The following is a 92986-nucleotide window of genomic DNA, read 5'->3' as shown; positions in this document are numbered from 1 at the left end:
TCTTGATCATGTCCCGGAGCCTAGCAGGCTGCTGAAGAAGCCCGCGAGGCGGCATCTTCAGCGCCTGCTGTTTATTTCAGGGGCGCCCGGCCAGGGGGGCTAGAAGGCGCCCCCCTCAGGCCTACGCGGCCCGGCTTCGCGCATGTCGCGCGCCTTCACCCCAATCCAGGGCGGCCCCGTCCTCGGCGCCGAAGGCGCCGCCTCGCCCGCTGGGCTCGGGGTCCCATGCGGGCCGGAAGTCCTCGAACCTGAACTTCTTCAGCAGTCTGCCTAGCAGGCTGGCGGCGGACCTCCAGCGGGCCCTAAAATGGAGCCCATGGACCGCCCCTACCCGATCCGCAACATCCTCACCGGTGGACGCCTCGACCGCGCCCACCAACGGCGCTCCGATGCCGCCTGGCTGCGCGCCCGGCGCCGCGACGGCACCAGCCGCATCCTGCCGGTGTGGCGCTCTCAGCCACTGATTCAACGCGGCGACCCGCCACGAGCCGGCTCGGTGAGCCCGAGCTGGGCCTACCGCCTGGTCGGCGATGGCGCGACCTGGGTTTTTCTGGGGCTGCTCGACGACGTTCCCTGGTTCACCCTCGACCTCTCCCACCTCGAGAGGCCGCCGGCCACCCTGCTCAAGGGCGGCCGCTTCGTCAGCCTGCGCGACGTCGGGCCGCTGCTCGAGTCCAGCGAGGCTTCGATCGTGACCTTCGCCTGTGGCATCAGCAACTGGCACCGGGCCAATCGCTTCTGCAGCACCTGCGGCCACGGAACTCGCGTCAGCGAAGGCGGCCACCAGAGGGTCTGCACCCAGAGCGGCTGCGGCCGCAGCCATTTCCCGCGCACCGATCCGGCGGTCATCGTGCTGGTCCACGACGGCGCCGACCGGTGCCTTCTGGTGCACCAGCCGGAGTTCCGGCCGAAGGTCTACTCCACCCTGGCGGGGTTCACGGAGCCCGGCGAGAGCCTCGAAGAAACGGTGGTGCGAGAAGTCCAGGAGGAGACCGGCGTGGTGGTCTCGGCGCCGCGCTATCACTCGTCCCAACCGTGGCCATTTCCGAGCTCGATGATGGTTGGCTTCATGGCGCGGGCGCTGCGCACCGAGCTCGACCTCGATCCCCGCGAGATCGCCGACGCCCGCTGGTTCTCGCGCTCCGAGCTGCGGGCGGCGGTGGCGGCGGACGAGATCCGCCTGCCGTCGCCGGTATCGATCGCCTATCGCTTGGTGAGCGATTGGCTCGAGGGCGGCGACGGCCCGAGGCGCGAGCCGAGGGTCAGTCGAAGCGCCTCGGCATAGCCGACGAGGGCCGAGTCCATGGCGGCGCGATCGGCCGGCGACGGTCGCTCGGCTTCGAAGTGACAGGACAGAACCATCAGGCGGCCCTGCCGCATCTCGGCCTTGAGGTCGACGCGCCCGATCAAGCGTTCACCGGCGAGCACCGGCAGACAGTAGTAGCCGAAGCGGCGCTGTGGTGCCGGCTTGAAGATTTCGAGCAGCTGCTCGAAATCGAACAGTCGCTGGACCCGACCGCGATCCCACAGGACCGGATCGAAGGGCGACAGCAACACCCCTCGGTCCCGCCGCGGCCGCACCCGCGCGAGGCGCTCCGCCAGCTCGAGATCCCGAACTCGAATCCAGCCCGGCGTCGCGCCATCGTTCAAACGACAGGGCACGATCTCCCCCGCCTCCTGCAGCTCGCCCAGGGCGGTTGCGATCGGTTGGCGCAGGTTTCTCAACCGCCAGGTCGCTGCCAGGGTGCCGGTGGTCGCCCAACCGTGACCGGCGAGGGCGCGCCGCAGCAGATGTCGCAGAGCTCGCGGTCGCTCCCAAGGCTGGTCCCGGAGCTCGGCCGGGATCACCCGCTCGGTGAGGTCGAAAACGCGCTGAAAGGAACGCCGCTCGCGAATCGCCAGGTGCCCCGCGGACCACAGCGCCGCAGCCACCTTGACGGCGATCTTGAGATTCCACCAGCCTTGGCCTCCCTGCCCGTCGAAGTCCTTCGAGCGCAAGGGACCTTCGGTCTCGATGCGGCGCAGCAGGCCGTCGGCGACCGGGCGGTGCTGGCGTAGCAGGTCACCCCACCAAGGGTGGCTTTGGAACTCCCTCCGGCGCCACTCGAAGGCCGGGTAGAGGTCCCAGGGAATCCAACTCGCCTCATGGCCCCAGTACTCGAACAGCGGCGTCCCCGGTGCCAGCAAAGACTCGCCGAGGGTCGGGTCGAGACCCGCCAGGCGCGACAGCAGCACCAGGCAATGGCTGCGCGCCCCGGCGATCGAAACGGTGTCGAGCTGCAGATAGCCGAAGCGATCGACCACCCGCAGCGCCGCCGAGCGCGCCAATCGACGGCCGCTCTTCGGCATCCCGGTCCACTCCGGATTGAGCAAGCCGGCGCGGGCCAGCGCCAGGCGTCGCGCCCGGCGCTGGTCGAGGGTCTGAATCGGGGCGGACATGGCTTGCCGAGCTTACGGCAAGGACCAGCCTGCTAGCAGGTTGCTGAAAAACTCGTTGGCAACCTGCTACCGGGCCCGAGAGGGCCCGGCGGTGGCGAAGCCACCGCGATGGGTGAGGAGGCCCAAGAACCGCGCTTCTTGGGCCGGAGCGGGACGCGCAGTCAGGGGCGCGTAGCCCCTCTCGGAATAAACAGCAGGCGCTGAAGAAGCCGCCACGCGGCTTTTTCAGCAGCCTGCTACTCGCCGAGCAAGTGCTTTTGCAGGAAGAGCACCACCGCGCTGTTGTAGTAGTCGCGGTTGCCCTTCTTGCGGAAGCCGTGCCCTTCGTCCTTCGCCAGCAGGTACCAAACGTTACCGCCGGCAGCGCGAATCTCCTCCACCATCTGCTCGCTCTCGGAAGCCGGCACCCGCGGGTCGTTGAGGCCCTGGACGATGAACAGCGGATTGGAGATCTCCGCTGCGCGCCGGGTCGGCGCGATTTTCTCGAGGAAGGCGAGCATCTCCGGATCGCGCTCGTCGCCGTACTCCACCCGGCGCAGGTCGCGGCGGTAGTCCTGAGTGTTCTTGAGGAAGGTCACGAAGTTGCTGATGCCGACGATGTCGATGCCGGCCTTCAGGCGGTCGTCGTAGTGGATCATCGAGGCCAGCACCATGTAGCCGCCGTAGCTACCGCCGATCACCGCCACCCGCGAGGCGTCGAGCTCGGGCTGCTGCTCGATCCAGTCGAGGAGGGCACCGATGTCCTTCACCGAGTCCTCGCGTTTGAAACCGTTGTCGAGCTTCAAGTAGGACTTGCCGTAGCCCGAGGAGCCGCGCACGTTGGGCACCAAAAGGGCGATTCCGAGCTCGTCCATGAAGAAAGGCGAGGTCGAGCTGAAGAAGGGCCGCGCCTGGCCTTCGGGACCACCGTGAATGTTGATCAGCACCGGAAACGGCCCCTTGCCGGCAGGCTTGTAGTAAAAGGCCGGAATCTGCCGCGCCTCGCCATCGGCCTGATCGAAGGTCGGGTAGTGGATCAGCTCCGGACTGGCGAACTCGGAGGTGTCGAGCCCGCCGACTTCGGAGTGAGTCCAGCGCTCCAGCCGCTGGCTCGCGAAGTCGATGGCATAGACGTCGCCCGGCGTCTGCGACGAGCTGATGCCAAGGCCGAGCTGCCGGCTGTCGGGACTGAACTCGAGACCGAAGACCTGCCCCGGGGGCAGCTCCGGCGTCTTCACCGGCTGAAAATTGGCGACGTCCCGCACGTGGAGCTTGCTGATGCCCCCCTCATTCACCGTGAAAGCGATGTAGCGGCCGTTGGGAGAGATGGTCGCGCCACCGACATTCCACGGAATGTCGCCGGTCAGAATGCGGCTCTCGCCGGTCGCCAGATCGTAATAGCGCAGATGCTGAAACTCGCTCCCCTGGTCGGAAGCGAAGTAGATGCCCTTGCCGTCCGGCGCGAAGGCGGCGGTGCCGTAGGAGACCTTGTCCTCCGTCGGGTTGAGCTCGGTGAGCTCACCGCTCGCGAGGTCGAGAAGGTGCGGCCGGGTCTCGTTGGCGGAGATCAGCTTGGCCACCAGCAGCTTCTTGCCATCGGGCGAGAACTCGGCCGGTGCCCAGGCTCCCCCCGCCTCGAGCACCGAGCGGCTCGGCTGGCCGTCGAGGCGACCGACGTGGATATCCCAGTCGCGGCCATTGCGGCGCGTCGTGAAGTAGGCGAACTGGCTACCGTCCTCGGACCACACCGCCCCGCCGTTGCGCGACTTGCCGTCGGAAACCATGCGGTGGGAACCGGTGGCGAGATCGAAGGCGAAGAGCTGAAAAAACTCGGAGCCTCCCACGTCTTTCTGGAAGAGCAGCGCACCGGCCGCCGGGTTGGGGTTGATCGAGGTGCCGCTGACCGGCTCATCGAAGAAAGTGAGCTGCTGCCGGGAGCCCCCCGGTCGCTTGACCCAGTGGAGCTGGCTGGTCTCACCGAAGCGAGTCGAAATGACGATTCCCTCGCCGCCCGGATGCCAGCCTTGGAGTCCTGCCGAACGCGTGTTCTGGTAACGCCGCAGACGCTCCGTCAGCTCGGGAGGAATCTCCGGAACACCCTCGATGACGAGATTTCCACGCTCGACGCGCTCGACTTCGGCGGCGGCGAGCCACCCGGGAAAAACGAATAGCAAGGCCACGGCAAGAATCCAACGTTTGGTCATCACCAGCTCCTGTCTCGATTACTTGGCTTCGGAAGTCCTCGGCGCGCGCCCGACCCAGAATCGGCGGCGCGCTTTGACGAGGACGGCCCGGTCACTCCTCGAGTGGTTCTACGGAGCATACGACGAGATCGAACGGGCCTTTCAGACCTCTTGTACGGAGCGGAGCCGATTCGGTTCCAAGACACCGGGGACCGGCCTCCGAAGGCGAGGTCGCGGCAGCGCGACCTGATCCCCTGAAATTTGATATCGATTTTGCATTATCATTATCGCAAGGCGGCCCCAGAGCTGCTTATCCGCCCTTCGAAACGCGGGATTCGAATGAGCCACCTCGTCCAAGACCTCGCCTTTGCTCTGCGCGGATTCCGCCGCCGGCCGACCTTTGCCGCGATCACCGTCCTGACCCTCGGGCTCGGCCTCGGCGCCACCGTCACCGTGGCGAGCTTGATTCAAGCGCTGTTGCTGAGGCCACTGCCCTTTCCCGAAGCCGACCGGCTGGTGCGAGTGATGGCCTACATGGGCGCCGAGCCGGGGCACCTCACGCAGCGGGAGATCGAGGAGCTGCAGCGCGACAGTCGCATCTTCGAAACCGTCGGGGCCTATTACCTCAGCCAGTACAACGTCACCGGCGATGGTCCTCCGGAAGTTGCCCCCACCGCGATCAGCGCCTATCCCCTGTTCGAGGTGCTGGGCAGTCGATTCGCTCACGGCGGCGCCTTCTCGGCCGAACAGGACTTTCGCTTTCAGAACCGCGTCGTGCTGAGTCATCGTTTCTGGCAGCGCCGCTTCGGTAGCGACCCCGGAATCGTCGGCGGCACCATCCTCCTCGACAGCGGCTCCTACGTCGTCGACGGTGTTCTCGCGCCCGCCAGCAGCTTTCCACCGGGAGTCGATCTCTACCGCCAGGTGACCGACTACTACGGTCTCGATGGTCGGCGCCATTCGGTGCTCGCCCGCCTGCGACCGGGCGCTTCCCTGGAGCAAGCCCAGCAGGAGATGACGCGATTCGGTCGCCTCTGGCAGGAGCGCTTTCCGGAGCTCAATGGTGGAGTCCAGTTCGGCGTCGTGCCGCTGCGTGACTCGTGGGTCGGCGCGGCGCGCCCCTACCTGCTGATGCTGGCGGTCGCGGTGGCCCTGGTGCTGCTGATCGCGATCGTCAACACCGCCAATCTCCTGCTCGCCCGCGCCAGCGAGCGGCGCGAAGAGCTGGCAGTCCGGATCTCCCTCGGAGCAAGCCGCATTCACCTGCTGCGTCAGGTGCTCGTCGAGAGCATCGTGCTGGCGACCTTCGGCGGGGGCCTCGGGCTGATGATCGCCAGCTTCGGCCTGCGCTTCTTCAGCGGCCTGGTGCAAGCCGACCTGCCGAGCTGGATGGAGATCCGGCTCGATCCCATCGCCTTTGCAGTCGCCGCGGCCTTGGTGCTGATGAGCGGCATGCTCGCGGGCCTGGCCCCGGCGCTGCTCGCCTCTCGCTCCGCCTCCGGCCACTCCATGGTGCGAACGCGAGGCGCCACCGGTGGACCGTCGGCCGGTTTGCGAGGCGCCCTGGTGACCGGCGAGATCGCCCTCGCCTTGATCCTGCTGGCGGGCGCCGGCTTGATGATTCGGAGCGCCTTCGCCCTCGATCGCCAGGATCTCGGATTCGCCAGCGAGAACCTGTTCACCGTGCGGGTCGATCCCCCCTACTGGACCTACAACAAGATCGAGCAGGTCACCCCATTCTTCGAGCAAGCCCTCGAGAATCTGCGACAGATCCCGGGAGTCGAGGGCGTGGCGGCGAACCAGAATCTGCCCCTGGCCCGGCTCGACTCGAACAGCAAACGAGTGCTCACCCTCGAAGGGCAATCGGCGGAGGAGCAAGAGGCCAATCCCTTCATCCACCTCCAGTCCGTCGGCGCCGGCTACTTCGAGGTCATGAAGATCCCCATGCGCCAAGGTCGGTCCTTCGACTCCGGCGATCGGCAAAGCACCCAACCGGTGGTCGTCCTGAGCCGCGGCCTGGCCCAACGGCTGTGGCCCGATGGCGCCCTCGGCAAGCGCCTCAAGCTCGGTCCTCCAGAGTCGCCGGAGCCCTGGATGACGGTGGTGGGCATCGCCGGCGACGTGCGCAGTGAACGGCGTGCCGGTGACTTCAGCCTCGACCTTTACGTCTCCCATCGGCAGCACTTCACCGGCGACACTTACTTTGCGCTGCGCAGTTCTCTCGAGGCCACCCAGCTGACGCGCCAGGTCGAAGCCGCGATTCAGAGCGTCGACCCCGACCTGCCGCTCTTCGACGTGGCGCCGATGCAGGAGCGGCTGGCCCGGGTGGAATGGCAGCGCCTGGTGACGAGTCGCCTGTTCTCGATCTTCGCCTTGCTCGCCCTCGCCCTCGCCGCCGGCGGCACCTACGGCGTGATGTCCTACCACGTCACCCTGCGCCGACAGGAGATGGGGATCCGCCAGGCCCTCGGCGCCCAACCCCGAGACCTCCTGTCCCTGATCATGGCCCAGGGCCTTCGCATCCTGTTGCGTGGCACCTTGATCGGCGTGCCCGCGGGCCTCCTTCTCGGCCGCCTGATCGAGAGTCTGCTGTTCGGCGTTGCGGCGACCGACCCGCTGAGCCTCTTCACCGCCTGTTTCACCCTCGCCCTGGCGGTCCTGGTGGCCTGCCTGCTCCCCGCCCTGCGAGCCGCCAGGCTGAGTCCGCTGATCGCGATCCGCGGCGAGTCGGCCTAGTCGAATGAACGTCCTCGACTGGCTGATCGTCGGCGGCGGCCCCCACGGCGTCCATCTCGCCGCCCGACTGGTGGGCGAGGGCGGAATCGACAGCGCTCGCCTCGCGATTCTCGATCCGGCGGCGCAACTACTCCAACGCTGGCGATCGTTCACCTCGGCGACCGGCATGTCCCATCTCCGCTCTCCCGGCGTGCACCACCTCGATCTCGAGCCGTCCTCGCTGATGCGCTTCGCCGGCGACCGGCGCAAACGACCGCCGGGACTCCTGCGCAGCCGCTACAACTGCCCGTCCCTCGACCTCTTCAACGCGCACTGCGATCACGTCATCACGCGCTTCGGTCTCACCGGCCTTCACCTGCGCGGCAAAGCCGAACGGCTGCAGCCAGAAACGGACGGCGTTCAGGTGACCACCTGTGACGGCACGACCATCGCCGCCGCGCGAGTGGTTCTGGCCCTCGGCGCCGGCGACCAGCCGGAGTGGCCGGAATGGGCCGTGGGCCATGGTTCGCGCATTCGACACCTCTTCGATCCGCCCGGGCAGCCATCGCCCCATCGGTCGGACCCGGGCGAGCGCGCCCTCGTCGTCGGTGGCGGCATCTCGGCGGTCCAGGCCGCGATCCGTCTCGTCGCCGATCAGCGAACCGTCGACCTGGTGACCCGCCACCCGCCGCGGGTCCATCGTTTCGACAGCGACCCGGGCTGGCTGGGGCCGAAGCTCATGCCTACCTTCGAACGCGAAAGAGACCCGGACGGGCGCCGCCGCATCATCCAGCAGGCCCGCCACCGAGGCTCCGTGACGCCGGAAGTCCGTCACGCCCTGCGCGTCGCCCTCGCCAGTGGGCGTCTCACGCTCCACCACAGTGAGGTCTCGGGTCTCGAGGTCGATGGCGCCGGCCTGCAGCTCGAGCTGACCTCCGGCGAGCGGATCGACGGCGACCATCTCTACCTGGCGACGGGTTTCGCCAGCCGGCGCCCGGGCGGCGCCATGCTCGATCGCCTGGTCGACGAGCACGACCTGCGCTGCGCCGCCTGCGGCTATCCGATCGTCGACTCCTGGCTCCGCTGGCACCCGCGGATCCACGTCACCGGCCCGCTGGCCGAGCTCGAGATCGGTCCTGTCGCGCGCAACATCGCCGGTGCCCGGCGCGCCGGTGATCGCTTGGTCGACGCGGCTCTCAAGCAACCCGCCGCCTGAAGGCCAATCCGCGCCATCCGGGGCGGGCGCGCCCCGACTCGACCTCGGCAGCCTCGACTCGGGGCTGCCAGGCCCTCGCACCCGGCGACCCAGAGCTCGAGCCCCCTGCGCCGGAGCGGGTGACACCTTCTGCCTCCGCAGAGCAGAAAATGCAACCTCGGACGGCCCCCCTGAGTCCTACTGAGCGAAACCCAGGCGCAAAGGGCAAAATCACCGGGCCCGAGGCGCTGCAATCGCGACCAATTCCTAGAAAGGAGGACCGGCGATGGGATCTACCAACGTGGCACTCTGGCTGTTCCTGGCTACCGGGGCGGTAGCCACTTTCACCTTCATCACGATCGTCTCCTGGGCTGAGAACCGGCGCAAGGAGCGTCAGGAGTACTACCGCTTCGAGTTTCGCAAGCGCTTGGTCGAGAGCGGCAAGATGGACGCGGCGGGCGTCACCTCGTTGATGCAGTACGAGCACAAGCTCAAGCTTCAGCAGGCCCGCGAGAAGCTGCTGGTGGCGGCCTTCGTCCTCATCGGGGTGGGCATCGGCATTTGCCTCGGCCTGCAGTTCGTCAGCGGCGGGGCTTGGAGGCTCGGCTTGATTCCGGGCAGCATCGGCGCCTGCATGTTGCTCTACGGAGCTGTTTTCGCCTCCAAAGTGGATCCCGGACCGCCGCCGCCCGGCTGGTCGTCCGACACCCTGGAGCAGGACTGAAGCGGAGCTCGATCTTGTCTTCGGAATCCTCGAGCCGCGATGACGACGCGGGCATCGTCGCCCGCGTCCTGGCCGGAGACACCAATGCCTTCGAGGGCATCGTCTCTCGCTGGCAGGGGCCGCTCCTCAGCCTCGCCTACCGCCTCAGCCGCGATCACAGCCTGGCAGAGGAGATGGCCCAGGAGGCCCTGCTCAAGGTCTTCCGCAATCTGAAGCGGTGGCGCGGCGAGGCGAAGTTCTCCACCTGGATGTTCTCGGTGGCCCTCAACCACTACCGCACCAGACTGCGTCGTCACATTCCGCCCGCCGTCGAGCTCGCCGACGCCGAGGCGGTCGCGGCGGCGGGGGACCTCGCCAGCGAGATGGCCGCAGCCAGCCGCGACAGCATCGTTCGGCGGGCCGTGGCCCTTCTGCCACCGAAGTACCGCGACACCATCGTGGTCTACTATTTTCAACAGCAAGACGTGGTCGAGACGGCCGCGACGTTGGGCACCAAGCCGGGCACGGTCAAGGCCCGCCTGCATCGGGCCCGTAAACTACTGAAGACCAAGCTGAAGGCGTTGGGGCACCCACTCGCCCTGGCGAACCGCGAGGCCGAAGCATGAACGAGAACGAGATCAAGGAGCTCGATCGCATCCTCAGCGAGGAAGAGGAGCTGAATCCGAAGGCAGAGTTCTCCACCCTGGTCATGCGAGCGGTTCGAGAAGAGGCGGCGGAGCGGGCCCCCATTCCCTTCCCGTGGGCGCGCTTCCTTCCCGGATTCTGCCTCAATCTCGGAATGCTTCTCGCAGGCCTGGTTTGGGTCTTCCTGATGCCCGGAAGCCCTGCCGAGACACCGTTGATCACGGCGGAGATGCTCTCCGATCCTCGAACGCGAGATCTGACTTGGGCGGTCGCAACGATGGTCGCCACCGGAGCCCTGGGGTGGGCCACCGCGCGGTGGGTTTCCCCTGGAAGGGCGAGCTCTGTCTAGGGCGGCCCTCGCTCGCATCCGAAGGTGGCGGCGTGACCGACGCCCGAAATCAACCCTCGAGGAGAGTCCCGATGAAGCCAGCCACCCTCCTCTCCATCGCAGTGTCCGCGGCCTCCGTCGCCGTCCTCGCGCTGCCGTGCGTCGCGGCGCAGGACTCGGTGCTCGCCGAGGACGACTTCTCGACCGACCAGCTCGCCAGCGACTGGACTTGGGTGCGCCAAGACGAGGCCGGGTGGCGCCTTGCCGACGGCAAGCTCGCCATCCGCACCCGCGGCCAGCTGTGGGGACGAGAGAATTCACAGCGGAACGTCCTGCTCCTCGCAAACCCGAGCCCTCTACCCAACGCGGTGGCCGCCGAGCTGACGGTCGATGCCGGCCTGGCGATGACCCACGCTTACGAGCACGGCGGGCTGATCTGGTACTTCGACGACGACCACTGGGTCACCCTGACGCAGCTCAATCACGTGCAGCACGAAACCCAGAAGATAATGCTGGTCCATGAAAGCGATGGCCGCGGCCGCGACCGGGCTTCCAAGGCGGTGCCGTTCCAAGGCGAGAAGGTCGAGCTCCGCCTCGAGCGTCGCGGAGCCGAGTTCACCGGCTACTTTCGACCGCCCGGCGCCGAGGCCTGGCAGCGGCTTGGGACGGTCGAGCTCGAGCACTCGGGCTCGACGCCGACCTTCGGCGTGGTCGCCGGACAGGGCAAACACGACGAGTGGCACTGGGTGGAGTTCGACGATTTTCGCGTTCTGGCGCTGCCCTGAGCGGGACGTGGCCCGGCGGCGAGACCAGCGAAGCCATTGCAACCGCCGGCAGCCGAAGGGATCACTCCTGACCAGCGAAAGAACGCCGTCGATCCCGACGTACGGGGAGCGGCTATAGGGAGCGGCTGGCACCACCATCCGCTAGCCAGACCCCAAGGCCGTCCGTCTCGTCGCGGCAGCTTGCTGAAGCCGTCCCGAGAAGAGAGCATCAGCGGACTCTTCGCTGCTCCGAAGCTCGAGAGAAGGACCCATCATGAACCGAGAACGACTCAGCCTGTCCCAGATCATTCGCACTTTTCCCGGCCGCATCGGCGTCACCTGCACGCTGGTGATGATCGAGATCGTGCTGCTGGCCTTCGTGCCGCTGCTGATCGGCTTGGCGATCGACGGTCTGCTCGCCGGGCGCTCCCGGGAGCTGGTCTGGTTCGGCAGCGCGCTGGTGGCGCTGACCGTGGTGATGGTGACGCGGCGGGCCTTCGACACCCGCGCCTACGGCTCGATCCGGGTGCTCCTCGGCGCCGCCCTCGATCGCCGGTTTCCGCACCTCTCGGTGTCCGCCAAGAGCGCCCGCCTGGGCATGGCGCGGGAGCTGGTCGATTTCCTCGAGCAGGACCTGCCCACCCTGCTGACCTCGGTGATCCAGATCCTGGTGACGCTGGCGGTCCTCGCCACCTTCGATCTTCGGCTGGCGGTTTCGGCGATGGTCGTCACGGTGGCGATGATCGTGGTCTACGCCTTCTCCCACGGACGGTTCTTCCGCCTCAACGCCTCCTTGAACAGTCAAATGGAGCGACAGGTGACCCTGCTGGAAGAGGGCCGGCGGACTCGCATCTTCGGCCACCTGCGCAAGCTGCGCGATCTCGAGGTCAAGCTGTCGGACACGGAGGCGCTGGTCTACGGCTCGATCTTCCTGCTGCAGATCGGATTCATCGTCTTCAACCTCTGGATCAGCGCCAGCCTGCCGGAGATCAGCGCCGGGCGCATCTTCTCGATCGTCACCTACTCGTGGGAGTACGTCGAGGCGGCCACCATGCTGCCGGTCAGCCTGCAGACCTGGTCGCGCCTCGCCGAGATCACTCGACGGATCAATCAGAGCGCCACCGAGGCCTGAGACTTCGGAAGGGAGGATGTCGGCGGTCGGCGGCGCTGCTTGTCTCAGCGGGCCGCGGAGTGTTACGTTGAAAATAGCTTGCCTTGATGCGCATAGTGGCACTCGTCACTGCCGTAGACGCCCACCGTCGAATAGGAGGAGCGAAGTGACCATCCAAGAAGCACCGTCCACCCTCACCACCCGCCCAGACTTCAAAGATCGTTACGACAACTTCATCGGCGGTCGCTGGGTCGCCCCCAGGTCCGGCGCCTACTTCGAGAACGTCTCTCCAATCCACGGCCAGCCGATCGGCGAGATCGCGCGCTCGAACGCCGAGGACGTCGAAGCCGCCCTCGACGCTGCCCACGCCGCAGCCGATTCCTGGGGTGCCACCTCGACCACCGAACGCTCCAACATCCTGCTCAAGATCGCGCAGCGCATGGAGGATGACCTCGCCGCCCTCGCCGCCGCCGAAACCTGGGACAACGGCAAGCCGATCCGCGAGTCCACCGCCGCCGACCTGCCCCTCGCCATCGACCACTTCCGCTACTTCGCCGGCGTCATCCGCGGCGACGAAGGCTCGATGTCGGAGATCGACAACGACACCATCGCCTACCACTTCAAGGAGCCGCTGGGCGTCGTCGGGCAGATCATTCCGTGGAACTTCCCCCTCTTGATGGCGACCTGGAAGCTCGCCCCGGCACTCGCCGCCGGAAACTGCGTGGTGATCAAACCGGCGGAGCAGACGCCGGCCTCGATCCTCGCCTGGATGGAGCGCATCGCCGACCTCCTGCCGCCGGGAGTGATCAACATCGTGAGCGGCTTCGGCCTCGAGGCCGGCAAGCCGCTGGCGTCGAGCAACCGCGTCGCCAAGGTCGCTTTCACCGGCGAGACCACCACCGGTCGTCTGATCATGCAGTACGCCTCCGAGAACATCATCCCGGTCACCCTCGAGCTCGGCGGCAAGTCGCCGAACATCTTCTTCGACGACGTCCTCGCCGCCGACGACGCCTACCTCGACAAGGCGATCGAAGGCTTCGTGATGTTCGCCCTCAACCAGGGCGAGGTCTGCACCTGCCCGAGCCGGGCCCTGGTCCAGGAGTCGATCTACGACCGCTTCATGGAGCGGGCCCTCGACCGCACCCGCGCGATCATCCAGGGCAACCCCCTCGATCCGGCCACCATGGTGGGTGCCCAGGCCTCCTCGGAGCAGTTGGAGAAGATCCTCTCCTACCTCGACATCGGTCGTCAGGAGGGCGCCGAGATCCTCACCGGCGGCGGCCAGCCGAGCATGCCCGGTGAGCTCGCCGGCGGCTACTACGTCGAGCCGACGATCTTCCGCGGTGACAACTCGATGCGCATCTTCCAGGAGGAGATCTTCGGACCGGTGGTGTCGGTGACCACCTTCAAGGATGCCGACGAAGCCCTCACCATCGCCAACGACACCCTCTACGGCCTCGGCGCCGGTGTGTGGAGCCGCGATGCCAACACCTGTTATCGCTTCGGCCGCGCCATCAAGGCCGGGCGCGTGTGGACCAACTGCTACCACCTCTACCCGGCCCATGCGGCCTTTGGAGGCTACAAGCAGTCGGGCATCGGTCGCGAGAACCACAAGATGATGCTGAGCCACTACCAGAACACCAAGAACATCCTGATGAGCTACGACCCCAACCCGATGGGGTTCTTCTAGCAGGCTGCTGAAAAGTCCGCTTCGCGGATTTCCAGCGCTGCTCGCTTGTTTAGGGGCGCCCGGCGAGGGGGCTAGGCGCCCCCCCGCCAAAAAAAGTGCGATCTTTTTGGCTCACCCCGTCTCACGGCTTCGCCGCCGAGCCCTTCCGGGCTCGGTCGCAGGTTGCCGATGAGTTATCCAGCAACCTGCGAGTCCACGGCCCCGACAACATCCCACCGGACCCTACGTGGAGGAGTGACGATGACCGATTCCGGAAACCCACCCGTCGATCGCGTGGTGGCGACCCCCGAGGCGCTGGCTCTGATCGATGAGATCCGCACCGACCATCCATCGATTCTCTTCCACCAGTCCGGGGGCTGTTGTGACGGCTCTTCGCCGATGTGCTACCCGACCGACGACTTCAAGGTCGGCAGCCGCGACGTCAAGCTCGGCGAGATCGATGGTGTGCCGGTCTACATCAGCGAGCCGCAATTCGAGGTCTGGCGTCACACCCAGCTCATCCTCGACGTCGTTCCCGGCCGCGGCGGGATGTTCTCCCTCGACAACGGTCGCGAGCGGCGTTTCCTGGTGCGCTCGCGGATCTTCACCGACGACGAGCTCGCCAGCCTCGCCTGACGCTGACAGCCCGCACCGTGAGGCTCAGACGCCGGTCGCCGAGCGACCGGCATCCCTTGCTGCTGGACCGATCCGGGCCGACACCAGGCGTCCCAACCACCAGCGGCAAACCGACCTCCTGCCCGCCGGCAGGCTTCTTTTGAGCTGTCCTGCAACCGGAGGCGCAGGGCTGGCGAAGGAAGTCTTATGATGCAGACTTCCGATGCCCATGTCGTGATTGTCGGTGCCGGCCCGGGGGGCCTGGGGGCCGCCATGCTGGCCGCCAGTGCCGGACTGCGGGTCACTCTGGTCGAAACCCGCGACCGAGTCGGCGGACGAACGTCGACCTTCGAGCAAGACGGCTTTCGCTTCGACCTCGGTCCGACCTTCTTCCTCTACCCCGAAGCCCTGCGCTCCCTCTTCCGGCTCTGCGGCCTGCGCCTCGACGACACCATCGACCTCCTGCGGGTGGACCCCCACTACCGCCTCGTCTTCGGCGGCGATACCTCCCTCGACGTCACCCCGGACCCGGACGAGATGGTGCGACGAATCGCTCGCATCGCGCCGCAGGACGCCGCTTCCTTCAAGCGTTTTCTGGCCGACAACCGACGCAAGCTGAGCAAAGCGACGCCGATCCTGCAGCAACCGTTCTCGAGCGCCCGCGACCTGCTGCGGATTCCTCTCTGGGATCTGCTGACGGTGATGCGTCCCTGGGCGAGCGTCGACGCCGACCTGCGCAATTACTTCGAGGATCCCCGCATTCGTCTCGCCTTCTCGTTCCAGAGCAAGTACCTCGGCATGTCGCCCTTCAAGTGTCCGAGCCTGTTCACCATCCTGTCGTTCATGGAGTACGAGTACGGCATCTACCACCCCCGCGGCGGCTGCGGCGCCCTCTCCCAGGTGATGGCGGACCTCGCCGTCGCCATGGGCGTCGACCTGCGGCTGGGAACGACGGTGACCGGCCTCGACCTCGATGGCCGGCGGGTGAAGGCGGTCGAGACCGACCGCGGCTCTCTGCCCTGTGACGCGCTGGTGATCAACGCCGACTTCGCCCACGCCGTCCGACGCCTGGTGCCGAACCACTTGCGGCGCCGCTGGAGCGATCAGAAGCTCGAGCGCAAGAAGTACTCCTGCTCGACCTTCATGATGTACCTCGGTCTCGAAGGCGAGGTGGATCTGCCGCATCATTCGATTCATCTCGCCGAGGACTATCGCCGGAACCTGGCGGACATCGAAAACGATCGCCGCCTCTCCGAGGATCCCTCGTTCTATATTTGCAATCCGGTGGTCACCGACCCGACGATGGCGCCGGAGGGCTGCACTTCCCTCTACGTCCTAGTTCCGGTGCCGCATCGCACCGAAGGAATCGACTGGCGAAGGGATCTCGAGCCTTTTCGCACCAAGATGATGGCCAAGCTCCAGGACATTGGGATCGACGACATCGAGAAGCGCATCCGCTTCGAGAAAATCGTCACCCCCTTGACCTGGGAGACCGACCTCAACATTCACCTCGGCTCGACCTTCAGCCTCGCCCATACGGTGGGCCAGCTCCTCCACCTGCGGCCTCAGAATCGCTTCGAAGAGCTCGACGGGGTGTTCCTGGTCGGTGGTGCGACCCATCCGGGAAGCGGGCTGCCGGTGATCTACGAGTCCGCCAAGATCACCACTCGCTTGATGGCCGAGGATCTGGGAGCGCCGGTCGACTGGACGGAGCAGGTCGAGCCACCGCCGGAGCCGCTGTTCCATTCGGTGGGCGGCGCTTGACCCGCTGGCGTGGCGCCACCGACATCATGACCCCGGGTGGGCTCAGCGACTCGGCGCAGTCCCTGGCCCAGCGCTCGCTGGAAGCCGCTCGCCGGGCCGCCGATGGCTGGGCGGCGCGCAGCGTCCGTCAACGGCTACGGGTCATCGCTCGCCTGCGTCGGCGCCTGGGGGACGAGCCGCTCGACCTCGCCCGCACCGCCGACCTGCCCTGGCGTTCGAGCGCAGCCGAGACCTTGACCGCCGAAGTGCTGCCGCTGCTCGACGCCTGCCGCTTTCTCGAACGCCAGGCGGCCTCGCTGCTGGCGCCGCGGCGACCGGGCCGCCGCGGCCGGCCGGCCTGGCTCTTCGGTAGCGCCCTCGAGGTGCGCCGCGAGCCCCACGGCGTGGTCCTCGTCATCGCCCCCTCGAACTATCCGATCCTGCTCGCCGGCGTCCAGCTCCTTCAGGCCTTGGTGGCGGGCAATGCGGTGCTGGTGAAGCCGGGCCGCGGCGGTCTCCCGGCGATGCAGGCGTTGGCCGACGACCTCGCCGCCAGCGGCCTGCCTCCAGAGGTTCTCCAGGTGCTGCCGGAGTCCGTCGAGGTGGCGGAAGCGGTGCTCGCCGAAGGCGTCGACAAGGTCGTGCTGACGGGCTCCCGCCAGACCGGTCTGAGGGTGCTGGAACAGCTCGCCCCCACCGCGACGCCGGCGGTGATGGAGCTTTCCGGCTGCGATGCAGCGGTGGTCATGAACGGTGCCGATCTCGCCCAGGCGGCGCGCGCCATCGCCTTCGCCATGACCCTCAATGGCGGCTTCACCTGCATCGCTCCCAGGCGTCTGCTGGTGGCGGAAGAAGTCAGCACGGAGCTGGCGGCGGAGCTCGCCCGTCAGCTCGACCTCAGGCCACCCCCGCGGCTGCCGGCAGCGACCCGCCAAGCCCTCGACCAGGCGGTCGCGGAGGCCGTCTCGCAAGGCGCGGTGCTGGTCGCCGGTCGGCGACCGTCGACCCAGGGATGTCATCCGGTAGTGCTCGCCAACGTCGCCGAGGAGCTCGCCGATCGACTGGCGGAGATCCCGGCGCCGGCCGCTGCCCTGTTGCCGATCCGGGATCCGGAAGAAGCCCTGGCGCGGGTCGCCGCCGGCGCCCTGCGCCTCGGGGTCAGCGTCTTCGGACCGCCAAAGGCGGCCCGCGCGCTGGCCCGTCGCATGGATACCGGCGTGGCGGTGGTCAACGACCTGATCGTCCCGACGGCCGATCCGCGTGCGCCCTTCGGGGGTCGCGGCGCCAGTGGCTTCGGCACCACCCGTGGACCCGAAGGTCTGCTCGAGATGACCGTGATCAAGACGCTGATCGAGCGCCGGGGCCGCTGGCGCCCGCACTACGATCCGGTCGATGACCGCGACGCTCCTCTCTTCCAGTCCTTCGTTCAGCTGCTCCACGGGTCCGGCCTGCGGCAGCGCCTCGCCGCGCTGCGCCGGCTGGCCGTCGCCGGTCGCCAGCGCCAGCGGAGAGAGCGATGACCTCCGACCACCCCACGCCGGCCGTCGTCGAGCGCTACTCGCCGCGCCTGGCGCGCTTCTTCGAGCTCTGGTTGCGGCGCTACTTCGCGAAGAATTTCGACGCTGTTCGGGTCTGCCGTTCGGGGCGGCCGCCGGAGGATCGCCAGGGACCGATTCTGGTCTACTCGAACCATCCCTCCTGGTGGGATCCGATTCACTTCCTCCTCCTCGCCCGACTGGTCCTGCCGAAGCGCCGCATGTTCGGCCCCTTCGAGGCCGCGGCCCTCGAGCAGTACGGATTCTTCCAGCGGCTCGGCGCCTTCGGCATCGAGACCACGAGCCGCCGCGGCGCCGCCGACTTCCTGCGCACCTGTCGCGGCATCCTGGAAATGCCCGACGCCACCCTCTGGATCACCGCCCAGGGCGAGTTCAGCGATCCGCGACGGCGCCCCGTCGAGCTACGCCCCGGCCTCGCCCACCTGGTGCGTCGCCTCGATACCGGTCTGGTCGTGCCGCTCGCGGTCGAGTACCCGTTCTGGAACGAACGGCGCCCCGAAGCGCTGTCCTGTTTCGGCACCCCGATCGCCCTCGACGGCAGCTCCCGGGAGAGCAGCGTCGAGAGCTGGAACCAACGGCTCGAAAAGGCCCTCCAGGAGACCATGGACCGGCTCGCCGGCGTCGCTCAGGAGCGCCAGCCGGCGCTGTTCGACTCCCTGGTCGAAGGTCGCACCGGCATCGGCGGCGTCTACGACGCCTGGCGCCGCGCCAAGGCGACGATGCGCGGAGAGACCTTCGACGCCAGCCACGGCCAGGATCGGCGAGGCCAATGAGCGGCCTCCTCCTCGTCCTCGCCGTGATCGCCCTCGTGCTGGCGGCCAACCCGTTCGGCCTGGCTTTGTTCAATCTCCTGCTCTATCGGCCGCCGCGAGCGGTTGCCGACCGTCCCACCGACGACGAGGCGCCCCGGGTCTCGATCCTGATCCCGGCGCGCGACGAGGAAGCGGTCATCGAAGCCGCCGTCGGCTCGGCCCTGGCGAGCCGCGGCACAGCGGTCGAAGTGCTGGTGATGGACGATCACTCGAGCGACCGGACTGCTGAGATCGTCCAGCGGATGGCCTCCGCCGACGCCCGCGTCCGGCTGCTCGAGGCGCCACCGCTACCTCCCGGCTGGGCCGGTAAACAGCATGCCTGCCAGGCCCTCGCCGATCACGCCCGGGCGCCGATTCTGCTCTTCGTCGACGCCGACGTCGAGCTCTCGCCGCAAGCCGCGGCGCGCATCGCAGGATTCATGGAGGAGCGGCGCCTGGACCTCGCCAGCGGCTTCCCACGGCAGCGCACCGAGAGCTTCGCCGAGCGCCTGATCATCCCGCTGATCCACTTCGTTCTGCTCGGCTACCTGCCGCTGCTCGGCATGCGCCTGTCGGGCAACCCCGGCTTCGCCGCCGGCTGCGGACAGTTGATGGCGGCGCGCCGCGACGCTTACCGCCGAGCCGGCGGCCACGGCGCCATCCGGGCGAGCTTTCACGACGGCATCCAGCTCCCCCGCACCTTCCGCCGGGCCGGGCTGCGCACCGATCTCTTCGACGCCACCCACCTCGCCACCTGCCGTATGTACTCGCGCGCCGGCGAGGTGGTGATGGGCCTGGCGAAGAATGCCCACGAAGGCATGGCCGGTCCGATCGCCATCTGGGTCTGGACCATCCTTCTCCTCGGCGGCGCGGTGCTGCCGTGGGCTCTGCTCGCGATCACCGCCGTCGTCGCCCCCGCCACGGCGAGCTTCGCCGCCGCCCTCACCGCCGCCCTCCTCGGCCCCGCGGCGCGCTTGCTCCTGGCCCTGCGGTTTCGCCAATCGTGGCTCGGCGCGGTGCTTCACCCGCTCGGCGTCAGCGCCCTGGTCGCCATCCAGTGGTTCGCCTGGTGGCGGCGGCGCACCGGCCGCCGGATCGGCTGGAAGAAGCGTGCCGCGGTCTGACGCCGCTGCCGGAGAGTGCGCGGTCGAGCTGCGCAGCGCCGTCAAGGCCTACGGCGAACACCGGGCCCTCGACGGCCTCGACCTGGCGCTCGGCGCCGGGCGCTGGACCGGCCTGGTGGGGCCCAACGGTGCCGGCAAGACGACCTGCATGCTGGCCATCGCCGGCCTGATACCTCTCGACGACGGCAGCGTCGAGGTCCTCGGCTCGCCGGTACGAGGTCCACGGGCGGACGTGCTCGGCTGGGTCCCGCAGGATCTGGCCCTTTATCCGCAGCTCACCGCGGTCGAAAATCTCGCCACCTTCGGCACCCTGAGCGGTGTCCGTGGATCCGAGCTGCGGCGACGGATCGCTTGGGCACTGGACTGGACTGGCCTCGAGTCGCGGGCCGCTCATCTCGTCGGCACCTACTCGGGCGGCATGCAGCGCCGCTTGAACATCGCCTGCGCCGTCCTCCACCGCCCACGAGTCCTGCTCCTCGACGAGCCGACGGTGGGCGTCGATCCGCACGCCCGGGAACGCATCTTCGCGATGTTGGAGCAACTCCGGCGCGACGGCGTGGCGCTGCTCCACAGCTCCCACGAGCTCGGCGACGCCGAGAATGTCTGTGATCACCTGGTGATCATGGACGCCGGCCGCGCCGTCGCCACCGGCCCGATCGCCGAGCTGGTGCGCCAAACGGTGGGTGACCGGGCGGTGCTCCGGCTGCAGCTCGGCGGCCTTCCAACCAGCGGTCGAGGGGCGCTACCGGCCGGCCTCGAGGCGCGCGCCGACGGCGCCTTCTCGGCAGCTCTCGGCGACGTCGCCACCGAGCTCCCGGCTCTGCTCCACGAGCTCACCGCCGCCGGGGCCGAGGTCCTCAGTCTCGACCTCCGCCGACCGGGTCTGCAGGACGTTCTCCTCGAGCTCACCGGCCGCGAGCTGCGGGAATGATCACGGCCATCCTGCGGGTCAGCTGGTGGACCCTGGTGCGCGACCGCGTCGCCCTGGGGTTGACCTTCGTCCTGCCGATCGCCTTCTTCTCGATCTTCGCCGCGGTCTTCTCCGCCATGGACCCGGACAGCCAGCGACCGGTGGAGGTCACCGTGGTGGCCGGCGGCGAGGGGTTCGCCGCCGCCATCGCCAGCCGCCTCGCCGAGCAGCCTCGGCTGCAAACCACGCGATGGCCGGAGACGCGGCTCGCCAGGGCCCTCGACGCCGTGCGCCGAGGCCGGACGTCGGCGGTGGTGGTCCTGCCCGCTTCGCTCACCCCGTTCGGCACCGCGGCGAGCATCGAGATCCACGCCGACCGCTCCGACCCGCTCGCCAGCGGCGTCGTCCAGGGCCTGGTCCAGGCGGCCGCCGCCGCCGTCGCCACCGAGGGCTTCGGGGTGACCGGCGAGGTCGTCCCGCTGCGCGTCGTCGACGCCCTCGGCCGGACCGGCAAGCGTCCATCGATCGCCTTCTTCGCCGCCGGCCTGGGAGTCATGTTCCTGATGCTCGCCGCCGCCGGCCGTAGCTCGATCCTCCTCGACGAGCGCGACAGCGGCGTCCTCAGTCGGCTGATGGCGGCGCGCATCGGCCTGGTCCGCCTGCTCGCCGGCCACTGGATCTTCCTGACCGCCTTGGGAGCCGCCCAGGTGGCTCTGATGTTCCTCTGGGCCGCCCTCTTCTTCGGCCTCGATCTGTTCACGCCCCGCGCCGTGGGCGGCTTCGCGGTCACCACCGTGGCGGCCGCCGCGGCGGCCGCCGCCTTCGGTCTGCTGCTCTGCTCGTTGTGCCGGACTCGCGCCCAACTGAGCGGCATCACGGTGGTCGTGATCCTCACCCTCTGCGCCCTCGGTGGGAACCTCTTCCCCGCCTTCCTGATGCCCGAGCCGCTCCAGGCGGTCGGTCGTCTGACCTTCAACCACTGGGCACTGACCGCCTACCAGAAGATCTTCTGGTACGAGCGACCGCTGCTCGAGCTGTGGCCGCAGCTCGCCGGCCTCACCGCTGCGGCGACGGCTTTCTTCGCCGCCGCGGCGTTGATCGCCCATCGCTGGCTGCGGCGCGGAGGGCTGCAGACGTGAACCTCGGGCTTCTCGCCACCTTCGCCGGCAGCCTCGCCTTGGCCTTGGGCTGCGCCACCGCACCGGTGCCGGAGCCAGCCGCCGGCGCCGCCACCGACTCCACGCTGGAGCTGCACCTGCGCTTCGCCGGCTGGCAGCAAGAGCGCGGGCGGCTGGTGGTGGCGATCTACGCCGATGCGGCCAGCTTCGAAGGCTCCGGGCCGCCGCACCGCGCCTTCCGCAGGGAGGTCGAGGGACCGACCGCCGAGTGGAGCGTGGAGCTCCCTCCGGGCGCCTATGGGATCAAGGTCTACCTCGACGTCGACCGCGATGACGAGCTCGATCGCGGCGCCTTCGGCATCCCCAGCGAGCCCTACGGCTTCTCGAACGATGCTCGCGGCAGCTTCGGACCGCCGTCCTGGTCCGCGGCGCGTTTCGACCTCACCGGCGACGCCACCATGGCCCTTGAGCTGCGCTGAGGTCGCGGCCCGGGCAGGACGGCTGCGAACCGCCTACTGCTGGTCGAACTCGACCACCTTGCGGGCGACGTTCTGGCCGCACAGGGTCACCATCGGCATGCCGCCGCCGGGGTTCACCGAGCCGCCGACGAAGAACAGGTTCTCGTAGCGCTCGCTCTGTTTCGGCGCCTTGAAGCCGAGGTTCTTGAAGCGGTCGGCGACCACCCCATAGATGGAGCCTCGATTCGAGCGATAGCGCTCTTCGATGTCGAGGGGAGTCAAGACGTGCTCGACGACGACGTGACGGCGCAGGTCCTCGAGCCCCATGCGCTCGAGCTTTTCGAGAATGACGTCCTTATAGGCCAGGTAGTCGTCTCGCGACAGGGAGCGCTCGGCGTCGAGGTGCGGAATGTGCGGCAGGATCTTGAGGCTGTCACAGCCCGGCGGCGCCACCGAATCGTCGCTGCGCGCCGCGGCGACCAGATAGATGGTCGGATCGGCGGGTAGCTGCTTTTTCCGGAAGACGGTCTTGAAATGCTTGGCCTGGTCGCGGGAGAAGAAGAAGTTGTGGTGGGCAAGCTGCGAGTAGCGCCGGTCGAGGCCGAGATCGATCACCAGGCCGGAGCACGACGGCTCTAGGCGACGCAGGCCACGCAGGAACTCCGGCCCCTCCCCCAGCAGGTGGCGATAGGTCGGCACCACCTCCAGATTGGAGACCACGATGTCCGCCGCCAGGCGCTCACCGCTGCGCGTCAGGGCGCCGGTCACCCGCCCGCCGGCCTTCTCGAGGCGCTCGACATCGACTCCCAGGCGAACCTCGACCCCGAGCTCGTCGAGCAATCGGCCGAGACCGCGGGCGATGTTGTACATGCCGCCCTCGGCATACCAGAGGTCGTAGCGGAACTGGATGGTCGGCATCGCGTTCATGAATGCCGGCGCGCGCAATGCCGAGGAGCCGACATACTTGATGAAGAAATCCATGATGTCCCGCATCTTGCGGGTCCGGAGGTGGCGCCGCACGCCCTGATGCATGCTGCGCAGCAGGTCGAAGCCCGGAAACCTCAGCAGACCGTAGAACTCGCGAAAGTCCGCCGCCGAGTCGAGCCCCTGCTCGAAATAACCTTCGGCGGTGAGGTCGTAGAGGCCCGCCGAATAGTCGAGAAAACGCCAGAAGGTCTCGGCCGGCTCACCGACCTTGCGCAGCTCCGCCTCCATCGCCTGGCGCTCCGGGTGCAGGTCGACGGTGACGCCATCCTCGAAGAAGCAGCGCCAGTGGGGCCGCACCGGGACGATCGGGATGTAGTCCGCCATCCGCTTTCCGGAGCGCTCGAAAAGGCGCTCGAAGAACTGCGGCAAGGTCAGGATCGAGGGCCCGAGGTCGAAGACGTAGCCATCGGTACGCAGCTCACTGAGCTTGCCGCCGAGCCAGTCGTTCTTGTCGACCAGGGTGACGCCATAGCCCTCCTGGGCGAGCGAGACGGCAGCGGAGATTCCGCCCAGGCCGGCACCGACGACGAGAACCCGAGAGGCGGACAGGGGAGCGCTCATGCCCTGAATATTCGCACGCCAGCGCGGATGGATGCGGCCCACGGCTCGATCTCGAAACCAGCGCGCCACCGCGGGGCCGGCAAGACCAACGACCCCGCGGCGATGCTCCGGGCGATCACTCCAGACGCGACTTCTTGTCCGCCTTGGCCGCCTTGATGCGATGGGCGAGCCACTTCTGCTTCTCGGCGAGGGCCCCCTTGCCGGCCTCACGCAGGCGTTGGAACTCTTCCTCCCGCTGCAGCTTGTCGAGGCTGGCGAGGCGCGCTTCGTCGAGGTCGCCGTGCTCGACGGCGGCGGCCACGGCACAGCCCGGCTCGCCGTCGTGGCGGCAATCGCGAAAGCGGCACTGGCGCGCCAGGGCGTCGATGTCTTCGAAGGTGCCGGCCGACCCGAGCTGCCCCGCCACCAGTCCGAGCTCTCGCATGCCGGGAGTGTCGAGCATCCAGCCGCCGAGGCGGCTCGGCAGCAGGCTGCGACCGGTGGTGGTGTGGCGGCCGCGATCGTCCTGCTGGCGGATTTCCCGCACCGCCTGCTGGACCTCCGAGAAGTGGTTGATCAGGGTCGACTTGCCAACCCCCGAGGAACCCAGCAGGGCCACCGTTTGGCCGGCCTCGAGGTCTCCCTCGAGATCCGTAAGGCCCTGCCCTCGAAGGCTGCTGACGACGTGGATCGGAACCCCGTCGAAGCGCGCCGCCAAGCGTTCCCGGTGAGCCTCGGGATGGCCCACCAGATCCGCTTTCGACAGCACGATCGCCGGCCGGCAACGGCCTTCGGCGACCACCTCGAGGTAACGCTCGAGGCGACGCTCGCTGAGGTCGCGATTGAGGGACGACACCACCCAGACGGTGTCGACGTTGGCCGCCACCACCTGGACGTCGCTGCGCCGGCCGGCCGCCCGGCGCAGCAGCCGGCTGCGGCGCGGCAACAGGCCATGGATGATGGCGCGGTCTTCGTCGAAGCCCTCGAAGGCCACCCAGTCGCCCACCGCCGGCAGGTCTTCGGGCCCTTCGGCGAGGTAGCGCAGACGGCCGGCGAGCTCCGCCGTGCGCTCACCACGACCACTCCACAGCCGGTAGACCTCGCGGTTCTCGGTGAGGACCCGACCGGCCTCGAGACCGCGGTCAAGATAGTTTTCGAAATGTTCCTGAAAAGTCTGGTTCCAACCCAAGTCGCTTGCCAACACGCTCCGATCTCCTGCAGCCAACCCGGAACCTGGCTCTTGGCCTCGATTCCAGGCGCGTTGCGCACAATCCTTCTGTTCTCGACGGTCGAGAGACGAGCTCGGAAGCGATCACCGGCGGTGATCGCAGGAGCCTCCGGCGGAGCGCTGACCCGCAGGGTCAGGTTCGGCGCCGGGGCTCAGCGGCAGGCAAGATCTTGCGTGGCGAACATAAAGCTCCAAAACTCTAGCACGCCACCCCCCTTGCGGAGGACGACGGGCCGCTCTACTATCCCGGGACGGACAGCGTCCCCTGGCCGGCAATGCCCCCTCTCGAGGCGGCCCCAGCGCGCCGCCCTCACGACCCACGAGCCGACTCGATGAGCGCAGAAACTCACCAGGACATCCACCGTCTCGATCTCGATGGCCGCGAGATCGTGCTCGTCGGCACCGCCCATATCTCGCAGGAGTCGGCGGACCTGGTGCGCCTGGTGATCCGCGACGAGCAGCCGGACCGCGTGTGCGTCGAGCTCGACGAGCGGCGCTACCAGGCCCTCTCCCAGGAGAGCCGCTGGGAAAGCCTCGACATCAAGCAGGTGATCCGCAACAAACAGCTCAGCACGCTGCTGGTCAACCTGCTCCTCGGCGCCTACCAGAAGAAGCTCGGCGGCCAGCTCGGCGTGACGCCGGGCACCGAGCTCCTCGAGGCCACCAAGGCCGCCGACGAGGACGGTATTCCGATCTCGCTCTGCGACCGCGACATCCGCATCACCCTGCGGCGGGCCTGGCGCCGGATCGGCTTCTTCAAGAAGTTCTGGCTGATGGCGTCGGTGATGGCCGGCATCATGGAGGACTCGGAGATTTCCGAGGAGCAGCTACGCGAGATCCGCCAGAAGGATGTCCTCAACGAGATGATGAACGAGCTCGGCGAGGCCATGCCGGCCCTCAAGGAGGTCCTGATCGACGAGCGCGACGCCTACCTGGCGGAGAAGATTCGCCAGGCCGATGGCGACCGCGTGGTGGCGGTGGTCGGCGCCGGCCACGTCGCCGGCATCGTCGACATCCTGAACCGCGGCGAGACCACCGAGCTGGCCCCGATCGAGGAGATCCCACCGGTGTCGCCGATCTGGAAGTGGGTCGGCTGGGCGATTCCGGTGCTGATCGTCGGCGCCATCGTCTACATCGGCTGGGACCAGGGCGGTGCCGCCGCTGGCGACAACATCGTCTATTGGGTGCTCGCCAACGGCATTCCGTGCGCCATCGGCGCCGCCATCGCCCTGGCTCACCCACTGGCGATCCTCGCCGCCTTCGTCTCGGCCCCCATCACCAGCCTGTCGCCACTCATCGGCGCCGCCTATGTGGTGGCCTTCGTCCAGGCCTACTTTCGGCCGCCCCTGGTGCGGGAATTCAAGTCCGTGGGTGACGACTTCACTCGCGTCGGACGCTGGTGGGGCAACAAATTACTGCGCATCCTGCTGACCTTTCTGCTTTCCGGTATGGGAAGCTTCCTCGGCACCCTGGTCGGCGGTAAGGAGATCCTCTCCAATCTCTTCCGCTGACTAGCATCGAGATTGCCGATCTCGACAGGATGAGAGAAGTTTCGCGGTCGGACCGTCGCTAGCATCGGCGGGCATGAGCGCCGCTGCAGATTCCAGAGTCACCCCGTCGCGAGGTTCGCAGGGCCGGGCCGCCCCCGCCGGCGGCAACTCTCGAATCGTCCTCCTCTGCGTCATGATCGCGGCCTTTGCGCCGCTCGGAGTCTTGTTCTTCCAGGCTCCGCCGGTGAACGCACCGACCGCCGGTGAGCCGGGTCATCTCGAGAAGGCCTTCACCCGCTGGCAAGCCGAACAGGTTCAGGCCGAGCGCTGGCAGCTGCGCCTGGGAGAGATCGAGGGCATCTCGCAGCAGCCCTCGGCGCTGCGCGGCAACGTCACCATCGACCACCGGACGGGGCGCCTCGATGTCGACCTCTCGGAGTCGATGGCGGCGGCCGGGACCGGCTCGCCGGGGGACGTCTGGCTGGTCGACAACCACGACGGACGCCACGGCACCCTCGCCGCCGAGCCCGAGGATCGTCTGCTGCGACTCGGACGGCTGCGCCCCGACGGCAGACTTTCGGCAGACCTCGGCAGCGCCTTTTTCGACCACTTCGAGATCGATCTGGTGGCGGTGACCGACCCCGATCGCTCCCCGGTCGAAGGCACCCGCATTGCCGCCGCACCGAGTCTTTTCCAGCGCCTCGAGCGCAGCCGCCGCGGCGGACCGTCGGTTTCCGCGCTACGCCCGGCCGGGCTGACCTCCTGGGGACCGCGGCCGGCCTTCGCCACCGTCGCCAAGGACCCGGCCGTCGATCTCATCGCCCGCGGCGAAGAGGTCTTCTTCGAGGAAACCTTCGCCGGCAACGGCCGCACCTGCGGCACCTGCCACCCGGCGGAGAACAACTACACCCTCGATCCCTACTTCATCAGCACCCTGCCGGACGACGATCCGCTGTTCGCCGCCGAGCACATCGCCGAGCTGGCGGAGAACTTCGAGAAGCCGAAGCTGATGCGCGAGCTGGCGCTGATCCTGCAGAATCCGGACGGCCGCCGCGACCTGGCGAATCGCTACACGCTGCGCAGCGTGCCCCACCTCCTCGGCCTCAGCCGATCGATCGATCCGGGCGACGATTGCACCAACAAGGACCACGCCCTCGGCTGGGGCTGTGACGGCTCGCCGGGCGATGGCTCGCTGCGCCTGTTCGCCGTCGGCGCCGTCATCCAGCACTACCCGAAGACCCTGCGGCGCATCGCCCCCAACGACTTCCGCCTGCCCAACGACGTCGAGCTCGACGCCATGGCGGCATTCCTGCTCAGCCTGGGTCGCAGCGAGGACCCGGACCTTTCGAAGCTCACCTTCAGCAGCCCCCTGGTGGCCCACGGCAAGCAGCTCTATCTGAAGGCCGACACGGCCTGCAACGACTGCCACCTCAATGGCGGCGCCAACGCCCTCTTCAGTGGCTTCAACGAGAACCACGACACCGGCGTCGAGAAGCTGGCTTCGGAGCCGGCGGACATCGTCGATGGTGACAACAACCCACCGGACGGCGGCTTCGGCAAAGAGACTACCTTCCTGTGCGTCGACAGCGGCATCGGCAACTGCGAGTTCAACACCACCTCGCTAGTCGAGTCGGCGGACACCGCTCCCTACTTCCACAACAACGCCGTCCAGACCCTCGAAGGGGCGGTCGACTTCTATGCCACCGACGCGTTCTTCCTCGCCAGCGGCCTGAAGATCACCCTCGACACTTCCGAGGTCGAGGCCATCGCCGCTTTCCTGCGGGTCCTCAACGCCCTCGACAACATCCGCTCCTTCACCCAGCAGAGCGCCGCGGCGATCGGCCAGGGAGATCCGCAGCGCAGCCGCCGGGGACTGGAGATCGCCCTCTCCGATGTCGAGGACGCCATCCAGGTGTTGCGCGAGCGCAATCTCCACCTCGACGCGATCAAGAAGCTGCGCGAGACCCAGGAGGCCTATCGCCAGGCGGTCGACGCCACCGGCACCGACCGCCGCCGGCTGGTCGAGCAGGGCACGACCGCCGCCCTCGCCGCTCGCGACCTGATGGCGGAGGGCAAGTTCTGGTCCTGATCCGAACCGAGGCGCTACAACCTGGTACCCTTGGGACCTTCCCCCGGCTCGCCGAGGGGTTTTGCGTTCCTTTGCAGGCCTTGGAGGAGTCCCCATGAGCACTGACACTCGCCTACTTTTGGCCGGTGGCACTGCGGTATTCCGCGAATGCCTGGTGTCACTCCTCGCCGACGAGAAGCGCTACCGCGAAGTCGACCAGGTGGCCGATTTGGCGGCTGCTCGCCAACGCATCGAAGATGAAGCTTGCCCTGACCTGCTGCTCGCAGATCTGGGACAAGCCCAGGACGAGACCTTCGATGAGCTGGTCCTCCTCACCCAGGACCATCCCACCCTGACCGTCCTGGCCATCGGCCTCCCCGAGTCGGAAGACTTCATCCTGCGCTGTGTCGATGCCGGAACCCACGGGTGGGTGCTCAAGGACGCCTCCTTCGCCGAGCTGATCAAGGCGATCGACATGGCGCTCCGCGGCGAGACCTTCTGCTCGCCCTATGTCGCCAACATCATGTTCGGTCAGCTCGCCGATCTGGTGCGGGAGCAGCGCCGCAAAGAGCGCCTCGAAGCGCTCACCCTGACGCCACGTGAGATGGAGGTGCTGGAGCTCATCGCCGATGGCCTGAGCAACAAGGAGATCGCGGCTCGCCTCTACCTCTCGCCCTTCACCATCAAGAACCACGTCCACCGCGTGCTCGAGAAGCTCGAGGCCACGGACCGCGCCGAGGCGGTGAGAAAGGCGCAGCTCAAGCGCTGGCTGCGTCCGCGATTGCGCCGCACGGCCTTACGGATTTAGGGACCGTCCCTACGACTGGCGTCAGGAAGCCGGAGGCCGGCGCCGCGGCCGCAGCCGAGCGACGCCCTTGAGCAGGCCGTTCTCGAAGGCCACCCGAACCGCTTCGCGCCGGCTACGCGCGCCGAGCTTGTCGAGGATCCGGTGCACATGGTTCTTGACCGTGGCCAGGGCGATGCCGAGCTCGAGGGCGATTTCCTGATTGCCGAGCCCATCGGCGACCTGCTCGAGAATCTCGTTTTCCCGCTTGGTCAGCGCTACCGTCGGCGCCCGCAGCCGCGGCGCCGAGCGGCTCAGCTCGACGATCCGCAGTCGCACCATGTCGGCGACGCGGGACGAGCAGGGAGGGCGACCCCGGTAGACGTCGACGGCGGTGCGAATCAGCTCGGCGAGGGAGGCATCCTGCAGCAGATAGCCATTGGCACCGGCCTCGATGAAGCGCACCACGTCGGCACCGCCCTCGAGCCCGAGGGGTAACAGGCGCAATCCCGGGAACCGCCGGCGCAGGTTTCGCGTCACCTCGAGGGCCGCCTCCTGCTCGATACTGGCATCCACCAACACCAGATCGACGCCATCGCGCCGCAGTCGTTCGTTGGCGACCTGAGAACGGGACAGGGAGCCGATCAGCTCGACCTCCGCATGGGCTTCGAGAGAGCGCGAAAGGGCCTCTCGATGAAGAGGATTCTCGTGAACCAGGAAGAGCCGTACGGGATTCATCAGGAAACCTTCCCGCAAGAGCAATTCTCGGACCGGAGATCCCCCCGTCGACACACCCTCTCAGTGCTCTCGGAGACGCCGAGATTCGGCACTTCTGAAACGGCGTCGAAGGTCTCTTGGCTAGTCATCGGTTCCCTGTTTTCTACCGTGTCCCCCCGTCTCTAGCAATAGAACCTTTGGACTAAAAAAGATTCATGTTCGAGAGTATCGTAGGGAATGATGCAAGCCTTCGAATCGGGACCTAACTTGCTCAAAAAAAACGACTAGTTGAACTCGTTAAATCTACGAAAATACCAAAGCCTGGAATCAAATGGGTTCTGATGCGGCTCTAGGCCGAGACGTCAAGATTCATGCCCGCCATCGGTTGAACCGATTTTGAGCCGCTCGATCTATAGGCGGGAAGGCCCCGACTCGATACCCTCCTTATCGGTGGCAAAACTCACAGTCATTCGTGGTGCCGATAGGACCGCGGAATCGCTCGGTTCGATCCCAATGTGGAGCGAACCCACAGACTTCGCGATGCGGAACTCGCGGAGCAACGATTCTCCCCTGGTTCGGCACTCATCGATAGCGGAGCCTTCGCGGCTCCATTGACGTACTGAATTCTATTGACTCGAGAAGGGTGCCCCCCAGCGGCATACTTCTTCACCGCGCACGAGGACCTAACATCGATGTCGAACTCCTGGCCGATCATCATCTAGGCATCATGGATCGCGACTCATCTGGCACCCATAACGACGGAATCGAGCACTCCTCGAGCGCTTGGCGAGGGGACACCGAGGACTCCTATCGCCGCGCCACGGAGCGCGTCATCGAAACGATGCACGAGCGGCTCTACGAGAGCTTCTCCCTCGATGAGATGGCCGAAGTGGGCATCATGAGTTCCTATCACTTCGTGCGCGTCTTCCGACAGCTCACCGGCATACCGCCGGCGCAGTTCTTCTGGGCGCTCCGCTTGCAGGAGGCCAAACGCCTCCTCCTCACCACCCAGCAGAGCGTCACCGACATCTGTTTCGAAGTCGGCTACAACAGCCTCGGTACCTTCACCCGGCGCTTCACGGAGCTCGTCGGAGTGCCCCCTCGGCGCTTCCGCTCGCTCGCCGAAGGTGCCGGAGCCGAGATGGCGAACCAGCTGCGCAACTATCTGATGGAGCAACTCGAGCCGGCCGATGATTCCGCCGTGCACGGCTTCTTCGACGTCCCCGACGACTTCTCCGGAGTCGCCTTCGTCGGCCTTTTCCCAAAGCCGATTCCCCAAGGCAGCCCGTTGGCCTGCAGCATTTCCCAGACGGCGCTCGGCTTCGGCATCACCCAGAGGCTCGAAGACGGTCAATACTTCGTCTGCTCGGCGGCGTTCGATCTCGGCGCCAGCCAGGAGAGCTTCCTCCTCGGGCAGGACGCCCTGCGGGCCGAGAACATCAAGTGTGGGCTGAAGGTCGAGAACGGCAGCGTCTCGCAGCCGGTGAAGCTCCAGATGCGCCGTTCGCTGGTGACGGATCCCCCGATCCTGATGGCCTTCCCGCCACTGGTCGCCGACTACCTGCAGGCCAGCGGGGCGGCGTGAGCGGCGATTCCGCCGCCTTTCGCGCCTCCCCCAGTCCGCAGGAGGTCGCCCAACGCAATCGGGAGCTTTACGACGGCGCCGCCGATCCGGTCTGGCAACTCGCCGTCTATGGACCGGTTCACGGCGGCTGGGAGTTCACCAATATGGGTGGCCGGCGAGTTCTCGACGCCATCGGCCGCGCCGGCGCTCTGGCGCCCGATGATCGCGTCCTCGAGCTGTGCTCCGGCCTCGGCGACACCTGCCGCTACCTCGCCACCCACTACCCCTGCCAGGTCACCGGGGTCGAGATGAACCCTCAGCAGGTGGCCAAGGCCGAGGCCCACCGCCAGCGCCTCGACCCACAGCTCGCCGGCCGCCTGAGCTTCGTCGAGGCGGACATCACGGTCTGGTCTCCGGAAAAGACCTTCGATCTGGTCTACGCCCTCGATTCCCTCATCCTGGTCGACGACCTCGGCGCCGTGTTGGCCGGTGCCCGGCGTCTCTTGACGACCGGCCGTTCATTCGTTCTGGTCGAGATTCTCGCCGGGCCACGGGTCACCGACGAGCTGCGCGAGAAGATCTGGCGCGAGGACGCCATGATCAACCTCCTGACACCCGCCGAGTACGACGACGCGCTGCGCCTCGCCGGCTTCCGTCAGGTCGCCCGCCGAGACCGCACGGACCTCGCCGTCACCTGCTGGCAGACCATCGCCGAGGCCCTCGCAGAGCACGCCGAAGAGATCGTCAGTCAGCAGGGCGAGGGTGCCCTGCAGGGCTGGACCGAGACGGCCCGCTTCTATTCGCGAGCCTTTGCCGATGGCTCGCTGATCTACCAGCAAGCCGAAGCCCGCTGAAAAGTCGCGACGCGCCTTGTTCAGGGCGTTAGCTGTCTCAGGGGGGCTAGCTGTCTCAGGGGGGCTAAAGGCGCCCCCCTCGGCCGCACGCACATGTCGTGCGGCCTCACCCCCGTCCTCGGCGGCTTTGCCGCCGCCTCGCGCTGATCGCGCTCGGAGGCCGTCTGCTGCTATAGCAGACGGCTCGCTCGTTTCCATTGCCATGCCGACGGCTAAAGGCGCCTCCCTCGGGCCTGCGCGGCCCGCCAGCACGCACATGTCGTGCGGTGCGGCCGGCCAGGCACCCCAATCCAGGGCGGCCCCGTCCTCGGCGGCTTTGCCGCCGCCTCGCCCCATGGGCTCGGACACCGTCTGCTGAAGTAGCAGACGGCGTTCTCTCGCGGAAACTATCTGTCCGAAATGCGCGGTTTGGATGTCCCCTTGGGGACTCGCGGCCCCGCTGCACTCCTGTCGGCGGCTCTGCCGCCGCCCTGTCGGGAGCGCCCGGCCGGTTGGGCTCGGGGTCCCTCGGGGGCGAAGGATGCCGCAAGTCGAGAGTCTTGCAGCAACCTGCTCGCGGGTTCGGGGATCGCTACCGGAGCCGGTGTTCGGGGAGCGGCGCGCCGGCGGGCCGCCAGCGCCACCCGGCCGCGGCGCTTTTTGGCCCAGATGACGAAGCCCGTCGCCACCATGGCGCAAATCACCAGGCCGGCGGCGAAGATCAGCAGCCGGCCGGGCCAACCGAAGGCCTGGCCCGAGTGCAACGGATACTGCCAGGCGAGCAGGGTATCGCCCAGGGTGCCGTCGCGGGCGTGGCGATCGGAGACCACGGCGCCGTCCTCCATGCTGACATATAGGAAGCGACCGCCGTGGATCGAGATGTCGCGGCGATCGAACAGGCGCACCAGATAGAGCCCCGACTGGGGCATGATCGAGACCCGGTCGGCCTCCGCTCCGCCGGTCTCACGCCGGGCCACCGCCAGCGCCTGGTCGACATCCACCGGCGCCTCTAAGAGCGGCTCTTCGAGGCGCGGTGCCGTTTGGTGAGGGCGCGGCGTCAGGGGCGAGAACCAGCTAACCGCGGCGCGAAACTCGCTGTTCCAGTTGAAGTAGACACCGGAGACCGCCAGGGCGAGGGTGACCGGCGCCAGCCAAAGGCCGCCGGCGCGGTGCAGGCGATAGACCAGCGAGTAGCCGCGAGCACCGCCCTTGACCACCCAGCTCTGCCACCACCGACGTGGATTCGGAAAGGAGATCCAGGCGGCCGCGAAGTGATCCCAGATCCACAGAAAGGCCACCAGACCGAGCACGAAGGCGCCGAGATTGCCGAGCTTGAGATCGCGATGGAGCTGATAGACGAGCTGGGCGAAATGCAGGCGGTCGAGCTTGAAGGCCCCGAAGACCCGCGTCGCCAAGACCTCACCGTTGTAGGGGTCGACGAAGACGTGGAGCTTGCGCGGAATCTCGACGTCGCTTCCGGGTCGCGCCGCCAGGTAGGCGAAGAAGGGCTCGCCGGGGCGGTTCGGCAGATTGGCGAAGGAGGCGTAGCTGCCGGGGATGCTGGCCTCGGCGGCCTCCACGAGGCGCTGAACGGGCAGCCTCTCGCCCGCCACCGGCCGATACCAGAGATCGCGATTGAGGGCGCGATCGATCTCCTGGTAGAAGACGACAAAGCAACCGGTTGCGGCGAGGAAGAACAGCCACAGGCCGGCCAGCAGGCCGAACCAGCGATGAGCCCAGACCAACAGGCTGCGGAGCTTTGTCCAGACTCGTTTCGTCACGCGACGCTCTCCGCTTTCAGAACCACCCGGATGCCATCGATCACCACCCCTGCGTCAGCGACCGCGGCCACCGATCACCGACGCCGGCCGTGGGCTGGCTCGCCGCGGCCGGCTACCGCTCGCCGGCGGCCGGTCACGGCTTCAGCCCGAGCTCGAGCCAGGCCGGCCCGCGCCGGCCGGATCGGGCCGGTCCCGGTGATTGTAGCCGGCGCCGGCGGCTACGCCGTGGGAGAGGCCGAGGCCGCCGGAACCGTTGCCGGGACTTTCTGACCTTTCTTGAGATCGCGCAAATTCATGAACGGCTTCTCCACCGTCACGTACATCAGGAAGGCGGCGAAAAAGGCCAGAATCGGCAGCACGATGTAGTAGACCAACATCGGAATCCGATCGAGCCCTCCCGGTGCCAGCACGCCGAACACCATCACGAAGACGATCGGGTGCAGCAGATAGGCCGAGTAGGCGAGCTGAGCCGTCGAGTACCAGATGCGCCAGGAAAGAAACCAGATCACCGACCGATTGATCGGGTTGTCGGTACGGTAGCGCGTGTAGAGCAGCAGGTAGGCGACCCCCGCGCTCAGCAGATAGCGATAGCTGGTGAGGAAGAGGAAGCTGGCGGTGCTGCTCTCCCAGCGCGGTCCGGCGGAGTGGACGGTGCTGGCGGTCACCCAGGCGATGATCGCCAACGAAGCGAAGAAGCCCACGGTGGCGAGGGTCGGGCGCCCCTCGAAGAACTCCCGCACCCGGTAGTTGAGGTAGAGGTAGGCGGCGATGACGCCGCAGAGCAAGGCGCCGTGACGGGCGTAGGGTTTGATGTAGAGCTGCTCGGCCCAGGTCAGGAAGCGTTCGTCTTCGACCCCCAACGACCAGGGCACCGGTGCCCAGACGTCGAAGTAGGCGATCAAGGCGCCGCGAATGACGAAGGCCAGCGCCAACAGGGCGAAGAGCAGCGGTAGGCGCCAGCGCTTGGCCAAGGGGTAGAAGATCAGAATCAAGAACACCGGAAAGGTGAAATAGAACTGCTCCTCGATGGCCAGCGACCAGCTCCAGTGCATGGCCTGGTCTTCGCCGGGGAAGAAGTTGTTGATGTAGAGGATGTTGGTCCAGATCATGTGGCAGTTGACCTTGACCACCACGCAGTACACCCCGAGGGCGACGAAATAGGCCGGCATCAGGCGCAAGAAGCGGCGGATATAGAAGCGCTTGATGTCGAGGCGGCCGGTGTTCTGCCGTTCCTTCATCAGCAGGATCCCGATCAGGAAGCCGCTGATGACGAAGAAGAAGTCGACGCCGTAAGGCCCGCCCAGGATCCACAGCGGAGCGCCCTCCAGGAGCTCGACGAAGGTCGCCTCCTCCATGAACACCATCTGAAACCAGACGCAGTGCATCAGGATGATCCAAAGCACGGCGAGGGCGCGCAGCCCGTCGACCGCCCGCAGGTGCCCCGGCGGCGGTGAGAAGAGCTGCCGCACGGTCTTGCGCGGCGACATCAGCTCCCAGGCCCGCTGCATGGTCTCACTCATGGCTCAATCTCCTTGCCCCGCCCGGCGGCCGAGGCTCAAAACTCCAGCGGCAGCGCGGTCAGGCCGCGAAAGCCGAAATTGGTCGACCAGACGAGATCTTCCGTCGCCAGCCGGAGCGCCGGCAGGCGGGTGAAGAGTCGCCGGAACACGATGTCCGCCTCCATCCGCGCCAGGTGACTCCCGAGGCAGAGATGGGGCCCGTATCCGAAGGAAACGTGGCGGTTGGGGCTGCGCGTCAGATCGAGACGATCGGGCTCGGCGAACTCGTCGGGATCGCGATTGGCGGCTCCCAGCAAGAAAATCAAGAGCTCGCCGGGAGCGATCGTCTCGCCGTGCAGAGAGATCTCTTCGGCCACCAGCCGGCTGCCGATCTGCACCGGACTGTCGAAGCGCAGCAGCTCGTCGATGGCCGTGCGGCCGAGGTCCGACCGCTCGAGATAGCGCTGTCGCGCCGCCGGCTCGCGCAGCAGCGCCAGCAAGCCGTTGCCGATCAGGTTGCGGGTCGTCTCGTGACCGGCGAAGAGCAGCATGGCGCACTGGGCCCAAACTTCCTCTTCGCTCAACGCCTCTTCGGCCTCGAGGGCGAGAAGCTGGCTGATCAGATCCTCGCCGGGCTGACGCCGCCGCCGCGCCACCACCTCGCGGAAGTAGTCGGTCAGCTCGCGCAGCCCGGTCTGCGCCTTGAGGGCGATATCGAAGGTCGCGAGATCGCGGCCGAAGAACTCGGCGACGTCGTCGGACCAGATCATGAAGCGTTGCCGATCGGCGGCCGGGATCGCCATCATCTCGGCGATCACGATGGCCGGCAGCGGGTGTGCGAGGTCGGCGATGGCATCGCAACTTCCCTGCCCTTCGACCGTGTCGATCAATCCGTCCACCACCTGGGTGATGCGAGCGACGAGGTCGGCGATCACCGCCGGCCTAAAGCCCCGCGACATGGCGCGCCGGGGGCGGGTGTGCTCCGGCGGATCGAAGAACAGCATCCACTGCGAGAACAGGCGTCGGAAGTCCGTCAGCTCGGCCTGCTGCTCGGCGCTGAACTGGAAGACCAGGGCATCGCTGCGGCGGGCACTGAGGCGAGCATCGCGCAGCAGGGCGCTGATGTCGGCGTGACGGGTGAAGGTCCAGGCGCCGCCGAACATCTCCATGCGATGCATCGGTCCCTCCTGCCGCAGCGCCGCCAGGGCGGGATAGGGGTCGGCGAGGAAACCGTCTCCGAACAAACGACTCTCCAAGGACCGTTCAGGGTCCGACTGCGGCGCCCGAAGTGGAGCTCCGCTCCCTGTGTATAAGTCAAGGCTTCAGCAGGCCACTTATCCCAGATTGCGCACTGGCCCTTGGCCCGTCCGGCGGCCGCAATCTCGGAGAAGCCGATAAGACCTATCGGCGATAGGCTCGAAAGCCTCGGAAAATCTCGCTTTCTCAGTTGCGGGGAGAACTGCCTGCCGATGACCTCCAGCACCGTCGTTCATCACCGCCCGGTCACCTACCAAGACGTCTCGCCGCTCGACTGGTTCCAGCTCCGCTCGTTCCTCTGGGAGGGCCTGGCCGACTGGTCGACGGACCATCCGCAGCGCTGGTCGCAGATCGCCCAGCAGGTCAACCGTGCCTGTCCGGACAGCGCGCCGCGCTCGCCGGAGGTCTTTCACGGCATCTACCAGCGCCTCACCGAGGCGATGCCCGAGGTGCGCGAGGTCGCCACCAAGCCGGGGCTCGGCATTCGCCTCTGGACGCGCATTCTCTACAACTCGGCGCAGGCTCTCTTCGGCGCGCCGCCGGTGTTCATGAACCTCGGCTTCGTCGGCCTCGGCGACGGCGCCCCGGGGGCACCCGACCTGCAGCCCGAAGACGAGCCCTTTCGCCTCAACATTCAGCTCTACGAGTGCCTGATCGGCGGCTCCGACCTGACCGGCAAGGACGTCCTCGAAGTCGGCTGCGGCACCGGCGGCGGCTGCTCCTACATGCACCGCTACCGCGCCCCGGCGACGGTTACCGGCATCGACCTGGTGGACGACAACATTCGGGCTTGCGAAGCCTTGCACGGCAGCGAAGGGATGACTTTCCTGCAGGGCGATGCCCTCTCCCTCCCCGTGCCGTCAGACTCCTTCGATGCGCTGGTCAACCTCGAGTCCTCGGGCTGCTATCCCTCGATGGACAGCTTCCTGGCGGAGGTCCGCCGAGTGCTGCGCCCGGGCGGCGAGTTCCTGTTCGCCGACCTGCGGCCGACGGCCGAGGAATGGGGGCCGGACCGCACCCTCGACGGCCTGCGCCACCAGCTCGCCGATTCTGGCCTGGAGGTGCTGCAGGAGCGCAACATCACCGCCAATGTGCTGGCTTCCATCGATCTCCAGGAAGAGGCCCGTCAAGGCGCCCTCGAAGCCTTGGGCGTGGTCGGCGCCGACCGCCTGCACTTCGACGAGATCATGCTCTGCCACGGCTCCCACAACTATCGCAAGCTCAAGACCGGCGAGTTGCAGTATTGGAACTTCACCTGCCGCTCCCCCGCCTCGGAGGAAGTACCATGAGCACCGCTCCAGCCACCGAGAAGCTTCCGGACATCCTCGAGTACGCCGCCCGCATCAACCCGTACCCGGTCTACCACGCCCTGCGGCAGCAGGATCCGGTGCAGTTCCACGAAGGCTGGGGAGGTTGGCTGTTGACCAGCTATCGCGACATCGGCGCCTGCCTCAAGGACCCGCGCCTGTCGGCGAGCGGCACTCTCGGCAAGATCTTCGACACCCTGCCGGAAGAGAATCGCCAGGAGCTGACGCCGCTACGCGATCACCTCGAGCGCTGGATGGGAAACCTCGAGCCGCCGACCCACACGCGGGTGCGCTCGCCGATGCAGCGGGCCTTCACACCACGCCTGGTCGAAGAGATGCGACCGCTCATCCAACAGGCCACCGACGAGCTGCTCGACGAGGTCCAGGATCGCGGCGAGATGGATGTCGTGGGAGACCTCGCCTACCCGCTTCCGGCCACGGTCATCGCCAACATGCTGGGGGTCGCCTTCGAGGACCGCGATCGCTTCCGCCAGTGGTCCGAGCACATCACCGACTTCCTCGGCGCCGGCCTGTTCCAGATCGAGGCCATGCGCCTGGCCCAGCGCACCGTCCTCGAAATGACCGAGTACATGCGCGAAATGGTCGTCGACCAGCGCCGCAAAGGGCCCCAGGACAACCTCATCGGGCGCTTCGTCGAGGGCGAGCGGCAGGGCCACCCGATCGACCTCGAAGAGCTTCTGGCCAACTGCGTCCTGCTGCTCTACGCCGGTCACGAGACCACCACCATCCTGCTCGGCAACTCCCTCCACGCCCTGTTCGAGAACCCCGATCAGCTAGAGCGGATCCAACGCGACCCGGACCTCATCGACGGCTCGATCAACGAGTTCCTGCGCTATGACAGCCCGGTTCAGATGATCCAGCGCTCGGCCTTCGAGGATGTCGAGATCGGCGGCAAGTCGATCCGCAAGGGGGAAGTTTTGTGGCTGGTCCTCGGAGCGGCCAACCGCGATCCCGACCAGTTCGCCGATCCCGACCTCCTCGACGTCACGCGACGGGAGGACAACCGCCACTTCGCTTTCGGCCTCGGCACCCATTTCTGCCTCGGCGCCGCCCTCGCCATCACTGAGATCCAGATCAGCCTGCGCACCCTGCTGCGCCGCATGCCCAATCTCCGACCGCGGCCGCAGGCCGAGCTCGAGTGGGTCAACAACCCGATCACCCGAGCCCTCAAGGCCCTGCCGGTCGACTTCTAGCCATGCCCAACGGAACCATCGAAACCGACGCCTGGGTCCTCTATCCGGCCAACCAGAACGGCCACCACGGCCTGGTGCGCGAGCGCTTCGAGTTCTCGAACATCACCGAGGACGAGGTTCTCGTCGAGCCGCTCTTCGGCTGCTGGGAAGGCAACATGTCCCACGCCCTCGACCGCCGGCCGGTGGACATCTGCCGCCAGCGCGACGAACCCCGGGTGGTGATCGGTAACGCCGGCGTGGTGCGCGTGCTGCGTCCCGGATCGGCCATCGATGACCTCGCCGAGGGCGATATCTGCCTGGTGTTCTGCAACGGCATCTGGGACGAGCGCGGCTTCCCCAAGAAGATCTATGCCTACGACGCCCCGGGCAGCATCGGCCTGCTGGCGCGGCGTACCAAGCTCCATCGCCAACAGCTCATCCGGCTACCGGACGACACCCGCTTCACCTATCCGCAGTGGGCCGCCTTTTCGCTGCGCTACATCACCGCCTGGGCCAACTGGCGAGCCGCCTACGGCTGCTGGCGGCTCCACCTCACGGCCGACGAGCAGGACCTGCGACCGATCGTCTGGGGCTGGGGTGGCGGCGTCACCTATGCCGAGCTAACCCTGGCTGCCCTACAGGGCGCCGACACGGCGATGATGTCCTCCGACGACCAACGCCTCGAGCTGATCCGCGAATCGGGCATCGAACCGATCGATCGCCGGCAGTTCCCGAATCTGGCCTACGACCCGAAACGGTATCGCAGCGACGAGGCCTACCGCGCGGCCTACATCGACTCCGAGAACGCCTTCCTCGAGCTGGTGGCTCGCAAGACCGGCGGCCGCGGGGTGTCGATCCTGGTCGACTTCATCGGCCTACCGGTCTTCCGCGCCACCCTCAAGTCCCTCGGCCGCTCCGGGGTGGTCACCACCGCCGGCTGGAAAGAGGGCATGAACCTCTCGACCGTCCGCGCCCTCGAGTGCATGAGCTGGCACACCCACGTCCACACCCACTACGCGCGCTACCCGGAAGCCCTCGAGGCCGTCGACTACGCCGAGCGCGCCGGCTGGATGGCACCGGTCAACGGCCACGCCACGGACTGGGACGAGCTCCCCAGCCTGGCCGAGGACCACGCCGCCGGACGCCTGACCTCGTACTTCCCGATCTTTCGCGTCAATCCCGTCTGAGGGGTTCGCCGGCAGCCAAGGCGGCGCCGACGGCGGCCTCGCGAGGGGTCCCCTCAGCAAGGCACCGGCGCCGGTCGCGGCGCATCGCGCAGGCGATCGAGGGTGCCGCGCAGCTCGGCGACCGTCGCCACCGACAGGGCATCACCCCGGCGCAGCGCCTGGATGACCAGCCGGGCCTCGGGCGGCACATCACCAGCCAGCAGGCTGTGCAAGCAACGCTCGGCAGCCTGCTGCCCGCGGCCGCGGGCGCCACGCCGCAGATAGTGCTCGGCCAGGTCGAGGGATGACCGAGCGGCCTCGAAATCCTCGCCGCGGCCGCGCAAGGCTCCCCAGGAGGCGAGCAGCATACGCTCGGCCTCCGCGGTGCGGCCGCGTCGGCTGGCGAGACGGCCGGCGAACCGGCAGGCGTGGCCATGGAGCCGTGGGAAGGGCCGGCAGGCCCCCAGTGCCACCGGCAGGGCGGCCCTCAGCGCCTCCCAGCGCTCGAGGGCGAAGAGTGCCTCGAGGCGAGCGATCTCGCAACGGGCGAGGATCCGAGCCGGCAGCTCGCCGGCGAAACGCCGGCAGCGCTGCAGTCCTTCGAGGGCCCCCAGCGGGTCCCCCTGGAGCAACCGCGACAGAACGAACTCGAGGAGCGCCTCGACGGCACGGCTCACCGTGCGCTGGGTGAGAAAGAGCCGCCAGGCGCGCAGCAGCAGCCGATCGGCGCGATGGAAGCGGCGCTGTTTGCGACACAGCAAGCCTTCGAACAAGTCCATCTCGGCACGCAGCCCGAAGTCCGTGATCGGTAGCCGACTGCGCAGCCGGCGGGCCAAGGCGAAGCCGAGCTCGGCGGTCTCGAGGTCGCCGAGCAGGGCCTCCGCCTGGGCGCGATAGACCAGCGCCGTGGTCATCAGCTCGACGGTGAAGGAGTTGCGTTGCCGCGGGTAGAGGACGACTCGATAGGCGAGATCCGCGAGATGTCGTGCCCGGGCCGGCGACACCTCCATCGCTGCCCGACTGTGCTCGAGCAGGTGCTGCGCCAAGAAGGGACTGCGGAAGCGCCGCCGGGCCCGCGCCACCCGCCGTCGCGCCTCCTCGCCACCCAAACGCAACAGCAGCCCGAGGTCGCGATCGGCGTCACGCCGCTCGACCGCGAGACGAGTCGCCACCGCCGGCGCCGACCTCTCGTTGCGCGCCAGGAGCGAGTCGTAGGGGGAAACCGCCGGAGGCTGAGAGGACAGCGGGGATTCGAGTTCGAGTTCGTCGGCCATGGCGCGGAGGCGGTCGGGAAAGCCCTTCGCCGGACATATTGAAAGTGTTCTATTTCAAAAATATAGTTATTCATCCTGGCAAAACCGTGACAGTCCCCTCGGGAATCGCCCTCCCGCTGCTTGCCGGACAAAACAAGAGGGAGGACCGATCTCGGTCCTCCCCTGGGTCCTGCTTCACCTCCGCCCGACCGGCGGATCAGGTCAGAGCAGTCAACGATGATGGAGATCGACCGGCCCGATCACCGGTCCGTCGTGATCCGACGACGACATCCGACCGCCCTGCGCCGTCTGGAAAGGCGTCATCGGCTGGTCGGCCGGCTCGCCGGCTTCCGCCGAAGTGAGCGGCGAGCCCTCCCCGAAGGGATTCTCGATCAGCCAGTACTGCACCTCCTTCTCCACCGTGGTGTAGAGGATGCTGCGACCATCCCGCGAATAGGAAGGCCAACGAGCACCGGCGCCGGCAGCGGTCAGCACCCGGGGCTCCTCCCCCGGCGCCGCTTCCGCCAGCACCTCGAGGTCGTGCTCGTCGTAGAAGCTCCACACCGTCCGGCCGTGAGCTCCGCGACGCGGGAAGTTCTTCTCGACCCATTCCGGCGACGAGAAGTTGCTCACCCCGCCACCGTCGAGCTCGATCTCGAAGAACCCCCAGGTCCAGTCGCCGCCGCGAGTCGACATGAACAGCACGCTGTCGCCCTCGGGCGACCAGGAGGGACTCTCGTCGAACCAGGAATCATCGGTCAGCGGCGTGACCGAGCGGCTGGCGAGGTCGAGCAAGTAGAGGTTCGCCTCGAAGGGCTCGGTATCGCCCTGGAAGACCAGGCGCCCGCCGTCCGGCGACCAATCGACGACGCCGTCGAGGCCGCGCAGGCCGACCACGCCATGGGTCAGATCCTCGAGATCGCGACCGTCGGGACGCACCCGGGCCAGCTCCCAGCGCCGCTCCCGCCGGGCCGCGAAAGCGATCCACTCGCCGTCCGGCGACCAACGCGGGTAGCAGGCCTCGCCGTCGCCGGTGGCGAGAGGCGTGATCGTGCCCAGCCCGCGATCGAGGATCTTGATCACTTTGTGCGCGCCCTGCTGGGAGCAAAAGGCCACTCGCCGGCCATCCGGTGCAAAGCTCGCCTGCAGCGGTTCCTGATCGGCCCCGACCAGCTCCTCGACTTCGCCGCTGTCGCGGTCGAGCACCGAAAGGGCGGTACCGCGATGAACGATGCGGTGGAAGAACAAGCGCTTGCCGTCGGCGCTCCAGGTCGGCCAGCGGTCGTCGTGGCCGGAATGGGTCAGGCGCCGCGGTCGACCGCCGTCGGTCGCCATGACGTAGATCTGAGAGGGGCCTTCGGCGGCCCGCGAGAAGGCGATCCAGCGCCCGTCCCGGGTCGGGCTCGGCTTGTAGTCCCAGGGCTCGCCGAGGGTCAGCGGCTCGATCTCGCTGGCCCCGAGGGCGAGGCGAAAGAGGTTGCCGGAGCCGTAATCGTAGCTGTGACAGAAGACGCCGCCACCGCGGGGATCGAAGGTACAAGCCCCCTGCTGCCCTTCGCGCGGACTGATGCGCACCGCCTCGCCACCGCTGGCCGGCACCACGAAGAAGCCGCGCCGACCCCAGGGTCCTCCCGTATAGATGATGCGCTCGCCATCCGGCGACCAGCTCGGGTAGTCCTCCTCGAGCTCCGAATCGGTGACCTGGTGCAGGTCACCGCTCGCCAGGTCGAGGGTCCAGACGTTCTTGAATCCGCCGCGCGCCGACGTGAAGGCCAGCTCACCACCATCCGGCGACCAGCGCGCTTCGAAGTCCTGCTCCGGATGATCCGTGAGGCGGGTCCACTGGGCGCTCGGCATGTCGTACATCCAGAGATCCCACTGCCCCTCCCGCTTCGACGAGATGACGAACTGCTCGCCGTCCGGCGACAGGGTGGCGTCGCCTCCACCGGAAGGATCGACGGCGACCATCCGCGCCGAGTACTGCGCCACCTCCGGCGCCGGCGCGCAGCCGATCATTGTCAGCACCCACAGAGTGCCCACCATTCCCAGGTTCTTCAGGCTCATGCTGCAAGGCCTCATGGTTCAGATTTCAGGGGGTCGCCATCAGGCGGCGTCCACCGGCAGTGAGCTGTGACACCAGCGCCGTTCCGAGGTAGGCGACGCCGGCCACCAGGAAGAGATGCTGCGGAGCCCAGGCGGCGGAAAAGGCCGTCGCCACTCCCATGGCGAACAGCAAGGCGACGTTCTCCGCCTGCCGAACGGCGGCGAAGACCCGCCCCTGGTAGGCCTCGGCGATCACCCCCTGGAGGATCGAGTAGAAGGGCACCATCACCCATGACACGACCATACCCCAGGTCGCCACCAACAGGGTCGAGGGAACCACCGACGGCACCAGGGCATAGAGCAGCAGATGGGCGCCTTCGGCGAGAAATGCGTAGCTCAACAGCGTCCCCTGGCCGAGGCGCGCCACCAGCCGAGGGGCGGTCAACCCGCCGACGATGCCGCCGATTCCGAACACCGCCATCTGCCAACCGAGCACGCGCTCGCCGGCGGCGAGAAAATCAGTGATGAAGAACGGCGCCAGCGGAATCCACAGGCCGACACAGAGCAGGCTGACGAAAAACAGTCCGGTCATGCGGGCAGCGATCGGGTGGCGCCGCAGGTAGCGCCAGCCGTCGACGATCTCGTCGACCGGCGAAGGCCGCTCGGTCCTCTCTTCGGCCGGCGGCAGGGCCGGAAGACGGGTCACCAACCAGGCGCTCAACAGGAAACTGGCGACGTCGACCACCAACGTGATGGTCAGGCCGAGGGTGAGCAGGAGCTCGGCCCCCAAGACCGGCCCGGCCACCAGCACCAGATTGAAGGTGGTCTGCTCGATGCCGTTGGCCCGCGGCAGATCCCGCTGCGCCACCAGCCGCGGCAGGGCCGCCGTCCGAGCCGGCTCGAAGAACACCGCCGCCACCGAGTGGAGCGCCGCCATCGCGTAGATCATCGCCGGCGTCGGCGAGATCAGGATCGCCGCCATGAAGACCGCCCGCGCCAGGTCTGCGAGCACCATCACGCGACGCTTTCCGAAGCGGTCGATGAAGGCGCCGGCAGCCGGTGCGACGAGGGCCCCGGGCAAGGTCTCGCAGACCACCAACAGGGCGACCTCGGCAACCGCCCCGCGCTCCTGGAAGAGAAACAGGATGAGGCCGATACGGCTGACCTGGGAGCCGGCCTTGGACAGCAGGCTGGCCAGCCACAGGTTGCGAAAGTCTCGCTGCCGCAGAATCAGCGGTAGAGCTCCTCGAGATCGCTCAGGCAGCGCTGCCAAAGGCCGGCATAGCGTGTCCGGTGAGTGATCCGCGCCGCCTCGGCGAGATCGTTCCAGCCGCGGTGGGTGACGGCGACGAAGGTGCCGAACTCGCCCACCAGGGTCTCGACCAGGGCTTCCGTCGGCTGGTCCCAGGACGGCTCCTCGAAGGTCGCCAGGACCGTCGCCGGACGCACCGGGCGACACTCGACGGTGGCGGCCGGGAAGGCCTGGCGCCACCAATCGGCCTCCGCGAGCTCCGGCAGGCGCCCTCCGGCACTGGGCAGCAGCGCTCCCAGGCCGATGGTCTCGCTCCAGCGATAGCGGGCGTTGCGCCCGCTGCCGGCGTGGGCCGCCAAACGGCCGAGAAAGTCCTGCCAGCCAAAGCGCAGGCTCTCGACCTCGGCGAGGGTCAGGGCACCGCGATCGTGGACCGTCACCTCGGTCCCTTCGCCGGCCGGCGTCAAATAGATTCGAATGCGGAAGACCGGGCCGAGGCCCATGAAGCGCCAGTCGAGGTCGAGGCGACGCCCTTCCCGCCAGGCGGTGACCTTGCCGACGAAGAAGTCGCCGTCACCGAAATCGAAGCGGAAGGGCTGATCGAGGGCCAGGACCGCGATGTCGGCGAACCACTGGCGCAGACGGGAAGGGTCCGTGAGGCAGGCCCAAAGGACATCCGGTGACGCCGGGATCACCTGCTGACGAAAGACATCGAACAAGCTCTCACCTCCCCAGAGACGATGCTGCCACGAGACCTCCACCTTCTTCCTCGCGTCCTCCTGGGACGAGAAAGGCGGCCCGGGAAACCCGGACCGCCTTCATCGAAAATTCCTGCGCGGGGGCGGCGAGGCCGCCCCCGAAACCGGCATCAAACGGCCGGGTTCATGCTGGTGGTCAGACCCGGCTCGTCGGCGATGCCGTCGAGGTTGGAGTCGACCTCGCCCTTCGCCGTGGCGTAGGACTTGAGGTAGTTGAGGTCGAGCTTGCCATCACCGTTCCAGTCGACGACCTTGCCCTTGAAGCGGCCGTTGATGAACGTGTTCGTGATGTCACCGACCTCCGGGTGGTGCAGCGTCGAAAGCACCGAGTTGCCCGGGAACAGGAACTCACCGCCGGCCTCTTCGATACGCTCGAGGTTGACGAACGCCCAGCCCTGGAACAGGCCGCGAACGTACTCGATCGCCTTCTTACCGCGCACCTCGATGCTGTCGTTGAGGAACCACTGGCCCTCGCGAGCGAAGGGAACCGTGATGCGGTCCACCATGCCCTCGGACATGTCGTTGGCGCGACCCGAACGGAAGAACGGACGATCCGTCTGAGTCTCGAAGTAGAAGTTACCGGAGAGCGGCGTGGTGCGCTCCGTGAAGCCGCGGAAGAGGAAGGTCTCGTAGTGGTCGCTTCCGTCCGCGTGCAGTCCCTCGAGGGTCTTGGAGATGACGATCTCCTTCTCGCGGCTCTCGACGATCGGGCAGGCCAGAGCCTGACCGTACACCCGGGCCAACATCTGCGGGCTCAGGAGCATGTGGCCCCACATGTCGTGGCCTTCACCCAGACGGATGTAGAGGTTGGCCGCAATGTGGAGGTAGATGGTCTCGTCGAAGGTACGACCCTCGATGTGATTGAACTCCCGCTTGCGACGGAAGTCCTGATCACTCCAACCCATCTCCCAGCAGAACACCCGCGCCCACTCCTGAACCCGCGAGTCGGCGTCGTTGCAAAGGTCGAGAGCGACCTTCGAGGCCTCGGGGCTCGGCAGCCACTCGAGGGTCCAAAGGGTGTTGATCCGAAGATCCGAATCGGTGTCCTCGTAGAGCGCCTCCTTGAGAACCGGGAAGGCCTTCGCGCCTTCACGGGTCATCAACTGGAAGAGGGCGTGCTCCCGGAAGACCGGATCCTGCAGCTCACGACCGTCGCGGGCGAGCTGCTCGCTGGTGCGGGACTCCAGGCCGATAGCGGCCTTGTGGATGCTTTCGCTGAAGCGAGTGGTCGGATCGCCGTAGGAGGCGCCGTCGAACACTCTTTGCGTCTTCTCATCCGTGCGCAGAGCGATGGGGCTGATCATTCCCTTACTCCTTTCTCAAACAACTGTTTTTCCCCAGGGTCAGACTCTTCCGAGACTGATTCTTCATTTCTAACCTCAGACAAACTGGCACGCCTCACCTGCCCTTGGGGCTCCCCCGTGAGGGACTTCAGGAATGCCACCAGATCGCGGCGTTCCTGAGGCTTGAGCCCGAGCGGTTCGAGGCGAGAATCTTGATAGGGGTTGTCGTTGCCGCCACGGTTGTAGAACTCCACCACCTCGGTGAGGGAAGTGAAGCTGCCGTCGTGCATGTAGGGAGCCGTTTCGGCGACGTGGCGCAACGAGGGCGTCAGAAAAAGGCCGGTCCTTTCTTCGTGGCTAATCAAAGCCACGCCCGAGTCCGAGAACTCGCCGGTCTTCGGGTCATAGCCCACCCCGGTGTTGTGGTACTCGTTGTCGAGGAAGAGGGCGTAGTCCTGGCCCATGGTGTGGCACTGGACACAGCCGGCCTTTCCCCGAAAGAGGTCGAGCCCACGCTGAGCGCTGACGCTCAAGGCCTGCTCGTCCCCTTGGTAGTAGTAGCGGTCGAAGGGCGAGTTCCCGGACAGCAGCGTACGCTGATAGGTCGCGAGCGCCGTTTCGACATGCTCGAATTCAATCCTCTCCACCCCCATGGCAGCGCGAAATGCTTTGACGTATTTCGCCTCCCATCGGACATAGCCGAGCACCTGGTGGTAGACCTGAGAGCGGTCCATCTCCATGGCGTGGCTCATCGGATACTTCGCCTGATTCTCGAGGGAGTGGGTGAAGCCGTCCCAGAACAGCGCGCCCTTGTAGGCGACGTTGAGCAGGGAAGGCACGTTGCGAGCGGTGTTTTGCCCGGTGATTCCCACTCCGGACGGCTGACCGTTGGCGAAGGCCTTCTCGGGCAGATGACAGGTGCCGCAGGAAATGCTGCCGTCGCGCGACAGATTCTTGTCGAAAAAGAGCTCGCGCCCGATCTCGGCAATCTCTGGCGACGCCGGACGACCACTGGGGACTGGCACCGAAGGCAGTCCCAACTGGGTCGCCGGGCGCCAATGGCTCGACGGGGCGAAGGCCGCCGTCGTCATCCGTCCGCCGGTCGTCGCCCGGGAGGCTCCCACCGGCTCGCCCTGTCGCGAGTAGATGTCCCCACCGGCGGCGCTGCGGTTGGCAATCACCATCCGCACGCCGTAGCGCTCGCTCAGCATCGCCACCTGGCGCCGCCACTTGACCGGTTCGTCGACTCCCCAGGCGGCGGACACCAGCACGGTGTCGGCGCCGCGGTCGGAGAGACGCGGAATGGCGGTCAAGAGGTCGTCGCCGGCGGCCACGCCGATGCGGCGCTCACCGGTATCGACGGTGTCGAGAAGCACTCGCGGCTCCCCCCGAATGAGCTCGCCGTCGCTGCCGTCGATGCGCGGCATCACCTTGCGAAAGTGATGTCGCACGTCGCCGCGCGGGTCGAGCAGGAGGGTGGTCACGTAGTGCCCCGGACGATCACCGCCGTCCTCGGCGAGGGAGAGGGCGATCCACACTCCGAACTCCTGCGCCAGATCGGCGAAGTGCTGCGAAGTGGGCCCCGGAATCGCCTCCGCCCCCACCTGAGGGCCGGACAAATCATCCAGGCGACCGTGGATACCGAGCTCCGGCAGGACGATGTAGCGCGCCCCACCCTTGGCCGCCGCAGCGATCAGCCGCGTGGCCCGAGCCCGGTTCTCGGCGACTTTGCCGGGAACCGGCTCGTAGTGCAGGGCCGCGAAAGACGCCGTCTCGGCCGTCTTTCCCGTCTCTGCCGGAACCGTCGCCACGCCGCCGGGAGCCAGCACCAGGAAGGCGACCGCGGCCACAGTCCAGACCACGCCTCGCCGGCTGCGCCCGAAAGCGCGCCGCTGGGTCGTGGTGTTGGCCGTTGGCTGCATCATCGCCTTATTTCTGGTTGCTGATTCCGTGCGTGCCCGAGAGGATCTCGCTTACCAGGTCACCGCGTCGTTGGTGTAGCTGTAGTGGCGGACGGCGACCTCGCCGTCGCTACCGGTCGCCACCAGGCTCAGGAAGCCATCGGCCAGGTTGCCGGTGGCGGAAGCCGGAGCCAGCGAGGTGTGCACCTCGTCGAGCGGCACGCGACCCGCGACCTCGCCGGTCTCGCCGTCGATCAGGCGCAGCTCAGCGCGAGCGTGCTCGTCGAAGCTGCTCACCCAGGTGCACAGGATGTCGCCCTGCACCTTGGCCAGGCCCATGGCGCTCTCGTCGGACCACAGGGCCTCGAGGGTGGCGCCGGACTCGACGTCGATCACCGCCAGCTGCGGATAGCCGACGAAGATCTGGGCGATCAGGGCGTTGCGCTCGGCATCGAACTCGAGGCCGCCGGCGGGACCGGCGATCGGGTAACGACGAACGATCTCGCCATCCTTGGCGCTGACCTTGAGGATCTCGGCCGGCTCCAGACTGGAGACGAACAGGTGACCCTCACCGTAGGCCATGCCGCCATACTCGACACCACCGAGGTCCCAAGCTTCGACGACCTCACCGCTCTTCTTCTCGACGGTGAGGATCTGGCCGCGCAGGTTCTCCGGCAGCATGGCCTTCTGGCCCGCCCGGTAAACCGGCTTGCGGTTGGCAGCGACGTAGTAGAGCTCGTCGTTGCTGGGATGCGGATAGATTCCGGACAGCTCATTGTTGAGACCCGGGGCGACATAGTCTTCGATGACCTGAATGCCCGCGGTCTTCTCGGCATCGGTCGGGCAGGCAACGGCCACTCCGGCCGCCACCAACGCGATCAGGAGACTACCGAGCACTACCTTCGTCCATTGGTTCGACATCTCACCAACCTCCTCTCTGGACAAGTGTTGGGGATCTTTCTTCGAGACCGCCGAAGCGCGCAGACCGCGCCCGGAGCCCCGACCTTCGATTTGACTCAACGCCGCACCATGCGGACGGTTTGATTCCATTTCTGGATGCACACATGATTGATAGCGCAGGGGTTCCGGAACCGGCTTCTCCCAAATTGCGAAGGGGTCTGAAATTCAACGATTTAGAGCGATTCGGGCGGCATCGATAGGTCTCGGAAATAGCCCCCATCGGCGACGCTGAAGGGAGCCCTCGGCGGCGCCTCGAAGGCGCATCGAGGAACCCGATGGCTGACCTCCCTTGAGCTCGCCGATCGAGCTCAAGGCAGCGCCTCGCCGGCCTCCACCGGAAGCCTCTCGAGGGCCTCGGCGAGGGCCACCCGAAGGCGCTCGAGATCGCGTCCCGAGGTCAGGTAGTGGGTGCAGACCCGCAGGCAGTGAGGCGACGCCATTTCGCGCACCAGGATGCCCTGCGCTTCGAGGTCGGCGACGACCTGCCGCGGACGCGGGCAGCGCAAGGCGACGATGCCCGTCTCCGGTACCGGCGTCAGCAGCTCGACCCCGGCCAGCGAGGTCAGCCAGCGTGCCAGCTCGGCGGCCTTGCCGCGCCCGGCGGCGGCACGCTCGGCAGCGCTTCCCCACTGGCCGTGCACGGTGAGGGCGGCGGCCAGCCCGGCGAGCAGGGGCAAGGACGAGCTCCCGACCTCGAAGCGCCGGCCGTCAGAGCGCAGGCGATAGTCCGAGTCGGGCACCAATCCGCGCCAGCCGGCAAAGGTCGGCTCGAGGCTGTCGGCGGCGCCGGGAGCAACGTAGAGGGCCGCCACACCGGCTGGACCGCAGCACCACTTTTGGGCCGTGAAGGCGTAGTAATCGGCGCCGCAGATCGCCAGGTCGAGATCCAACTGACCGACCGACTGGCCGCCGTCGACGAGCAGCCGCGGCCGACTCCCGTGACGCCGGCAGAGGGCCGCCATTTCGGCGATCGGCTGCACCTCACCGCTGTTCCAGAGCACATGGCTGACGATCACCAGGCGAGTGCGGGGACGCAACGCCGCCGCCAGCGCTTCCAGGCGCCCCTGAGGCCTTCCGAGGAGGTCACAGACGGAGACCTCGAGTCGCCGGCGTCGGGCCCACTGGCGAACCGCCGAGAGCACTCCCGGAGTCTCGGCGTCGGACACCACGACATGATCACCGGCCGCCACCTCGAGCCCCCACAGGACGATGTTGACGGCCGTCGTGATGCTCTCGGTGAGGCTGTAGTCGGCAGCCCGGCCGCCGAGGAAGTCTGCCAGCCCCTGGCGCGCGCGGGCTCGCACCTCGCGGGCCCAGAGATTGGATTCGATCGAGAACGGGCCTTCCACCTGCAGTTGATCGAAGGCCTCGACAATGGCGTCGCGCGCCGGCTGCGGCAGCGGCCCTTGGCCGCCGTAGTTGAAATAGGCCTTCGACTCGAGGGCCGGAAACAGGCGCCGCTGGCGGTCCAGGGCATCGCCCGGGTCGGCCCCTTGCAAGCCACCGCAGGCGGCGAGCAGCGCCGCCAACCGACGCCGCTTCGCGTCCTGGCTCAATGGGACGAGGCCTCCGGCGAGAAGTTGCCCAACAGGCCGTCCACCTCGTCGTCGCTGAGCTCGTCCAAGCGCTCCAGCAGGGCTGCCGCATCGGCCCCTTCCGGCACTTCCGGCAGACGCTCGAGGGCGGACTCGGCCAGTCCGGCAGCGGTCGGCTCGCGGAAGAAGTGAACGATCGGTAGCTTGATCTCGAAATCACCTTCGAGGCGCTTGCGCAGCTCCATGCTCATCAGGGAATCGAAGCCCAGTCGCGGCAGAGGGTCGTCGGCAGCCAGCTCGTCCTCGTCCAAACCGAGGAGACCGGCCGCCTGACCCCGCAGGTAGGTGATCAACCGTTGCCGGCGCTGCGCCGCCGGCAGCGCGAGGAGGCGCTGGCGCTGGCTGAGAGCGCTCTCATCGGCTCCACTGCCGACCGCCGCCACAGCCGCAGGACCTTCGCGTCCCGTCGAGGGCACTCTCGGGGTTTGGCCGAGGGCGTCGAAACGTGGCGGCAGGGGCGGGCTGGAGGTCTCCCGCCAGCGCCGCCAGAGCACCGGCAAAATCACCAGCTCGGCGGCGTCGAGGGTGAGGCTCTGGGCCAACACCTCGAGCCCCTGGCGAGGGCTCAGGGTCGCCATACCGCGCGCCGCCAGCCGGGTCTCGAGATCTCCACCGGCGGCACCGCCGACCTCGGACCAGGCACCCCAGCCGAGGGTCAAGGCCGGCAGCCCGGCCTGCCGGCGAAGCCGCGCCAGAGCGTCGAGGGCGGCATTGGCTGCGGCGTGACTGCCCTGTCCCGGCGGCCCGAGCACCGCCGCCGCGGACGAGAACAGCACGAAGAAATCGAGCTCCAGCTCAGCGCTCGCACGGTGCAGGTTCCAGGCCCCGAGCACCTTCGGCCGAAAGACCCGAGCCAGGTGGTGCCAGTCTTGGCGGGCCAGGATGCGGTCGTCGACCACGCCGGCGGCGTGAATGACTCCGCGCAGCGGCGCCTCGCCGGCCGCCAGCTCTGCCACCAGCTCACCGACAGCGTCACCATCGGCGACATCGAGGGTCCGGACGCTGACCTCAGCGCCGGCAGCGCGCAGCGCCTGCACCTCCTCTTCGGCTCCCGCGGCGGCGGCATCCCGCCGTCCCACCAACACCAGACGACGCGCCCCGCCGTCGATCATCCAGCGGGCCACCGTCAAGCCCATACCCCCGAGACCACCGGTGATCAGATAGGTCGCCGCGGAGCGCAGCTCCGGCCCCTTTCCTCGCGACGTACCGGCCCCGCGGCGCAGGCGACAGACCCGCCGGCCGGTGGCGCCGAGTCGGACCTCTTCGCCGCTCTCGGCGAGCAGCTCGTCGACCAGCCGGGAAATCCCGTCGCGGCTGCCATCGAGGGCCTCCGGCTCGAGATCGACAAGGCCCCCCCACAGCTCTGGGTGCTCGTTGGCACAGACCCGTCCCAGGCCCCAGAGACTGGCTGCCGCCGGCTCACCGCGCCAGGCTCGGCCAGTGATCCACCACAGGCGGAGATCCTCGACCTCGGCAGCCACCAGCCAGCGCAGGACCGCCAGGTAGCGGTCGGTCACCGCTTGCAGGGTCGCCGCGAGATCGTCCCCGGTATCCACGTCGAGGCAGCGCAGATCCACCAGCCGTGCCGGAATCGCCGGCTCTTCGCGCCGCCAAGCATCGAGCACCCCGGTGAGCTCATCGGGCGCCAGATCGGCGACCTCGAGGCAAGCAGCACCGCGCCGACGCAACTCGGCCGCCGCCGCACCGGCGGCGCCGTTGGCTTCCCCCAGCACCAGATAGCGTGGTGGCGGCTGGTCATGGCGAGGCGCCTCGAGCGCCCTTTCCACCCAGGTCTGGGTCAGGAAAGCCGAGCTCCAGTCCGGTCGTGGCAGGGAATCCAGGACCTCCGCCTCGAGGCGCCGGGCGACCACCCCTTCGAGTCGACCTCGCGGCTGCCCCTGATCGTCGCGCAAGATCACGTCGCCGACCCAGACACCCGCCTCGCCGGCGCCGGGCCGCAGGGTGCCTTCCGCCACCAGCTCTCGGCGCAGTCGCCCCGGGGTCACCGTCCAGCGGTCGATGGCGGCCATCAGGTAGAGGCCGTCGTCGGCCGGCAACAGCGCCGCCAAAGACTGCAGGGCGCCGTCGAGAAGGACCGGATGCAGAGACCATTCGCCGTCCGCCGACGCCTCCAGAGCGACTCGGGCCACCGCTCGCCGGGGGCTCAGCCAAAGCTCCCGCAGGCTCTGGAAAGCCGGGCCGAAACGCAAGCCCCGGGCGGCCAGATGTCGGTAGATCGCCGCCCCTTCGAGGCGCTCGGCGGCGGACGCCGTCAGGGCGGCGAGATCGCGGCGCTCGGCGGGCAACGGACGCGGCTCCACCGGCTGTCCCCGGGCGATCACCTCGTCCCCGGCGCGCACCGTCCAATCGCCATCCGACTCCCGAGCCACCGTCAAATCCGGCATCGGCAGAGCCAACGGGCGTTCGACGGCGAAGGCGGCGAGCGCTTGCGGCGCCCGGCCGTCGTCGCGACCGGCCCGGGTCAGCACCTCCAGCAGGGCCGCGCCCGGAGCCAGCACCCGCCCCGCCACGGTGTGGTCCTTGAGCCACGGCCAGCGCTCCAGGGAGAAGTCCAGAGAGCCGTCCGGTCGCACCACCTCGACGGCCCCTTCGAAGGCCGGCCGATCGGCGAGCATGGCGAGCACCGCCGACAGGTTGCCGGCATCGCCGCCCGGCAAGCGACAGAGGAACAGGCTCGAGACCAGCGGCCGGAACTTGTTCTTGAACTGGAAGTTGGAGTCGCCGTTGAGAATGCCCTCGTCGTGAAGGGTGGCGAACAGCTCCTCGACTTCCGGATCGGCGTTGGGGTGGGGGTCGAGCATGGTGCCGTAGGTGCCACCGAGGCTCAGGTAGCTGTAGCCGTCGTCGAGCAAGCGAGCGATGATCTGCACCACCGTGAACTCGAGACATCCGAGGGGCGATTCGGCACCGTAGAACTCGAGATCCATCAGGTAGCCGGCATTGACCTCCGCCGGCGACAGCAGCACCGCCCCTTCCAAAAAGCCATCGCGCCGGGTCAGGAAGAGCCGGCTGCGCGGATCGACGGCACCGGCGAGAATCTGGCCCTTGAGCTGATGCACGAAGCTGGCGCGAATTCCCTTGAGCTCGAGCCAGGAGTCGATCAGCGCCACCACCTCGCGGTCGATGGCCGGATCGCTGCCGGGCTGATGCTCCCGGCAGCGGCAATCCCCACCGCGCTCGAACTTCTGCACCAGGTAGCGAAGGCGCCGCATGCGATTGCCGGTCAGGGTGAAAGAACGCAAGTCCGCCAGGGTCTGCAACGCACCGCACGGCGTGGTGGTGAAGCCCAAGCGGCGCAGCCTGAAGGCGTGCTCCTCGGTGGCGAAAAAGAAGGCCTCGCGCTGCGCTTCCTTGGCATAGGCGAGCAGCTCGCGGGCTAGGCCGTCGAAGCACTCGTCCGGGCCGACGAAGAGCAACGCCGTCAACGCCCGAGGGCCGTCCGCCGAGCTGGCGGCTGCCTCGGAGACGTAGAACAGCGAGCGCTGATCACTGGCCAGGAACAGGCTGGGAGCGAGCTGGCGCCGGTTGATGGCACGCGCTCCCTCCACTGCCCAGTGGTCGAGCAAGCCATCGACGACCCGGCGCAGATCGGGCCGCCTCTCGAGCTCCGTCTCGGCGATCAGCGTGGGCTCGGGTCGCGCCTGGCGCGGCTCTTCGACCCAGAAGCGGCGGCGCTGCCAGGGATAGTTGGGCAGGGACACCAGCTCACCGCCGGCGGGATGCAGGGCGGAAAGATCGACCTCGACACCGTGGGCGTAGAGCCCCGCCAGGGTCGCCAACATCTCCCGGCGCTCCGGCTCCTCGCGGCGCAGCGACGGCAGGACCGTGGCCTCCCCACCGGCGGCGGCGATGATCGTCGCCACCGCCCCGGCGAGTACCGGGTGGGGACCGATCTCCACGAAGACGTCACCGCGACTGGCCTCGACGGCGTCGGCGAAACGCACCGTCTGGCGCAGATTGCGCCCCCAGTAGCGCGCGTCGAGGTGCTCCCCCGCCACCCGTTCGCCGGTCACCGTCGAGATCATCGCCAGGTGCCCGGCCGCCGGATGCAGATCGGCGAGACCGGCCTCGAGACGTTGTCGGGCCGAGTCCACCTGGGGGCTATGGCCGGCCACTCCGGTGGTGCGCAGGGGACGCACGAAGACGTCCTGCGATCCGAGCTCGGCGAGCACCGGCTCGAGGGCTTCGCGGGCCCCCGAGAGCACCGTCATCGAGGGACCGTTGGCAGCCGCGACGGCGAGCCGCGGATCACCCGCCACCACCGCCTCGGCAACTTCCAGGTCGAGATCGACGGCGGCCATGGCGCCGCGGCCGGTGGCGGCCTCGAGCAGCTCCGAACGGGTGACGATGAGTCGCACCGCCTGACGGCGATCGAGAGCGCCACAGGCCCAGGCCGCCGCCACCTCGCCCATGCTGTGGCCGAGGACCGCCGCCGGCTCGACGCCCCAAGCGCGCCACAAAGCGGTAAGGGCAAGCTGCAGGGCGAACAGGCAAACCTGGGTGAGCTCGATCGAATCGCCGTCGAGACGAGAGTCCCCTTGCGAGGCGGTGAGCTCCTCAAGGGGCGACCAGCCGCGCAGCTGTCGCACCTCGGCATCGACCTCTTCGAGCTCCTGGCGAAACACCGGCGAGCTCTCGAACAGCTCCCGCCCCATCGCCCACCACTGCGCCCCCTGGCCCGAGTAGACGAACACCAGCCGCCGGGCCCCGTCCCGCGGCATTCGGCCACGGTGAACCCAACGATCGTCACCGGTCGCCAGCAGGCGCACGGCCTCGGCGCCATCGGCCGCCACCAGAGCCAGCCGGTGGTCGTGGTGGGAGCGCCGCAGGGCGGTGCTGTAGGCGACGTCCTGCCAATCCGCCTCGCCTTCCCTCAGCCAGCGACCGACCTGCTCCACCTGGGCTTCGCGGGCGGCGGCGGAGCGTCCCGACAGGGTCAGCAGGTGCGGTCCCTCGGCGGCGACCATCGCCGCCCCTTCCGCCACGCCGTCGTCGGGCGTCACGCGAATCTGCGGCACCGCCTCTTCGAGCACCACGTGGGCATTGGTACCGCTGAAGCCGAAGGAGCTGACGCCGGCGCGCCTCGGCCGCCCATCCGGGCTCTCCCAAAGGCCTCCTTCGGCGACCACCTCGACCGCCAGATCGCGCCAGCGGATATGCGGATTGGGGTTCTCGAAGTGCAGGCTGCGGGGCAGGCGCCGGCGCCTGAGGGCCAGCACCACCTTGATCAGGCCGGCGATCCCGGCAGCCGCCTCGAGATGACCGAGGTTGCTTTTGACGGAGCCGATCTTGAGGGGCCGATCAGCCGGCCGGCCGGCCCCCAGAACCCGTCCCAGAGCCTCCACCTCGATGGGGTCGCCGAGGGCGGTTCCGGTACCGTGGGCCTCGACGTAGTCGATTTTCCCGGGCGTCAAGCCGGCGCGAGCCACGACCTTGCGCAACAGCGCCTCCTGGGCTCGTCCGCTCGGCGCCGTCAGGCCGTTCGAGTGACCGTCCTGATTCACCCCCGAGGCCCGGATGACGGCGAGGACGGGGTCGTCATCGCGCCGCGCATCGGCGAGGCGCTTGAGCACCACCACGCCACAGCCCTCGGCCCGCACATAGCCGTCGGCGGAGGCGTCGAAGGCCTTGCACCGACCGTCCGCGGCCACCGCCCGGACCTGCGAGACATAGACGCTGCCAGCGGCGTCGAGGAGCACGTTGACGCCCCCCGTCAGGGCGATGTCGCTCTCCCCCGTGCGCAGGCTCTGGCAGGCCAGATGGACCGCCACCAGCGACGACGAGCAGGCCGTGTCGACCACCAGGCTGGGGCCTTCGAGGCCGAGGAAATGGGACAGACGACCGGCCACGAAGCTGGCCGCCGTACCGGTGCCGAAGTAGGGATCGATGCGGCTCAGGTCGCGACCGACGTCGAGGCGCTGGGCATAGTCCTGGGAGGCCACCCCGGCGAAGACCCCGGTCTCGCTGCCGGCCAACCGGGCGGCGTCGTAGCCGGCGTTTTCGAGGGCTTCCCAGGCGACCTCGAGAAACAGCCGCTGCTGCGGGTCGAGGCTCACCGCTTCGCGCGGCGAGATGCCGAAGAAACCGGCGTCGAAGCCATCGATCCCCGGCAGGAATCCGCCCCAGCGAGTGCTGGTCTTGCCCGGCGTTCCGGGCGTCGGGTCGAACAGGGCGGCCGTGTCCCAGCGCTCCGCGGGCACTTCGCCAATGGCATCGACCTCGTCGACGAGCAGACGCCAATAGGCCTCGGGATCGCTGGCGCCTCCCGGGAAACGGCAGGCCACCGAGACCACCGCGATGGCGTCTCGATCGAGCCGCGACTCGACCTTGCTCTGTAGCCTGGCGCGCTGCTCCGCGGTCAGTCGACGCAGCCGATCGGTGAGCTCGCTCATCGCTCTCCCCCCGGTGGTGCTGGCATCTCCATGCTGGCGAGAACCGCCCTCAGCTCGGCCTCGGGCAGGTCGTCGAGGGCTGCCAGGACCTCGGCCAGCTCGTCGTCCCCATCGGCCCCTTCGCCAGCCCCAGCGACCGCCGTCGAGGAAGTCTTCGGCGCTTCTCGGACCGCCCCGAGGAGCGCAACCAGATGATCCGACAGGGCCTCGACGGACGGATGGTCGAAGAGCACCGTCGCCGGCAGATCGACACCGCAGGCCGCCGACAAGCCATTGCGCAGCTCGACCGCCATCAGGGAGTCGAGGCCGAGGTCCGACAGGGCGCTTCGCCGATCCAGCGCCTGACCGGCCGGCAGCATCATCACCCGCACCGCTTCGCGCTGCACCCGCGTCGCCATCAACTCGCGGCGCTCGCCGGCGAGGGCGGCGCACCAGGTGTCGAGCCAGTCGGTGGCCGTCGCCGCCGGGCTCGCCTCCGCCGCGCCAGGCGGAACCTCCAGGCCCGGCGGCAGCCCTGCCGGCAGGGCCGCGGCGAGGCGCTCCCAGTCCGCCCGCAGCGCCGCCAGCCGGGCCGAGGGCCAGGACGGTGCCCGCGCCAGGACGGCGAGGCCGGATGCCACCGACAGCGGCTCGAGACCGAGGCGCCGCCACTGCTCCTGCCGCTGGCCACCCACCGCCTCGGCCATGCCGACGTTCTGCCATCCCCCCCACTCGATCGCCACCGCCGGCAGCCCCTGGCCGCGGCGCGACTCCGCCAGGGCGCCGAGGAAGGCGTTGGCGGCGGTGTAGTTGCTGAGCCCGGCCATCGGCAGCAGGGTGACCGCCGAGGAGAACAGGACGAAGAGGTCGAGGTCGAGGGCGCGACTGGCGCGGTGCAGATTCCAGGCTCCCGCCACCTTCGGCGCCAGAACGCGCTCGAAGCGCTCGCGGTCCTGCACCAGCAGGGTACGGTCATCGAACACTCCGGCGGCGTGAATGATGCCGACCAAGGGCCGCTCGTGGCGCGCCAGCTCGGCGACCCGAGTGGCCACCGCCGCGCTCTCCGTGACATCCAGCGAGACCACTTCGAGGCGCCCTTCGTCAACCTCGGCAATCTGGCTCGCGAGGAGATCCCGCACGCGCTCGTCCTCGGCGCCGCGCCGGCTCGCCAACACCACCCGGCCGGCCCCTTCGGCGAGCAGCCAGCGAGCGACCTCGCGGCCCATGCCGCCGGCACCGCCAGTGATCAAGTAGGTCCCCTGGGAGCGAATCGCGACCGCTTCCCCGGCCCCCGAGGGCCTTCCCCACCGGGGCCTCTCACCTTGCGCGCCGCGCAGTTGCCAGCGGTCGCCGAGGTCCTGCCGGACCTCCGCCAGCCAGCGCTCGGCGGACGCCGCCCCGGCGAGACTCGCGACGCCCCCCCAGAGCTCCCGATGCTCGGCCGAGATCGCCGTCGCCAGTCCCCAGAGAACGGCTCCGACGGGAGCGGCCTCATCACGCTCTGGCGTCGAGGCCTCGGCATCGACCAGCCACAGGCGCGGTCGCGCCGTGGGCGCTGCCGTCGCCAGCCCCTGGAGCCCCGACAGCACCGCCGCACAGAGATCCGTCGCCGGCGGCAGCGGCGCCTCCCCGCCAATCCCCGGCGCTGCCACCACCAACCAGCCCCGGGGCTGCTCCGCCGCCGCGGCCCAGTCGGCGACCGCTCCGGCCCGCGCCAACGGCCAGCGCTCCACCCGCGCCCCGGCAGCGTCCAGTACCGAGGTCAGAGCGGTCGCCGTCTCGTCCTCGTCGGCGAGCACCAGCCCGTCGCCCAGCGCCCGCGGACGCCGCCGCGCCAGCAGCAACGCCGCCTCCGGAAGCGCCGAGCCACCGGTCACGGCGACCGGATCTTCGAAGCCGACCTCGGCCAGCAACTGGCACCAACTCTGCGGCGCCAGCAGCGGGTGGTCCGGCCGCAGGTCGAGATCGCGACGCCGCCACCAGCCATCGGTCATGCCGAAGGTCAAGTCGGCCCAGCGGCGGCCCGGCGTGCCCTCGATCAGCAACAAAAGACCATCGTCCGCCAGGCACTCCTCGACCCGAGCCAGGGTCTGCCGCAGGTCGGCGGTGGCATGGAGCACGTTCGACGCCACCACCAGGTCGAAGGAACCCGCCGGCAGCGCATCGGACTCGATGTCGAAGCGGGCGAAGCGCACCGCGGGCCGCGCCGCAAAACGCTCCGCGGCGCGCTGCAGAAAGAGCGGACCGATGTCCGTGAACAGGTAGTCGAGGTCATCCTGCGGCAAGACCTCGAGCAGCGCCGCCGTCGTCGCGCCGGTGCCGGCGCCAACTTCGAGCACCCGCAACGGGCGGTTGCCACGCTCGCCGACCCAGCGAGCGACCACCTCGCGGGCGGCACCATTGAAGGCCTCGGCAAAGGGCGAGCGACCGTAGACTTCCTCGGCCTCCTGCAGCGAGCCCCCCGGAAAGAGCAGCTCGAGGGGATCCTGCTCGCCGACCAACACCGCTCCCAACCGGCGCCCGCAGCGGGCCAGCAGGTCGAGCTCCGCCCGATGCTGTGGCCACTGGCGATGCAGCGCCGCCAGGCGACCGGCAGTGGTGCCGGCGGGAAGCTCGCCCGCCGCCCTCCTCGAGGGACTGTCGGCGATCACCGCCAGGCGCTCACCCCAGGCTCGCCGCTCGGGCTCGATGCCGCCGGCCGCCGCCAGAGCGGCGCGGGCATAGTCGGCGCACAGAGCATCGACGGCCGGGACCAGCTCGCCGTAGGAAGCCAGCTCGCCGGTCAGGTCGAGGTTCGCCACCAGCCTCGAGGGCTCGGGGCGCAGGGGCGCGGCGACGGACTGCCACTGTTGCTCAAGGAGATCGGCCTCGATCTCCGCCTCCGGCGGCGCCGCGCCGAAGTCGCGGAAGCGGAGCCCCGAGAGGGTCGCCAGGCAACGACCTTCGCCATCACAGAGGGTGACCTCGGCGCGCAATCCACCGCTTTCCGAAACCGTCCGGAGATGGCTCCAGAGCTCGCTCGGCAAGGACGCCGGGAGATCGATCCGTTCGGCCGCCACCAACAGACAGCGGCGCCCCGGCCAGGCCGCCGCCAGGGGCTGCAGGCAGGCGTCGAGGAGGGCGGGACGCAACGCCGCCGCGACCGCCTCCGGCCGACGAATCCGCGCCAGGACCTCGTCGTCGCGGCGATAGATCTCCGCCACGCCACGCAGGCTCGGTCCGAGGGCGACGCCGAGGGCCGCCAACTGGTCGTAAAATCCGTCTCCCGCCGGCGCCGCCTCGAGCTCGTCACGGAGCCGGACGAGGGGAAATCGATCGTCGGTCTGCGACCCCTCGGCAGCGAAATCTGTCGCGAGTCGACCGCGCACATGGACCTGCCAGTCGCCGGCGTCACCGCGGGCGAAAACCTCGAAGGCCGAATCGTCGCCGAGGCGAATCTGAGCTTCCAGGGAACCCCCGTCGGGAACCATCAGGGGGCGCTCGAAGGACAGATCGAGGAAGCGACAGGGCTGCTCGCCGCAGGCCGATTGCACCGCTTCGAGCACTACCGTGGCCGGGACGATGGCCGTCCCCTCGATGCGATGGTCATCGAACAAAGGGCCCCCCCAGGAGACCTCGTAGAGGGGCACGGCGGTACCCAGGCAGCGCACCGCAAAAGGCTCTTCGGCGGTCGAGGTGCGGCCCGCGGACGGCGCGGATGGTGCTTGGGTCGCCGGCAGCCAGTGCCGCTGGCGCTGCCAGGGGTAGGCCGGCAGCGACTCCACACGGCCCGCCGGCACTACCGCCTCCCAGCGCACCTCGTGGCCGCCGATCCAGAGGGTCGCGAGGGCCTGACCCAGAGCGACGGGATCGTCGGCGCCCCGTCGCTGGCTCGCCACCACCTGTGACCGGTGACCGCTGGTCCCTGCCTCGGCGGCGACGTCCGCCGCCAGCACCGGGTGCGGCCCGATCTCCAGGAAGGTGCCGAAGCCCTGGGCGAGAAGCTCAGCCACGGCGGGAGCGAAGCGCACCGGGTCGGCGAGATTGGCCGCCCAGTAGGAGCCATCGAGGGGCCGCCCTGCGAGTTGGCCGCCATCCACCGTGGAGAAGAAGGGCAGCCGAGGAGAACGGCTCTCGAGATCGTCGAGGGCCGCCGCAAGCTGCGCTCTCAGGGGCTCGACCTGATGGCTGTGGAAGGCACACCGCACCGCCAGGGAGCGACAGCGAATCGCCTCCGCCGCGAGCTCCCGCTGGACCTCCGCGACCACCTCAGAATCGCCCGACAGCACCGTCGAACGGGGGCCGTTGAGGGCCGCGATGCGCACTCCCGGACGCTCCCAGGCCGCCGCCTCGGCGGCCGACAGCTCGACCGCCAACATCGCCCCCCGGCCTTCGAGGGTCGCCATCCGGCGGCAGCGCTCGGCCACCACCCGGGCCGCCGCCGCGAGCTCGAGGGCACCGCACGCCCAGGCCGCCGCGGCCTCGCCCAGGCTGTGGCCGACGACCGCCTCCGGCGCGACTCCCCAGGAGCGCCAGAGCTCGGTCAGAGCGACCTGCAGGCTGAACAGAGCGGGCTGGGCGAACTCCGTCCGCGCCAGGCGACTGGTTTCCGGCGGACGCTCGATCTCATCCCGCGGCGACTGCCCGAGGAGCTCTCGGAAGAGCTCGTCACAACGCTCGAAGGCGGCCCGGAAGACCGGCTGAGTGGCGAGCAGCTCACGTCCCATACCGGCGCGCTGACCACCCTGCCCGGAGTAGACGAAGACCCTACCGCCAGCCCGCTCCGAGGCCTCTCCGACAATCCCCTCGCCGCGGTTGGCAAAGGCTGCCAGGGCACTCCTCAGCTCGGCCGCGTCGCGCCCCGTCAGAACGGTGCGATGGCGGTGGCCGGTGCGCCGGCAGGCGGCGGTGTAGATCAGGTCCGCGAGGCTCTCCCGGTCGGTCACCGCGGCCTGCAGCTCGGCGGCCAGATCGCGCAGCGCCTGCGGCGTCTTCGCCGACAGCGGCAGCAGCGAGAGCGCCGAACCGTCGGGCTGGGCCGTCGCCGCCACCGGCGGAGCCTCCTCGAGCACCGCGTAGGCGTTGGTTCCACCAATGCTGAAGGCCGCCACCCCGGCGCGCCGCGGCGCTTCGCCGTGCGCCTCCCAAGGCGCCCCCTGGCGAGCGATCTCGAGCACGTCCCGGCGCAACGAGATCGCGGGATTGAGGCGCTCGAAATGAAGCTGCGGCGGGATCTGTCGATGCTCGAGGGCGAGCACCGTCTTGATCAGTCCAGCGATGCCGGCGGCCGCCTCGAGATGACCGAAGTTGGTCTTGACGGAGCCCACCCGGCAGCGCTCGCCGGCCTCTCGGCCGACGGCCAGCTCGGCCTCCAGCGCCTCGAGCTCGATGGGATCGCCGAGGGGCGTTCCGGTGCCGTGGGCTTCGGCATAGGAAAGATCCGCCGCCGCCACCCGGCCGTCGTCGAGGGCGCGCCGAATCACCTCACGTTGGGCCTCCGGATTGGGCGCCGTCAGGCCATTCGAACGGCCGTCCTGATTGACCGCCGTGCCGCGAATCAGGGCCCGCACCCGATCGCCCGCCGCGACGTCCGAGAGGCGCTTGAGCACCACCACGCCACAGCCCTCGCCGCGGACGATGCCATCACCGGCGGCATCGAAGGCCTTGCAGCGCGCGTCTGCCGCCGGCGGCACCAGCAGCTCCGCCGAGCGCATCGAAACCGGCGCCAGCACCAGGTTGACGCCCGCCGCCAGAGCGACGTCGCAGTCGCCGGCACGCAGAGCCCGGCAAGCCAGATGAAGGGCCACCAGGGACGACGAGCAGGTGGTGTCCACCGCCAGGCTGGGACCGCGCAGGTCGAGCAGGTAGGACAGCCGATTGGCCGCCAGACCATGGATGGTGCCGGTTCCAGAATAGAGGTCCACCGCCGAGGGGTCGGCCAGGTGCATCAGGCGATAGTCGTTGTTGTAAAGGCCGGCGAAGACTCCACCGGAGGTGCCGGCGAGGGCCTCGGCCGAAAGGCCGGCATCTTCGAGCGCTTCCCAGGCGACCTCGAGCAGCAGCCGCTGCTGGGGATCGAGGGTGGCCGCTTCCCGTGGCGAGATGCCGAAGAAGGCGGCGTCGAAGCCATCGACCGCCTCGAGGAAGCCGCCCCGGGGCGGCTCCTGGCCCTGCGGCCAGCGCGCGGCGGGCATTTCCCGAACGCCGTCGACGCCGTCTCGGAGCACCCGCCAGTAGGCCTCCGGAGAGCTCGCGCCGGCGGGGAACCGACAGCCCACGCCGACCACCGCGAGGGCCTCGTGGTGGCGCTCCTCGGCGGCCTCCAGGCGCGCCTCCATCTGCTGCAGCTTGACCAGCGCCCGCTTGAGGTTGGAGAGATGCTGGCTCATCCGATTCCCCGTTCGTCGAGGGCGTCGAGGGTTTGCGCCAACAGCGCCTCGACCTCGGCCTCGCTGAGATCATCGACGGCTCCGAGATCCGCTGCCGGCACCGCTGCGGGCGCGGCCGCCGACTCGGTCATCGCCGGTTCCGGGATTGCCGACTCTGAGGTTGCCGCCTCCGGGGTCGCCGATCGCGCCGCTTCTTCGTCCTTCGCCGACGGCAGCTCCAGAACCTCCTCGAGGAGATGCTCGGCGAGGGCGGAGACGGTCGGGAAACGCCACAGCAGGGTCGCCGGCAGGCTGACGACGAGCAACCCTTCGAGGCGATTGCGCAGCTCGAGGGCACGCAACGAGTCGAGGCCGAGATCGCGCAGCGGCTGGGTGCCGTCGATGTCATCGCCCGCCAGTCCGAGCACTTCGCCGGCGGCTTGCCGTAGCGCCCCTTCGAGAAGCAGCTGTCGCGGCCACCCTGCGGCCAGGGCAGCCAAGCGAGTCGCCAGATCGGCCGACGCTGCGGGCACCGTCGCAAGCTCCGCAAAACGCGGCGCCATGGCCGCTTCCGGATAGAACGTCCGCCAACGATCGAAGCTCCAGGGCGCCACCGCCAGGCAAGGCTCCAGGGCCGTTCCCGGCGACGCGACGATCGCCGTCAGAGCTGCCAGACCGAGTTCCGTGGTCAGGCCTCGGTAGCCGCGGCTGGCCAGCTCACGCTCCGCGCCAACGGCCTTGCCGACCTCGCTCCAGGCGCCCCAGCCGATGCTGCTCGCCGGCAGACCGAGGCGACGGCGATAAAGGGCCAGACCATCGAGGAAGCCATTGGCCGCCGCATGGGTGCTCTGGCCGGCGGACCCCACCCAGGTGGCGACGGAGCCGAACAGCACGAAGAAGTCGAGCTCGGCGTCGAGGGTCGCTCGATGCAGATTCCAGGCCCCCAGGGCTTTCGGCTCCCAGGCCTGCCGCAGCTGCGCCCCGTCGAGGGTCTCGAGGGTGCCATCGGCGAGGCGACCGGCGGCATGGACGATGCCGCCGATGGGCGGATTCTGAGCCGCTACCAAGCGCTCGACGGCGGCGCCGTCGCGGACATCCAGCGACACCACCGAGACCTTGCCGCCGGCGGCGACGAGGTCGTCGATCACCGCCTGCTCCTCGGCGAAGGCTGAGCGATGGGCCGCCAGCACGATCCGTCCCGCACCCAGCGTCGCCCAGCGATTGGCCACCGCCAGGCCGAGGCCGCCGAGGCCGCCGGTGATCAGGTATGAGCGGTCCGGTCGGAGGGCGAAATCTTCCCCCTGCGGAGCCTTCTCCACCGCCCGTCGCAGGCTCGGGCTCGGCTGCAGCCGCAAGGCCGAGCGCCGGCCTCCGGCGGCCAGCACGACCTCGGATTCACCACCGTCGTCGAGGATCTCGGCGATCAGATGATCCGCCTCTTCGACATCGATGCACTTGCCGGGGAACCCCACTCCCTCGACCTCGAGGGACCGCGCCAGGGCCCACAGCGCCGCACCGGCCGGATCGCGACCGGCCTGCACCCCGGCGGTCAACCAGGAACAAGCCGGCGGCGAGTCGAGGCGCGACACCGCCTGGGCAAAGGCGAGGGCGACTTCGGCCTGGTCGCTGTCGCCGCCGGCCTCTCCAGAGCTCAAGAAAATCAGTCGCTGCGGAGCCCGCTGCGCCCACCGCTCGGCAAGACCGGCGGCCCCTTCGCCGCCGACGAGCAGCTCGACCGTGAGACGCGGTGAGACGGCGCTCGCGCTCACCGCTGTCTGGAATTTCTCGAGGGCCGACGGCGAGGTCGACACGGCGAGCCAGTGCTCGCCGACGGCCCGCGACGGCGCGATCTCCGGCACCGCCAAGGCGCAGCGCGAGGTTTCCCAGAAGACGTCCTGCAGGGCATCGCCGGTGGCTTCGAGAGGGCGCAGTTGGAGCTCGACGAGCTCGCCCAGCAGCGTGCCGTCGGCGGCCAGCCAGCGCACCGCACCGCGTTGCCCGTCGGCGGACAGAGAGGCATGGGCCCAATGCGGCAGCCCCGGACGCCAGCGCAGAGCAGCGAAGGACTCCGGAACCACCGCCTGGCCGCGCGCCGCCGGCAACGCCGCCAGGGCCTGCAGGGCGCCATCGAGGAGCACCGCAAAGGCCGGCGCGAGGCCGCCCTCCCGCAGCCGCACCAGCGATTGATCTTCGCCAAGGCGTAGCTCGTCGACGGTGCGAAAGGCGGGGCCGTACTGCACCCCGACGGCCGCCATTCGGCGGTAGTGTTCGTCGCCGTCGAGGCGCTGCGGACAGGCCGCCTCGAGGACCGCCAATCGAGCTCCCGACGGCAGCGCGACGGGCGCTCCCAGGGTGGCGTCGAAATGCTCGCGCCAGGGGCCTTCAGCCTCTCGGCTGAGCACCGCGCAGCGCCCCTCCTCGGCCTCGTGAACGACCTGGAAGACCGGCTCGGTGTCGGGCGTCAGGAAGAGAGGGCGATCGAAGCGCCCGTCGATCAGCTCGACCTCCTGATGGCCCTGCGCCTCGAGAGCTTGCCGCACCGCATCGATGGAGGCGGCGGCGGGCAGCAGCGGATTGGCCTCGACACGATGGTCGTCGAGCCAGCTCGGCAGGGCGCCCCGGCGATGCCAAAGATGGGTCGAGTCCCGGCCGGCGAGGGGAATTCGCTCGCCGAGCAAGCCGGCCGGCACCGGCGCCGCCGGCGACGACGGTTCGATCCAATGGCGCTGGCGCTGCCAGGGATAGGGCGGCAGCGAGCAGGGCGCCGCCGGCGACGGGAAAATGGGCTGCAAGTCCGCCACCGCTCCAACGCTCCACAGGTGGCCGAAGGTCGCCAGCAGGCGCTGTCGCTCCGGCTCCTCGCGCACCAGCGATGGCCAGGCCCGGGACTGCGGCAAGACTTCGCGCACCGCCCCGGTGAGGACAGGATGGGCTCCGATCTCGACGAAGAGATCGCAGCCGGAGGCCGCCACCGCCTCGGCGAAACGCACCGTCTGGCGCAGGTTGCGGCCCCAGTAGCGGGCATCGAGCTCGCTGCCGGCGATCTCGCCGCCGGTCACCGTCGAGATCATCGAACGCTCGGCGGCCCGCGGAACGAGGCCCGCCAGCTGCGACTCGAGCTGGCGGCGAATGCCCTCCACCTGAGGGCTGTGGCCGGCGACACCGGTGGTACGCAGCGGCCGCGTCCAGACCTGCTCCGCGGCGAGCTCTTCGAGCACTCCTTCGAGCGCTCGGCGCTGCCCCGAGAGCACACTCATCCGCGGCCCATTGCTGGCGGCGACGGAAAGATGCTCGGGATCGCGGGCGGCCCATCGTCGGGCCTCGTCGAGGGTCAGCTCGACCGCCGCCATCGCCCCCTGGCCGGTGGCACCTTCGAGCAATCGCGAGCGGCGGACGATGACCTCGACGGCCGCACGCCGGTCGAGGGCACCGCTGGCCCAGGCGGCGGCCACCTCGCCCATGCTGTGCCCCAGCACCGCATCCGCCTCGACGCCCCAGGAGCGCCACAGACCGGTGAGGGCGACCTGCAGGGCGAAGAGCGAAACCTGGGTGATGGTGATCGAGTCGCCATCGAGGCGCGAAGCCGACTCGCTCGCCGTCAGCTCTTCGAGCAGGGACCAGGACACCAGCGAACGAATCTCGCCATCGAGGGCTTCGATCTCCTGCCGGAAGACCGGCGAGGTCTCGAGCAGCTCGCGCCCCATCGCCCACCACTGAGCCCCCTGGCCGGAGTAGACGAAGGCGATTCGAGGCCGCTCGCCGGAGGCCGCGGCGGCGCTGGTCGCGGCGGCGCTGGCCACCAGCTCGTCCTGACGCCCGTCGAGCCAACCGGTGAGGAGCTCGCGCGCTTCATCGGCAGTGTGTGCCGGCAGCGCCAAGCGCTCCTCGTGCTGGCTCCGGCGCAGCGCCGCCGAAGCGGTCACCGCCGACCAGCCGGGCGCTTCCAGCAGCCAGTCGGCGAACTGCTGCGCCCGCGCCCGCAGCGCTTCCGAGCTGCGCGCCGAGAGGATCAGCAAGCGCGCCGCCGGATCCTCCATCGGCGCCGCCTCGGGCAGCGGAGCTTCTTCGAGAATCAGGTGAGCGTTGGTGCCGCCGATTCCGAAGGAGCTGACGGCGGCACGCCGCGGCACGCCGTCCGGTTCCCAGGGCTCGAGGCGATCCTGAATCCGGAAAGCGCCCTGACGCAGATCGAGATCCGGGTTGGGCGACTCGAAGTGCAGGCTCGGCGGTAGCTCACGATGCTGCAGCGCGAGGGTTGCCTTGATCAGGCTGGCGACGCCGGCTGCGGACTCGAGGTGACCGAGATTGGTTTTCACCGATCCCAAGGCGCAGGGCTGGCGGCGGTCGCCGTAGACCTGCCCGAGGGCGCTGACCTCGATCGGATCGCCCAGGGGAGTGCCGGTGCCGTGGGTCTCGACATAGGTGATGGTGTCGGCCGCCACACCGGCGATCTCCACCGCCTCGGCGATCACCTCGACCTGCCCTTCGACGCTCGGCGCCGTGAAGCCCACCTTGGCGCCGCCGTCGTTGTTGATCGCCGAGCCCTTGATGATCGCCGCGATGGCGTCGCCCTCGGCCTCGGCATCGACCCGGCGCTTGAGGGTGACCACGCCGACGCCATTGCCGAAGACGGTGCCGGCGGCGCGGGCGTCGAAGGCTCGGCAGTGACCGTCCGGCGCCAGGTAGCCACCCTCCTGGTGGCGGTACTCGGGAACCTGCGGCAGGCGAACCGTGGCGCCGCCGGCGAGGGCGACATCGCATTCACCGGCGATCAGGCTCTGGCAGGCGAGGTGCACCGCCACCAAGGAGGTCGAGCAAGCGGTCTGCACTCCGACACTCGGGCCGTGCAGCCCGAGCTTGTAGGAGACGCGGGTCGCCAGATAGTCCTTGTCGTTGGCGAGCAAAGCTGGCAGGTCGTCGACCGAACCGGCCCCCGGACGACGGCCGAGTAGATGAGCGATCAGATAGGTGCTCAGGCTGCAGCCGGCGAACACCCCGATGGCGAGGTCGCTCGCCGGGTCGACGCCGGCCTCCTCGAGGGCTTCCCAGGAACACTCGAGGAACAGCCGATGCTGCGGATCGGTGATCTCCGCCTCCCCCGGGCTGATGGCGAAGAACTCGGCGTCGAAGTCCTCGATGCCGGCGAGAGGCCCGCCGGCGGCCATGTGGCGGCCGTCGGAGCCGGTCTGCCGCACGATGCCCTCGCGGCCCGCGCGCAGCAGGCGCCAGAGCTCGGCGACGGAGTCGGCGCCCGGGAAGCGACCGGCCATTCCGACGATGGCGATCTCGTCGTGAACGCTCATCCGGCGTCCTCCCGGCCAGCGCGCCGGCGCCGACCGCTGGCGGCGGCTCGCCGCGCCGCCGCTCGTCGCGCCCCCCGCCGACCGACGCCGCTGGCGGTTCCGGCGTCGAGGAAGGCGGCCAGGGAAGCCACCGTCGGGTGACGAAAGATCTCGACGACCGAGAGATCTCGATCGAGCATCCGGCGCAGCTCGATGGCGATGCGCACCAGATCCACGGAGTTGGCCCCGAACTCGAAGAAGCGGTCGTGGGGACGCACCTCGGCGATCCCGAGGACCTCTCCCACCAGCGCCGTCAGGCGGCCCTCGAGGGCGCTGCCCGCCGACTGCTCCGGCGCCGCCGAGGCGACCGGCGCCGCGGGCGGTCGCGCCGACGCCGGCGAGACCGCCCGTCGCGGTGCCGGCAGCGCTCGCCGGTCGACCTTGCCGTTGGCGGTCAGGGGCAGCTCGTCGAGCACCACCCAGGCGCTGGGCACCATCGCCGCCGGCAAGCGTTCGGCGGTCCACTCCCGCAGGCGCGACTCGAGGGGCCTCCCCGGCGACCGTTCCGCCGCGGCGGGGGCGGGTCGGCCGCCGAGAAGGCCATGAAGAAAGACGGTGTCCGGCTCGAGACGCAGGGCCGGCGTGAGGGCGGCGACATCCAGGTCGCCGACCGGACAGAGACCGAGCTGCCAGCGCTCCGCCTCGGTCATCAGGAGCTGCAACATGGCGCCGGCTTCGAGGAGACAGAAGTCGCGCGCCAGATCGCCGTAGAGGGCCCGCACCGGTGCCAGGGCGCCGACGAAGAAGAGGGCGAAGGGCGCCTGGCGCGCCACCGCGACGTTGTGCGGCACGTGGATGGAGGCGATCGGCTGCTCGCCGCCGAGGCGGGTCAAGCGATGCTCGACCGGGTGGTAGTAGTAGGTGCCACCGGCGAGGCCCTCGACGCCTCCTTCGGCAACCTGCAGATAGGTCTGCACCGGGTAGAGGCTGCCCGCCGAGGGAAAGCGATAGCGCGGCAAGGGCGCCGCCGGCGAGCGCTCGCCCTGCAAGGCCGTCAGCAAGCCGGCGAGGTCGGCCAGCGGCAGCGAGCCGCCGGCGTAGCGCCGGCAGGTCCGACGGCGCAGGGCACTGGCCTCGCCGCGGGCTGGTCGGCCGTCGGCGCCGGCCCGGTCGGCGAGGTCGACCGTCACGCCGACCCCGGCGTCCCGTCGCAACCCCGGCAGCGACAGCTTGAGCTCCGCCTGATCGAGGGCGGCGAGGCGGCTGCGCTCCGGCCGGTAGCGGGAGGCCTCCGACGCCACCGCTTCCGACCGCCGCGCCACGGCCGGCACGACGTGGGCCACCAGCTGCCGCTCGAGACCTTCGCCGGCCGCCGACACCACCGCCCGTTGGACGTCGTCGTGGGCCTCGATGGCGGCCTCCACCTCCGCTGCCTCGATGCGCACGCCCCGCACCTTGAGCTGAAAGTCGACCCGGCCGAGGATCTCGAGGTTGCCGTCCGCCAAGAACCGTCCGCGATCGCCGGAACGATAGAGGCGACGGCCCGTCTCGGGATGATCCAGGAAGCGTTCGTCGGTCTTGACCGGATCGCGCCAGTAGCCGCGCGCCAGGCCGACGCCGGCGATGTACATCTCGCCGGCGACGCCGTCGGGCCGCGGCGCCAGCCGCTCGTCGAGCACGTAGTAGGAGGCATTGGTCATCGGCCGGCCGTAGGGGATGCTGCTCCACGCCGGGGAAACCTCCTCCACCGGATAGCAGATGTCCCAGACGGTGGTTTCCGTCGGGCCCCCGAGGCTGACGAACTCGAGACCCGGCACCAAGCGCCGCGCGCGGTCCGGAAGGTCGACGGGAATCCAATCGCCGGCCAGCAGGGCGAGTCGCAGGGACTGCACCGTCGGCGCGGCCTCCGCCGACTCGTGGGCCTTCTCGAGGTGCTCGACCAGCAGCCCGAGGAACGCCGGCACCGAGTTCCACAGGGTGACCCCCGCGGCGGCGAGCCGCTCGGCCCAGTGGGCCGGATCGAGAACGCCGTCGGCGCGCGGCAAGACCAGCGCTCCGCCCGCCGCCAGGATGCCGAAGAGGTCGTAGGTCGACAGATCGTGATGCAGCGCGGTGAGCCCGAAGGCACGATCCTCGGGACCGACCCCGAATCTCCGATTAACGTCCAGAATGCGGTTGACCAGGCTGCGATGCTCGATCATCACGCCCTTCGGCGACCCGGTCGAGCCGGAGGTGTAGAGGATGTAGGCGAGATCCTCCGGGCGAGGCGCCCAGGCGGCGGGCAGCGACGGCCGCGGGCTGGCCTCGAAGGGCAGGCACTGGACCCCCGGTGGCAGGTCTTCGAGCGGCTCGCCGGCAATCACCCAGCGAACGTCGCCATCGGCCAATAGAAGGTCACGCCGACGCACCGGCTGCGCCGCATCGATCGGCAGATAGGGGGCACCGGCGCGCAGCACGCCGAGGGCCGCGACCACCTGCTGCCAGCCCTTCTCGAGCACGATCGCCACCGGCGTCTCGCCCGCCGGCCGCTCTGCCCCGAGACCGGCTTCGCGGCAGGCCCAGGCGACCCCGTTGGCGAGCCTATCGAGGGCGTCGAAGGTCAGCTCGCGATCTTCGGCGAGCACCGCCGGCTGGTCGCCGTGCTCGGCGATGGCCGCCGCCAGCAGATCCACCAGGCTACTCTCGGCCACCGGCCCGGCGGTGGCGTTGACCACCTCGCGACGGGCCACCTGGGAGGCCGGCAGCAAGGGCAGATAGGGATCCTGCCAGCTCGCCTCGCGATCGGCCAGGGTCTCGAGGGCGATCCGGAAGGCGGCGAACATGTCTTCCGCAGCGCTGGTCTCGAACAGCCCGTCGACCCAGTCCCAGTGATAGACCAGGTCACCATCCTCCTCGAAGACCTGCAGGTCGAGGGAGACCTGGGGCGTCTGGATGATGTTGTAGCTGCGCTCCCCCAGCTCCTTGAGCGGCAAGACACCCTGAACCGGCAGGTTGAGGGTGCTGGTGAAGACGTAGGGCATGATCAGCTCGCCGGCCTGCTTGCCCTGCGCCCGGGCCACCTCGCGCAGGGTTTCGACGCCGCTGACGGTGCGGTGCTGGAGATCCCGCCAAAGCTGCTTCTGCAGTCCCCGCGAACGCTCTTCGAAGCTCTCGCCGGCCGCCATGTCGACACCCAGCAGCACCATCGAGGTGAAATCTCCGACCAGGCCGTTCACCTGGGGATGGAGCGGCAAGCGGTTGAAGAGGGTGACGTTGAGGGTCATCCGCGGGCTCGCCGCCCAGGTGGCGAGAACCTCGGCAAAGACCGCCAGCGTCAGCCCCGAGGGAGTCAGGCCCGCCGCCGCGGCCCGTTTCTTCACGCGCTGCCAGCGGGCGGCCTGGAGGCGCCCCTTGCGGCGCTCGAAGCGTTGTCGCGGCAAGTCCCCTGGGGCGCAGCGCCAGGCGATCTGGGGCGCCGGCGGCAGCTCGGCGGCGCGGCGCCGCCAGTAGTCGCGGTCGCGTTCGGCGACCTGCGAAGCCTCGACCTCGCGCAGGGCGAGGGCGTAGTCGCGATAGGAAACCTCGAGCTTCGGCAGCTCGGCGGCGGGCTCGCGATAGAAGGTCATCCAGTCACGGAAGACGATCGCGAAGCTCCCCATGTCGACATGGAGGGCGTCGATGCTGACGAACAGGCGCCAGCGGTGCGCCGTGAGACGCACCGCCACCAGGCGGAAGAGGGGCCACTCTTCGGGGCTGTAGACGTGGCCTTCCCAACGCCGCCGGCAGCTCAGGAGCTGCTCCTCCCGTGCTGCCGGCGGCAGGCCCCGCAAATCAATCGTTGCTAGGCGATAGCGCACTTCCGGCAAGATGTGCTGTCGACCGTCCGCAAGGACGACGCAGCGCAGCATCTCGTGGCGGTCGAGGACGCGGTTCCAGGCCTCCTCGAGGCGGGCCACGTCGAGGTCCTCGGCGCTGATCTCCTCGTAGACGTGAATTCCGACGGCGCCGAGCTCGAAGGCCGGGTTGCGGCCGAACCAGTAGGCGCGTTGAATCTCCGTCAGCGGAAAAGGTTGATGGCGCGCCGCCGGGTCGGAGCGCAGGGCCGGGAGCGCCGGCGGCCCGTCATCCCGTTGCCGCAGCTCCGTCAAGAGAGCCGCCTTGCGACGCTTCAGCTCACCACGCAGTTGATCGTCGATCAGACCGCGAGGAGCACGCACCACCAGCTCGTCGCGATCGGCCCAGAGCTCGATACCGCGCTCCGACAAGCGCTCGAGGAAGGCGGCGACGGTCATAGGCGCAGGGTCTCCCACTCGCTCGACGGACTCGGCTCCTCCACCGCGAAGCGGGCGAGGAGAAGCTCCGTCAAGCGAGCGACCGTCAACCGGTCCAGCTGCTCCGGAATGGCGATGATCTGGCCCGTCTGGCTGGCGATGCGCGCCTGCAGCTCGAGGGCCGCCAAGGACTCCAGGCCGAGCTCGAGAAGACTGGGCTCGGTCTCGGCGGTGCCCGCGGCGGCGGTGGCGTCGAAGGCGTCGCGGAATTCTGGGCCGAGGGCCTCGGCGACGGCGGAGGCGACCCAGTCGCCGAGGGCGGCGGAGCGCTCCGCCGCCGGCATTTCGGCCCAATCCGTCTGCGGCGAAGTCGACGGCCTTGACGGCGTCGCCGCCGCGACCGCCACATCGTCGGGCCAATAACGCTGGCGCAGGTAGGGATAGGGCGGCAGCGGAACCACCTGGCCGCTTTCCGGTCCGCCGATCTCACCACCGGCCAAGAAGCTGCCGCCAGCGGCCCCGGAAGCAGCCCCCGGCCCCGCCAGGACGGCCGGATGGTCCTCGCCCGCGGACCAGGCCCTCAGGGCACGCGCCGCCTCGGCGGTGGTACTGCTCGAGACGACGAGACGGTGCGCGAAATGGTCGCGGCGGCGGATCAGGGTGTAAGCGAGATCGGCGAGGCAAGGCGCCGGCTCGCCGCCGATCCACTGCGCCAGATCCCGGGCTCGCTGGCGCAGGGCGTCGGGATGATGGGCCGAGAGCGGCAGGAGGATCTCGTCGGGCCGCGCCGACACTGACAAGTCGCGGATCGACGGGTCCGGATTCGGTGAAGGCGCCGCCTGAGCGGGAGCCGCCGCCAGCACCAGATGGGCGTTGGTGCCGGCGAATCCGAAGGAGCTGACACCGGCCCAGCGACCCTCGTCGCTCCAGGGCTCGAGGCGGGACGCGACGGCGAGGCTGGAAGCCGCCTCGCGCAGGGCCTTGGCGGGACGCTCGAAGCCCAGGGTCGCCGGCACCACACCACGACCGAGGAGCAGCGTCGTCTTGATCAGGCCGGCGATGCCGGCAGCGGCCTCGAGATGGCCGATGTTGGCCTTGACGGAGCCCACCCAGAGCGGGCGATCGCGCTCCCCGACGGCGCTCTTCAAGGCCTCGAGCTCGGCACGATCACCGCGCACCGTGCCGGTGCCGTGGGCTTCGACATAGCCGAGCTGGCGAGGCGAGACCCCGGCCCGCTGCCAAGCACGCCGCAGCAGCCGCACCTGGCCTGCGGCCCGCGGCGCCGCCAGAGTCCGACCACCGCCCCCATGGGTCACCGCCCCACCGTGGATCACGCCATAGACCGGATCGCCATCGGCCAACGCCTGATCGAGGCGCTTGAGGGTCACCACGCCACCGCCTTCGCCGCGCACGTAGCCATCGGCCGCCGCATCGAAGGGCCGCGGACGGCCATTCGGAGCCAGGGTACCGAGACGGGCCATCGCCACCGTCGGCTGGCAGGTCACCATCAGATTGACGCCCCCCGCCAGGGCGAGGTCGCAGTCCCCGGCGGCCAGACTCTGGCAGGCCAGGTGGACCGCCACCAGCGACGACGAGCTGGCGGTCGCCACGGTCATGCTCGGCCCTTCGAAGCCAAAGCGATGGGAAACCCGGCCGGCGATGGCGCTGAGATCGTGGCCGGTGGCGGAGAAGGCATTGAGACGACGGCGGTCTTGTCCCGCCCAGCGCCCGAAGTCGCTCCACAAGGCTCCGAGGTAGACACCCACCGCCCGAGCCCGCAGCTCCGATGGCCGCTGCCCGGCATCCTCGAGGGCTTCGAAGGCCAGCTCGAGGGCGAGCCGCTGCTGCGGATCCATCTCCGCCGCCTCGCGCGGCGACAGATCGAAGAAGGCCGCATCGAAAGCATCGATGCGAGGCAGGAAGCCCCCCCAGCGCAGCGCCGGCAAGGCACCCTCGCGCCCCTCCGCCGCTTCGACGGCGTCCCAGCGGTCCGTCGGCACCTCGCTGAGGGCGCAACCTCCGCTTTCGAGCAAACGCCAGTAGGCCGCAGGATCCGACGCTCCCGGGAATCGGCAAGCGATCCCGACGATGGCAACCGGCTGCGGCCTGCCGCTCATGCGTGCTCTCTTTCCTTTCGCTTTGATCTAGACCCGGAGCGCCGCCACCGCGGCCACGGCGGCGAGCAAGAAAGCGAGGGCGGCCCAGGTCCGCAAGCCCAACAGGGGGTCGCGTTCCCGACGCACCTCGACGATGCGGTTGTGGAAGTAGTCGTACCACCAGTAGCGACTGGCGGCCTCGGCCTGGCCCGGCACCCAGGCGGCGGCGCCGGCGCCGACCCCGGGCACGTGGTAGACGGAGAGGGTCTCGCCGGTCTCTGTATCGCGCTGCTGAACGAAACCGGTGTACGGCGGATCTTGACCGAAGCTTTCGGTGCCCACCAGCAGGCCGTTCCACAGGTACTCGCCGTCCCAGGCCAGCCCGGTGGCTTCGAAGTAGCCGCCGATGGACTCGATCACCCGCCCACCGTCGTCGGGGTCGAGGCGATAGAACTTCTTGTCGCTGAAGTTCGAGGCCCACAGCGATTCGCCGTCATAGGTGAGCCCGGCGCACATGCCCTCGCCCGGTGTCGGGAACTCTTCGAGGATTTCGCCGCTCTCGGGGTCGAGGCGGAAGATCTTCTGGACTTCGTAGGCGAGCTGCCAGAGATGGGTGCCGTCCCAGGTGATGCCACCGGTCTTCTCGATCGCGAAATCGAAGCGGTGCAGCACCTCCCAGCTGTGGGGATCGACGCGATGGATGCCCCCGCCACCATCGACGGTCATCCACAGAGCCTCGCCGTCCCAGCCCAGGCCCGAGAGGTTCTCGAGGGGGGCAGGAGTATCGCGCAGCGTCGTGCGCGTTCCGGGGCTGTCCTGCAACGCCCCGTGGGTCATGAGCAGCAGCCCGAGAGCCGCCACCAACGCCAAAATACAAAACACCTTGAGACCGACTCGTCGCATGCTCACCCCCGCCGCGGAATAGGGCACCCGCGAATCTAGAAAATGCAAATCGCGGCTTCCAGAGAACCTCTCGAAGCCGCGATCGGCCTGGGAGCGGGCTGCCCACCGGGCGACCCGCTCCTCACGCCTTCAGTCCTGCAGAAGCTCGATCAGCGGCCCACCTTCAGGCGGACGGCGCCGGGGCTTCCCTCTTTCACCCAAATGTCGTGTGCACCGTGGGTGTAGTCGATGCGCATCGTGCCATCCTCGCTCACGGCGAGGGCTTCGGCAGCTCAACAACTGTCCGCAGTCTCATGCTGCGGAATGAATTCACCGTCATCGGTGGTGGGAGGAGAGGACTGATTGGCGAACATCACCGGCTTCAGCATGTTGAGCATGGCACCATCCCGCAGGGTGTTGCCCGGCTTCGCGATCCGGTAAGAGGTATCGACCTTGACGTTCAGTCCGTCGAGGTAGGGCGCGTAGTTGCCCTTGATCCGCGAGGTCGCGGCGACTTTCACGACGAAGGACTTGTTCTCGTCCTCGCCGAGGGTGACGGCCCAAGTGCCGTTCGACTCGATCTTGAACGGACGGCCACGGGCCTCCGCCGGACCACAGTTGTCGCAGCGCTCGTCGAGCACACCGGACTCCTGAGCCGCGATGGTGCCCAGGGCGCGAGTGCCGAGAATTCCGAAGGTCGAGTAGACCGGCTTCAGGTCGATGACCGTCGTGCCCTGGAGGGGCTGCCGGTGCTCGGAACCATCCGGGTTGTAGCGCTTGTAGAGAATCCAGTTTCCGTTGAAGAGGCGGATGGCCTCCTCGATCCGGCGCGTGCCGTCCGGATCATCGGCATTCCCCTTCTTCGAGTCCTGGGCGAATGCCGCCGTGCTCTCCTCTGCCGCGACGGTGGTCGGCCCCACCACCGCGAGCATGAGGAGCGCCAGCAGCGCCACCCAGAGAAGCTTCGAGGTTCTTGTCATCAAAGTCTCCTTGAATCAATCGACTTGTCGAGCTGGAATCGGTGTCCGATGGACCCCTACTTCGCGACCCGATTGCCGTTGGCGTCGAAGGTCTCGAGCGGACCGGCCTGGGACATGTGCCACTGGATGAACTTCCAGCCATCGACGTGCTTGACGGCGACGGCGGAGGCCCGAAGCAGCTCGACCGCGCTCTCGCCATTCGGCATCGAGAGGTGGATCGTGCACTCCTCGGTGCAGATGCCGATGCCATTGGAGGCGCGGCACTTGATCATCGGGTGCTTGGCATTCACCTTGATGTTCTCGGCCTTGAAGCCGGAGATCACCCGCGAGGTGAAGTCGTCCATGTCGGCCTTGGAGTTCAGCTTGATGGGCTGATGGGTGTCCGGATCCATGTCGAAGGTCGCGAGCACGTCGTCGCCGATCAACATGTTCTGGAGCGCCGCCACATCCAGCTTGTTCCAGGAATCGTGAAGCATGTGGTAGGCGTGCTCCAGCTCTTCAGACGCCTCGGCGTCCCACTCGACCAGCGACTTGCTGGCACCGGCATCGGCGATCGCCGGGGTGACCCCGAGGGCGATCAACGCGAAAGCGAGGACGCTCAACAGCAAGGCGTCTCTACCGGCTTTCCGCTCTTTCAGCATGGGTACCTCCTGTTCGTGAGTTTTGGTGACTCGACTTCTCAGGCCCTTCGTAACCGTTCCGCCCAAACCGCCCCGAAAGAAAGGGTTCGAAGAGGCTCGGACGGCGCGAATGAAACTCGTTTTTCTACCCCCTTGGAAACCGGGCCGAAGCCCTTGATCGGCTTCCTTCGAGGTCCATGTATCAGCTCACGATCAACCGTAGATCTGGCCCTAGACCTTTTCTTCTCCCAATTTGCTCGATTGGCCGAAACCCATATAGGTAAAGACGATACGCCGTTTCGGCCTGACCATTGGAAGGCTGTTTCAGAGGCCTCAGAGGACCCGAATCGAGGCCCTGGAGGAGCCCCGGTGGAGGCTCCTGCGCTATCATCCCGCCGACCTATCCGGAGGCCCGGGCCGATGACCGAAGAGAACCTGCTGAGGGCGATTCCGCCCGTCGACCAACTGCTCGCCAGCGCCGCCGTCGGCCGCCTTCTCGAGGACCATCCGCGACGCGAGGTGGTGGGCCAAACGCGCCACCTGCTGGACCGCCTGCGGCAGGCCGTCAGAGCCGGCGAAGCGGGACCCGAAGACCTCGCCCCGGAAGCCATCGCGGCACGCTTGGCGGAAGCCCTCGAGAAGCGCGCCCGGCCCTACTACTCGGCGGTGATCAACGCCACCGGGGTGATCCTCCACACCGGCCTCGGCCGCGCCCCCCTGGCGCCCGCCGTGGCCCAACGGCTGGCCGCCGTCGGTCCCGGTGCGCAACGGCTCGAGATCGACCCGCAGAGCGGCGAGCGCGGCGGCCGCGACGAGGGCTGCGGCCGCCTGGTGCGCGAGCTCACCGGCTGCGAAGCGGCCACCGTGGTCAACAACAACGCCGCCGCCACACTGATCATCCTGGCGGCCCTGGCGCGGGGTCGCGGCGTGCTGCTGTCGCGCGGTGAGATGGTCGAGATCGGCGGCTCCTATCGCATCCCCGACATCATGGAGGAGAGCGGGGCGCGGTTGGTCGACATCGGCACGACCAATCGCACCCATGCCCGCGACTATCGTCAGGCGATCGACGAAAACACCGCCATGATCCTCAAGGTTCACACCTCGAACTATCGCGTCGAGGGCTTCACCAAGGAGGTCGAGATCGAAGAGCTGGCGGCGATCGGCCGCGAGCACGGCATCCCGGTGGTCCACGACCTCGGATCCGGCTCCCTCATCGACCTCGGCCCCCTCGGTCGCCCCGGCGAGCCGCCGGTGGCGCGCTCCATCGCCGCCGGCGCCGACCTGGTCTGCTTCAGCGGCGACAAGCTGGTGGGCGGTCCCCAGGCCGGCATCATCGCCGGCCGACGCGAGGCGGTGGAGCGCTGCCGGCGCCACCCGCTGTTCCGCGCCTTCCGCCCGGGGCGGCTGATCTACAGCGCCCTCGAAGCCACCCTGCAGCTCTACCGCGGCGGGCCCGAAGCGGCGATCGACGCGCTACCGGTGCTGCGCCGCCTGTTGGCCGATCGCGAGCAGCTCGAAGAGCGTGCCCGAGCCCTCGCTGCCGAGCTCCAGGAGCTGCCGGCGATCCACTGCGAAGCGGTTCCCAGCCGGGCCCAGGCCGGCAGCGGCTCGATGCCGACCCTCGACTTCGCGAGCTGGGCGGTGCGCTTGACCCCGAGCCGGGAGACCGCGAGCTCGCTGGCGGCGCGCCTGCGCACCGGTGATCCAGCAATCTTCGGCCGGGTTTCGGACGACGCCCTGCTCCTCGACCTCACCACCCTGGCGGCCGACGAGATCGCGCCCCTGGTGGCCGCATGCCGCGCCCTATGAGCGGTGCCGACACCCGCGCCAAGGCAGCAATCTCAGACAAGCCCGGCTCCCCCACCTTGCTCAGACTTGCCAACCGAAGGCATTCGACGACCATGAACCGACCCCCTTCCCCATCCTGATGCTGCGCGTCATCGTCGGCACCGCCGGCCATATCGACCACGGCAAGACCGAGCTGGTGCGTGCCCTCACCGGCGTCGACTGCGACCGCTGGGCCGAGGAGAAGGAGCGCGGCATCACCATCGACCTCGGCTTCGCCCACCTCGCCGAGGAGGATCTCCAGGTGGGGTTCATCGACGTCCCCGGACATCAGCGTTTTCTGCACAACGCCTTGGCCGGCCTGGGCGGAATTCGCATCCTGCTGCTGGTGGTGGCGGCGGACGAAGGGGTGATGCCCCAGACCCGCGAGCACATTGCCATCTGCTCGCTGCTCGCCATCCCCTCCGCCCTGGTGGTCCTGACCAAAAAAGACCTGGCGCCGGACGATGTGCTGGAGCTCGCCGAGCTCGAGCTGCAAGAGCTGCTCGAGGACACCCCCTTCGCCGACGCGCCGGTGCACCAGGTGTCGAGCCTCACCGGAGAGGGCATCGCCGAGCTGCGTCAGGCGATTCTCGACCTCGGGCGCCGGCAGGCGGTACAGGTGGCGGATCACGACCCCGCCCGCCTGCCGATCGATCGCGCCTTCCATCTCAAGGGTCTGGGGGTGATCGCCACCGGCACCCTGGCGAGCGGCCAGGTCCGTCCCGGCGACGCGCTCGAGCTGATGCCCTCCGGGCAGGCGGTGCGGGTGCGCAGCGTCCAGGTCCACGGCCAGGCGCGCGAGGTCGCCGCCGCCGGCGAGCGCACCTCCCTGCAGCTCACCGGCGTCGACCTCGACGAGCTCTCCCGCGGCCTACAGCTGACCACCCCCGGAATCTTCGAGGGCAGTCGCATCCTGGCGGCCCGCCTGCGCCTGCTGCCGGACGCCCCGGACGCCATCGAAGGCACCACGCCGATCCGTCTCCACCTCTACTCGAGCGAGGTCATCGGCCGCCTGCGCCCGCTCGACGGCAAGGCCCTGGAGCCGGGAGAGGAGGGCCTGGTGGAGCTTCGCCTGGCGGCCCCGGTCAACGCCATCCGCGGCGACCGCTTCATCATCCGGCGCCCCTCGCCGCTCACCACCCTCGGAGGCGGTGACATCCTCGACCCGCGCTGGCGGCGGCGCCGCAAGGCCGAGATCGCCGCCAGCCTGGAAGGCCTGGTGGGAGATCGCGCCAGCGCCATCGAGAGCTGGGCCCGCGGTGAGCGCGAGCGCGGCATCGCCACCGAGCAGATCTCTCGACGCCTCGGAGTCCCGGCCTCGGCGGTGGTCGCCGAGCTGCGCCAGCTAGCCGAGCAGGAGCGCCTGATCGAGGTTCCCAACAGCAGCGACCTGTGGCTCGACCCCGCCTGCATCGCGGGCGTCGAGACGCGGGCCCGCAAAGTCCTCGCGGCCTACTTCGCGAAAGATCGTCTGGCCCGCGGCATCCCGAAGGCGGAGGCCATCCGGCGCATCTTGCCGGCCTCGCCACCGCCGCTGGTGCAGTACCTTCTAGACCTCCTGACGGAGCGCAACATCGTGGAAGTCGATGGCCGCTTGCTGCGCCAGCCGGGCCGCCGCGTCGAGCTTGCGGGAGCCGAAGCCGAGATCGCCGCGCGGCTGGTCGAGGAGGCCGAGGCGGCCGGACTGGCGGCAAACAGCGCCGAGGGACTGGCGCTGATCGTCGGCGGCGCCGGCGAGGCCTTCGACGCGGCCCTGCGCTTCGTCATCGACGAAGGCCAGGTGGTGCGCCTGCCGGGAGGCCTGATCGTCGCCGAGAAGACCCTCGAGGCATTGCGCCAAGATCTCGCCGCCAGCGGCTGGGAGCGCTTCTCGGTGCCCGACTTCAAAGACCGCTTCGACCTCACCCGCAAGCTCGCCCTGCCGCTCCTCGAGCACCTCGACTCCAGCGGCTTCACCCGCCGCGTCGGCGACGAGCGGATCCTGGTGAGCTCTCCTTAAGCGAGCTAGCAGGCTGCTGAAAAAGTTCAGGTTCGAGGGCTTCTGGCCCGCGTGGAACCCCGCGCCCCGCGGGCGAGGCGGCGCCTTCGGCGCCGAGGACGGGGGTGAAGGCGCGCGACATGCGCGCGCCTGAGGGGGGCGCCTTTTAGCCCCCCTGAAATAAACAGCAGGCGCTGAAGAAGCCGCCACGCGGCTTTTTCAGCAGCCTGCTAGCAGGTTGCTGAAAGATTCCGCTTCGCGGCTTTTCCAGCACTGCTAGCCGTTTGTTTCAGGGGGCTGAGCGCCCCCAGAAAACGCTCTCCATCCAAGGCGAGGCCTTCCGCGACGGTCCCAAGGGCCGGTCGCAGGCCGACCCGTGCCTTCGACCTCCGGCGAGCGATGCGGGACTGCACCGCGAGGTAACACCGGCCGCGGGCCGTTCACCTATACAACCAGTCACCCTGCAGTTTCTGAAGTAGTGAGCCTACGACTGGGAGTAAATATGAACCACCCCTGCCTCCATCCCGCGGCAGCTATTCACCGATCGCTCGGAACGCTTTTCGTCCTCCTCACCATCGCGCTACCTGCCACCGCTCAGACCTTGCGCGTCATGCCGACAGGCCTCGGCGAAGGGCAAATCTCTGGCTCGCCGATCGCCTGCGGAGCCGTGTCTCCGGGTGTGACCGAGGTTTGCACCCGCGGCTTCACCGCCGGCACTGTCCTCACTCTCACCGCGGCGCCCAAAGACAGCGGATCGACTTTCACCGGCTGGGGGGGCGATTGCCCGGACTCTCTGCCGGCGACGCCCGCCGACCAATGCCGCCTCACCCTGGCGGCCGGCCAAACCTACTCCGTCAGGGCGAACTTCAATCCCGCCACCGCCATCAACCGCCTGACTCCGGCCCAGATCGCCGACGTCGCCGCCGACCGCAGTCGCAGCGGCATCGGCGATTTTCTCGGCCTTGCGGCCAACGCCGGGATCGATACGCCGGCCGAGTTCATCGCCGCCCTGCCGGACGACTACAAGCAGAACTGGATTCTGATGCCGCGCTCCGAGAGCCTGCAAACGGGAACCGCCGAGTCACCGCGCATTCTGATGCCCAGTGCCGACGCCCGGCATGTCTTCACCGTCGGCATGACGACGCACAGCTCCTATCCGGGCTCGCACCCCAACGCCATCGAGTTCATGCAGTTCGACCCGGCTCTCAAGAACTTCCGCTTTCATGAAATCGTCCTCGACGACATCGATCCGATGGGCGACGACATCGATCCCGCCACCCCCGGCGTCCAGGCGCGCTTCCCGCGCCGCCCACGGGGCGTCTCCATCGACGATAAGAAGTGCTTCGCCTGCCACACGACGCGCAACGTGCTCAACCGCGGAACCACTCCGGGGACCGATGGCATCACGCCGCGCTCGATCCCGGCCAAGTCCAAGCCCAACTGGGACACCTATGACAGCTGGGGCGGCATGTTGCCATTCAATCGCGATCGCATTTACCGCGGCACGGTCGAAGCCGCCGCCTTCCGCAAGCTCTTCAACCTCTGGACCTGGCAAACCGAGCCCGAGGTGCGATCGATCATCGAACAGCTCGAGCTGCAGCCCCCCAATGTGCCCAATGGCTCGACCATCGCCGCCGCCACCGGAGTCCCCGATCACCGCATCCGACGCGATGTCTTCAATGGCGGCGCCAACGACGGCCATGTCGTGTTCGGCTTCGACCCAACGGGCACCGCCGTCACCACCGAGCCGCGCCCCACCGGCAGCGGCCCGACGATCTCCTATGAATTCAACCGCCGAGCGGGCACCAGCGGGACCGAGGTCAAGCGCGATCAAGCCTTCCTGACGCTGCACCACTCGACCCAGCCGCGGAGCGACGAAGGACGGGGGGTCGAGCTTTTCGATCGTCTCACCCAAGGCCCCAACCCTCAGCGCATCGGCGATGAGCTCAACAACCACCCGGTGGCCACCGGCAACCAGCCGATCGACGTACGCCCCATCGCCCTGGCCATCGCCGAGGGCTGTTACACGGTCAACGGAGGGACGGCGATCAACAACACCCAGACCATCTCGCCGGCCTTGCCCACCGCCGTGGCGGCCTTCTTCGACGCGCGCAACGGCATGTCCTTCGATCAGCTCTACGACGACACCCGCCGCCGGGCCCAAAGCCTGACTCGGCGCAAGGCCGACATCCAGGCGACCACCCTCGAGCGAACCAACGATGTCTACGCCTACGATCCCAGCCTCGGCACCGCGCCGCCACCGCCGCCGATCATCGACGGCCTGATCCAGGACTACGGGGCGGGCACCGCCGGCGTCACCGCCAGCGGTGGCGGCACCGATACCTCCTTGCAGCGCTTGCGCCAGGAGATCTTCCGCCGACCGATCGACGTCAGGCAACGCATGCACCGCGATGAAACGGTGATGAGCAGCGGTCTCACCCGTCCCGAAGGAGCCTACGTCGACCGCGAGGATGACTCGACGGATCCGGCACCTCCCAACACCACCGCACCGGACAACACGGCACCGGTGGCCCTCTATCGCTACTTCCTGGAGCCCCTGGGGGTCTCCGTCGACAAGTGGTCGATGGGAGTCCGCGGCCGCTCGCGGACCTACACCTTCGCCGATCTGTTCAGCAACTACACCGGTGGTTTGACCACCGAGCTGCGTGCCAGCTTGGGCGCGACGGCCGACGCCTGTGCCCTCGCCCGGACCGAGCTCGGGCGGCTGACTCCGGCCGCCGCCGCCGCGGTTCCGACCTATACGGACATCCAACGGATTTTCAACAAGAGCTGCATCGAATGCCACGGCGGCCTCGGCTACCCGCCGTACCACTCCTACGGTACGTCCTTGGATCTCTCGGAGGATGAGAACCCACCGTCCGGCGAGCGCCGACTCTGGCGGTCCATGAGGCAGGCGCGCTCATTGATCGCCGCCCCCGCTTGCCCTCCGGGGACTTCGCCGTGCCCGGTCGGCAGTGGGATCAATGTCACCGGCAGCGACCTCTACCAGCGGATCACGGACTACGGCAACCTGGCCCATCCCTACGATCCCTTCGAGCCTTACAACGCGGCCAACCCGGATGACCCCACCGACCCCGACATCGCCGACGAGCGCTGTCCGAACGGCTTGATGCCGTGTGAGGGACCGCCGCTCAGCAAGACGGACATCGAGACCTTCCGGCGTTGGATCATCGGCGGCCGGCCCAACACCGAAGGGGATCCCCACATTCGAACCGTCGACGGCGTGCACTACGACTTCCAGAGCGTCGGCGAGTTCGTCCTGCTGCGCGACATCGACATGGAGCTGCAGGCCCGGCAGACGGCGGCCCCCACCTTTGGGCGCCTGCCGGCCGACGGACACACCGGCCTGTCGACCTGCGCCAGCGTCAACACCGCGGTCGCCCTGCGCGTCGGACCGCACCGGGTGACCTACCAGCCGGGCCTCGCGATCGATGGCGATTTCGAACCCGGCGCCGAAGGCGGCTCCTCCGCGGGCCGCTTGATCCTCCGGGTCGACGGTAAGCCCATCGACGTGAGCGCAGGGCCATTCCCCCTGGCGGCCGGTGGGCGGGTCCTCGAGACCGCCGCCCCTGGCGGCGTCCAGGTGCAACTCCCCGGCGGAACCACCGTGGTCATCACACCTGGCCACTGGTCGTCGATGAATCTCAGCTTCATGAACATCGACGTCCGCCACGCCCGCGCCGTGGCAGGTGTGATGGGAGCGATCGCACCCGGTCAGTGGCTGCCGGCGCTCGCCGACGGCTCATTTCTGGGACCACGGCCGACAGACCCTGCGCAGCGCTACCAAGACCTCTACGTAGATTTCGCCAACTCCTGGCGGGTGAACGCCACGACCTCCCTCTTCGACTACGAACCCGGACTCCAGGCGGGTGATTTCGACCTCCCCGCCTGGCCGGGACAGTCGTCCCAGGGCTGCGTCGCGCCCCCTCAGCCGGGCGGACCGGTGGCAAACACTCCTCCGGCTCCGCTCCCCGTCGCCGAAGCCGAAAGGCTGTGCGCCGGGCTGGTCGATCTCGAACGCAAAGACAACTGTGTGGTGGACGTCGCAGCAACCGGCGAAGCAGCCTTCGCCGAAACCTATCTCTGGACGGAGAAGATCGCCTCCCTGCCGATGGCGGCCATGCCACAGCTCGGCGAACCCGCCAACAACGCCATTCTGCCAGCCGGCAAGGTCGACTTCACCTGGACCGCCGAAGCGGCCCCCGCCGGCGGTTCCATGACCTATCGCCACTGTTTGTGGAGCTCCGATCAGCTCTACGACTTCAATCACTGCACGGTGATCGAAGACGGCGGGTTGCCCGCTCCCTGGGGGTCGCCGAAGCTGAGGATCTTCTACGCCTGCATCGCTCTGCTGGCGATCTTGCTCCTCCTTCTGCTGCTCATCTTCACTGGATGGCGCCACCGCAGGGCCGTGCTCTTCCTCCTCGCCATCGCCGTCTTGGCAGCGCTCCTCTGGATCCTCGGCGGCTCTACCGGATCGAGTCGCGTCGAGGAGGTCGAAGACAACCAGATCTACTTCTGGAAGGTGGTCGCCGAGGATGACAATGGCACCGTCGTCGAGAGCGAGACCCGACGCCTCGAGGTCCACCGGTGAGGCGGTCTGGCCAAGAATGAGGAGAGACCGAGATTCCTACTCGGCCTCTCGAATTCGACCCCGCGCCCAGGTGGAGACGATGTCGCCGACCACTACCAGGATCGCCCCCAGGAGGACGTAGAAGAACATCTCGTCATAGTGGTTGCGGGCGCGGGCGTCCTGGATCCAGTAGCCCAGGGAGACGATGCCGAGGAGGCCCAAAACGGTGGCTTCGCGGACGCAGGTTTCCCAGCGGTAGAAGACGAACAGCAGGATGCGGTTGAGCACCAGCGGCACCACCGCCGCCTGAGCGATTTGGGTGCGGCCGGCACCGAGGCCGCGGAGCGCCGCCGGGACCCGCGGATCGAGGTCCTCCACGACCTCGGCGGTCAGCTTTCCGAGGATGCCGGCGTTGTGCAGGGCGAGGGCGAGCACCGCCGGCCAGGCGGACGGTCCGAAGAGGGCCAGGAAGAGGAAGGCGAGAACGTACTCGGGCAAGGCGCGGGAGAGGATCTGGAGGCCCCGGGAGAGCCCGACGAGGAGCTTCCAGGGTGCCCTTCGGGGGCGCCCCGAAGACGGCAGGAAGGGCTCGGCGGTGGCCAGATTGCGAGCCGCCGGGAAGGCGGTCAAGAGGCCCCCGAAGGTCGCCAGCAGGATGGCCGCCACGGAGATCGCCGCGGTGGCCCGCAGGGCGGCCCAGCCGTGGGTCGCCATCATCTCGCCCACCCAAGAGGCGGCGAGGCCGAGATCGAAGTCTCGGCCTTGGAGGGGATGAGGCACCAGCTCACCGAGAAAACGCTCGAGATTGGCGCGGCGGCGCGGTGCCAAAAAGGCGCCGAGAGAGAAATCCCCCACGATCCAGGCGAGGGCCGTCAGAGCAGCCAGCGCCAAGCCGCTGATGCGCAGCAAGAGGCTGCGCGGCCGCTGGCGATGGAGGCGTCGGATCTCGTGCTCGACGGAGCTCATGACACCAACCGACGGCGCAGCACGCCGCTCCACAGGTCGACCACGACGATCAGAACCAGAAGGGTGTAGAGATAGGTCCAAACCTCGCGGAAATGGAGATTCTCGAAGGAGGCCGCCAAGAAGTAGCCGAGGGTGGGATAGCCAAAGAAGCCGAGCACCGCCGAGGAGCGCAGAGCGCACTCGAAGCGGTAGAAGGCATAGGCGCCCATGTCCGGCAAGGCGCGGGGCAGCAGGCCGAAAAGGAACACCGAAGACGGCGCCGCGCCGGCCTGGCGCAAAGCCTCACCGGCGTCGCGCGGCGCCTCGTCGAGCATCTCCGAGAAGACCTTGGCCAAGGTCCCGGCATAGGGGATGGCGATGGCGAAAACAGCGCTCAGGTTGCTGAGCCCGAAGGCGGCCAGGAAGAGCACCGCCCAGAGCAGCTCGTGGACCGAACGCATGGCGGCGATCAGCGTCCGGGCCGAGCCGTAGGCGAAGCGCGCCCGGAGCGAAAGAGTGCCTTCGAGGTCGGCCCCCCGGCTCGCCGCCCAGCCGAGCACCAGGCCGGCGACCAGCGCCAGACTCATGGCGGCGGCGGCGAAAACGACGGTGGTGCCGGCGGCCGAGACAGCCTTCCACAGCAGCGGTGGCGTGTTGGCGGGCACGCTCGCCGCCTGGTAGTCGAGGGCCGGGCGCCAGGCGGCAGCGAGAAACTCGCCGACCATCGACCAGCCCCCGCCGTGGGGAATCAGCTGCTGCGGCCACAGCCGTAGCTCCCAGACCGCCCAGGCCCCTGCCAGCAGGGCCCCGACGGCGAGCCACCAGGTGGGCTCGCCACGCCAACGCAGACCCCGAGGTAGAGGTCCTTCCGGAGAGCCGACGGCGTCGGTTGTCATGGAGGAGCGGCCGCCCTGCGGGCGATCGCGAGGGCCGGGGGCTCGATCAGGTCGTAGAGCTCGCCGAAGCGCGAGGCGACCTCAGCGGGTGGTCCATCGAAGAGGATCCGGCCGGCCCGCATGCCGAGCAGGCGCGGGAAGTACTCCGCTGCCAGGTCGCTGCTGTGCAAGCTCATCACCAGGCTCAGGCCGGCCTCGGCGGCGAGCTCGGTCAGCAGCTCGACGGTATCCCGGGCGCGCGCCGGGTCGACGCTCGAGACGGGCTCGTCAGCGAGCAGGACGGCGGGGCGCTGGAAAAGGGCCCGCGCCACCGCCACTCGCTGCTGCTGTCCGCCGGAGAGGCGATCCGTTCGCTGGTAGAGCTTTTCCGGAATCCCGACCCGGGCGAGGAGCTCATAGACCTCGCGCACGGCCGCCGCCGGCGGGAACATCAGGAGTCGCAGCGCCGCGAGGCGGGAACAGCGGCCGAGGCGCCCCGAGAGGACATTGCGCACCACCCGGAGGTTGGGCACCAGGCGCAGGTCCTGGTGCACGAAGCCGACCGTGGCGCGGTAATCGCGCAGCTCTACCGCATCGAGCTCGGCGAGCGGGCGACCGGCCACCCGCAGGACGCCGGCGGTCGGCGCCAAAGCTCCCCCGAGAAGCCTCAGGAGGGTGGTCTTCCCCGCTCCGCTAGGCCCTACCAGTGCCACTCGCTCGCCGGCCGCGATGGTGAGGTCGAGGGGCCGGAGGGCAGCGGTCTCGGCAAAGGAAACCGCCACCTGGCGCAGCTCGAGGTCGTAGCCCTCCTGCCTTTCTCGCACCTCTTCGCTCCTTCTCTCATCGCCGGAAGCCTGCCTCGGCGTCCTGGCGCCGGGGATCAGCGCAGCATACCGAGCGATTCGGCCACCTCGCGGATGCCCTCGAACTCCTCGTTGGTGGCCGGGATCAATCGATCGCGCAGCAGAGCCGCCAGCAGTTGCGGATCATCGATCGCAGTCAGGGCGCCCTGCACCCGATCGACGAAGCCGGCGCCGAAGAGAGTGTCCAGCTCGGGATGGGCGGTCCAGTTGTAGTCGGCATAGTACGGCGTCTTCCAGATCACCCGGCAAACCTCGGGATCGGTCTGCCCTTCGGCGATCCGACGCTGGTAGACCTTGTAATTGACCGCCCCGACCTCGTACTGCCCGCTCTCGACCAGCTCGACGGTCTTGTCATGACTGCCGGAGTAGCCCGGCAGGGCGCCGAAGAACTCTTCCGGCGATTGGCCGGTGGCCTGGCGAATGAAGAACTCCGGCATCAGCCGGCCCGACGTCGAGCTCTCGGAACCGAAGGTGAAGCTCTTGCCGGCCATTGCCTCCGGGAACTCTTCGCCTTCTTCGAGGCCACTGTCGCGATGGGCGATGAAGTAGGAATAGTACTGCGGGTCGGCCTCGCCCTGGGCAATGGCCCGAGCACCGGCCACCGCCTGACGGGCCTGTACTCCGGTCAGCCCGCCGAACCAGGCCAGGTGGACATCGCCGTTGCGAAACATCTCCACCGAAGCCTGGTAGTCGCGCGAGGGCACATACTCCACCGCCACCCCGAGGGCCTCGGAAAGGTGCTCGGCAACAGGCTGGAACTTCTCGATCAGCTCCGTGGTGTTCTGGTCCGGAATGGCGGTGAACTTGAGCACCGGGGCTGGAGCCTGCTCTGCTCCGCAGGCGGTCAGCAGTCCAAGGGTCAAGAGGGTACCGAGTAGTTTCCGCATCATTTGATCAACGCTCCCTGGTCGTGGCACGAAGCCCACATACTCATCCATCGAGGGCTTCGAGGCAAGCCATTGAATTTTCCAATGAAAGATCCCGAATCGGATCGACAGAACCGATTCGACCAGCCCGACTCGCACTCCCGACGGGAGCGCGGTCGAGAAACTGCTTCAAGAGGGAATCAGGCGACTCGGCTCGAGGCGCCTTTGAACTCCGCGTGGAGGGTTTCCAGGAAAAGACTGCAGATCGGCGAATTGGCGCGCCGCTCGTCGAGGGCGACATAGAAGTGGCGATCGAGATCCTCGAGCTCCGCCAAGGACACCGTCGCGATGATGCCGGCATCGACCTCGGTGGTGAGCGCGAGGTCGGAGATCACCGAGCATCCCACTCCCGCCTTGATCGCCTCCTTGACGGCAGCGGTGCTGCCGAACTCGGCGACGACGTTGAAATCGTCGAGACTCTCGCCGAGCTCGGTCAAACGACGCTCGAGCATCACCCGAGTGCCGGAGCCCGGCTCTCGCACCAGCAGGGGAAGCTCCTTGAGGCGCTCGAAAGTCGAAACCGAACGCTCGCGCCAGGGGCTGTCCTGCGGAATCGCCAGCACCAAGCGGTCGGAAGCGAAGCGCTCGTAGTGCAGTGCCTTAGCACCGCCGACGTCCTCGCCGTGGCGCGGCCGCGCCCCGACGAACCCGACCTCGAAGCGACCTTCCCGGACCCCCGCCAACACCGCACCGGAGCCCTGGATCGTGACCCGGACGTTGAGCCGCGGATTGGATTTGCGAAATCCTCCGACGATCGAAGGCAGAAGGTACTCGCCGGGGATGGTGCTGGCTCCGACCTTGAGCTGCCCTTCGAGGCGGTTGAGGAAGCGGCTCATGTCATCGACCATGTTGCGTTTGATGTCGATGATCTGGCGCCCCTGCTCGAACAGCAACTCGCCGGCCCGGGTCGGCCGGACCTCCCGCCCCAGGCGATCGAACAACAAGGTCCCGAAGTAGGTCTCCAGGGTCTTGATGTGACCGCTGATCGTGGGCTGGGTCAGCGACAGGCGCTGCGCCGCTTTGGAGAAGCTCCGCTCCTCGTAGGCGCAACAGAAGATTTCGAGCAGTCTTAAGTCCATGGTGCCTCGCCGAGTCAAGCTAAGGGGCCCGGGCGGCCGCCGCTTGTCCCAGATTGCTGACTTGCTCAAACGACGCCCAACCAGAAGGCGCCGAGGCCAATCCACGACCTCGGCGCCCGCTCTATCGACGCCTGTTCCAGCCCTCGGCGGAGGGCTACCTCTTGCCTGCTTTGGGGGCCTTCGCCGCCGAGCCGGTTCCGGTCGCCGGGGCCCGGGACCAGGTATCCGAAGCCCCGTGGGTGTAGAGAATGGTCATGATGTCGCCGACGATGAACAGGTCGTCCACCGAGCAGCAAGAATCGGCGGTCTCGTAGGGCGGAATCAGGTCGCCGGCATCGGTGATCGGAGGTGCCGCCAGATTGGCGAAGGTCACCTCGTTGAGAATCTGCACGTTGGCGCCGGCCTCGGCCGCCGCCCGATCCCGTTGGCCGCGCTTCTCGATTCCCGACTCGCCGCTCAGGGTCTGCCCTTTCTTCGCCACCCGGTAGCGGCTCAGAACGTTTGCATTGAGACCCTCCAGGTAGGGCGCATAGTTTCCCTTGATGCGAGTCACGGCACTGACCGAGACGATGTAGTGATCGGCAGATTGCGATTCGACGCTCACCGCCCAGGTGCCGCTCGATTCGATCTTGAAGGGTCGCCCGCGGGCTTCCGCCGGACCACAGTTGTCGCAGCGCTCGTCGAGCACCCCCGACTCCTGCGCGAAGATCGTGCCGAGGGCACGCGGTCCGAGCAGCCCGAAGGCGGTCGGTGCCGGCGACAGGTCGATGACGGTGGTGCCCTGAAGCGGCTGGCGATGCACGGTGCCGTCCGGGTTGGTGCGTTGCACCAAGCGCCAGTTGCCGTTGAACTGGTTGATCACTTCTTGAATGGTGGCGTTGTTGCCGGTTTGGGCCACGGTCGGAACGGCCGTGAACAGCAGCGCCCCGGCGATGATGATCGCCCAGCTCCACTGCCCCGGCCGAGTCCTGCTCGTGAGGGACTTCGCGGTCATGGAATTCCTCCTCGAAATGGGTTCCTCGAAGCTCGCAGACAATGCGGACCCGAGAGCGGACGACCAGCGAGGATCGCTCCAGCGGCGGCATCGACCAAAGGTCGACGCACAAGGCCGAACCGCCGGGAAACCCCTGCCCGTCCCCGCATCCACGGGCCCATAGATCAGGCTCGATCAGTCTTCGATTGATTCGAGAGGCAGCCTAGGGACGATCGAGAGATCGCGCTTCTCTTATTTTGCGTAATTTCAATATTTACGTAAGCAGGTAGACCGAGCTGCAATTACGCCGGCCCGCAGCGCCTCGACCGGAAAGCCGTCAACGCCCGCAGAACATCCTCGACGGCGGGCAGCGGCCCAGCGCTCGACGGCAGGGCAGGGAATCGCTGAGGCGGGGAGACGGCTTGCAGCTGCTAGCAGGCTGCTGAAAAAGTCCGCTTCGCGACTTTTCCAACGCTGCTAGCTGTTTGTCTCAGGGGGGCGAGAGGCGCCCCCCTCGGCCGCACGCACATGTCGTGCGGCCTCACCCCCGACCTCGGCGGCTCTTGCCGCCG

58 protein-coding genes are annotated in these 92986 nt (G+C 68.5%); 28 read left to right on the top strand and 30 right to left on the bottom strand.

What is annotated here, in order from left to right:
- Positions 1 to 316 precede the first annotated feature (316 nt).
- Complete coding sequence (gene nudC, locus AAF604_10715; protein ID MEM7050126.1) at positions 317 to 1285, top strand: NAD(+) diphosphatase; 969 nt, start codon at positions 317 to 319, stop codon at positions 1283 to 1285.
- On the opposite strand, the gene AAF604_10710 is transcribed toward nudC, so the two are convergent.
- Both AAF604_10710 and AAF604_10705 read right to left on the bottom strand, forming a co-directional pair.
- A complete protein-coding gene (locus tag AAF604_10710; GenBank protein MEM7050125.1) occupies positions 1204 to 2439 on the bottom strand; it encodes a crosslink repair DNA glycosylase YcaQ family protein in 1236 nt (411 codons plus the stop codon). The two genes, nudC and AAF604_10710, sit on opposite strands and share 82 nt — an antisense overlap.
- 236 nt (positions 2440 to 2675) lie before the next feature.
- Positions 2676 to 4622, bottom strand: a complete 1947-nt coding sequence (locus tag AAF604_10705) for a prolyl oligopeptidase family serine peptidase (protein ID MEM7050124.1) — start codon at positions 4620 to 4622, stop codon at positions 2676 to 2678.
- A 318-nt stretch (positions 4623 to 4940) separates the two neighbouring features.
- On the opposite strand from AAF604_10705, the gene AAF604_10700 reads away from it, so the two are divergent.
- From AAF604_10700 to AAF604_10625, 16 genes are all read left to right on the top strand, one after another.
- Positions 4941 to 7337, top strand: a complete 2397-nt coding sequence (locus AAF604_10700; protein ID MEM7050123.1) for an ADOP family duplicated permease — start codon at positions 4941 to 4943, stop codon at positions 7335 to 7337.
- Between the two features lie 4 nt (positions 7338 to 7341).
- Positions 7342 to 8532 (top strand): FAD/NAD(P)-binding protein, encoded by a 1191-nt coding sequence (locus AAF604_10695; GenBank protein ID MEM7050122.1) that lies wholly within the window; start codon positions 7342 to 7344, stop codon positions 8530 to 8532.
- 265 nt (positions 8533 to 8797) lie between these two features.
- A complete protein-coding gene (locus AAF604_10690; GenBank protein MEM7050121.1) occupies positions 8798 to 9235 on the top strand; it encodes a hypothetical protein in 438 nt (145 codons plus the stop codon).
- A 14-nt stretch (positions 9236 to 9249) separates the two neighbouring features.
- On the top strand, positions 9250 to 9840 hold the full coding sequence (locus tag AAF604_10685) for a sigma-70 family RNA polymerase sigma factor (GenBank protein ID MEM7050120.1): 591 nt from the start codon (positions 9250 to 9252) through the stop codon (positions 9838 to 9840).
- Positions 9837 to 10208 (top strand): hypothetical protein, encoded by a 372-nt coding sequence (locus tag AAF604_10680; protein MEM7050119.1) that lies wholly within the window; start codon positions 9837 to 9839, stop codon positions 10206 to 10208. The genes AAF604_10685 and AAF604_10680 overlap by 4 nt, the downstream gene beginning before the upstream one ends.
- 71 nt (positions 10209 to 10279) lie before the next feature.
- Complete coding sequence (locus AAF604_10675) at positions 10280 to 10972, top strand: hypothetical protein (protein MEM7050118.1); 693 nt, start codon at positions 10280 to 10282, stop codon at positions 10970 to 10972.
- Positions 10973 to 11225: 253 nt separating this feature from the next.
- Entirely contained in the window at positions 11226 to 12083 is an 858-nt protein-coding gene (locus tag AAF604_10670) for an ABC transporter six-transmembrane domain-containing protein (GenBank protein ID MEM7050117.1), read from the top strand.
- Between the two features lie 151 nt (positions 12084 to 12234).
- On the top strand, positions 12235 to 13752 hold the full coding sequence (gene adh, locus AAF604_10665; GenBank protein MEM7050116.1) for an aldehyde dehydrogenase: 1518 nt from the start codon (positions 12235 to 12237) through the stop codon (positions 13750 to 13752).
- Positions 13753 to 13992: 240 nt separating this feature from the next.
- Entirely contained in the window at positions 13993 to 14367 is a 375-nt protein-coding gene (locus AAF604_10660; GenBank protein ID MEM7050115.1) for a DUF779 domain-containing protein, read from the top strand.
- A 186-nt stretch (positions 14368 to 14553) separates the two neighbouring features.
- Positions 14554 to 16110 carry a phytoene desaturase family protein gene (gene crtI / locus AAF604_10655; protein MEM7050114.1) on the top strand — a complete coding sequence of 519 codons (1557 nt, stop codon included), beginning with the start codon at positions 14554 to 14556 and terminating at the stop codon, positions 16108 to 16110.
- A complete protein-coding gene (locus tag AAF604_10650) occupies positions 16107 to 17609 on the top strand; it encodes an aldehyde dehydrogenase family protein (protein MEM7050113.1) in 1503 nt (500 codons plus the stop codon). Before crtI (AAF604_10655) ends, AAF604_10650 begins: the two co-directional genes overlap by 4 nt.
- Complete coding sequence (locus AAF604_10645) at positions 17606 to 18418, top strand: lysophospholipid acyltransferase family protein (GenBank protein MEM7050112.1); 813 nt, start codon at positions 17606 to 17608, stop codon at positions 18416 to 18418. Before AAF604_10650 ends, AAF604_10645 begins: the two co-directional genes overlap by 4 nt.
- Entirely contained in the window at positions 18415 to 19560 is a 1146-nt protein-coding gene (locus tag AAF604_10640; protein ID MEM7050111.1) for a glycosyltransferase family 2 protein, read from the top strand. The genes AAF604_10645 and AAF604_10640 overlap by 4 nt, the downstream gene beginning before the upstream one ends.
- Positions 19547 to 20491: an ABC transporter ATP-binding protein gene (locus AAF604_10635; GenBank protein ID MEM7050110.1), complete on the top strand. Its 945-nt coding sequence runs from the start codon at positions 19547 to 19549 to the stop codon at positions 20489 to 20491. The genes AAF604_10640 and AAF604_10635 overlap by 14 nt, the downstream gene beginning before the upstream one ends.
- Entirely contained in the window at positions 20488 to 21609 is a 1122-nt protein-coding gene (locus AAF604_10630) for an ABC transporter permease (protein ID MEM7050109.1), read from the top strand. The genes AAF604_10635 and AAF604_10630 overlap by 4 nt, the downstream gene beginning before the upstream one ends.
- Positions 21606 to 22067, top strand: coding sequence for a DUF2141 domain-containing protein (locus AAF604_10625; protein MEM7050108.1), 462 nt, complete (start codon positions 21606 to 21608; stop codon positions 22065 to 22067). Before AAF604_10630 ends, AAF604_10625 begins: the two co-directional genes overlap by 4 nt.
- A 33-nt stretch (positions 22068 to 22100) precedes the next feature.
- Here AAF604_10625 and crtI (AAF604_10620) read toward each other — a convergent pair whose 3' ends face one another.
- Together crtI (AAF604_10620) and rsgA are read right to left on the bottom strand one after the other, a co-directional pair.
- Positions 22101 to 23594, bottom strand: a complete 1494-nt coding sequence (gene crtI / locus AAF604_10620; protein ID MEM7050107.1) for a phytoene desaturase family protein — start codon at positions 23592 to 23594, stop codon at positions 22101 to 22103.
- Between the two features lie 115 nt (positions 23595 to 23709).
- Complete coding sequence (rsgA, locus tag AAF604_10615; GenBank protein MEM7050106.1) at positions 23710 to 24777, bottom strand: ribosome small subunit-dependent GTPase A; 1068 nt, start codon at positions 24775 to 24777, stop codon at positions 23710 to 23712.
- 356 nt (positions 24778 to 25133) lie between these two features.
- Between rsgA and AAF604_10610 the strand changes: the two genes are divergently transcribed.
- The 3 genes from AAF604_10610 to AAF604_10600 all read left to right on the top strand — a co-directional run bounded on the left by AAF604_10610 (position 25134) and on the right by AAF604_10600 (position 29167).
- Positions 25134 to 26312 carry a TraB/GumN family protein gene (locus AAF604_10610; GenBank protein ID MEM7050105.1) on the top strand — a complete coding sequence of 393 codons (1179 nt, stop codon included), beginning with the start codon at positions 25134 to 25136 and terminating at the stop codon, positions 26310 to 26312.
- Between the two features lie 73 nt (positions 26313 to 26385).
- A complete protein-coding gene (locus tag AAF604_10605) occupies positions 26386 to 28380 on the top strand; it encodes a hypothetical protein (GenBank protein ID MEM7050104.1) in 1995 nt (664 codons plus the stop codon).
- A 94-nt stretch (positions 28381 to 28474) separates the two neighbouring features.
- Complete coding sequence (locus AAF604_10600; GenBank protein MEM7050103.1) at positions 28475 to 29167, top strand: response regulator transcription factor; 693 nt, start codon at positions 28475 to 28477, stop codon at positions 29165 to 29167.
- A gap of 21 nt (positions 29168 to 29188) precedes the next feature.
- Here the strand turns inward: AAF604_10600 and AAF604_10595 are convergent, their stop codons facing one another.
- Complete coding sequence (locus AAF604_10595) at positions 29189 to 29881, bottom strand: response regulator transcription factor (protein MEM7050102.1); 693 nt, start codon at positions 29879 to 29881, stop codon at positions 29189 to 29191.
- A gap of 706 nt (positions 29882 to 30587) precedes the next feature.
- Between AAF604_10595 and AAF604_10590 the strand changes: the two genes are divergently transcribed.
- Positions 30588 to 31445 (top strand): AraC family transcriptional regulator, encoded by an 858-nt coding sequence (locus AAF604_10590; GenBank protein MEM7050101.1) that lies wholly within the window; start codon positions 30588 to 30590, stop codon positions 31443 to 31445.
- Positions 31442 to 32278, top strand: coding sequence for a class I SAM-dependent methyltransferase (locus tag AAF604_10585; protein ID MEM7050100.1), 837 nt, complete (start codon positions 31442 to 31444; stop codon positions 32276 to 32278). Before AAF604_10590 ends, AAF604_10585 begins: the two co-directional genes overlap by 4 nt.
- A 386-nt stretch (positions 32279 to 32664) precedes the next feature.
- Here the strand turns inward: AAF604_10585 and AAF604_10580 are convergent, their stop codons facing one another.
- The 3 genes from AAF604_10580 to AAF604_10570 form a co-directional block, all read right to left on the bottom strand.
- Positions 32665 to 34038, bottom strand: a complete 1374-nt coding sequence (locus AAF604_10580; protein MEM7050099.1) for a PepSY-associated TM helix domain-containing protein — start codon at positions 34036 to 34038, stop codon at positions 32665 to 32667.
- A gap of 218 nt (positions 34039 to 34256) precedes the next feature.
- Positions 34257 to 35558 carry an acyltransferase gene (locus tag AAF604_10575; GenBank protein ID MEM7050098.1) on the bottom strand — a complete coding sequence of 434 codons (1302 nt, stop codon included), beginning with the start codon at positions 35556 to 35558 and terminating at the stop codon, positions 34257 to 34259.
- Positions 35559 to 35593: 35 nt separating this feature from the next.
- Positions 35594 to 36781 (bottom strand): cytochrome P450, encoded by a 1188-nt coding sequence (locus AAF604_10570; protein MEM7050097.1) that lies wholly within the window; start codon positions 36779 to 36781, stop codon positions 35594 to 35596.
- Positions 36782 to 37006: 225 nt separating this feature from the next.
- Between AAF604_10570 and AAF604_10565 the strand changes: the two genes are divergently transcribed.
- From AAF604_10565 to AAF604_10555, 3 genes are read left to right on the top strand one after another with little or no spacing between them, the layout of a single operon-like run.
- Entirely contained in the window at positions 37007 to 38083 is a 1077-nt protein-coding gene (locus tag AAF604_10565) for a class I SAM-dependent methyltransferase (protein ID MEM7050096.1), read from the top strand.
- On the top strand, positions 38080 to 39315 hold the full coding sequence (locus AAF604_10560) for a cytochrome P450 (protein MEM7050095.1): 1236 nt from the start codon (positions 38080 to 38082) through the stop codon (positions 39313 to 39315). Before AAF604_10565 ends, AAF604_10560 begins: the two co-directional genes overlap by 4 nt.
- Positions 39316 to 39317: 2 nt before the next feature.
- The gene (locus AAF604_10555) at positions 39318 to 40481 is read left to right on the top strand and encodes a zinc-binding alcohol dehydrogenase family protein (protein MEM7050094.1); all 1164 of its coding nucleotides are present in this window, start codon (positions 39318 to 39320) and stop codon (positions 40479 to 40481) included.
- A 53-nt stretch (positions 40482 to 40534) separates the two neighbouring features.
- On the opposite strand, the gene AAF604_10550 is transcribed toward AAF604_10555, so the two are convergent.
- From AAF604_10550 to AAF604_10475, 16 genes are all read right to left on the bottom strand, one after another.
- Positions 40535 to 41734 carry a hypothetical protein gene (locus AAF604_10550; protein ID MEM7050093.1) on the bottom strand — a complete coding sequence of 400 codons (1200 nt, stop codon included), beginning with the start codon at positions 41732 to 41734 and terminating at the stop codon, positions 40535 to 40537.
- Positions 41735 to 41944: 210 nt separating this feature from the next.
- Positions 41945 to 43777 (bottom strand): peptidase S9, encoded by a 1833-nt coding sequence (locus AAF604_10545; protein ID MEM7050092.1) that lies wholly within the window; start codon positions 43775 to 43777, stop codon positions 41945 to 41947.
- Positions 43778 to 43802: 25 nt separating this feature from the next.
- Positions 43803 to 45029 carry an MFS transporter gene (locus AAF604_10540; protein ID MEM7050091.1) on the bottom strand — a complete coding sequence of 409 codons (1227 nt, stop codon included), beginning with the start codon at positions 45027 to 45029 and terminating at the stop codon, positions 43803 to 43805.
- Positions 44987 to 45769: an SRPBCC domain-containing protein gene (locus AAF604_10535; protein ID MEM7050090.1), complete on the bottom strand. Its 783-nt coding sequence runs from the start codon at positions 45767 to 45769 to the stop codon at positions 44987 to 44989. The genes AAF604_10540 and AAF604_10535 overlap by 43 nt, the downstream gene beginning before the upstream one ends.
- Before the next feature lie 107 nt (positions 45770 to 45876).
- Entirely contained in the window at positions 45877 to 47070 is a 1194-nt protein-coding gene (locus AAF604_10530; GenBank protein ID MEM7050089.1) for a HEAT repeat domain-containing protein, read from the bottom strand.
- On the bottom strand, positions 47067 to 48974 hold the full coding sequence (locus AAF604_10525) for a cytochrome c peroxidase (GenBank protein MEM7050088.1): 1908 nt from the start codon (positions 48972 to 48974) through the stop codon (positions 47067 to 47069). The genes AAF604_10530 and AAF604_10525 overlap by 4 nt, the downstream gene beginning before the upstream one ends.
- Positions 48975 to 49022: 48 nt before the next feature.
- Entirely contained in the window at positions 49023 to 49871 is an 849-nt protein-coding gene (locus AAF604_10520) for a hypothetical protein (protein ID MEM7050087.1), read from the bottom strand.
- A gap of 347 nt (positions 49872 to 50218) precedes the next feature.
- Positions 50219 to 51466, bottom strand: coding sequence for an aminotransferase class V-fold PLP-dependent enzyme (locus AAF604_10515; protein ID MEM7050086.1), 1248 nt, complete (start codon positions 51464 to 51466; stop codon positions 50219 to 50221).
- Entirely contained in the window at positions 51463 to 57918 is a 6456-nt protein-coding gene (locus tag AAF604_10510; GenBank protein ID MEM7050085.1) for an SDR family NAD(P)-dependent oxidoreductase, read from the bottom strand. The genes AAF604_10515 and AAF604_10510 overlap by 4 nt, the downstream gene beginning before the upstream one ends.
- Positions 57915 to 64265 (bottom strand): type I polyketide synthase, encoded by a 6351-nt coding sequence (locus tag AAF604_10505; GenBank protein ID MEM7050084.1) that lies wholly within the window; start codon positions 64263 to 64265, stop codon positions 57915 to 57917. Before AAF604_10505 ends, AAF604_10510 begins: the two co-directional genes overlap by 4 nt.
- Positions 64262 to 69547 (bottom strand): SDR family NAD(P)-dependent oxidoreductase, encoded by a 5286-nt coding sequence (locus AAF604_10500; protein ID MEM7050083.1) that lies wholly within the window; start codon positions 69545 to 69547, stop codon positions 64262 to 64264. Before AAF604_10500 ends, AAF604_10505 begins: the two co-directional genes overlap by 4 nt.
- The gene (locus AAF604_10495; GenBank protein ID MEM7050082.1) at positions 69544 to 73797 is read right to left on the bottom strand and encodes an amino acid adenylation domain-containing protein; all 4254 of its coding nucleotides are present in this window, start codon (positions 73795 to 73797) and stop codon (positions 69544 to 69546) included. The genes AAF604_10500 and AAF604_10495 overlap by 4 nt, the downstream gene beginning before the upstream one ends.
- Positions 73794 to 75893 carry a beta-ketoacyl synthase N-terminal-like domain-containing protein gene (locus tag AAF604_10490; GenBank protein ID MEM7050081.1) on the bottom strand — a complete coding sequence of 700 codons (2100 nt, stop codon included), beginning with the start codon at positions 75891 to 75893 and terminating at the stop codon, positions 73794 to 73796. The genes AAF604_10495 and AAF604_10490 overlap by 4 nt, the downstream gene beginning before the upstream one ends.
- Positions 75894 to 75920: 27 nt before the next feature.
- Entirely contained in the window at positions 75921 to 76775 is an 855-nt protein-coding gene (locus tag AAF604_10485) for a glutaminyl-peptide cyclotransferase (GenBank protein ID MEM7050080.1), read from the bottom strand.
- Positions 76776 to 77047: 272 nt separating this feature from the next.
- A complete protein-coding gene (locus AAF604_10480; GenBank protein MEM7050079.1) occupies positions 77048 to 77734 on the bottom strand; it encodes a hypothetical protein in 687 nt (228 codons plus the stop codon).
- Positions 77735 to 77790: 56 nt separating this feature from the next.
- Complete coding sequence (locus tag AAF604_10475; GenBank protein ID MEM7050078.1) at positions 77791 to 78375, bottom strand: nuclear transport factor 2 family protein; 585 nt, start codon at positions 78373 to 78375, stop codon at positions 77791 to 77793.
- 399 nt (positions 78376 to 78774) lie between these two features.
- Between AAF604_10475 and selA the strand changes: the two genes are divergently transcribed.
- The 3 genes from selA (at position 78775) to AAF604_10460 (ending at position 86774) form a co-directional block, all read left to right on the top strand.
- Positions 78775 to 80163 (top strand): L-seryl-tRNA(Sec) selenium transferase, encoded by a 1389-nt coding sequence (selA, locus tag AAF604_10470; protein MEM7050077.1) that lies wholly within the window; start codon positions 78775 to 78777, stop codon positions 80161 to 80163.
- Between the two features lie 118 nt (positions 80164 to 80281).
- Positions 80282 to 82180, top strand: a complete 1899-nt coding sequence (selB, locus tag AAF604_10465; GenBank protein ID MEM7050076.1) for a selenocysteine-specific translation elongation factor — start codon at positions 80282 to 80284, stop codon at positions 82178 to 82180.
- Between the two features lie 658 nt (positions 82181 to 82838).
- Positions 82839 to 86774, top strand: a complete 3936-nt coding sequence (locus AAF604_10460; protein MEM7050075.1) for a hypothetical protein — start codon at positions 82839 to 82841, stop codon at positions 86772 to 86774.
- A 36-nt stretch (positions 86775 to 86810) separates the two neighbouring features.
- Here the strand turns inward: AAF604_10460 and AAF604_10455 are convergent, their stop codons facing one another.
- The 6 genes from AAF604_10455 to AAF604_10430 form a co-directional block, all read right to left on the bottom strand.
- A complete protein-coding gene (locus AAF604_10455; GenBank protein MEM7050074.1) occupies positions 86811 to 87719 on the bottom strand; it encodes an ABC transporter permease subunit in 909 nt (302 codons plus the stop codon).
- Positions 87716 to 88594: an ABC transporter permease subunit gene (locus AAF604_10450; protein ID MEM7050073.1), complete on the bottom strand. Its 879-nt coding sequence runs from the start codon at positions 88592 to 88594 to the stop codon at positions 87716 to 87718. Before AAF604_10450 ends, AAF604_10455 begins: the two co-directional genes overlap by 4 nt.
- Positions 88591 to 89397, bottom strand: coding sequence for an ATP-binding cassette domain-containing protein (locus AAF604_10445; protein MEM7050072.1), 807 nt, complete (start codon positions 89395 to 89397; stop codon positions 88591 to 88593). The genes AAF604_10450 and AAF604_10445 overlap by 4 nt, the downstream gene beginning before the upstream one ends.
- A gap of 56 nt (positions 89398 to 89453) precedes the next feature.
- A complete protein-coding gene (locus AAF604_10440; protein ID MEM7050071.1) occupies positions 89454 to 90326 on the bottom strand; it encodes a putative selenate ABC transporter substrate-binding protein in 873 nt (290 codons plus the stop codon).
- 176 nt (positions 90327 to 90502) lie between these two features.
- Complete coding sequence (locus tag AAF604_10435; protein ID MEM7050070.1) at positions 90503 to 91441, bottom strand: selenium metabolism-associated LysR family transcriptional regulator; 939 nt, start codon at positions 91439 to 91441, stop codon at positions 90503 to 90505.
- A 154-nt stretch (positions 91442 to 91595) separates the two neighbouring features.
- Positions 91596 to 92435: a hypothetical protein gene (locus tag AAF604_10430; GenBank protein ID MEM7050069.1), complete on the bottom strand. Its 840-nt coding sequence runs from the start codon at positions 92433 to 92435 to the stop codon at positions 91596 to 91598.
- Between the last annotated feature and the right edge of the window lie 551 nt (positions 92436 to 92986).

This window comes from Acidobacteriota bacterium, from assembly GCA_039028635.1.
In the GTDB taxonomy this organism is placed as follows: Bacteria; Acidobacteriota; Thermoanaerobaculia; order Multivoradales; family JBCCEF01; genus JBCCEF01.
This window is presented reverse-complemented; position numbering and strand designations above follow the sequence as displayed.

Excerpts from the sequence above, each read along its gene's own strand:
- AAF604_10590 (MEM7050101.1), top strand. The coding sequence starts at position 30,588 with ATGGATCGCGACTCATCTGGCACCCATAACGACGGAATCGAGCACTCC.
- AAF604_10645 (MEM7050112.1), top strand. The coding sequence starts at position 17,606 with ATGACCTCCGACCACCCCACGCCGGCCGTCGTCGAGCGCTACTCGCCG.
- AAF604_10490 (MEM7050081.1), bottom strand. The coding sequence starts at position 75,893 with ATGAGCGGCAGGCCGCAGCCGGTTGCCATCGTCGGGATCGCTTGCCGA.
- AAF604_10475 (MEM7050078.1), bottom strand. The coding sequence starts at position 78,375 with ATGCTGAAAGAGCGGAAAGCCGGTAGAGACGCCTTGCTGTTGAGCGTC.
- AAF604_10530 (MEM7050089.1), bottom strand. The coding sequence starts at position 47,070 with ATGATCAGCCCCATCGCTCTGCGCACGGATGAGAAGACGCAAAGAGTG.
- selA (MEM7050077.1), top strand. The coding sequence starts at position 78,775 with ATGACCGAAGAGAACCTGCTGAGGGCGATTCCGCCCGTCGACCAACTG.
- AAF604_10630 (MEM7050109.1), top strand. The coding sequence starts at position 20,488 with ATGATCACGGCCATCCTGCGGGTCAGCTGGTGGACCCTGGTGCGCGAC.
- AAF604_10705 (MEM7050124.1), bottom strand. The coding sequence starts at position 4,622 with ATGACCAAACGTTGGATTCTTGCCGTGGCCTTGCTATTCGTTTTTCCC.
- AAF604_10565 (MEM7050096.1), top strand. The coding sequence starts at position 37,007 with ATGACCTCCAGCACCGTCGTTCATCACCGCCCGGTCACCTACCAAGAC.
- AAF604_10455 (MEM7050074.1), bottom strand. The coding sequence starts at position 87,719 with ATGAGCTCCGTCGAGCACGAGATCCGACGCCTCCATCGCCAGCGGCCG.
- AAF604_10605 (MEM7050104.1), top strand. The coding sequence starts at position 26,386 with ATGAGCGCCGCTGCAGATTCCAGAGTCACCCCGTCGCGAGGTTCGCAG.
- AAF604_10495 (MEM7050082.1), bottom strand. The coding sequence starts at position 73,797 with ATGACCGTCGCCGCCTTCCTCGAGCGCTTGTCGGAGCGCGGTATCGAG.
- selB (MEM7050076.1), top strand. The coding sequence starts at position 80,282 with ATGCTGCGCGTCATCGTCGGCACCGCCGGCCATATCGACCACGGCAAG.
- AAF604_10555 (MEM7050094.1), top strand. The coding sequence starts at position 39,318 with ATGCCCAACGGAACCATCGAAACCGACGCCTGGGTCCTCTATCCGGCC.
- AAF604_10610 (MEM7050105.1), top strand. The coding sequence starts at position 25,134 with ATGAGCGCAGAAACTCACCAGGACATCCACCGTCTCGATCTCGATGGC.
- crtI (MEM7050107.1), bottom strand. The coding sequence starts at position 23,594 with ATGAGCGCTCCCCTGTCCGCCTCTCGGGTTCTCGTCGTCGGTGCCGGC.
- AAF604_10675 (MEM7050118.1), top strand. The coding sequence starts at position 10,280 with ATGAAGCCAGCCACCCTCCTCTCCATCGCAGTGTCCGCGGCCTCCGTC.
- AAF604_10435 (MEM7050070.1), bottom strand. The coding sequence starts at position 91,441 with ATGGACTTAAGACTGCTCGAAATCTTCTGTTGCGCCTACGAGGAGCGG.
- AAF604_10560 (MEM7050095.1), top strand. The coding sequence starts at position 38,080 with ATGAGCACCGCTCCAGCCACCGAGAAGCTTCCGGACATCCTCGAGTAC.
- AAF604_10640 (MEM7050111.1), top strand. The coding sequence starts at position 18,415 with ATGAGCGGCCTCCTCCTCGTCCTCGCCGTGATCGCCCTCGTGCTGGCG.
- AAF604_10545 (MEM7050092.1), bottom strand. The coding sequence starts at position 43,777 with ATGAGCCTGAAGAACCTGGGAATGGTGGGCACTCTGTGGGTGCTGACA.
- AAF604_10695 (MEM7050122.1), top strand. The coding sequence starts at position 7,342 with ATGAACGTCCTCGACTGGCTGATCGTCGGCGGCGGCCCCCACGGCGTC.
- AAF604_10680 (MEM7050119.1), top strand. The coding sequence starts at position 9,837 with ATGAACGAGAACGAGATCAAGGAGCTCGATCGCATCCTCAGCGAGGAA.
- AAF604_10575 (MEM7050098.1), bottom strand. The coding sequence starts at position 35,558 with ATGAGTGAGACCATGCAGCGGGCCTGGGAGCTGATGTCGCCGCGCAAG.
- AAF604_10485 (MEM7050080.1), bottom strand. The coding sequence starts at position 76,775 with ATGCGACGAGTCGGTCTCAAGGTGTTTTGTATTTTGGCGTTGGTGGCG.
- AAF604_10440 (MEM7050071.1), bottom strand. The coding sequence starts at position 90,326 with ATGATGCGGAAACTACTCGGTACCCTCTTGACCCTTGGACTGCTGACC.
- AAF604_10700 (MEM7050123.1), top strand. The coding sequence starts at position 4,941 with ATGAGCCACCTCGTCCAAGACCTCGCCTTTGCTCTGCGCGGATTCCGC.
- AAF604_10670 (MEM7050117.1), top strand. The coding sequence starts at position 11,226 with ATGAACCGAGAACGACTCAGCCTGTCCCAGATCATTCGCACTTTTCCC.
- AAF604_10510 (MEM7050085.1), bottom strand. The coding sequence starts at position 57,918 with ATGAGCGAGCTCACCGATCGGCTGCGTCGACTGACCGCGGAGCAGCGC.
- AAF604_10430 (MEM7050069.1), bottom strand. The coding sequence starts at position 92,435 with ATGACCGCGAAGTCCCTCACGAGCAGGACTCGGCCGGGGCAGTGGAGC.
- AAF604_10525 (MEM7050088.1), bottom strand. The coding sequence starts at position 48,974 with ATGATGCAGCCAACGGCCAACACCACGACCCAGCGGCGCGCTTTCGGG.
- AAF604_10520 (MEM7050087.1), bottom strand. The coding sequence starts at position 49,871 with ATGTCGAACCAATGGACGAAGGTAGTGCTCGGTAGTCTCCTGATCGCG.
- AAF604_10550 (MEM7050093.1), bottom strand. The coding sequence starts at position 41,734 with ATGGCCGACGAACTCGAACTCGAATCCCCGCTGTCCTCTCAGCCTCCG.
- crtI (MEM7050114.1), top strand. The coding sequence starts at position 14,554 with ATGATGCAGACTTCCGATGCCCATGTCGTGATTGTCGGTGCCGGCCCG.
- nudC (MEM7050126.1), top strand. The coding sequence starts at position 317 with ATGGACCGCCCCTACCCGATCCGCAACATCCTCACCGGTGGACGCCTC.
- AAF604_10690 (MEM7050121.1), top strand. The coding sequence starts at position 8,798 with ATGGGATCTACCAACGTGGCACTCTGGCTGTTCCTGGCTACCGGGGCG.
- AAF604_10505 (MEM7050084.1), bottom strand. The coding sequence starts at position 64,265 with ATGAGCCAGCATCTCTCCAACCTCAAGCGGGCGCTGGTCAAGCTGCAG.
- AAF604_10660 (MEM7050115.1), top strand. The coding sequence starts at position 13,993 with ATGACCGATTCCGGAAACCCACCCGTCGATCGCGTGGTGGCGACCCCC.
- AAF604_10480 (MEM7050079.1), bottom strand. The coding sequence starts at position 77,734 with ATGACAAGAACCTCGAAGCTTCTCTGGGTGGCGCTGCTGGCGCTCCTC.
- AAF604_10600 (MEM7050103.1), top strand. The coding sequence starts at position 28,475 with ATGAGCACTGACACTCGCCTACTTTTGGCCGGTGGCACTGCGGTATTC.
- AAF604_10710 (MEM7050125.1), bottom strand. The coding sequence starts at position 2,439 with ATGTCCGCCCCGATTCAGACCCTCGACCAGCGCCGGGCGCGACGCCTG.
- AAF604_10450 (MEM7050073.1), bottom strand. The coding sequence starts at position 88,594 with ATGACAACCGACGCCGTCGGCTCTCCGGAAGGACCTCTACCTCGGGGT.
- AAF604_10595 (MEM7050102.1), bottom strand. The coding sequence starts at position 29,881 with ATGAATCCCGTACGGCTCTTCCTGGTTCACGAGAATCCTCTTCATCGA.
- AAF604_10500 (MEM7050083.1), bottom strand. The coding sequence starts at position 69,547 with ATGAGCGTTCACGACGAGATCGCCATCGTCGGAATGGCCGGTCGCTTC.